Origin of the sequence: Streptomyces sp. NPDC002032, assembly GCF_042890765.1 — a bacterium.
GTDB lineage: Bacteria > Actinomycetota > Actinomycetes > Streptomycetales > Streptomycetaceae > Streptomyces.
In genome coordinates this window covers 169608-281493 of the sequence record NZ_JBIASM010000009.1, presented here as the reverse complement: position 1 = coordinate 281493, position 111886 = coordinate 169608, and the positions used below count along the sequence as shown (strand labels likewise).

The following is a 111886-nucleotide window of genomic DNA, read 5'->3' as shown; positions in this document are numbered from 1 at the left end:
CGGCGCTGCGGGCGGCCCGGTAGCGGCCCGGTAGCGGCTCGTCGGGGGCCTGTCGGCGGCCCGGCGGCGCGGCGACCCGGCGGCCCGGCCCGTCCGGCGGCGTTGCGGGCGGCGTCAGCCGGTCCTGGGCAGCAGGCGGCCGGTGAACAGGCCGCGCAGGGTGTGGGCGGCGGCGAGCAGCCAGCCGGCGAGCAGGCCGAGGAAGAGGGCGGCGGCCAGCCAGGCGAAGGCGTCCAGGCCGGTGTGGCGGGCCAGTCCGGCGGCGCCGGTGACGCAGGTGCCGACGGGGAAGGTCAGGGCCCACCAGGTCATCGCGAAGGGCATCCCGGCGCGGGCGGCCCGCACCAGCATCGCGCCCGCGAGGGCCAGCCAGAGCAGGGCGAAGCCCATCACGGGGACCCCGTAGACGACGGCGAAGCCGGTCAGGGCGTCCGCGTAGGGGGCGGCGATGGCGTGCGGGGCCACGTCGGCGAGCTGGTTGACGGCGGTGGTGGACTGGCCGAGGGGGCCGAGCACCAGGAACAGCGCCGGGGTCATCACCAGCGGCAGGGGGCCCGTCACGATCAGCCGTCCGAAGATCAGGGGGAGCAGCAGCAGGGTGGCGAGCAGGCTCACGCCGAACATGGCGTAGCAGGCCAGCAGCATCGCCTCGCGGGGCTGGCCGGCGGGCAGGTGCGCGACGAGCAGGGGGCCCAGCGCGGCGGAGACCATCGGGGCGACCACGGGCAGCAGCCAGACGGGGCTGGCCTGGGCGGCCTCCACCTTGTGCCGCACCACCATCAGGTAGGGCACCACGACCGCCATGACCAGGCCGATCGCGGTTCCGGCGGTGAACAGCACGGCGTCGGCGACAACGGCCGCGTGCTCCCCGATCAGGTCCTTGCCGACGATCAGGGTGCCGCCGCCGACGGCCAGCAGGGCCATCGAGAGGCAGCCGTAGAAGGGGGCCACGGCGGGGTCGAGGAGATGGGCGCGGGCCTGGTCGCGGTGGTGCAGCCAGTGCCCGGCGCGGGCGGTGAGCAGGACGGCGAGGGCCACGGCGGACAGCGCCCAGACGGCCTGGCAGGCCACGCGCTGGCCGGGTACCTGGTACGGGAGGGTGGCGCCGGCGTTGGCGACGATGGCCGTGCCCATGACGCAGGCGTACCAGTTGGGGCCGAGGTGGCGCAGCGCGGGGGCCTTGTGGGTCCGGGGCGCGGTGGCGGCGGTGCCGGTGGTGCCGGTGGTGTCGGCGGTGGTGCGGGGCGGTGCGACGGTGGTGACCATGGACCCAGCCTCGCGGCGGGGGCGCGCGGACGGCAGAGGTCATCACCCTATGAGGCCATAAACTGATGTTATGGGTAATGAGGAGTGGGTTCCGCTTGCGCACCGCGTGCCGGACCTGGGCGCGCTGGAGCTGCTGCTCGCCGTGGCGCGGGTCGGCAGCCTGAGCGGTGCGGCGCGGCACCTCGGCATCACGCAGCCGGCCGCGAGCAGCCGGATCCGCGCGATGGAGACCCGGCTCGGGGTCGCCCTGGTCGACCGCTCGCCGCGCGGCTCGACGCTGACGGCCGAGGGCGCGCTCGTCACGGACTGGGCCCGGCGGGTGGTGGAGGCGGCCGAGGCCTTCGACGCCGGGGCGCAGGCGCTGCGGGGCCGCCGGGACTCACGGCTGCGGGTGGCGGCCAGCATGACCATCGCGGAGTACCTGCTGCCGGGATGGCTGATCGCCCTGCGCGGGGAGCGGCCGGACACGGCGGTCTCGCTGCACGCCGGGAACTCGGCGGACGTGGCCCAGCGGGTCCTGGGGCACGAGGCGGACCTGGGCTTCGTGGAGGGGCTGTCGGTGCCGGACGGCCTGGACTCGGCGGTCATCGGGCAGGACCGGCTGGTCGTGGCGGTGGCCCCGACGCACCCGTGGGCCCGCCGGTCGAAGGGGGTCCAGGCCTCCGAGCTGGCGTCGACCCCGCTGATCCTGCGGGAACGCGGCTCGGGCACCCGGCAGGTCCTGGACGCCGCCCTCGCGACGGCCGGCGGGCTGGCGGCCCCGCTGCTGGAGCTGGCCTCGACCACGGCCGTGAAGGCGGCCGCGCTCGGCGGCGCCGGGCCGTGCGTCCTGTCGGAGCTGGCGGTGGGCGACGAGCTGGCGGCGCGGCGGCTCGTGGAGGTCCCGGTGCCCGGCGCGGCGCTCGGCCGGGCCCTGCGCGCCGTCTGGCCGGCGGGCGCCCGGCCGGCGGGCCCGGCGCGCGACCTGCTGTCGCTGACCCGGCGCCGCCCGTAAAGCGTCCGCGGCCGGGCGGAAACCGGGGTCCGGGAGTCGAGCGTCGGGGATCCGCGACAGCCGCGACAGCCGCGCCCCGCCGAGGGCGACCTCACCGGTCCGTGGCGCGCAGATGCGCGCCGGCAGCCGCCCCGGCAGGGAAACCCGCGTCGGGGCAACCGGCGCCCGGGCCCCTTCGGGCTCACTCCCCGGAGCGCAGCGCCTTCGTCAGGAGGACACCCGCGACGATCAGCGCCACGCCCAGCCACCACACGTTGTCGAAGACCAGCACCGCGATGCCGACCGGCACCAGCAGGCCCGCCAGCGGCAGCAGCAGCCCCGCCGCCCGGGGCGGCGCGGCCGCGCCGCTCGCCCGGGCGCGCACGACCTCCGGGTACCAGACGGTGAACCGCAGCGCGGCGACGATGGCCAGGATCTGGATGATCCAGCCGGTCCAGAGGTTGTCCGGGTTGTGCAGCACCAGATCCCCGTACCCGCCCGCCAGGGCCGCCACCAGGAAGGCGAGCCCCCACACGCCGGTGATCACGTAGTTGGTCCGCAGGAAGGCGGGCGTGTGCCACAGGGACGGGTCCACCTGCTCCCGGGCGTACTGGAGGGTGAACGGCATCCGCAGCGCCATCGAGCCGAAGGCGATCGCGGTGAGGGCGAGGTTCGAGACCTCTCCCGCGTACGTCTCCAGCCAGCGCAGCGTGCCCGGGCTCGCCAGCACCCCGACGACGGCCATGGCAGCGAAGAAGACCACGTCGGCCAGCTCCAGCAGTTTCCAGGAGCTGCCGGGGTGGACCAGGCGGCCGAGGACGACCAGGGCGACGATCGAGGCCAGCGCCAGGCCGACCGCGAGCTCGAACCGCCCCGGTCCCACCAGCAGCGAGAAGATGATCCACGGCGCCATCCCGACCATCGGGTTCTCCAGGATCCCGGAAACCCGGCCGGTGGTCGTGCCGTTCGCCTCCGTCCGCATCCTTCCAGGGTGCGCGCCGCCGGGACGGGCGGCCAGTCGCGGGGCCAGTCGCGGGGCCCGGCCCCGCGACTGGCCGCTCTCAGGCCACCAGGACCGCGCGGCGGGCGGTGGCCGCCTCGATCAGGGCCGCCATCACCCGGGTGTCCTTGTCCCGCTCCGGGTGCCACTGGACGCCCATGACCCAGCGCGAGCGGTCCGGGTCCTCGATCGCCTCCACCGTGCCGTCCTCGGCGTACGCCGAGACGACCAGGTTCCGGCCCAGCCGGTCCACGGCCTGGTGGTGGTAGGTCGGGACCTCCGCGACCTCCGGGACCAGCGCCGCGTAGCGGGTTCCGGCGACCGGGCGGACCGGGTGCCAGGAGGTGACGCCGGGGGCGTGGACGTGGCCGTCGATGTGCTGGATGAGCGTGCCGCCGAGGGCCACGTTGAGCGCCTGCATGCCCCGGCAGATCCCCAGGAACGGCGTACCGGACTCCAGGGCCGCCCCGGTCAGGGCCAGTTCCCACTCGTCGCGCACTGTCGCGGGCGCTCCCGTACGGGGGTCGCGCGCTGCCCCGTAGCGCACGGGGTCGACGTCCGGGCCGCCCGCGACGATCAGGCCGTCCACCCGGCCCAGCACCTCCGCGGCCCGCGCCGTCTCGTCCGGTGGCAGCAGCACGGCCGCGCCGCCGGCCGCCTGGACGAGTTCGTAGTACCCGGTCGGGACGAGGGAGGTGGGCAGGTCCCACACGCCGTAGCGGGTGGATTCCTCGACGTAGGTGGTGATGCCGATGAGCGGCCTGGGCACGGTGATACCTCCAGGGTGGTGCCGGACAACGGAAGCGGGGTCAGGATTTCAGTCGCGGGTCAACTCCGCCTCGGCTGCCGCAAGCGCGGCGAACTCCTCCTCGGGCGCGGAGGCGACCAGGTGGTGGCGACTGTAGAACGCGAAGTAGGCGAGGGCGACGGCGTAGACGGCGAGCGCGATGAACGCCGCGTCCTTGTCCACCAGGAAGGTGGCCACCAGCGCCGACAGGGCGAGCACGAAGGCGACGGAGGAGGTCAGGACGCCGCCGGGGGTGCGGTAGGGGCGTTCCAGGCCGGGCTCGCGGCGGCGCAGCACGATGTGCGAGAGGGCCATCAGGGCGTAGGAGATGGTCGCTCCGAACACCGCGATGTTCAGCATCCGCGCGCCGTTGCCGGTGGCCGCCGCGAGGGCGAAGCCGATGGCGCCGGGAATCACCAGTCCGAGGTACGGGGCCTTGCGCCGGGAGGTGAGCGAGAGGAAGCGCGGCAGGTATCCGGCGCGGGAGAGGGCGAACAGCTGGCGGGAGCCCGCGTAGATGAGGGAGAAGAAGGAGGCGACGAGGCCGGCGAGGCCCGCGTAGTTGACGAAGCGGCTCAGCGCGGTCGGGCCGCCGTCGCCCTCCAGCGCCACGACGAGCGGGTTGCCCGCGGACCGCACGGCGTCCGCGCCGTGGGCGCCGGTGGCGGCGAAGAAGGTGATCAGGGCGAGCAGGGCGAGGATGCCCATGGCGATGGCGAGAGCCCTCGGCATGGAGCGGACCGGGTCCTTGGCCTCCTCGGCGGCGAGCGGTACGCCCTCGACGCCGAGGAAGAACCACATGCCGAAGGGGAACGCGGCCCAGATGCCGAGGACGCCGAAGGGCAGCCAGGAGCTGGAGCCGAACGCGCTCGGGTCCACCGCGATGTTGTCGAGGGAGCCGGCGTCGAAATCGGTGAGTGCCCCGACCGCGAAGATCAGCAGCGCGGCGACGGCTATGGCGGTGACGACCAGGCTGAAGCGCAGGGCCTCGCCCACGCCCCACAGGTGGACGCCGATGAAGACGACGAAGCAGCCCAGGTAGACGGGCCAGCTGGAGGTGAGCCCGAACAGGCCGAGGGATTCGACGTAGTCGCCGATGAAGATGACGATGGCGGCCGGGGCGAGGATGTACTCGATGAGGATGGCCGTACCGGTGAGGAAACCGCCCCAGGGGCCGAGGGCGCGGCGGGCGAAGCCGTAGCCGCCGCCCGCCGTGGGCAGGATCGTGGACAGCTCGGCGAGGGAGAAGACCAGGCAGGCGTACATGGCGCCCATCAGGACGGTGGCGATGGCCAGGCCGCCGAAACCGCCCTTGTCCAGGCCGACGTTCCAGCCGGAGAAGTCGCCCGAGACGACGTAGGCCACGCCGAGTCCGGTCAGCAGCAGCCAGCCGGCGCTGCCGCGGCGCAGGGTGCGGCGCTTGAGGTACTCGGCTTCCGCGTCCCCGGGGGAGGGCGGGGCGGATGCGGATGCGGGTGCGGGTGCGGTGTCGTCGGCCATGTGCGCTCCTGCCTAGGGCAATGCGATGCAATGGTTGTGAGGCGTACCTTTGCGTCCGGGGTGTGGCAGGCGCAAGACCCTTGCGTTAAAGAGCGGTTACGAAACCGCGCCCGGCCCTCCGCCCGCACCCCCCGCCCGACCCGTCGCCCCCCCCGCCCCCTCAGGCCAGGAACCCGCGCAGCAGGGCCGCCGTGCCGCAGCAGTGCTCGCGCATCACGGCCCGCGCCCCCTCGGCGTCCCGCTCCAGTACCGCCTCCACCAGGGCGGTGTGCTGCTGCTGCGAGTGCTCCAGGTTGCGCACCAGCAGCGGGATGCAGTCCAGCAGGTCGTTCACGGTGGCCCGGACGGCCGCGTACTGGGCCGTCAGGGAGGCGGACCCGGCGAGCTCGCACAGGGTGAGGTGGAAGAGGGTGTCCTGGCGGCGGTAGTCGGCGAGCGGGGCGTCGTGGGTGGCGGTGAGCGCGCGCAGCAGCCGCTCGGTGCCCTCCTCCGTCAGCCCGTGGACGGCGCACAGTCCGGCCGCGCCCACCTCCAGCACCTCGCGGAAGCGCAGCGCGTCCTCGATGTCCACCCCCGCCACCCGTCGGCGCAGCTCCTCCTCGGCGGCGCCGGCCGGGGTGTCCGGGCGGGCCAGCACAAACGTTCCGCCGTACCGCCCGCGCCGGGCCTCGACCAGGCCCTGGTCCTGGAGCACCTTCAGCACCTCGCGCAGGGTGACCCGGCTGATCCCCATCCGCTCCGCCAACTCGCGCTCCGGCGGCAGCCGTTCCCCGCCGGGCACCAGGCCCAGCCGGACCACCTGGAGGATCTGTTCGAGGGCCTCCTCGAAACCGTTGCCCGCCCGCACCTGCCGCAGTACGGGATTCAGCCGTGCGATCGCGCCACCCTCGCCCGCCGTGTCGGTCATCTCGGCCCCTCCCCTTCCCAAGCAATGGTCTCATTCAATACCTTAGGCCCACTCGGCTCACCGAAGGAGAGATTCCAGTGGTAGACCGCAAGCCCCCGCTCGCGCCCGAGGAGCTTCGCGCCCTCGTTGCGAGCGGTGAGATCGACACCGTCGTCCTGGCCTTCCCCGACATGCAGGGACGCCTCCAGGGCAAGCGGTTCGCCGCCCAGTTCTTCCTCGACGAGGTCCTCGACCACGGCACCGAGGGCTGCAACTACCTCCTCGCCGTCGACACGGACATGAACACCGTCGACGGTTACGAGATGTCCTCCTGGGACCGCGGCTACGGCGACTTCGCCATGCACCCCGACCTCGCCACCCTGCGCCGCATCCCCTGGAACCCCGGCAGCGCCTTCGTCCTCGCCGACCTCGCCTGGAACGACGGCTCGCCCGTGGTCGCCGCCCCCCGCCAGATCCTGCGCCGCCAGCTGGAACGCCTCGCCGGGCACGGCTACACCGCGGCCGTCGGCACCGAGCTGGAGTTCATGGTCTTCCGGGACAGCTACGAGGAGGCCTGGAACGCCGACTACCGCGGTCTGACCCCGGCCAACCAGTACAACATCGACTACTCGGTCCTCGGCACCGGCCGCGTCGAGCCCCTGCTGCGGCGCATCCGCAACGAGATGCAGGCCGCCGGCCTGGTCGTGGAGTCCGCCAAGGGCGAATGCAACCTCGGCCAGCACGAGATCGTCTTCCGCTACGACGAGGCGCTCACCACCTGCGACCAGCACTCCGTCTACAAGACGGGAGCCAAGGAGATCGCCGCCCAGGAGGGCGTCTCGCTCACCTTCATGGCCAAGTACGACGAGCGCGAGGGCAACTCCTGTCACATCCACCTCTCGCTGGTCGACGCCGACGGCAACAACGCCATGGCGGGTGACGGGGCCGGCGGTATGTCACCCGTGATGCGGCACTTCCTGGCCGGGCAGCTCGCGGCCCTGCGCGACTTCTCCCTTCTCTACGCCCCCAACATCAATTCGTACAAGCGTTTCCGCCCGGGATCCTTCGCCCCGACCGCGGTCGCCTGGGGCCTCGACAACCGCACCTGCGCCCTGCGCGTGGTCGGCCACGGCCGCTCCACCCGCTTCGAGAACCGCCTCCCCGGCGGCGACGTCAACCCCTACCTCGCCGTCTCCGGCCTGATCGCGGCGGGCCTCTACGGCATCGAGAACCGACTCGAACTCCCCGAGGCCTGCACCGGCAACGCCTACACCGGCGACTACGCGCACGTCCCGGCCACCCTGCGCGAGGCCGCGGAGCTCTGGGAGAACAGCGAGATCGCCAAGGCGGCCTTCGGCCCCGAAGTCGTCGCGCACTACCGCAACATGGCCCGCGTCGAACTCGACGCCTACGACTCCGCCGTCACCGACTGGGAACTGCGCCGCTCCTTCGAACGCCTGTGACCCCGGGCCGCGGCCCCGGCCCGCGGCCCCGGCCCGCGGCCCCGCCCGTCGTCCCGCCCGCAGTCACGCCCGTAGTCACGCCCGTAGTCACGCTCACCGAACCTCTGAGAGGCACCACGTGTCCGACGCGCTGGAAGTCCTGAATCCGGCCACCGAGGAAATCGTCGCCACCGTCCCGGCCGCCACACGGGACGACGTCGACGCCGCCGTCGTACGGGCCGCCGCGGCCCAGCGCGGATGGGCGGCCGCCGCCCCCGCCGACCGGGCCAGACTCCTGCGGCGCTTCGCCGCGGTCGTCGACGGACACCTGGAGGAACTGGCCCGGCTGGAGGTCCGGGAGGCCGGCCACACCATCGGCAACGCCCGCTGGGAAGCGGGCAACGTCCGCGACCTGCTGGACTTCGCCGCCGGGGGAGTGGAACGCCTCTCGGGCCGTCAGATCCCGGTCGCCGGCGGCATCGACGTCACCTTCCTCGAACCCCTCGGCGTCATCGGCGTGATCGCGCCCTGGAACTTCCCCATGCCGATCGCCGCCTGGGGCCTGGCCCCCGCCCTCGCCGCGGGCAACGCCGTCATCCTCAAGCCCGCCGAGACCACCCCGCTCACCGCCCTGCGCCTCGCCGAACTCGCCCTCGAAGCCGGGATCCCCGAGCACCTCTTCCAGGTGCTCCCCGGCCACGGAGCGGTCGCCGGGGACGCCCTGGTCGAGCACCCCGGAGTCGCGAAGATCGTCTTCACCGGCTCCACCCGCGTCGGCAAGCAGATCATGTCCAAGTGCGCCGAACGGGTGAAGCGGGTCACCCTCGAACTCGGCGGCAAGAGCCCCAACATCGTCTTCGCCGACGCCGACCTGGAAGCCGCCGCGGCCGCCGCCCCGATGTCCTTCCTCGACAACACCGGCCAGGACTGCTGCGCCCGTACCCGGATCCTCGTCCAGCGCTCCGTCCACGACCGCTTCCTGGAGCTCGTCGCCCCGGGCATCGAGGGGGTGGTCGTCGGTGACCCGGCCGACGAGAAGACGCAGATGGGGCCGCTGATCTCGCGGCTCCAGCTGGACCGCGTACGGTCCTACGTCACCGACGACCTCAGCGCGGTGCGCGGCACCGCCCCGGAGGGACCCGGATTCTGGTACCCGCCGACCCTCGTCACCGGCGCCGACCCCACCGCGCCGGTCGCCGCCGAGGAGGTCTTCGGTCCGGTCGCCGTCGTCCTGCCCTTCGAGGACGAGGAGGACGCCGTACGCCTGGCCAACGCGACCGAGTACGGGCTCTCAGGCTCCCTGTGGACCCGCGACCTCGGCCGCGCCCTGCGCGTCTCACGCGCGGTCCAGGCCGGCAACCTCTCCGTCAACTCCCACTCCAGCGTCCGCTACTGGACCCCCTTCGGCGGCTACAAGCAGTCCGGGCTCGGCCGCGAGCTCGGACCGGACGCCCTCACCGCTTTCACCGAAACCAAGAACGTCTTCATCAGCACGGAGGCCTGACCAGCATGTCGAACGAAGAGATCATCTGCCGCCGCCTCGTCGGCCGCACCGCCGTCATCACCGGAGCCGGCAGCGGCATCGGCCTCGCCACCGCCCGCCGCCTGGCCTCCGAAGGTGCCAACGTCGTCTGCGCCGACATCGACGAGCGGGCCGGCAAGGCCGCCGCCGAAGAGGTCGGCGGCACCTTCGTCCAGGTCGACGTCACCGACCAGGAGCAGGTCGAGGCCCTGTTCAAGACCGCCTTCGACACCTACGGCTCGGTCGACATCGCCTTCAACAACGCCGGCATCTCGCCCCCCGACGACGACTCCATCCTCACCACCGGCCTCGACGCCTGGCGCCGCGTCCAGGACGTCAACCTCACCTCCGTCTACCTGTGCTGCAAGGCCGCCCTGCCCTACATGCAGCGCCAGGGCCGCGGCTCCATCATCAACACCGCCTCCTTCGTCGCCATCATGGGCGCCGCCACCTCCCAGATCTCCTACACCGCCTCCAAGGGCGGCGTCCTCGCCATGTCCCGCGAACTCGGCGTCCAGTTCGCCCGCGAGGGCATCCGCGTCAACGCCCTGTGCCCGGGGCCCGTCAACACCCCGCTGCTCCAGGAACTGTTCGCCAAGGACCCCGAGCGGGCCGCCCGCCGCCTCGTGCACATCCCGCTCGGCCGGTTCGCCGAGCCGACCGAGATCGCCGCAGCCGTGGCCTTCCTCGCCAGCGACGACTCCTCCTTCATCAACGCCACCGACTTCCTCGTCGACGGCGGCATTTCCGGCGCGTACGTCACTCCTCTCTAAACGTTCACCCCCGTACCACCCTCCCGACAGCCGGGCGTCGCACGACGCCCGGCTGTCGTGCTCCAGCGTCCGCGACGATCTTCATCAGAACCAGGAGTGACCACCTCAGTGACCCGACCCAGCTCCACGCGCCGGTTCCAGGCCGTCGCCGCCGCCGCGCTAGCCGCAGGCACCCTCGTCGCCACCGCGCCCGCCGCCCAGGCGACGGCCCGCCCCGGCGCGCACTGCACCACCCCGAAGCTCGCGGCCGGCTGGTACGGGGACAACCGGGCCCGCCTCCAGCAGCTGATCGACCAGTACGGCGGCTGCGACCCGTACCGGCCCACCCGGGCCAAGCCCGTCGCCGTCTTCGACTGGGACAACACCGTCGTCAAGAACGACGTCGGCGACGCCACCATGTTCTGGCTGCTGCGCAACGGCAAGATCCGCCAGCCCGCGGGCGGCGACTGGACCACCACCAGCCGCTACCTCACCCCGGCCGCCGCGCAGGCCCTGGCCGCCGCCTGCGGCCCGCTCGCCCACCCCGGCACCCCGCTGCCCACCGGCACCCCGCAGGGCGCGGCCTGCGCCGACGAACTGAACGCCGTCTACGGCACCGCCGCCACCCGTACCGGCGCCGCGGCCTTCGCCGGCTGGGACCGGCGGACGATCGAACCCGCCTACGCCTGGCTGCCGCAGCTGACGCAGGGCTGGACCGCCGCCGAGGTGCGCCGCTTCGCCGCCGCCGCCCGCGCCGAGAACCTCGCCGCCCCCGTCGGAGCCACGCAGCGGGTCGGCACGAGCACCACCGCCACCGGCTGGGTCCGCTACTACGACCAGCAGCGGGACCTGATCAAGGGCCTCCAGAAGGCCGGCTTCGACGTGTGGATCAGCTCCGCCTCCCCGCAGCCCGTCGTCGAGGTCTGGGCCCAGGGCGTCGGCGTCCGGGCCGACCACGTCATCGGCATCCGCAACACCACCGGCCCCAACGGCGCGTTCACCGCCCACCTCCAGGGCTGCGGATCCGTCGAGGACGGCGCCGACACGATGATCACGTACGTCGACGGCAAGCGCTGCTGGATCAACAAGGAGGTCTTCGGGGTCCACGGAGCGGCCGCCGAGAAGATCCAGCCCGCCACCCGCCGGCAGGTCTTCGCCGCCGGCGACTCCGACACCGACATCTCGTTCCTGCGCGACGCCACCGCCCTGCGGCTCGTCGTCAACCGGAACAAGAACGAGCTGATGTGCCGCGCGTACGACAACAGCGACGGCAAGTGGATCGTCAACCCCATGTTCATCGAGCCCAAGAAGCAGAAGACCAGCCCCTACCCCTGCTCCACCACGGGCTACGTCGACCACGACGGCACGCCCGGCCCCGTCCGCCGGGGCGACACCAGCATCGTCCCCGACCAGACGGACCGCGTCTTCTAGCGAAGGCGAAGGCGAAGGCCGGACACAACTGGCCGGAGACCCCTAGAGGAAGGTGCGGCCCTCGCCCCGGTACGTCGGGGCGGTGGCCGTCACCCGGTCGCCCTCGACGAGGTGCAACGTATCGAAGCGCTCGCACAGTTCACCGGCCTTCGCGTGCCGGAACCAGACCCGGTCGCCGATCAGCAGATCGTCCGCCGGGCTCCCCAGCAGCGGCGTCTGCACCTCGCCCGCGCCCTCCTGCGGGTCGTAGCGCAGCCCCGCCGGCAGGTACGGCACGGGCAGCCGGTCGGCGCCCGCGGCGCCCGACGCCGGATAGCCCCCGCCCAGCACGGTCACCACCCCCACCCCCGGCCGGCGCACCACGGGCTGCGCGAACAGCGCCGCCGGACGGCCCCGGAACGAGGTGTAGTTGTCGAACAGCCGCGGCACGTACAGCCCCGATCCGGCGGCGATCTCCGTCACCGCGTCCTCGGCGGCCGTCCCGGCCACGCTCCCGGTCCCGCCGCCGTTGACGAACTCCAGGTCCGGCACCACCGCGCGCACCGCCCGCACCGCCTCGGCCCGCCGCGCGGCCAGCTCCCGGCGGGCCGCGCCCTGCATCAGCCGGATCATCCGTGAGCGCACCGGCCGGCCGGCCAGCGCGTCCCCGACCCCGGCGATGTGGCCCTCGTACCCCATCAGGCCCACCACCCGGAACCCGGGCCGCTCGTTCACCACCCGTGCCAGCGCGGCCAGTTGCCCGGGCTCCCGCAGGGGCGAGCGCCGCGCACCGACCCGGACCCGGCCGCCCAGCAGGTGCAGGGCCGTGTCCAGCTCCAGGCAGACCCGGACCTCCTGCGCGCCCCCGTCCCGGGACCGGTCGATCAGCTCCAGCTGCGCCGGATCGTCCACCATCACCGTGACGGCGGCGGCCAGCTTCGGGTCGTGCGCCAGCTCCCCGAACGCGGACCGGTCCGCCGAGGGGTAGGCGAGCAGCACGTCCTCGAACCCGGACCGGGCGAGCCACAGCGACTCCGCGAGTGTGTACGACATGATCCCGGCGAACCCCGGCCGCGCCAGGACCCGTTCCAGCAGGGCTCGGCACCGCACCGACTTGCTCGCGACCCGGACCGGCTTCCCGGCCGCCCGGCGCACGAGGTCGTCGGCGTTGGCGTCGAAGGCGTCGAGGTCCACGAGGGCCAGCGGCGCGTCGAGATGAGCGGTCGCCCGGTCGTACCGAGCCCGGTCGGAAGTCATGGGCGGCAGCTTGCCAGACCCTTCTACCGGTGGGTAGGCCCCGGCCCGGGCGGGGGCGGCGCCCGGGGACCGTAGAGTACGGGCAGGCAGCCGTACGGAACGGGGGGCGGAGCCGCCGCATGACCACGTCGACACCACGGACCGAGGTCCTCGGCGAGCCCGGACCGCCCGCGTCCCCGGCCCCGCGCCGCCGCCCCGGCCGGATCGTGGCCGCCGCCCTGTGCGGACTCCTCGGCACCGGCCTCCTCGCGGGCGCCGCCGCCGGCGCCTGGCGGCAACACCGGGCCGACCAGCGCCCCGTGACCCCCGAAGCCGCCTACCGCACGGCCGCCGGCCTCTGGCACACCGCCCCCGCCGACAGCCTCCTGCCGCCCGTGCTCGACGCGCCCGACAGCGGCCCCGGCGGCGCCGACCGCAGCTGGACCCGGCTCGCGCTCGCCCCCGACGCCGACTGCGCGGCCGCCCTCCCCGCCGACTGGCGGGCCGCCCTCGCCGCCACCGGCTGCACCCGCGTGCTCCGCGCCACCTACACCGACGCCACCCGCAGCTCCCTGGTCACCGTCGGGCTGGTCTTCACCCCCGCCGACGCCACCGCCATGGACGGGCTCCGCGGCCGGCTCCCGGCCCCGCCCGCCTACGAGTACGCCGACTCCCGCCGGGCCGCCTGGACGGCGGGCGTCGCCGCAGCGGCCCCGGCCGTCGTCTACGCCGTCTCCGCCTTCGCCGACGGCCGCGCCATGGACGCGCCGGTCCCCGCCGAAGCGGCCATCCGCCAGGGCGCCACCGGGGTGGTCGCCGAAGCGGGCCTGGGCCATGGCGCCCGGGCCGTCGCCGACCGGGTCGAACGCGCCCTCGGCGCCCTCGCGGCCCCGCCCGCCCCGCCCACGGCCACTGCGGAGCACCACGGATGACCCCCGCCCGCCGCGCGGCCGCCCGTGCCCGCGCCACCGCCACCGGCGCGCTGGCCCTGGCCGCCCTGCTGACCGCGCTCGCCGCGCCCCCGGCCGCCGCCGACACCATCCGCGACCGGCAGTGGGGGCTGCTGGCCCTGCGCGCCGAGGAGGCCTGGGGCACCACCCAGGGCGACGGGATCACCGTCGCCGTCCTCGACACCGGCGTCGACGCCACCCACCCCGACCTCAACGGCCAGGTGCTCGACGGCACCGACCTCGTCGGCATGGGCGCCGGACGCGGCGATCGCGCCTGGGCCCGGCACGGCACCGCGATGGCGAGCATCATCGCGGGCCACGGCCACGGCCCCGACCGCTCCCAGGGCGTCCTCGGCATCGCCCCCCGCGCCCGGATCCTCCCCGTCCGCGTCATCCTGGAGGAGGGCGACCCCGGCCGCGCGCGGGCCCGCGACAGCAAGTCCGGCGCCCTCGCCGAGGGCATCCGCTGGGCCGCCGACCACGGCGCCGACGTGATCAACCTCTCGCTCGGCGACGACAGCGACACCGCCCACCACGAATCCGCCGAGGACGAGGCCGTCCAGTACGCCCTCGGCAAGGGCGTGGCCGTCGTCGCCTCCTGTGGCAACGGCGGCGAACGCGGCGACCGCACCTCCTACCCGGCCGCCTACCCCGGGGTCATCGCCGTCGCCGCCGTCGACCGACAGGGCCGCAAGGCCCCCTTCTCCACCCGCCACTGGTACGCCGACGTCAGCGCCCCCGGGGTCGACGTGGTCATCGCCGACCCCGACCGGGCCTACTACGAGGGCTGGGGCACCAGCGCGGCCGCCGCCTTCGTCTCCGGCGTCGTCGCCCTCGTCAAGGCCGCCCACCCCGGCCTCTCCCCGGCGCAGATCGAGCGGCTGCTGGAGGACACCGCCACCGACGGCCCGGCCGGCGGCCGCGACGACGCCCGCGGCCACGGCACCGTCGACCCCGTCGCGGCCCTCCAGGCCGCCGCCCGGCTGCGCCCCGAGGCCGCCGCCCCGGCCCCCGTCCCCGCCGCCCGCCGCTACTTCGGCCCGGGCCCCGACCCCGTCCGCCCGCCCGAGCGGCGGCCGCGGCTCGGCGTGGGCGCGGCGGCCGCAGGCGGAGCGGGCCTGCTGGTGCTGGCCGCCGTACTGGCCCGGCGGCCACGCCCCGCCCGGCGGGATAGGGTTGGGTAACTGTGGCCACCAAGAACATTCCAGACCCCGGTTTCTCCGACGACGACGGCACCGCCGATCCCCGGCTGAGCGCGGCGCTCGCCGCCTGGGCCGCCGACCGCGCGGCCGAACCGGAACTGCTGGAGGCCCTCAAGGGGGCCCGCCTGCTGGTCCCCGTCGTGGCGGTGCTCGGCGAGGTCGAGACCGACCCGGAGACCGGCCTGCGGCGCGAGAAGACCAGCGACATGGCCGTCCCCACCCTGACGGCGGGCAACCGGCGCGCGCTGCCCGCCTTCACCTCGATCGCCTCGCTGGCGCTGTGGGACCCGGCCGCCCGGCCGGTCGCCGTCCCGCTGCACCAGGCCCTGGCCGCCGCCGCCCACGAGAAGGCCGACACGATCGTCCTCGACCTGGCCGGCCCCGTCCCCTACCAGCTGACGGGCTCCGCCCTGCTCGCCCTCGCCGAGGGCCGGACGGACGCCGGTCCGCTGGCCGATCCCGCCGTACGGGAAGCCGTACGGGCGGCCGTCGCCGCCGAGCCCGCCGTCCTGCGCGCCCACCTCGGCCCGGGCGGCGAGGGGGCCGACGGCACCCTCGCCGTCGTGCTCTCCGACACGGCCCCGCCCGCCCCCGCCGCCCGCCGGGTGGCCGAGGCCCTCGCGGCGGACGAGACCCTGCGCGGCCGGCTCGTGCGCGGACTGGACCTGGCGCTGCTCCCGGCCGACGCCCCGGTCCCGCCGGGGGAGCCGCTCTTCACGCGCTGAGGCGCGTACGCGCACACGCGAAAGGGGCGCCCGCCGGCAGTCGGCGGGCGCCCCTTTCGCGTTTCGCGCGCGGGTGCGGGCGGGATCAGGCGTAGACCGGGCCCGTGAACTTCTCGCCCGGCCCCTGGCCCGGCTCGTCCGGGACGATCGAGGCCTCGCGGAAGGCCAGCTGGAGCGACTTCAGGCCGTCGCGCAGCGGGGCCGCGTGGAAGGAGCTGATCTCGGTGGCGCTGGCGGTGACCAGCCCGGCCAGGGCGGTGATCAGCTTGCGGGCCTCGTCGAGGTCCTTGTGCTCGGAGTCGGGCTTGTCGAGGCCCAGATTGACCGCGGCGGCGCTCAGCAGGTGGACGGCCACCGTGGTGATGACCTCGACGGCGGGCACGTCCGCGATGTCGCGGGTCATGTCGTCGTAGTCGGGAGCGTCCGGGGCGGAGACGGGGGAATCGGAGGGCGTCGCGTCAGTCATGGCCCCCACGATATGCCGTGCGGCGGGCTTGCAACGCGGGTGCTAGTATGTACATCGACCGGCCGGACACCTGTGTGCCCGGCCCACAAGTGGAGGCTCCGATCTCCCACCTGACCACCCTCCGGGGAGGCAGGTCATCCGGTCAGGCGGTATCCATCGTTCCGTACGGACGATGGAAAGCTGCCCGAGTCTGCGCCCCGCGGTTCGCACGCGGCGGTGCTCCGGTTGTTTTGGAGCCCCTGCCTGTGCCCGGCGGGGCTTTTTTCATTCTCCGCCGCGGTAGGTCTGACGACAAATAGACGTCAGCGGCTGTCTGCCAGACAGTCGTGTGGTGCTACCGAGGAGGATCCATCAGCACCGAGCCCCGCATCAACGACCGGATTCGCGTTCCCGAGGTACGACTCGTCGGTCCCAGCGGCGAGCAGGTCGGCATCGTGCCGCTTGCGAAGGCCCTTGAGCTGGCGCAGGAGTACGACCTCGACCTGGTCGAGGTCGCGGCGTCCGCACGCCCGCCGGTCTGCAAGCTCATGGACTACGGCAAGTTCAAGTACGAGTCGGCCATGAAGGCCCGTGAGGCGCGCAAGAACCAGGCGCACACGGTCATCAAGGAAATGAAGCTCCGGCCGAAGATCGACCCGCACGACTATGACACCAAGAAGGGTCACGTCGTTCGGTTCCTCAAGCAGGGCGACAAGGTCAAGATCACGATCATGTTCCGTGGTCGCGAGCAGTCGCGACCGGAGCTCGGCTACCGCCTGCTCCAGCGCCTCGCTTCGGACGTCGAGGACCTCGGGTTCATCGAGTCGAACCCGAAGCAGGACGGCCGAAACATGATCATGGTTCTCGGTCCACACAAGAAGAAGACCGAGGCGATGGCCGAAGCCCGCGAGGCGCAGGCCGCCCGCAAGGCCGAGCGCCAGGGTGTCGCCGCCGACGGCGAGGACGCTCCTTCCGAGGAGACCGACCTGGTCGAGGCGGAAGGCGCCGAGGACGCTGAGGCCGCTGAGGTCACCGAGGCCGCTGAGGCTACTGAGGCCACCAAGGCAGCCGCCGACGAGGCGAACGCCGAGGCCTGATTCCGGGGCAGCCCGTCCCGGATCACCGACACAACATGACGCTCCCGCCAGCCGGCCCGCACGGGCCGGTGGGAGCGCCACCGACGAGGAGATAACGGCGCTATGCCGAAGAACAAGACGCACAGCGGTTCCAAGAAGCGCTTCAAGATCACCGGCTCCGGCAAGGTGCTCCGTGAGCGTGCCGGCAAGCGCCACCTGCTCGAGCACAAGTCGTCCCGTGTCACCCGCCGCCTGACCGGCACCGCGGAGATGGCCCCCGGCGACGCCGCGAAGATCAAGAAGCTTCTCGGCAAGTGACGTCCTCCGCTCCCCTCGCCGGGAGCGGGACGTCAAGACCGGGACCCCATCGAATTCGGGCCGTGTGAAGACAACCACGGCCCCGCTACAAGGAGTTAAAAAGTGGCACGCGTCAAGCGGGCAGTAAACGCCCACAAGAAGCGCCGGGCGATCCTCGAGGCGGCCTCCGGCTACCGCGGTCAGCGTTCGCGCCTGTACCGCAAGGCCAAGGAGCAGGTCACCCACTCGCTGGTCTACAACTTCAACGACCGCAAGAAGCGCAAGGGCGACTTCCGTCAGCTGTGGATCCAGCGCATCAACGCCGCTGCCCGCCAGAACGGCATGACGTACAACCGCCTCATCCAGGGTCTGAAGGCCGCCAACATCGAGGTGGACCGCAAGATCCTCGCCGAGCTGGCCGTCAACGACGCCAACGCGTTCGCCGCGCTGGTCGAGGTCGCCCAGAAGGCGCTTCCGGCCGACGTCAACGCCCCCAAGGCCGCTGCCTAAGGCTTAGCCGGCCCCGTTCCGCGCGGCCGGCCCCCACGGACCCGCAGGCGATTCGCCTGCGGGTCCGTGTGCTTTCGCCCCGCCCCGCGCCGCGTCCGGCGCCCGGCCCGGCCCCGCGCCCGGCCCGGCCCCGCGCCCGGCCGCGCACCGCGCTCCCGCACCTCCGTGCGCCCCGCCCGCCCCCGCCGCCCCGGACCCCCGAGCCCGAGAGAGAACCGCACACACCATGGGTTACCCCGACGAGCTGATCTCCCCCCGATCCCCGCGGGTGGCCGCCGCCAGGCGCCTGGCGCGGCGCAACTTCCGCACCAAGGAGCGCAGGTTCCTCGCCGAGGGCCCGCAGGCGGTGCGCGAGGCCGTCGAGCACCGCGGGCCCCAGGGCCCGACCCTGATCGAGCTGTTCGCCACCGTCGAGGCCGCCGAGCGCTACCCCGACATCGTCGAGGCCGCGCTGCTGGGCGGGGCGCGGGTGCACTACGCCTCCGACGAGGTGCTGGCCGAGGTCTCGCAGACCGTCACCCCGCAGGGCCTCGTCGGCGTGTGCCACTTCCTGGACTCCCCCTTCGAGGAGATCCTCGGGGCCCGGCCCCGGCTCGTCGCCGTCCTCGCGCACGTCCGCGACCCGGGGAACGCCGGTACGGTGCTGCGCTGCGCGGACGCCGCGGGCGCCGACGCGGTGGTGCTGACCGACGCCTCCGTGGACCTGTACAACCCGAAGTCCGTACGGGCCTCCGTGGGCTCCCTCTTCCACCTGCCGGTGGCCGTCGGCGTGCCGGTGGAGCAGGCCGTGGAGGGGCTGCGGGCGGCGGGCGTACGGATCCTCGCGGCGGACGGCGCCGGTCAGGACGACCTCGACGCCGAGCTGGACGCGGGCACCATGGGCGGCCCGTCCGCCTGGGTCTTCGGCAACGAGGCCTGGGGCCTGCCGGAGGAGACCAGGGCCCTCGCGGACGCCGTCGTACGGGTCCCGATCCACGGCAAGGCGGAGAGCCTGAACCTCGCCACGGCCGCCGCGGTGTGCCTGTACGCGTCCGCGCGTGCACAGCGGGCGCCCGGAGGGTGCCGCTCCGTGACCCCCAGCTAGTAATGTGGCAGCCCGGGGTGCCCACTGTGCTACTCCGAGATGTGGGGTACGGGGACATGACCGTCGGTACGAACAGCTCGCCCGGGGCCGCGGGGGCGGCCGAGGAGCGGCTGCGGGACGCCCCCGGACCCGCGGGCCCCGCGCCCGCCGCCGACGGCCTGCGCGGCGTTCCGCCCCAGGCGGCCGTGGCCGGCCGCGGCCAGCGCCAGGGCCCCGCCGGAGCCCCCGGCGCGCACCCGAGCCCCCGGACCCCGCACGCTGGCTCCGCCGCACCCGCGGGCTCCGCCGCGTCCGCCGCGGTACCGGCCGCGGAGCGCGGCGCCCCGGCCGGGGCCGTCGTGGACGACGGCTTCGGCATCGATCCCGACGAACTGCCCGACGGCCTCGTCGTCGCCGACCACGCCGGACGGGTCATCTGCTTCAACCGGGCCGCCGCCCGGATGACCGCCACCGACCCCGGTCAGGCCATCGGCGTCCGCATCGACCGCGCGCTGCCGCTCGAAGACCTCGAAGGCCGCCGCTGGTGGGCCCTGACCGACCCCTACGGCGGCCTCGCCACCCGCCGCGGCCAGCCCGAGCGCAACCTGCTGCTGCCGGGCGGGCGCGAGGTGCTCGTCTCCGCCCGCTACGTCCGGACCCACCCCACCGGCCCGCTGCGCCGTCTCGTGGTCACCCTGCGCGGCACCGAGGCCCGCCGCCGCACCGAACGCAGCCACGCCGAGCTGATCGCGACCGTCGCGCACGAGCTGCGCTCCCCGCTGACCTCCGTCAAGGGCTTCACGGCCACCCTGCTCGCCAAGTGGGAGCGGTTCACCGACGACCAGAAGCGGCTGATGCTGGAGACCGTCGATGCCGACGCCAACCGCGTCACCCGGCTCATCGCCGAGCTGCTCGACATCTCCCGCATCGACTCCGGCCGTCTGGAGGTGCGCCGCCAGCCGGTCGACATCGCCGCCGCCGTGGGCCGCCACGTCCAGGCGCTCACCGCGAACGGCCAGGCGCCCGAGCGGTTCCTCGTCCGGGTGAGCCGCCCCCTCCCCGACCTGTGGGCCGATCCGGACAAGATCGACCAGATCCTCGGCAACCTCCTCGAAAATGCGGTGCGCCACGGTGACGGAACGGTCACCATCGACGTAGCGCCGCACGAGAAGGGAACCGCCGTCACCGTGACCGACGAAGGCCCCGGGATCCCGGAGGAGTCGATGGGCCGCGTCTTCACCCGCTTCTGGCGGGGGAGCAAGCGCGGCGGCACCGGCCTGGGCCTGTACATCGTCAAGGGCATCGTGGAGGCCCACGGCGGCACCATCACGGTGGGCCGCGGCCCCGGCGGCGGAGCCGAATTCCGATTTATCCTGCCCGTGAGCGCACCGGCCTACCTCACGCAGTAACCCTGCGGAGCGTCTCGCCAGGCGGCCCACGGGCCCCTCCACCCCCGGCGGCCTTTAGACTCGTCCTTTGGCACCCTTGTGTCTCTGTGTCGATCGGTCTGATCGTCGATCGGTCTGATCGCGCCGTACGGGGACCCACCAGCCAGCCATCGGAAGTACGGGAAGAGATGTCGGCACCGAACAAGTCGTACGACCCTGTCGAGGTCGAGGCACTGAAACCGGAAGAGATCGAGCGCATGCGGGACGAGGCGCTCGCCGCCTTCGCCTCCGCCGGTGACCTCGACGAACTCCGCGAGGCGAAGACCGCGCACATGGGCGACCGCTCGCCCCTGGCGCTCGCCAACCGGGAGATCGGCGCGCTGCCGCCCCAGGCCAAGGCCGAGGCGGGCAAGCGGGTCGGACAGGCCCGCGGCGCCGTGAACAAGGCCTTCGGGGCCCGCACCGTCGAGCTCGAGGCCGAGCGTGACGAGCGGGTGCTGGTCGAGGAGGCGGTGGACGTCACGCTGCCCCACGACCGCGTGCCCGCCGGCGCCCGCCACCCCCTGACCACGCTGATGGACCGCATCGCGGACATCTTCGTCGCCATGGGCTACGAGGTCGCGGAAGGCCCCGAGGTCGAGGCGGAGTGGTTCAACTTCGACGCCCTCAACTTCACGCCGGACCACCCGGCGCGCCAGATGCAGGACACCTTCTTCGTCCGGGGCCCCGAGGGCACCGAGGGCGACGAGTCCGGTGTCGTGCTGCGCACCCACACCTCTCCGGTGCAGGCGCGTTCGCTGCTGGAGCGCAAGCCCCCCGTCTACATCGTCTGCCCGGGCCGGGTGTACCGCACCGACGAGCTCGACGCGACGCACACGCCCGTCTTCCACCAGGTCGAGCTGCTCGCCGTGGACGAGGGCCTGACGATGGCGGACCTCAAGGGCACCATGGACCACATGGTCCAGGAGCTGTTCGGCGAGGGCACCACCACGCGCCTGCGCCCGCACTTCTTCCCCTTCACCGAGCCGTCCGCCGAGATGGACATGCAGTGCTACGTGTGCCGCGGCGCCTCGGTGGGCAACCCCGACCGCCCCTGCCGCACCTGCTCCAGCGAGGGCTGGATCGAGCTCGGCGGCTGCGGCATGGTCAACCCCAAGGTGCTCGTCGCCTGCGGGGTGGACCCGGAGAAGTACAGCGGCTTCGCCTTCGGCTTCGGCATCGAGCGGATGCTGATGTTCCGTCACAACGTGGAAGACATGCGAGACATGGTCGAGGGTGACGTCCGTTTCACCCGGCCTTTCGGGAGTGAGATCTGATGCGCGTCCCGCTTTCCTGGCTGCGGGAGTACGTCGACCTCCCCGCAGGTGAGACCGGCCGCGACGTGGCCGCCAAGCTCGTCGACGCCGGCCTTGAGGTCGAGACCGTCGAGCAGCTCGGCGGCGGCCTCAAGGGCCCCCTCGTCGTCGGTCAGGTGCTGACCATCGAGGAGCTGGAGGGCTTCCGCAAGCCGATCCGCTTCTGCACCGTCGACGTCGGCGCCGCCAACGGCACCGGCGAGCCGCAGGAGATCGTCTGCGGCGCCCGGAACTTCGCCGTCGGCGACAAGGTCGTCGTGGTCCTGCCCGGCGCCGTGCTGCCCGGGGACTTCGCGATCGCCTCGCGCAAGACCTACGGCCGCACCTCGCACGGCATGATCTGCTCCGGCGACGAGCTGGGCATGGGCGACGACGGCACGCACGGCATCATCGTGCTGCCGCCCGAGCACGAGGTCGGAACCGACGCGATCGAGCTGCTCCAGCTCGTCGACGAGGTCCTCGACATCGACATCACCCCGGACCGCGGCTACTGCATGTCGCTGCGCGGTGTGGCCCGCGAGGCCGCCACCGCCTACGGCCTGCCGCTGCGCGACCCGGCGCTGCTCGACGTGCCCGCGCCGAACTCGTACGGCTACGCGGTGAAGATCTCCGACCCGCAGGGCTGCGACCGCTTCACCGCCCGCACGGTGACCGGCCTCGACCCCGAGGCGCGCTCCCCGATCTGGCTCACCCGCCGCCTCCAGAAGGCCGGCATGCGCCCGATCTCGCTCGCCGTCGACGTCACCAACTACGTGATGCTCGAACTCGGCCAGCCGCTGCACGCCTACGACCGCTCCCGCCTCGACGGCGCGATCGGTGTCCGGCGTGCCGAGCAGGGCGAGAAGTTCACCACCCTCGACGGGGTCAAGCGCACGCTCGACGCCGAGGACCTGGTGATCACCGACAACAGCGGTCCCATCGGGCTCGCCGGTGTCATGGGCGGTGCCAACACCGAGATCGCCGACTCCGTCACCGACCCCGAGACGGGCGCCGTCACCGGCACCACCGACGTGGTCATCGAGGCCGCGCACTTCGACTCCGTGTCGATCTCGCGCACCGCCCGCCGTCTGAAGCTCTCCTCCGAGGCCTCCAAGCGCTTCGAGCGGGGCGTCGACCCGCAGGCCGCCGCCGCGGCCGCGCAGCGGACCGTCGACCTGCTCGTCCTGCTGGCCGGCGGCACCGCCGAGGCCGGGGTCACCGAGCTCACCGCCCCGGGCGCCCCGCGCACCATCGCGATGAGCGCGGACCACCCCGACCGGGTCGCGGGCATGGACTACGGCCGCGAGACCGTCGTACGCCGCCTCCAGGAGGTCGGCTGCGACGTCTACGGCCAGGACGAGCTCGTCGTCACCGTCCCCTCGTGGCGGCCCGACCTCGCCGCGCCCAACGACCTCGCCGAAGAGGTCATCCGGCTGGAGGGCTACGGGAACCTCCCGTCCACCCTCCCGCAGGTGCCCTCCGGCCGCGGCCTGACCGCCCGGCAGCAGCTGCACCGCCGGGTCGGCCGCGCGCTGGCCGGCGCCGGCTACGTCGAGGCGCTGAGCTACCCCTTCATCGGCGAGGCCGTCCTCGACCAGCTCCAGCTGCCCGCGCACGACGCGGCCCGCCGGGTCGTCAAGCTGGTCAACCCGATCTCCGACGAAGAGCCCGCGCTGCGCACCACGCTGCTGCCGGGTCTGCTCGGCGCGCTGCGCCGCAACGACAGCCGGGGCAGCCACGACCTCGCGCTCTTCGAGACCGGCTCGGTCTTCCTCGCCGGTGACCGGCCGGGGGTCGCCGTGCGGCTGCCCGTCGACCGGCGTCCCACGGACGAGGAGATCGCCACCCTGAACGCGGCCCTGCCCGCCCAGCCGCGCCACGCCGCGGTCGTGCTGGCCGGTGCCCGCGAGCAGGCCGGCTGGTGGGGCAAGGGCCGCCCGGCCGACTGGGCCGACGCGGTCCAGGCCGCCCGCGCCCTGGCCGTCGAGGCCGGTGCCGAACTGGTGGTCCGCCAGGGCCAGTACGGCCCCTGGCACCCGGGCCGCTGCGCCGAGCTGCTCGTCGTCCTGGACGGCGTGGAGACGGTCATCGGCCACGCCGGCGAGCTGCACCCCCGCGTCGTGAAGGCGATGGGGCTGCCCGCCCGTACCAGCGCCATGGAACTCGACCTCGACCGCCTCGCGGCGGCCGGCGGCGAGGCCCTGCGGGCGCCCAGGATCTCCTCCTTCCCGGTGGCGACCCAGGACGTCGCGCTGATCGTCGACGCGTCGGTGCCGGCCTCCGCGGTGGAGTCCGCGCTGCGCAGCGGCGCCGGCGAACTGCTGGAGTCCCTGCGGCTGTTCGACGTGTTCACCGGTGAGCAGGTGGGCGAGGGCAAGAAGTCCCTGGCGTACGCGCTGCGCTTCCGCGCGGCCGACCGCACGCTGACCGCCGAGGAGTCCACGGCCGCGCGCGACGCCGCCGTGGCCCTGGCCGGCGAGCGCACCGGGGCGGTGCTGCGCGGGGCCTGATCCCGTGTCGTAGAGCCAGGTGAGGGGCCCCTCCGGTGATCCGGAGGGGCCCCTCACTCGTTCGGGTGGAGAAGGACGGTCACCCGTGTCCGGTACGTCAGGAGGTCGACACAATCGTTCCCGCCGACGAGCCGGAGGGGAGCGTCCTACGGATGATCACGCGCGGGGAGATGCCCCTGGTGCGCCGGGCGTGCGTCCTCGTCTGGGCCGGCGCCGCGGTGTCCTGGGAGCTGTCCTCCCCGGGCCGGCTCGGCCCGAGCCTCGCGACCTGCGCGGCCTTCCTGCTCCTGGCCACCGGCTCCGCGCTGCACATCCGGCGCGGCATGTCGGCCGAACTGCGCCGCTCGCGGGAGATCGCCGGAGCCACCCAGCGGGTCCTGCTGCGCCCCCTGCCGGGGCGGATCGACGGACTGGCGGTGTCCGCGGCCCAGTTGTCGGCGAGCCGGGATGCGGCCGTCGGCGGGGACCTGTACGAGGCCGTCGCGACGGCGTACGGGGTGCGACTGGTGATCGGGGACGTACGGGGCCACGGGCTCCCGGCCCTGGGCGCGGCCGCCGCCGTGCTGGGCTCCTTCCGCGAGGCGGCGTACGACGAACCCGCGCTGGCCGGGGTGCTGCGGCGGATGGAACGCTCCCTCCAGCGGCACCTGCGCGAGCGGTCCCGCGCCGAGCACCCGTCGGCCCGCGCGGGCGAACCGGAGTCCCCGGTGGCGGAGGAGTTCGTCACGGTGCTGCTGCTCCAGATCGCCCCGGACGCCGCCGTGACGGCCCTGAACTGCGGGCACCCCTGGCCCTACCGCCTCCACCCGACGGCCGGGCCGCCGGGCCCGGTGCGGCCGCCGGACGGCGGCGGGATCCTGCCGCCGCTCGGGGTGCTGCCGCTGCCGGCGGACCTGCGGCCGCAGCCGTGCGGGGCGCTCGGGCCCGGGGAGCTCCTCGTCCTGCACACCGACGGTGCCGAGGACGCCCGGGACCGCCAGGGCCGGTTCTTCCCGCTGCGCCGCGTCCTGGACCTGCTCGCCCGGGAGACGGCCCTCGCGGGGGAGCCGGCGCTCACGCCCGCCCGGCTGGTGGCGGGCGTGCACGCCGCGCTGCTGCGCCACACCAGGGGGCGGCTCGCCGATGACGTGGCCCTGCTGGTGCTGCGCAACGACCGCGCCCGGTGAGCCGGCCCTGCCGCGTCCCGCCGCAGCGGCCGGGGCCGGGCCGGCCTCGCACCGGTCAGGCGGTCTCCGCGCGGCCCGTGCGGCTGGTGCGGCCCGTGCGGCTGGTGCGGCCCGTGGGGCCACCCCGCACCGGGCCGGTGGACGGGCCCGGTGCGGCTGCGGCCCGGCTCCGTGCGGGGCCCGGCGACCAACCGGGCCCCGGCGGAGCCGTGGTGCGCCGCCCGCCTGCCATGGAGTGTCGGGCAGACAGCAGGGCGGGCGGCGCGGTGCCGGGTCGTCGCACTGTACGAGGGGGAGCCGACGACCCGAGCGGCCTCCTTGGCGAGGCTCTTCAGTGAAACCCCGCCGGGCCCCTCCGCGGCAGGGTGCGGATCGCATTTATGCGCGTACTTGCTTCACACGGGGTGTGAATGCGATGCACTGGACCCCGAGTGGAGCGCGCAGCCACTAGCCTGGTTCCGACGAGCCCTTGGAGGGGCCCATGCAGCCCAACGCCCTGCTCGACGCCCTCCTCGCCGAGGCGGGCATGTCCCACGCCGGACTCGCCGCCCATGTCAACCAGGCTGGCCGTTCCCGCGGACTCGCCCTGCGCTACGAGCACACCGCCGTCTCCCGCTGGCTCAAGGGGCAGCGCCCCAGGGGCCAGGTGCCGGACCTGATCTGCGAGGTGCTCGGCGGCCGGCTGCACCGCCCCCTCCGCCTCGACGACATCGGCCTCGGCATCCCCGGGCAGCCCGACCGGCACGGCCCGGACGGCTCGCACGGCGACCGGATCGGCGGCTTCGTCGACCGGGCCACCGCCCTGTGGCGCTCCGACGAGCTGGGCCGGCCCGCGCAGCTCGGCGCCGAGGCCGTCACCGGCACCCCGGCCGTCATCCCGGTGTGGGAGTGGGAGAACCCGCCCGAGGACGCCGACGTCTCCCGGTCGGGTCCCCGGCGGATCGGGCCGGAGCACATCGAGATCCTGCGGGCGGCCCGGGCGCACTACGAGCTGATGTACCGCCGGGCGGGCGGGATGGCCACCCGGGCACGGATCGTCCGTTTCCTCGGCAGCGAGACGGCCCCGATGCTGCGCGGCGGTTATCCCGACGAGGTGGGCCGGCTCCTGTACCGGGCCACCGGCTCCCTGGTGGCGGTGGCCGGGATCTGCGCGTACGACTCCGACGCCCACGGGCTCGCCCAGCGCTACTTCCACCAGGCGTTGCGGCTCGCGAAGGCCAGCGGGGACCGGGGGCTCGGCGCGTACGTCATCGCCCTGCTGGTCAACCAGTCGCTGCACCTGCGCGAGTACCGGCAGGCGGTGGCCTTCGCCGAGGCCGCGCTGCGCGCCGCCGGACGGCACACCACCCCGGCCCTGGCCGCCGACCTGTACGCGATGCAGGCCAAGGCCTACGCGCAACTCGGCGATCCCGGCGCCGCGCTGGCCTGCATCCACAGCGCGGAGGCGGCCGCCGAGCGGATCCGGCCCGGCGCGGAACCCGCGGAGACCGGCTACGTCCAGCCCGGGCTGGTCAACGTACAGGTGGCGGAGGCGCTGTTGAGCCTGGGGGACCTGGACGCGGCGCACGCGCAGGCGGCCGAGGCGGTGGGGACGCCGGCGCACGACCGGGGGCGGGTCCACCGGCTCGCGATGCTGTGCGAGATCCAGCTGCGGCAGGGGGAGGCGGACCGGGCGGTGGCGTCGGCGGCCGAAATGGCCGAGCGGGCCCAGGGGATGGAGTCGCTGCGGCTGCGCGACCGGCTGCGGGCGGTCCGGGAAGCGCTGCTGACCAGCGGGTGCGCGGGCGCGCAGGAGACCGCGCAGCTCATCGACGGGGCACTGCGCGTTCCCCTGTGAGGGCGTCGACTGCTGCGATGTGGTCACCTACGAAACGGAAGGTGGCACAACCGTGCAGTGGACGAACCTGAGCGAGCAGACCGTGTACAAGAACCGCTGGTTCGATGTGAACCTCGCGGACGTGGAACTCCCCGACGGCCGGCACCTGGACCACTTCGTGATCCGGCTGCGGCCGGTCGCGGTCGCGACGGCGGTCAACGCGGCCAACGAGGTGCTGCTGTTGTGGCGGCACCGGTTCATCACCGACAGCTGGGGCTGGGAGCTCCCGGCAGGCGTCGTCGAGGACGGCGAGGCCGTGGAGACGGCGGCGGCGAGGGAGATGGAGGAGGAGTCGGGCTGGCGGCCCGGACCGCTCCGCCACCTGATGACCGTGGAGCCCTCCAACGGCCTCACCGACGCCCGCCACCACCTCTACTGGGCGGACGGGGCCACCTACGTCGGCCACCCCGAGGACGACTTCGAGTCCTCGCGGCGCGCGTGGGTCCCGCTGGAACTGGTGCCGGACATGATCGCCCGGGGAGAGGTCCCGGCCGCCAACATGGCGGCCGGGCTGCTCCTGCTGCACCACCTGCGGCTCGACAGGGGCTGAGGCGGCTCAGCCGTACGGGTAGAAACCCGAGCCGGTCTTGCGGCCGAGACGGCCCGCGTCGACCATCCGCTGGAGCAGCGGGGGAGCGGCGTAGAGCGGCTCCTTGAACTCGGAGTACATGGAGTCGGCCACCGAGGCGACCGTGTCCAGGCCGATCAGGTCCGCCAGCTTCAGCGGGCCCATCGGGTGGGCGCAGCCCAGCTCCATGCCGTTGTCGATGTCCTCGCGGCTCGCGATGCCGGACTCGAACATCCGGATCGCGGACAGCAGGTACGGGATGAGGAGCGCGTTGACCACGAACCCGCTGCGGTCCTGGGCGCGGATCGCGTGCTTGCCCAGCACGTCCCGCACCAGGGCCTCGGCCCGCTTGATGGTCTCCTCGCCCGTGGTCAGGGCCGGGATCAGCTCGACGAGCTGCTGCACCGGGGCCGGGTTGAAGAAGTGGATGCCGATGACCTGGTCCGGCCGCGAGGTCGCGACGGCCAGCTTGACCAGCGGGATCGAGGAGGTGTTGGAGGCGAGGATCGCGTCCGGGCGGGTGATCACCTGGTCCAGGACCTGGAAGATCTCCGTCTTGACCTGCTCGTTCTCGACGACGGCCTCGATGACGAGGTCGCGGTCGGCGAACTCGCCGAGGTCGGTGGTGAAGGTGAGGCGGGCCAGGGTGGCGTCCCGCTCCTCCTCGCTGATCTTGCCGCGTTCGGCGGCCTTGGTCAGCGAGTTGTGCAGCCTGGTGCGCCCGATCTCCAGGGCTTCGCCGGTGGTCTCGGCGACCATCACCTCAAGACCGCTGCGGGCACACACTTCGGCGATGCCCGCGCCCATCTGGCCGCAGCCCACCACGCCGACCCGTGCGATGTCGGTCGGGAGGGTAGAGAGGTCCGTCACATCGTGCCTTTCGCTGCTCATCCATCGCGGGTCCCCCGTACTCCGGCAGTGTCTCTGCCTTCCGGCGCCCGCCACGCCCCCCGACGTTACCCCCGAGTTCGTCCCGGCGGCGGGGTGGGGCGGGCATGCTGGGCGCACGCAGAGCGATGTCACGGAACGGAACGGAGTCGTCACATGACGTACATCGGACGGCGGGGACTGCTGGCAGGGGCCGCGGGGGTGCTGGCCGGCGCGGCGGCGACGGTCCCGGCGGTGGCGGACCCGGCCACGGGCCCGGCGGCGGGCCCGGCGCCCGGACCGGCGGCCGGTGCGGCGGCTCCGGTCCGCCGGGCGCGGGAGGCCGGGGCCGCGGGACGGCCCGGCGGGGGCCGGGCGGCGGCCGCGGAGCTCCGGGGGATGTGGATCGCCTCGGTGGAGAACGTCGACTGGCCCTCCGCGTCCGGGCTCTCCGCGCGGGAGCAGCGCGCGGAGCTGACGGGGCTGCTGGATGCGGCCGTCGGGCGGCGGCTGAACGCGGTGTTCCTCCAGGTCCGGCCGGCGGCCGACGCCCTGTGGCCCTCGACCAAGGAGCCCTGGTCGCAGTGGCTGACGGGGGTTCAGGGCCGCGATCCCGGCTGGGACCCGCTGGACACGGCGGTCGCGGAGGCGCACGCGCGCGGTCTGGAGCTGCATGCCTGGTTCAACCCGTACCGGGTGGCCAACCACACCGATCCGGCCCGGCTCGTCGCCTCGCACCCGGCCCGCCGCAACCCCGGCTGGACGGTGCCCTACGGCGGGAAGCTCTACTACAACCCCGGGCTGCCGCAGGTGCGGGCCTTCGTACAGGAGGCGATGCTCGACGCGGTCTCCCGCTATCCGGTCGACGGGGTGCACTGGGACGACTACTTCTACCCGTACCCGGTGGCGGGCCAGGACTTCGACGACGACGCGGCCTTCGCGGAGCACGGAGGGGGGTTCGCCTCCCGCGCCGACTGGCGCCGGCACAACACCGACACCCTGGTGCGGGAGATGTCGGGCCGGCTCAAGGCGCTCCGGCCGCGGGCCCGGTTCGGCATCAGCCCGTTCGCGGTGTGGCGCAACGCCGACCGGGACCCGCTGGGCTCGCAGACGCGGGCGGGGGTGCAGACGTACGACGACCTGTACGCGGACACCCGCAAGTGGGTCAAGGAGGGCTGGATCGACTCGATCGTGCCGCAGGCGTACTGGCACATCGGCAACTCCGCCGCCGACTACGCGAAGGTCGTCGAATGGTGGGCCCGGACGGTCGAGGGGACCGGGGTGGAGCTGCACGTGGGCGAGGCGCTGTACCGCTGTGACGCGGACAGCCCCACCGCCGCCTGGCGCGATCCGGCGGAGCTGTCGCGGCACCTGACCCTCGCCGCGCGGTACGCCGGGGTCCGCGGCCACGTCTACTTCTCGGCGAAGCAGGTGGCCGCGGACCCCAACGGGGCGATGGCCAGGGTGGTCGCCGACCACTACCCGTCGGCGGTGCCCCCGCGGTGAGTCACGGCGCGGGCTCCGCGGGGTGCTCCGCGGGGTGCTTCACCACGCAGTCGGGGCCCGGTGACATGACCGCCTCGTGGCCGTCCGTGAAACGGACCCGGTAGGGAGGGGTGCCGTTCTCGCCCAGTACCTGAGTGATCTCGCCCAGCTTGTCGTGCTGCCCTACGACTCTCCCGTGCTGCACAAGCTGGTCGCCCTCGGTCGCGCGCATGTGCTGACCTCCTCGGAGCCGGTCTCGGAGCCGGACGGATTCCGGTGACAGCAGTTTACGGCGATTTGCCGGAATTGAGCCCGCTCGGGAGACCGCTCCCGGCGGCTCATTTCCGCTGGGTCACGGCGATGCAGACCAGCACCGCGCCCGCGGCGACCGGGGCGGCGGGGGAGAGGCGCTCGCCCAGCAGTGCCACCGACCAGACCAGGGTCAGCAGCGGCTGGGCGAGCTGGAGCTGGCTGGCGCGCGGGGCGCCGATCTCGGCCATGCCGCGGTACCAGACGTAGAGGCCGAGGAAGGTGGAGCCGGCCGCCACCCACACCAGGCCGGCCACCCCGTGGACGCTCAGGTGCACCGGCTCGTACGCCAGCCCGACCGCGGCGCCGGCCACGGTCAGCGGCAGGCACAGCACCAGCGCCCAGCCGATCACCTGCCAGCCCGGCAGGACGCGGGCCAGGCGCCCGCCCTCGGTGTACCCGGCCGCGCACACCAGCAGCGCCCCGAACAGGTAGCCGTCGCCGGGGGAGAGGGACCCGCCGCCGCCGGCCAGGGTGAAGACCAGCACGACGGCGGCTCCGGCGAGGGCCGCCGCCCAGAAGCGGCGCGAGGGCCGGGCGCCGGTGCGCAGGGCGGAGAGCGTGGCGGTGGTCAGCGGCAGCAGGCCCACCACGACGGCGGCGTGCGAGGTGCTGGAGGTCCGCAGCGCGAGCGTGGTCAGCAGCGGGAAGCCGACCACCACCCCGCCCGCCACGACGGCGAGCCCCGCCCAGTGCTCCCGGGCGGGCAGCGGCACCCGCCCGGCCAGCAGGAAGACCCCGGCGATGGCGGCGGCCAGCACGCTGCGCAGGGCGACGAGCGACCAGGGGCCGAAGCTCTCCAGGCCCCAGGCGGTACCGGGGAAGGTCAGCGAGAAGGCCACGACGCCGAGCAGGGCGAGGACGGTCCCCCGGCGGGTGCCGTCGGCGGGGCCGGTACGGACCGCTATCGCCGGGGTGTGAGTAGCGCTATTCTGTGCTGTCATGTACGAGCGTAGCAGTGTGGTGGAACTGGCAGAATCCCTGCGGTCCGAGCTCGACCGCTATCCGCTGGGTGGAAAGCTGCCGTCCAGCAGGGCTCTGGTCGAGCGGTACCGCGTCAGCCCGGTCACCGTCTCCCGCGCCCTCGCGCAGCTCGCCGCAGAGGGGCTCGTCGTCACCCGCCCCGGCGCCGGGGCCTACCGTGCCCAGCCGCGTACGCAGACGGACCCGCCCGGGGACACCTCCTGGCAGGAGGTCTCGCTGAGCGCGGAGGGGGTCGGCGACGTCGTGCCCCGCTCCGTGGACGCCTCCGGGGTGCTGGTCTGCCTCAACACCCCGCCGTCCGGGGTGATCGGGCTCAACAGCGGTTACCTGCACCCCGCCATCCAGCCGGAACGGGCCATGGCCGCCGCGCTGGCCCGGGCCGGGCGCCGGCCCGGGGCGTGGGGGCGGCCGCCCACCGAGGGGCTGCCCGAGCTGCGCGACTGGTTCGCCCGCGAGATCGGCGGAGCCGTCGGGGCCAGCGACGTCCTGGTCACCGCGGGCGGGCAGAGCGCCCTGACCACCGCACTGCGGGCGCTGGCCCCGCCGGGAGCTCCGGTCCTGGTCGAGTCGCCCACCTACCCCGGACTGCTGGCCATCGCCCGCGCCTCCGGCTGCCGGCCCGTACCCGTACCCGTGGACGCCGAGGGGGTCCGCCCGGAGCTGCTGGCCGCCGCCTTCGAAGCCACGGGCGCACGGGTCTTCGTATGCCAGCCGCTGTTCCAGAACCCGACGGGCGCCGTGCTGTCCGCGGCGCGCCGGCCCGAGGTGCTGCGGATCGCGCGGGCCGCCGGGGCCTTCGTGATCGAGGACGACTACGCCCGGGCCCTGGCCCACGAGGACGCCGGTCCGCCGCCCGCCACCCTGGCCGCCGAGGACGCCGACGGGGTGGTGGTGCACGTCCGCTCGCTGACCAAGGCCACCTCGCCCAGCCTGCGGGTGGGCGCGCTCGCCGCCCGGGGTCCGGTGCTGGACCGGCTGCGCGCGATCCAGGTCGTGGACACCTTCTTCGTGCCCCGGCCGCTCCAGGAGGCCGCCCTCGAACTGGTCGGCGCGCCCGCCTGGCCGCGCCACCTGCGCTCCGTCGCCGCCGAGTTGCGCCACCGCAGGGACGTCCTCGCGGGCGCGCTGCGCCGGGAGCTGCCGGGGCTGGAGCTCGCGCACCTGCCGGCCGGCGGGTACCAGCTGTGGGTCCGGATCGACGAGGGCGGCGACGACGCGGCCTTCGCCGCCGACGCGCTGCGCGCCGGGGTCGCCGTCGCGCCCGGGCGGCCGTTCTTCTGCGCGGAGCCGCCCGCCGCGTACGTCCGGATGAGCTTCGCCGGGGTGTCGGGCCCGGGGGAGCTGGTGGAGGCCGTCCAGCGGCTGCGGGCCGTCCGGTGAGCCGCTCGGGCCGGGGGTGAGCCCCGCCCGGGACGGATCCGGCCGATGGGCAGCGCCGGAGGGCGGAGCGGGCCTACGCTGGAACGGTGAAGCGCCCTGCGGGCCCACGTCCGGGCCGTCGGCTCCCCGTGGCCACCTCCGTCGTCCCCCTCGCCGCCGCGTCTCTGCTGCCCGGGTCGGCGGCGGCGGCCGGAACCGCGGCCGCGCCACCGGACGCCGCGCCGGACGGCGGGCCGGTCGCCGCGCCTGACGCCGCGTGCCGGACCGCCCCGGCGGACAGCTTCTGGCACGCCCCCGTGGACCGGCTCCTCGTCCACCCGGCTTCGGCCCGCTACGTCGCCTCGATCGGTGCCGGCCAGCCCCTGCACCCGGACTTCGGTTCCGGGCTCGTCGGGGGCGAGCCCTTCGGCATCCCCGTCACCGTCACGGACGCGAAGCTGCCCGAAGCCGAGGTCACCCTCGACTACGCAAACGAGAGCGACGCCTCCGGCTACCGGATCCCACCGGACGCCCGGATCGAGAACGGGCCGAAGAGCGAGGGCGACCGGCACGTCGTCGTCTGGGACCGCGCCCTGTGCAAGTCCTACGAGCTCTGGAACGCCCGGCGGCAGGCGGGCGACGCGTGGCACGCCGGCGCCGGAGCGGTCTTCGACCTGCGCTCCAACGCCCTGCGCCCCGACGGCTGGACCTCCGCCGATGCCGCCGGACTCGCCATCCTCCCCGGCCTGGTGCGCCGGGACGAGGCGGCGGCGGGCCGGATCGACCACGCGATCCGCGTCACCGTGCCCCGCTCCGACCGCAGCCATCTGTGGCCCGCACGCCACCAGGCGGGCTCCGCGGCGGACCCGGCGCTGCCGCCGATGGGCCTGCGGATGCGGCTGAAGGGCTCCGTGGCCACCTCGGGGCTGGGTCCGCAGGCCAAGGCCGTGGCCGACGCGCTCAAGAAGTACGGTGTGATCGTCGCGGACAACGGCTCGCCCTGGTTCATCTCCGGTGAGGAGAATGCCGGTTGGGACAACGCCCAGCTCGACGGCCTCAAGCGGTTCAAGGGGTCGGACTTCGAGGCGGTCGACGCGTCCGGGCTGCGGCAGTCGCCGGACTCGGGCGCCGTCGCCCCGCGGTGACCGGCCCGCGGTGACCGGCCCGTGGTGATCGTCCCGCGCCTCCCGAGCATTGCATAAAAGTGCAGCACTACGTATAGTCATGCCATCGAGGAGGAGGTCCGATGGTGGTACGTGTAGCGGTGGCCGGAGCGAGCGGGTACGCGGGTGGTGAGCTGCTGCGCCTGCTGCTCTCGCACCCCGAGGTCGAGATCGGCGCGCTGACCGGGCACTCCAACGCCGGACAGCTCCTCGGCAGCCTCCAGCCGCACCTCGTGCCGCTCGCCGGGCGGACCCTGGAGGCGACCACGCCCGAGGTCCTCGCCGGTCAGGGCCGTCGGCACGACGTGGTCTTCCTCGCGCTGCCGCACGGGCAGTCCGCCGCCGTCGCCGCCCAGCTCGGCGAGGACGTGCTCGTCATCGACATGGGCGCCGACCACCGGCTGAAGGACTCCGCGGCCTGGGACCGCTTCTACGGCGCCCCGCACGCCGGGACCTGGCCGTACGGCCTGCCCGAGCTGGCCGGCGCCCGCGCCGCCCTCGCCGGGACCAAGCGGATCGCCGTCCCCGGCTGCTTCCCCACCGCCGTCACCCTGGCGCTCCAGCCCGCCTACGCGGCCCGCCTCGCCGGGCCCGAGGCCGTGATCGTCGCCGCCACCGGCACCTCCGGCGCGGGCAAGGCCCTCAAGGCGCACCTGCTCGGCTCCGAGGTGATGGGCACCGTGACCCCGTACGGGGTCGGCGGGGTCCACCGGCACACGCCGGAGATGGTGCAGAACCTCTCCCCGCTCGCCGGGGAACCCGTCTCGGTCTCCTTCACCGCCAACCTCGTCCCGATGCCCCGCGGCATCCTCGCCACCTGCTCGGCGAAGGCCCTCCCGGGCACCACCGCCGAGTCGCTGCGCGCCGCCTACGAGAAGGCGTACGCGGACGAGCCGTTCGTCCACCTGCTCCCCGAAGGCGTCTGGCCGACCACCAAGTCCGTGTACGGCTCCAACGCCGTCCACCTCCAGGTCGCCTTCGACGCGTACGCCGGGCGGATCATCGCCATCAGCGCGATCGACAACCTGACGAAGGGCACCGCCGGCGGCGCGGTGCAGAGCATGAACATCGCGCTCGGGCTCCCCGAGGCGCTGGGTCTTTCCACGATTGGAGTCGCGCCGTGAGCGTTACGGCTGCACAGGGGTTCACGGCGGCGGGCATCGCCGCCGGGATCAAGGCGAACGGCAACCCGGACCTGGCCCTCGTGGTCAACAACGGGCCCCGACTGGCGGCAGCCGGCGTCTTCACCTCCAACCGCGTCAAGGCCGCGCCCGTGCGCTGGTCCGAGCAGGTCCTGCGCGGCGGCGCCGTCAGCGCCGTCGTCCTCAACTCCGGTGGCGCCAACGCCTGCACCGGCCCCAAGGGCTTCCAGGACACCCACGCCACCGCCGAGAAGGTGGCGGCCGTCCTCGGCGGCGAGCACAACGCCGGGGAGATCGCCGTCGCCTCCACCGGGCTGATCGGCCTCCTGCTCCCCATGGACAAGCTGCTGCCCGGCATCGAGATGGCGGCCGCCGCCCTCACCGCCGACGGCGGCGAGGCCGCCGCCATCGCCATCAAGACCACCGACACCGTGCACAAGACGGCCACCGCCTCCCGGGACGGCTGGACCGTCGGCGGCATGGCCAAGGGCGCCGGCATGCTCGCGCCGGGCCTGGCCACCATGCTCGTCGTCCTCACCACCGACGCCGACGTGGACGCCGCCACCCTCGACAAGGCCCTGCGCGACGCCACCCGCACCACCTTCGACCGGGTCGACTCCGACGGCTGCATGTCCACCAACGACACGGTGCTGCTGCTCGCCTCGGGCGCCTCCGGCCAGGTGCCGGAGTACGCGGACTTCGCGGAGGCCGTACGGACCGTCTGCGACGACCTCGCCCTCCAGCTGATCGGCGACGCCGAGGGCGCCAGCAAGAACATCCGGATCGAGGTGACCGGCGCGGTCAGCGAGGACGACGCCGTCGAGGTCGGCCGCTCCATCGCCCGCAACAACCTGCTCAAGTGCGCCATCCACGGCGAGGACCCCAACTGGGGCCGGGTGCTCGCCGCGATCGGCACCACCGGCGCGGGCTTCGACCCGGACCGGCTGAACGTCGCCATCAACGGCGTCTGGGTCTGCCGCAACGGCTCGGTCGGCGAGGACCGCGAGCTGGTCTCGATGAAGGACCGCGAGGTCCGCATCACCGCCGACCTGGCCAACGGCTCCGAGTCCGCGGTCATCTGGACCAACGACCTGACCGCCGAGTACGTCCACGAGAACAGCGCGTACTCCTCATGAGCACCGCGCGCAAGCACACGGCGCTGCCCAAGGCGGAGATCCTCATCGAGGCCCTGCCCTGGCTCACCCGGCACAACGGCAAGGTCGTCGTCATCAAGTTCGGCGGCAACGCCATGATCGACGAGGACCTGAAGGCAGCCTTCGCCCAGGACGTGGTCTTCCTGCGCCAGGCGGGCCTGAAGCCCGTCGTCGTCCACGGCGGCGGCCCCCAGATCAACGCCCAGCTGGACAAGCAGGGCCTGGTCAGCGAGTTCAAGGCGGGCCTGCGCGTCACCACGCCGGAGGCGATGGACGTCGTACGGATGGTGCTGGCGGGCCAGGTCCAGCGTGAACTGGTCGGACTGCTCAACGAGCACGGCCCGCTCGCCGTCGGCATGACGGGCGAGGACGCCCACACCATCACCGCCACCAAGCACACCCCCTCGATCGAGGGCGAGCTGGTCGACATCGGGCGGGTCGGTGAGATCACCGCGATCGACACCGGCGCCATCGAGGCGCTGCTGGCCGACGGCAGGATCCCGGTGATCTCCTCCATCGCGCGCAGCGCCGACGACCACCACGTGTACAACGTCAACGCCGACACGGCCGCGGCGGCCCTCGCCGCCGCGCTGGGCGCCGAGACGCTGATGGTCCTCACCGACGTAGAGGGCCTCTACGCGGACTGGCCCCACAGCGACGAGGTCATCAGCCGGCTCACGGTGAGCGAGCTGGAGAAGCTGCTGCCCGATCTGTCCAGCGGGATGGTCCCCAAGATGGAGGGCTGCCTGCACGCCGTCCGGGGCGGGGTCGGCACCGCGCGCGTGATCGACGGCCGGGTCCAGCACTCGATCCTGCTGGAGATCTTCACCGACGAGGGAATCGGCACGATGGTCGTGCCCGACGCACAGGGAGGGGAACCCGTATGACCGGCAACCAGGACTTCGCCGCCCGCTGGCAGGGCGCGCTGACCAACAACTACGGCACCCCCGCGCTGGCCCTCGTACGCGGCGCGGGCGCCAGTGTCTGGGACGCGGACGGCACCCGGTACACCGACTTCGTCGGCGGGATCGCCGTCAACGCCCTCGGCCACGCCCACCCGGCGGTCGTCGAGGCCGTCACCGCGCAGATCTCCACCCTCGGCCACGTCTCCAACCTCTACGCCTCGGAGCCCGTCCTCGCCCTCGGCGAACGGCTGCTCCAGCTCTTCGGCCGCCAGGGCCGGGTGTTCTTCTGCAACTCCGGTGCGGAAGCGGTCGAGGCCGCCTTCAAGATCGGCCGGCTGACCGGGCGGACCCACATGGTCGCCACCGACGGCGGCTTCCACGGCCGGACCATGGGCGCCCTCGCGCTCACCGGCCAGCCGAAGAAGCAGGAGCCCTTCCTGCCCCTGCCCGGCGAGGTCACGCACGTCCCGTACGGAGACGTCGAGGCCCTGCGGGCCGCCGTCACCGAGCAGACGGCACTCGTCGTGATCGAGCCGGTCCAGGGCGAGAACGGCGTCGTGGTCCCGCCCCCCGGCTACCTCACGGCCGCCCGCGAGATCACCCGGGCCACCGGCACCCTGCTCGTCCTCGACGAGGTCCAGACCGGCATCGGCCGCTGCGGCCAGTGGTTCGAGCACCAGGCCCACGAGGGCGTCGAGCCCGACCTCGTCACGCTCGCGAAGGGGCTGGGCGGCGGCCTGCCCATCGGCGCCGTGGTCGCCTTCGGCCCCGCCGCCGACCTGCTCCAGCCCGGCCAGCACGGCACCACCTTCGGCGGCAACCCGGTCGCCTGCGCCGCCGGCCTCGCCGTGATCGACACCATCGCCGCCGAGGGACTGCTCGACCGGGTCAAGGCGCGGAGCGAGCGGCTGCGCTCCGGAATCGAGGCCGCGGGCCACGGCCTGGTCTCCCACGTCCGCGGCTCGGGCCTCCTGCTGGGTATCGTGCTGACGGAGCCGCTCGCACCCAAGGTGCAGCAGGCGGCTCAGGAGGCCGGATTCCTGGTCAACGCGCCCGCCCCCGACGTCGTACGGCTGATGCCCCCGTTCGTCATCACCGAGGCCGAGGTCGACGCGTTCGTCCGGGCGCTGCCCGGCATCCTCGACGAAGCGGGACGATCCGGAGAATGAGACGACGATGAGTCAGGCGCAGGAACACGAGCAGCAGGGCCCGTCCGTCCCGCAGACCCGCACCGCCCGCCACCGCCGGATCGTGGACATCCTCAACCGGCAGCCGGTCCGCTCCCAGAGCCAGCTGGCCAAACTGCTCGCCGACGACGGGCTGAGCGTCACCCAGGCGACGCTCTCCCGCGACCTCGACGAGCTGGGCGCGGTGAAGATCCGCAACACCGGCGGCGAGCTGATCTACGCGGTCCCCAGCGAGGGGGGCTTCCGCACCCCGCAGGCCCCCCTCGGCGAATCGGCCAAGGAGGAGCGCATGCGGCGCCTCTCCGGCGAACTGCTGATCTCGGCGGAGGCCTCGGCGAACCTCGTGGTCCTGCGCACCCCGCCCGGCGCGGCCCAGTTCCTCGCCTCCGCGATCGACCAGGCGGAACTCCGGGCCATCCTCGGCACCATCGCGGGTGACGACACCCTGATGCTGATCAGCCGCGACCCGGCGGGCGGCCAGGCCCTGGCGGACCACCTGCTGCGGCTGGCCCAAAAGGAAAGCTGACCCCGCGCCCCCTCGCGCGGGACCTGCGCCGGCCATGGGAGCGGCCGGCGGAACCGAACAGACTCACCGCCGCCCGCGTCCTTGCCACCGGCGAGTCCTGCACCTGACCCGCGCACCACAAGGCCGGCACGAAGCCCCGACGCACTGGCGGGTCGGCAAGCTCAGACGGACAGCAGGAATCCACCGATCCGGTTGAGGCCAGTGACGTGTGCGGCTTGCTCGTCGCTGTCCCAGCCGACGAGGTCCCACCCAAGGGTTTCGGTGTTGATGTCGATCACGCACCTACGGTAGGCGCGAACCGCCCATGAGGTTGTACGGAAAGCTCAGTACCGGGTCACCGACAGGGGGCCGGTTTCCGTGCCGATCGCGATGTGGGGGTGGCGGCGGGGGTCGGCCCAGCGGAGGAGGGCGCGCAGGGTCCGGCGGGGGACCGAGACGCAGCCGGCCGTCGCGCCCTTGCCGTCGACGTGCAGGAAGATGCCCGCGCCCCGGCCGCGTACGGGCCGCTCGTAGTTGAAGCCGATCACCAGGGCGTGCGCGTACTGCTGCCCGTACGACGCCAGGTGTTCGGCCTCGCCGGGGGCGCAGTCCGCGTCCAGGGGTTCCGTCCAGCGGTTGTAGTGCGCGGCGGCGTTGTCCTGGCACCACCACGAACGGTCCGTCACCCGCCGGTAGGCGTACGCCGTCCCGGCCGGCGGACGCGCGATGCCGAAGGCGTACGGGAGCCCGAACAGGCCCGTCGGCGTGGTGTTCGTGCCCTGGGTCCGCGTCGCGCCCTCGGTGAGGCCGTTCGCGCCGAACCGGGCGGGCGCGCTCCCGGCCCGGTACCAGCGGCCGGCCCGCCGGTCCCACCAGGTGAGCCGGCCGGTCGTGGAGCCGGGCGCCGGCGCCACGGCGGTGATCAGCTGGCTGCCGCCGCCGGTGTCGGCGAGGCGGGCGGGCAGCGGGTCCGCGGGGCCGCCCGCCGGGGGCAGGGCGGCGAGGATCAGCGAGCCGGTGAGCAGAGCGGTACGCAGCACCCGTCAGACGGTACGGGCCGGGAGGGCCCGGGGGAGCGCAGGCAGGCCGTCCCCGGCGCGGATCCGGCATTCCGAGGGTGAGCGCACCCGCTGGGCGGCGTGCGCGCCGCACCGCACCGCGCGACGTTTCCGCAGGTCGGAGCCGGGCTCCCGGGGTTGATTGACGAAACATACGGAGTAGTGCATAGTTATGCCTGTCGTTGAATGCACCGTAAGGAGAAACCCGTGACCGAGCGCGTCGTACTCGCCTACTCGGGCGGCCTGGACACCTCCGTCGCCATCGGCTGGATCGCCGAGGAGACGGGCGCCGAGGTCATCGCCGTCGCCGTGGACGTCGGCCAGGGCGGCGAGGACCTGGACGTAATCCGCAAGCGCGCGCTCGACTGCGGTGCGGTCGAGGCCGAGGTCGCCGACGCCTCGGACGAGTTCGCCAACGAGTACTGCCTCCCGGCGATCAAGGCGAACGCCCTCTACATGGACCGCTACCCGCTGGTCTCGGCGCTCTCCCGACCGGCCATCGTCAAGCACCTGGTCGCCGCCGCCAAGAAGCACGGCGCCACGACCGTCGCCCACGGCTGCACCGGCAAGGGCAACGACCAGGTCCGCTTCGAGGCGGGCATCGTCGCCCTCGCCCCGGACCTCAAGTGCATCGCCCCGGTCCGTGACTACGCGATGACCCGGGACAAGGCGATCGCCTTCTGCGAGGAGAAGCAGCTCCCGATCGCCACCACCAAGAAGTCCCCGTACTCCATCGACCAGAACGTCTTCGGGCGCGCGGTCGAGACGGGCTTCCTGGAGGACATCTGGAACGCCCCGATCGAGGACATCTACGAGTACACCTCGAACCCGGCGCTGCCCCGCGAGCCCGACGAGGTCGTCATCTCCTTCAAGGAGGGCGTCCCGGTCGCCATCGACGGCAAGCCCGTCACCGTGCTCCAGGCCATCCAGCAGCTGAACGACCGCGCCGGCGCCCAGGGCATCGGCCGGATCGACATCGTCGAGGACCGTCTCGTCGGCATCAAGTCCCGCGAGGTGTACGAGGCCCCGGGCGCGATCGCGCTGATCACCGCCCACCAGGAGCTGGAGAACGTCACCGTCGAGCGCGAGCTGGCCCGCTACAAGCGGCAGGTCGAGCAGCGCTGGGGCGAGATGGTCTACGACGGCCTGTGGTTCTCCCCGCTCAAGCGGGCGCTGGACGGCTTCATCAACGAGGCCAACCAGCACGTCACCGGTGACATCCGGATGACCCTGCACGGCGGCCGCGCCGTCGTCACCGGCCGGAAGTCGGACGAGTCGCTGTACGACTTCAACCTGGCGACCTACGACTCGGGCGACACCTTCGACCAGTCCAAGGCCCAGGGCTTCATCGAGATCTTCGGTCTCTCCTCGAAGATCGCCGCCCGTCGCGACCTCGCCTGAGTCGTCCACGCGGTACGAAGACGGCCTCCCCGACACCTCCGCGGCGGGGAGGCCGTCGCACATCCACCCTCATGAGGAGCAGCAGCTGTGAGCAGCAACAACGGTGACGTCCGGCTCTGGGGCGGCCGGTTCGCCGACGGGCCTTCGGAGGCCCTCGCGAAGCTGTCCGCGTCGGTCCACTTCGACTGGCGCCTCGCGCCCTACGACATCGCCGGCTCGCGCGCCCACGCCCGCGCGCTCGCCAAGGCGGGCCTGCTCACGGCCGAGGAACTCGACCGCATGACCGACGGCCTGGACCGGCTGGAGGCCGACGTGGCCGACGGCTCGTTCACCGGCACCCTCGCCGACGAGGACGTGCACACCGCCCTGGAACGCGGTCTGCTGGAGCGGCTCGGCGCCGACCTCGGCGGCAAGCTGCGGGCCGGCCGGTCCCGCAACGACCAGGTGGCGACCCTCTTCCGGATGTACCTGCGTGACCACGCCCGGATCATCGGCGGCCTGATCGCCGACCTCCAGGACGCGCTGGTCGGCCTCGCCGAGGCGCACGCGGACGTGGCGATGCCCGGCCGGACCCACCTCCAGCACGCGCAGCCGGTGCTCTTCGCCCACCACGTCCTGGCGCACGTGCAGTCCCTGTCCCGGGACGCCGAGCGGCTGCGGCAGTGGGACACCCGCACCGCCGTCTCCCCGTACGGTTCGGGCGCGCTGGCCGGCTCCTCGCTGGGCCTGGACCCCGAGCAGGTCGCGGCCGACCTGGGCTTCGAGCGGGGCTCGGTCGGCAACTCGATCGACGGCACGGCCTCCCGCGACTTCGTCGCCGAGTTCGCCTTCGTCACCGCGATGATCGGGATCAACCTGTCCCGGATCGCGGAGGAGATCATCCTCTGGAACACGAAGGAGTTCTCCTTCGTCACCCTCCACGACGCCTTCTCCACCGGCTCGTCGATCATGCCGCAGAAGAAGAACCCGGACATCGCGGAGCTGGCGCGCGGCAAGTCGGGCCGGCTCATCGGCAATCTGACCGGCCTGCTCGCGACCCTCAAGGCGCTGCCGCTGGCCTACAACCGGGACCTCCAGGAGGACAAGGAGCCGGTCTTCGACTCCTGCGACACCCTGGAAGTCCTGCTGCCCGCCTTCACCGGCATGATGGCCACCCTCACCGTCCACCGGGAGCGGATGGAGGAGCTGGCTCCGGCGGGCTTCTCCCTGGCCACCGACATCGCGGAGTGGCTGGTCAAGCAGGGCGTCCCGTTCCGGGTGGCGCACGAGGTGGCTGGTGAGTGCGTCAAGGTCTGCGAGGCCGAGGGCATCGAGCTCGACCGGCTCACCGACGAGCAGTTCGCGAAGATCTCGGAGCACCTGACCCCCGAGGTCCGTACGGTGCTCAACGTCAAGGGCGCCCTGGCCTCCCGCAACGGCCGCGGCGGCACCGCCCCGTCGGCGGTGGCCGTCCAGCTCACCGAGCTGAAGGCCGACCTGGTCATCCAGCACGCCTGGGCGGCCCACAAGCGGTAGCCGCACACCCGTCGCGCCCCCGGGGGCGGTACGAGCCGGCCGGCCCGTACCGCCCCCGAGGCGTGTGCGGGCGGAGCGCGCCGGTCGCCGGACCGCCGGTCGCCGGACTGCCGGAGCGCCGGTCGCCGGACCGCCGCGCGCGCGGCCGCGCACCGCCCCGGGATCACCCCGCCCGCGCGTCCGCCCCTTCCGCGGCCCAGCCGGCCAGGGCGTCGAAGTCGGTCCGCCTCAGGCCGATCCGCTCGTCGACGCGCAGGAGCAGCGCGTGCGCGGGGTGGAGCCGGTCGACGTACTCGCGGTCCGCGGGGGTGATGTCGTCGTCGATCCAGGCGAACTCCCGCCCGGCCGCGTACTCCAGGACGTACTGGGTCTTCCAGAAGGTGCCGCGCGGCGCCCGGCCGTGCATCTGCGGCCAGTCGATGAACGGCAGCCGCGGCAGTCCGAGGACCGGGCCTATCCAGTCGTTGGCCTCGTCCTTCCAGGTGGTGGCCCAGACGAGCTCGTACGCGTCCGCGAGCGCGAGCAGCTCGGCGCCGTGGCCGGGATGCAGCCAGACCCGCAGCGGCTTGCCGTGGCCTGCGGCCGTCCAGGCGCGGGGGGTCATCCGGTGGGTGGTGTAGCCCTCCGGGCGGCGCTCGGGCTGGGCGGCGTAGGGGTTGAGCGGCCCGTCGACATCGATCAGCAGCAGTGGCTTCATGCGCGCAGGATTCCTTTCCGGCTGTCCGTTCGCAGCCGATTTATCGATCGGATGAGACAGTGGCGTCTCATTCGGGTTATGCTTGTCTCATGGCCATGGATCGTGACCAGGTGCTCCGCGACGCGGCCGCCCTGCTCTCCCGCAAATCGACCGCCACGATGGACGAGGTCGCCCGCGCCGCCGGAATCGGCCGCGCGACCCTCCACCGGCACTTCGCCGGGCGCGACGCCCTCGTACGGGCCCTGGAGGATCTGGGGATCCGCGAATTCGAGGTGGCCTTCGACAACGCCCGCCTGGAGGAGGGCACGGCCGTGGAGGCGCTCAGGCGGCTCGTCGCCGAGGCGGAGCCCAACGCCCAGCTGCTGGCCTTCCTCGTCACCGAGAACCAGCTCTTCGAGGGCGACGAGGTCAACGAGGGCTGGGCCCGCCTCGACGCCCGCGTCGGCGCGCTCTTCCGGCGCGGCCAGCAGGAGGGCGACATCCGCATCGACCTGAGCCCCGCCTGGCTCACCGAGGCCCTCTACGGCCTCGTCGGCACCTGCGCCTGGGCCGTGATGGACGGCCGGGTCGCCGCCAAGGACTTCCAGTACATGATCACCGAGCTGTTGCTCGGTGGCGCACGACGGAGTGTGGAGCAATGAGCCGTATCGAACAGCTGAACCGGCGGAGCGAGGTGGAGGGGAGGAGCCGAGGGCGGTGGCTCGCCCTCTCCGTGCTCGTCCTGGCCGTGCTGCTGGTCGCGGTGGACGCCACCGTGCTCGGTCTCGCCACCCCCGCCCTCAGCGAGGACCTCAAGCCGTCCGGCACCCAGCTGCTGTGGATCGGCGACATCTACTCCTTCGTCATCGCGGGCCTGCTCGTCTCCATGGGCTCGCTCGGCGACCGGATAGGCCGCAAGAAGCTGCTGCTGACCGGTGCCACCGCCTTCGGCGCGGTGTCCGTCCTGAACGCCTACGCCTCCAGCCCCGAGATGATGATCCTGGCCCGGGCGCTGCTCGGCGTGGCCGGCGCGACCTTGATGCCCTCCACCCTCGCGCTGATCCGGAACATCTTCCACGACCCCCGCGAGCGCAGCCTCGCCATCGGCATCTGGGGCGCCACCGCCTCCGCCGGCGCGGCCGTCGGGCCGGTCGTCGGCGGGGTCCTGCTCCAGCACTTCTGGTGGGGCTCGGTCTTCCTGATCAACCTGCCGGTGATGGCCGCCCTGGTCCTCGTCGGCATCAAGCTGCTGCCCGAGTCCAAGAACCCGGTCGCCGGCCCCTGGGACCTGGTCAGCGTCGCCCTGTCCCTCATCGGCGTCATCGGTGTGGTCTACGCCGTCAAGGAAGTCGCCACGCACGGCCTGACCTGGGGCGTCTGGGCCGCCGCCGTCATCGGCGGAGGCTGCCTGTACGCCTTCGTCCGGCGCCAGTTCAGCCTGCCGTCCCCGCTGCTGGACATGCGGCTCTTCAAGCACCGCGGCTTCTCCGGCGCGGTCCTCGCCGATCTGCTGACCGTGTTCGGCCTCTCCGGGCTGGTCTTCTTCCTCTCCCAGTTCCTCCAGCTGGTCCAGGGCCGCGACCCCCTGGAGGCCGGCCTGGCCGAACTGCCCGCCGCCATCGGCGCGGTGGTCACCGGCCTCGTCGCGGGCCGCTGCGCCCGGGCGCACTCGGTCCGGGTCATCGTGACCGGCGGTCTCGTGGCCATCGGGGTGGCCCTCGCCGCCCTCACGGTGATCCACAAGGAGACCGGCTACCCGCTGCTCGGCGCGGCCCTGCTCGTCGTCGGACTCGGCGCCGGATTCTCCTTCACCGTCACCGCCGACGTGATCCTCTCCAGCGTCCCCAAGGAGCAGGCCGGCTCGGCCTCGGCCGTCTCCGAGACCGCGTACGAACTCGGCGCGGCCCTCGGCATCGCCCTGCTCGGCTCCGTGGTGACCGGCGTCTACCAGTCCTTCACCGCCCCCGCCTCGGTGTCCGCCGAGGCGGCCGACGCGGCGCACGAATCGCTCGGCGGAGCCGTCGAGGCCGCCAAGGCACTGGACCCGCAGACCGGCGCCCAGATGGTGGGCGCCGCCCAGGACGCCTTCGTGGACGGACTGCGGCTCGCCTCGGGCGTCGGCGCGGCCGTCCTGCTGGCCACCGCCGCGGCCGCCTGGTTCCTGCTCAAGGGCCAGGAGCTCCAGGACGGCATCGAGCACTGACGCACCGCCAGGGAGGTTCGTCCCGCCCGTGGTTGACACCGTGTCGGCGGGCGGGACACCATCCCGGCGATGGAGATCACCGATCTGACCCCGGCCGAACGCCGCGTATGGGACGCCTTCCCGCGCGGTGACAGCGTCGACTTCCGCGCACGGCCCGACGACAGCTCCGTGGACGGGGCCGGCTGGGGCCCCGAGCGCACCGTCCGGGCCGAGGTGCTGCGCGCCCTGCTGCTGGGCGCGGGCCCCGCGGAAGAGGGCCGGGTCGCGGGCCTGAAGGTCAAGGGCGCGAAGATCGTCGGGAGCCTCGACCTGCGCTACGCGGCCGTCGACCACCCCATCCGGCTGCGCGACTGCTGGTTCGAAGGGGCGCCCCGGATGTACGGAGCGCGACTCAGGGCCCTGGTCCTCGGCTACTCCACCCTGCCCGGCCTCACCGCCGCCACCGTCCGCGTCGACGTGGTCCTGCGGCTCTCCTGCTGCCACATCACCGGCCCCGTACGGCTCCAGGGCGCGAAGATCGACGGCGGCCTGTTCCTCCAGGGTGCGGTGATCGGCCCGGCGCGGGGCGAGGCGGCGGACGAGCCCCCGCTCCAGCTCAACCACGTCGAGGTCGGCACCGACATCATCGCGAACGACCTGACCGTGCACGGCCAGCTGCGCCTCAACGGCGCCACCGTCGGCGGCCAGGTCAGCCTCGACCGGGCCCGCCTGCTCAACCCCGGCGGGATCGCGCTGCACGCCGAACAGCTGACCGTCGGGACGGACCTGCGCGCCTACCGGGCGCAGGCCCGGGGGACGGTCAACCTCACCGGCTCCCGGATACCCGGGCAGCTCAACTTCTCGTACGCCTCCTTCGCGACCCCCGGCGGCGTCGCCCTGCGCGCCTCCAGCTGCGCCGTCGGCGAGATGTGGCTGCGCGGCTGCGACCAGGTCCAGGGGCTGGTCAACCTGCGCCGCTCGCAGTTCGAGCTGCTGCACGTCCCCAGCGCCACCTGGCCCGAGAAGATCCGCATCGACGGGCTCACCTACCGCACCCTCGCCCCGCACCTGCCCGCCGCGCTGCGGCTGCCCGCGCTGGAGCGCGAGGAGTCGGGCTACCTCCCGTACGCCTACGAACAGCTCGCCGCGGCCTACCGCACGGCCGGCGACGAGGCGGCCGCCCGCACCGTCCAACTGGCCAAGCTGCGCCGCCACCGCCGCACCCTGCCCCGGGCCGCCCGGCTGTGGGGGATCCTCCAGGACGTCACCGTCGGCTACGGCTTCCGGCCGCTGCGCGCGGCGGCCTGGCTGGCCGCGCTGCTGCTCATCGGCTCCCTCGCGTACACGGCGCACGCGCCCCGGCCGCTGAAGGAGGGGGAGGCGCCGGACTTCAACGCCGTCTTCTACACGATCGACCTGATGCTGCCGATCGTCGGCTTCGGCCAGGAATCCGCCTACGCGCCGAGCGGCTGGTACCAGTGGCTGTCGTACCTGCTGATCGTGACCGGCTGGATCCTGGCCACCACCACGGCGGCGGGCGTCAGCCGCTCGCTCCAGCGGCAGTAGCGCCGGTCAGGCTCAGGCCGCCTTCGCCTTGGTGGCGTACATGTCCACGTACTCCTGCCCGGACAGCCGCATCACCTCGGCCATCACCGAGTCGGTGACGGCGCGCAGCACGTAGCGGTCGCGGTCCATGCCCTCGTAGCGGGAGAACTCCATCGGCTCGCCGAAGCGGACCGTGACCCGGCCCGGGCGCGGCATGCCCGCGCCGCCGGGCTGGAGCTTGTCGGTGCCGATCATCGCGAAGGGCACCACGGGGGCGCCGGTCATCAGGGTGAGCCGGGCGATGCCGGTACGGCCGCGGTACAGGCGGCCGTCGGGGGAGCGGGTGCCCTCGGGGTAGATCCCGAAGATCTTGCCCTCCTCCAGGATCCTGCGCCCCGTCATCAGCGCCGCGACGCCGCCGTTCGCGCCGTCGCGGTCCACCGGGATCATGCCGGCGCCGGTGAAGAACCACGCCATCAGGCGGCCCTTGAGGCCCTTGCCCGTCACGTACTCGTCCTTGCCGATGAAGTGGACCGTGCGGTCGCAGACCAGCGGCAGGATCATCGAGTCGATGAAGGTGAGGTGATTGCCCGCCAGGATCACCGGACCGGTGCCCGGAATGTTCTCGATGCCCTCCACCCTGGTGCGGATGATCAGGCGCATGACCGGTCCGACAGTGGCTTTGATGAGCGCGGTACGGAACAACGTGAGCCCTCCGGCATCGAAAAGCGGTTTCGCACCACGCGACGGTAGTGCAGGTGAGGACGATACTCGCGGGTCACCGCTGATCGCACATCGGGTTCACGTGTCGGATACGCAGTGTTGACGCACGTTTCCGCCATGTTCCCGCCACGCCCACCCTCTCGCCACCCCTCCTTGCCTATCATCGGCACGCCGATGGCGGGCCGCGCGACCCGGAGATCCCGGGCCCCGGGCCCGCTGTGGAACGAGGAGAGGCACTCATGACGCAGGGTGGGTCAGCGCGGCGCACGGTCCTGGGAGCGGCGGTCCTGGCGGCCGGAACGGGGATCACCGGACTGGCGGCGGGCACCGCCTCCGCCGCGGCCGCCGGGGGCGGGCACGGCGAGGGGGGCTACCGCGACCTCCCCGTTCCGACGGTCATCGGCCACCGGGGCTCCAGCGGGTACCGGCCCGAACACACGCTCGGCTCCTACCAGCTCGCCCTCGATCTCGGCGCCGACGTCATCGAACAGGACCTCGTCCCCACCAAGGACGGCCATCTGGTGTGCCGTCACGAGAACGAGATCGGCGGCACCACCGACGTCGCCGACCACCCCGCCTTCGCCCCCCGGCGCACCACCAAGACCGTCGACGGGGTCCCCGTCACGGGCTGGTTCACCGAGGACTTCACGCTCGCCGAGCTGAAGACCCTGCGGGCCAAGGAGCGCATCCCCGCCGTCCGCCAGCGCAACACCCTCTACGACGGCCGCTGGGACGTCCCCACCTTCGAAGAGGTGCTGCGCTGGGCCGACCGGGAGGGCCGCCGGCGGGGCAAGCGGGTCTGGCTGCACGTGGAGACCAAGCACCCCAGCTACTTCCGGGGCCTGGGCCTCGGCCTGGAGGAGCCCCTCGCCCGGCTGCTGCGCCGCTACGGGCGCGACGGCCGCGACGCCGCGCTCTTCCTCCAGTCCTTCGAGCCCTCCAGCATCCAGCGGCTCTCCCGCCTGGTCTCGGCCCCGCGCGTGGTGCTCCTCGGCGCGGCCGGCACCCGGCCCTGGGACTTCGAGGCGGCCAAGGACCCCCGTACGGTCGCCGATCTGGTCAAGCCCGAGGGCCTGGGCTGGATCGCCGGCTTCGCCCAGGGCATCGGCCCGACCCTGGACCTGATCGTGCCCCGCACGGCCGACGGCCGGCTCGGCCCGCCGACCACCCTGGTCAAGGACGCGCACGCGCGCGGCCTGGTGCTGCACCCCTACACCGCGCGCAACGAGAACGCCTTCCTGCCGGCCGAGTACCGCAAGGGCACCGACCCCAACGCGTACGGGGACGCCTTCGGCGCCTTCCGGCGGTACTTCGAACTGGGCGTCGACGGCATCTTCACTGACAACCCGGACACCGGACGCCTCGCGGCGGAGGCCTTCCGCCCGGGCCGGGGCGTCAACGGATAGCCCGCCGTTCCCGTACGGGTGTGCCCGGCCCGGCGGGGAAACCGCCGGGCCGCGTCCGTACGTCCCGCCCGGCATGGACCTGCTGAAGGAACCCGACCTGCTCCAGGAGCTGGGCCCGCTGCTCTCCGCCGAGGCGGCCGCGGAAGCCCCCGCCGCCGGGGTGGACGCCGCCGACCTGGAACAAGCCGTCTGGGTGCGGCTGCTGGAGCGCGGGCCGTGCGCCCCCGACCCGACCGGCCGCGCCCGCTGGCTGCGCCGGGCGGTGCGCGCCGAGGCCCGGCTCGCCCGCCGCCGCACCCGCCGCGAGGTCCCGTACGCGGCGGCGCCCACGCGCGCCGCGGCGGCCGGAGAGCCGGAGGACGCCCTCCTGCACGGCGAGGCGAACCGGGCCCTGCGGTCGGCGGTCGCCCGGTTGCCCGGGCGATGCCCGCAGCTGATGGGCGCACTTCTCTCGCCCCGGGACCTCACCTACCGTGAAATCGCAGGAGAGTTGGGTATCTCACAAGGAAGTTTGGGACCCGTGCGTTCCCGATGCCTGGGATGTCTGCGCAGAATGCTGGCTGCAGAGGTTGAGGCTCCTGGCCCGCGGGGAAGGGAGCGTTAGACCGGAGAGCCACCAGGTGAGCGGGAGGCATGCGCACATGGGCATGAGCGTGACCATTTCGGCGGCGGCCGCCGAAGACGCCGAGCAGATTTTCAAGCTGCAGTACCTGGCGTTCCAGCGGGAGGCCGAGCTGTACGGCAACTACCTCATCCAGCCGCTCACCCAGTCCCTGGACTCCCTCAAGGCGGAGCTGGCCGCGGACACCGTGCTGGTGGCCCGGCTCGGCGACGAGGTGGTCGGCACGGTGCGCGGCAGCGCCGGCGAGGACGGCACGGCGGACATCGCCAAACTGTGCGTGCACCCGCGCCTCCAGGGCCACGGACTCGGAGCCCGGCTGCTGCGCGCGGTGGAGGCGGAACTCGCGGGCCACGGCAGCACGACCCGGTTCCGCCTGCACACGGGCGTCAAGAGCGAGTCGAACCTGCGCCTCTACCGCAAGGCCGGCTACGCGCAGGTCGGCAACCGCACCGCCTCCGACGGCGTGCACCTCGTGATCCTGGAGAAGCAGGCCGCGGAGCCGGCCGACTTCGCCGTCAGCGCCTGAGGCCCCGGCCGCGCCCCCACCGCGCGCAGCACCGGGGACGCGGCCGGCCGTCCGGCCCTACACCTGGCGCTTGCGGCGGAGCCAGAGCATGCCCGTCACCGGGAGGATCACCGGGATGAACAGGTAGCCCATCCCGAAGCCCGACCACACGGTCGCGTCGGGGAAGGAGTCGGGCCGCACCAGCGTCCAGGTCCCGACGGCCAGCACCCCCGCCAGTTCGGCCGCGCAGCACACCAGCGCCGCCCGGCGGGCCCGCTCCCCGCCGCGCACCAGCGAGTACGTGATGAAGGCGTAGACCAGGGCCGCCGCACCGGACAGCGCGTACGCCAGCGGGGCCCGGTCGAACTCGGTGGAGATCTGGTAGGCCGAACGCGATACGGCGCCGACCACCATCACCCCGTAGAGCCACACCAGCAGCAGCCCCGGTCCGGAGACCAGCCGCCCCCGCCCGGCGGCGCCGGTCCCCGTCTCGGTCTCGGTCGTCGTGTCAGGCACCGGTGGATCCCCAGATGTCGTAGAGCCGTACTTCGAGGACGGCGAGGACGACCGCGCCCGCGGCCACCGTCACCGAACCCCACTTGGTCCGTTCGCTGAGCGAGAGCATTCCGGCGGCCGGGACCGCCGCGAGGGCGCCCATCAGATAGGCCACGAAGAGCACCGAGCCCTGCTCCGGCTTCTCGCCCCGGGCCAGCTGCACCACTCCGACCACCAGCTGGACCAGGGCCAGTACGGTCACCACGGCCATGCCGATGAAGTGCCAGTCCTTGGTCGGCTGGTCCCGCCAGGCGGCGTGGCCGCACCAGACGGCGAGGGCGAGGGCGGCGGCGCCGATGGCGACCGTCAGGGCGTCGAGCATGCAGCGAGGGTATTACGGGCCGAAAGACCCGATGCGCTCACCCCTCGCCCCGGGCTTTCCTGGAAGGCATGAAGCTGCACGCCGAGGCCCTGCTGTTCGACAACGACGGAACGCTCGTCTCCTCCATGGAATCGGTGCACCGCTGCTGGACCCGCTGGGCCCGGGAGGAAGGGATCTCCGACGAGGACTTCGCCCGGGCCGAGCTGCACGGCCGCCCCGCCGCCGAAATCATCGCCGAGCTGCTCCCCGCCGGGCGGCGCCGGGAGGCGCTGGCCCGCATCCAGGCGCTGGAGGTCGAGGACGTGTCCGGCGGCGTCGTCCTGCTCCCCGGCACCAAGGAACTGCTGAACGCGCTCCCGGCCGGCCGCTGGGCCGTCGTCACCTCGGCCACCCGCCCGCTGGCCGAGGCCCGGCTGCGGGAGGTGGGCATCGACTGCCCCGAGCTGGTGAGCGCCGACGACGTCACCCGCGGCAAGCCCGACCCGGAGCCCTTCCTGCTCGCCGCCCGGCGCCTGGGCGTCGATCCGGCCCGCTGCGTGGTCTTCGAGGACGCCCCCGCGGGCCTGGCGGCGGGCCGGGCGGCCGGGATGGTGACCGTGGCCTTGACCACAACGCACCCGGCCGCCGGACTCGACGCGGACGTGGTCGTCAGGGACCTCTCGGCCGTGTCCGCACTGGTCGGGGAGGATGGAGTGACGCTTGAGACGCACGGCTGACGCTGACCGCTGTTGTCCGTATTGCGGTCGGAATCCGTCCGCTATGCGGACAACATTGATCGGTGAGTCATCAGGTCTGCTTTACTTGGGCCCATGACCACGACGAGCAGCCGCACCCTTGCGACCGAGGCGACGATGACGCCCGGTGCTCGTTGTATGTGTCGAATGCGCGCCTTCTGAGGGCCCCCACCTGCAGTCTCGCGCCCCGAAGCGAGACCGGCCGAGCCGCTCCGCAGCAGCCGTCACCCGCTGACCGCCCCTACGGACCGCTCCTGCCCCGCGCACGCGTCGACACCATCCGTTTCCCACGGTTCGGCCCGTATCGCGTCCCAGATGTTTGCCCCGTGCACGGCACCCGCACGCCGTGCACTCGACAGCGACGGAATTCCTGTGATCACCACATCGGGCCTCACGAAGGTCTACCAGTCCCGTGGCCGCGAGGTCACCGCCCTGGACGGCGTCGACCTGCACGTCCGCGAGGGCGAGGTCTACGGAGTCATCGGCCAGAGCGGCGCCGGCAAGTCTTCCCTCATCCGCTGCGTGAACCTGCTGGAGCGCCCCACCACCGGCACGGTCACCGTCGACGGCGTCGACCTCACCGCGCTGGCCGGCCGCGGCCGCCGCGCCGGCAAGGACCTGCGCGAGGCCCGCAGCCGCATCGGCATGGTGTTCCAGCACTTCAACCTGCTGTCCTCGCGCACCGTCCAGGCCAACATCGAGCTGCCCCTGGAGATCCTCGGCGTCTCCGGCCGCGAGCGCTCCCGCAAGGCCCTGGAACTCCTCGACCTCGTCGGCCTCGCCGACAAGGCCAAGGCCTACCCCAGCCAGCTCTCCGGCGGCCAGAAGCAGCGCGTCGGCATCGCCCGCGCCCTGGCCGGCGACCCCAAGGTGCTCCTCTCCGACGAGGCCACCAGCGCCCTGGACCCCGAGACCACCCGCTCGATCCTCCAGCTGCTGCGCGACCTCAACCAGCAGCTCGGCCTGACCGTCCTGCTCATCACGCACGAGATGGACGTGGTCAAGGCCGTCTGCGACTCCGCCGCGCTGATGAAGCGGGGCAAGGTCATCGAGTCCGGCACCGTCGCCGAACTGCTCGCCACCCCGGGCTCCGAGCTCGCCGCCGAACTCTTCCCGGTCAGCGGCGCCGCCACCGGCCCCGACCGCACCGTCGTCGACGTCACCTTCCACGGCGAGGCCGCCACCCAGCCGGTCATCTCGCAGCTGTCGCGCACCTACAACATCGACATCTCGATCCTGGGCGCCGCGATGGACACCGTCGCCGGCCGCCAGATCGGAAGGATGCGCATCGAACTGCCCGGCCGCTACGAGGACAACGTCGTGCCCGTCGGCTTCCTGCGCGAGCAGGGCCTCCAGGTGAACGTCGTCGAGGACGAGGACGCCGCCGGCGCGATCGAGAACGAACTGGCCGCACTGGTCGAGGATGGTGCCAAGTGACCTGGTCCGAGATGCAGCCCCTGCTCACCCAGGGCACGTACGACACCCTCTACATGGTGCTCTGGTCCACCCTGGTCACCGTCCTCGGCGGCCTGCCCATCGGCATCCTCCTCGTCCTCACCGACAAGGGCGGCCTGCTCCAGAACCAGCCGGTCAACAAGGTCCTCGGCGTGATCGTGAACATCGGCCGCTCGCTGCCGTTCATCATCCTGCTGATCTTCCTGATCCCGGTCACCACCGCCGTCGTCGGCACCTTCATCGGCCCCACCGCCATGATCGTCCCGCTCGCGATCGGCGCCGTCCCCTTCTTCGCCCGGCTCGTCGAGACGGCCGTGCGCGAGGTCGACCACGGCCTGATCGAAGCCGTCGAGTCCATGGGCGGCGGCATCCCGACCCTCGTCGGCAAGGTCCTGCTCCCGCAGGCCCTGCCCTCCCTGGTCGCCGCCGTCACCACCACCGTGATCACCCTGGTCGGCTACTCCGCCATGGCCGGCGCGGTCGGCGGCGAAGGACTCGGATCCAAGGCCATCACCTACGGCTTCCAGCGGTTCGAGACCGGCTTCATGGTCGCCACCGTCCTCGTGCTGATCGCCCTCGTCACGGTGATCCAGCTCATCGGTGACGGCGTGGTCCGCGTCCTCGCCCGCCGCGGCCGGACAGCCTGAACCTCCCCACAGAAAAGCCCGCACTTGTCGTGCCTGGGCCACCACCAGCGGGTCCCCCCGGGACCCGTACCGCTAGAAAGGCACTCTTCGTGCGCAAGAACATCAAGCTCACCGCCTTCGCCGCCGCCTCCGCCGCGCTCGCCCTCGGCCTCACGGCCTGCGGCAGCTCCTCGGACCCGTCGACGGCCAAGGCCGACGGCGGCAAGGTCGACGAGAGCAAGCCGCTGGTCATCGCGGCCTCCCCGACCCCGCACGCCGACATCCTGAAGTTCGTCAAGGACAACCTCGCCGCCAAGGCCGGCCTCAAGCTGGAGGTGAAGGAGTTCACGGACTACGTCCTGCCCAACACCGCCACCCAGCAGGGCCAGGTCGACGGCAACTACTTCCAGCACAAGCCCTACCTCGACGACTTCAACAAGAAGAACCACACCACGATCGTCCCCGTGGTGAACGTGCACCTGGAGCCCCTCGGCCTCTACTCCAAGAAGGTCAAGGCCCTCACGGACCTCAAGGCCGGCCAGACCGTCGCCGTCCCCAACGACACCACCAACGAGGGCCGCGCGCTCCAGCTGCTCGCCGCGAACAACCTGATCACCCTCAAGGACGGCGTCGGCACCAACGCCAAGCTCTCCGACATCACCGACAAGAAGGGCCTGGAGTTCAAGGAGCTGGAGGCCGCCACGGTCCCGCGCGCCCTGAACGACGTGGACGCCGCCGTCATCAACGGCAACTACGCCATCGAGGCCCACCTCGCCCCGGCCAAGGACGCCCTGATCCTGGAGAAGGCCGAGGGCAACCCGTACGCCAACTTCCTCGCGGTCAAGGACGGCAACCAGAACGACCCGCGCATCCAGAAGCTCGCCAAGCTCCTGAACTCCGACGAGGTCAAGAAGTTCATCCAGGACAAGTACCAGGGCTCGGTCGTCCCCGCCTTCGGCGCCCCGGCCGCCTCCTGACCCCCGGCGCCTGACCCCCGGCGCCTGACCCCCGGCGCCTGACCCCCGCCCCGGCGACACCCGCCGACGCCCCCGCCCGGCGGCCCCCTCCCTGACGGGAACCGCCTGGTGGACGCCGCGGTCCCGGCCCCGCACAGCCCCCGGGCCGTGCGGGGCCGCAGCCGCGCGGCGGCCTGCCCGCCTCCGGGCAAGCCCGGCCCTGCACATCCCCCGGCCGATGCTGCATGCTGTGGCCTACGACCCGCACGAAACGGTCCCGCACCACGGTCGCCCCACGGTCTCAGGCATGGAGCTGCGCATGACTACCACCTTCCCGGACGTCACCATCAGCACGGACCGGCTGGTGCTGCGCGCCTTCGAGGAAGAGGACGTCACCGCCCTCGCCGAGATGATGAACGACGAACAGGTCACCGCCTGGACCTCGGCCCCCCACCCCTACACCCACACCGACGCCCACGCCTGGGCCACCCGCCAGTCCCACGCCGAACGCACCAGCGGCCGCGGCATCGTCTTCGCCGTCACCGAGTTCCTCACCCAGCGCCTCGTCGGCATCGTCCACCTCCAGAACACCGACTGGCGCACCCGCACCACCGAGGTCGGCTACGTCACCGCCCCCTGGGCCCGCGGCGAGGGCTACGCCAGCGAATCCGTCCTCGCCGTCGCCCAATGGCTCTTCCGCGACCGGGGCTTCGAACGCTTCGAACTGCGCACCGCCGCCGACAACACCGCCTCCCAGCAGGTCGCGCAGAAGATCGGCTGCGTCAGCGAAGGCGTCCTGCGCAACGCCGGGATAGTACGGACCCAGGCGGCGGACGGCAGCTGGACCGACACCCGCACCGACGTCATCGTCTGGGGCCTGGTCCCCGAGGACCTCGACGACGCCGACGACGACTACGGGTACGAGGGTCACAGCGGTTACGACAGCGGATACGAGAGCGGCCACGACACCGGTCGCGGACTCCCGGACCGGCACGCCGGATACGCCTCCGCGCGGCAGGGCGACGTGACCGGCCACGCCATCGGCGCCCACTGGAACTGACCCGATGACCAGGTAGTCTCACCGTGCCGGACCCCGACGAAGCTGCGCCCGCCCCCACCCCAGGAGACTGACGACGATGGCCGACCGGGTCACGGTGATCGGCTGGGACGGCTCACCCCTGACCGCGGCCGCACGGTCCGCGCTCGGCGCCGCCACCCTCGTGGCCGGCGCCGCCCACCACCTCGCGCTCCCCGAAGTCCCGCCCGGCGCCGAACGCATCCGCCTCGGCAGCCTCGGCCTCGCCGCCCGCCGCATCGCCGGACACCGCGGCACCGCCGTCGTCCTCGCGGACGGGGACCCCGGCTTCTTCGGCGTCGTACGCACCCTGCGCGCTCCGGAGCACGGCCTGGAGGTCGAGGTCGTCCCCGCCGTCTCCGCCGTCGCCGCCGCCTTCGCCCGCGCCGGAATGCCCTGGGACGACGCCCAGGTGGTCGTCGCCCACCCGCGCACCCTGCGCCGGGCCGTGAACGTCTGCCGCGCCCACAGCAAGGTCGCCGTCCTCACCTCGCCCGGCGCCGGACCCGCCGAACTCGCCCTGCTGCTCGACGGAGTCCACCGCACCTTCGTCATCTGCGAGGAACTGGGCACCGACCGCGAGCGCGTCACCGTCCTCACCTCCGACAAGGCCGCCGACCACAGCTGGCGCGACCCCAACGTGGTCATCGTCATCGGCGGCGCCGGCCAGGTCTCCGCCACCGCCGAACCGGGCTGGCTGCTCGGCCAGGGCCCGCAGCCCCCCGCCCCCCGCGGCTGGGCGCGGCCGGGCTCCGGCGCGGGAGAACCGGTGGGGGAGGGGGAGTCGGCGCCGCTGCGCGCCGCCCAGCTCGCCCGCCTCGGGCCCCGTACCGGCGACCTCGTCTGGGACATCGGCACCGGCTCCGGAGCCCTCGCCGTGGACGCCGCGGCCTTCGGCGCCGCCGTCATCGCGGTGGACGCCGATCCCCGCGCCTGCGAAGGCGTCGCGGCCGCCGCCCGGGAGCGCGGGCTCCAGCTCCAGGTCGTCCACGGACGCGCCCCGCACGTACTGGAGAACCTCCCCGAGCCCGACGTCGTACGCGTCGGCGGAGGAGGCGCCGAGGTCGTCGCCGCCGTCGCCGACCGGCGTCCCGAACGGATCGTCAGCCACGCCTCCACGCGCGACGAGGCCGAGGCCATCGGACGGACCCTCACCGAACACGGGTACGCCGTCGAATGCGCCCTCCTCCAGTCCGTGGGCCTCGACACCCGGACCTGGACCGAACAGGAGCGTTCCGTGGTGTTCCTGCTGGCAGCCGAGCGCCCCGCGAACCGCTAGCGCGGAGCCCGGGGTAGGCTGGCCGATCGTCGTACTGCCCGCAGGACGCGCGACGTGGCGCAGTCCACAGCGGACCGTGCCGATTTCTGGCCGACACGACGGCCGACGAGCGCGACAATGCTCAGGAGTTGTTGTGCGGGCGCGCGCCAGGCGTCGCGACCGCACGGCAGCCCCGCACGGCGAACTCCGCACGGCGGGCCTGCGGGCGACCGGGCGATCGAAGAGGCAACACCGATGGGCGAGGGGTACGCATGACTGACACCGGCCAGGTTCCGGGCGAGGGCCACCCGGACAACGCGGGCATGGTGGATCAGCAGCAGGGCATCCCCGCTCCGGTCCCGCCCCTGCCGCCGCTGCCCCCCCAGCCCCCGGCGGGCTACGCCTTCCAGGACCTCGTGGACGACCCCGCCGAGGCGGAGGACGAGGAACTGCTGCTGATGCCGAGCGGTCAGGGCTCCTGGAGCGACCCCCAGGTGGTCCCGCCGGTGCCGGCCTTCCCGTCCGACTTCCCCGGTGGCCCCGGCTCCGAAACCGGTTTCGCGCCCTACCCGCAGGCCGCCGTGGCCGGGTACCCCGAGCCCGGGCACCCCGGCTTCCCGGAACAGGGCTACGCCGAGGGCGGCTACCCCGCGCCCCAGCAGCCCGGCGCGCCCGCGCAGCCCGGCTTCCCCGACGGCTCGTACGCCGATCCCTCGTACGCCGGCGCCGGGCACCCCGACGCCTACGCCGAGGCCGCCGCGTACAGCGCCGGCGCGCACGAGGCCGGCGGCCGCGACAGCGGCGCCCTCGACCTCGGCGGCCTCGTGGTCCCGCCGGCCGCCGAGCAGGTACCGGCCGCGGCTCCCGCGACCCCGTCCCGGCGGCCGCTGCACATGGGCCCGCCCGTGCCCGAGGCCACCGGCGTCGTACGCTCCCTCGCGGACCGGGGCCCCGCCGCGTCGCCGGCCGCTCCCGTGATCCCCGCCCCGGCCGCGGCGCCCGCTCCCGTTGCCGCTCCCGCTCCCGTTGCTGCTCCCGTTGCCGTGGCGCCCGAGCCGGTGCCGGTGGCGACCGCCGAGCCGGTGGCCCAGCCGGAGCCGCTGCCCGTGCCCGCCGCCGAGCCGGTGGCCGAGCCCGCCGCCGCCCCCGTGGCGCAGGCGCCGGTACCGGTCGGGCACGCGGGCCCGCCGACCGTCGGTCCCGAGTACCTGGACGTCCCGCAGCCCGAGGCCCCCGCCGCGCAGTCCGCCGAGATCCCGCCGCAGCCGGGTACGCCGTGGGCCGCCGAGTCCGCGGCGGACGCTGCCGTGGCCGCCCCGGAGCCGGTGTCCCCGGAGCCCGTCCCGGCCTCCGAGCCCGCCGCCGAAGCCGCTCCCGAGGCGGCCGAGCCCGCCCCGGCCGAGCAGCCGCAGGCCCCCGAGGCCCCGGCCGCCCCGCAGGCCCCCGAGGCCGAAGCCCCCGCCGAGCCGGAGCCGGCCGAGGCCGTGGAGCCCGCCGTCGCCGAGCCCGCCGTCGCCGAGCCCGCCGTCGCGGAACCGGCCGCCGTCGAGGCCCCGGTCGCAGCCGCGGAAACGGTGGTGCAGCCCGCCGCCGAGCCGGCCCCGGCCGAGCCCGTCGACGTACCGGCCGAGCCCGGACCGCAGGCCGCCGCCGAGCCGCTCGCGGCCGCCCCGGCGGAGCCCGCCGAGCCCGCCGACGCCGCCGAGCCCGTCGGCCCGGCCGCCCCCGCCCAGACCCCCGAAGCCCCGGCGGCCCAGGAGCTCCCGGAGGCCCAGCAGCCCCACGAGCTCCAGGAGGCCCCCGAGGCCACCGACGCCCCGCAGGCCCCCGAAGACGCCGCCCCCGCAGCGGAGCCCGTCCCGGCTCCCCAGCCCGTCCAGGCGGGCGAGCCCGCCCCCGCGTACGACGACGCCGAGCGCGAGGCCGTGCTCCGCGTCATGCGCGAGCGCCGCGACATCCGCAAGGGCTTCCGCACCGACCCCATCCCGCACGAGGTGCTGCTCCGCGTCCTGGAGGCCGCCCACACGGCGCCCAGCGTCGGCCACTCGCAGCCCTGGGACTTCGTCGTCATCCGCTCCGCCGAGACCCGCCGGACGATGCACGAGCTCGCCCAGCACCAGCGCGAGGCCTACGCCAAGTCGCTGCCCAAGGGCCGGGCGAAGCAGTTCAAGGAACTCAAGATCGAGGCCATCCTCGACACCCCGGTGAACATCGTCGTCACCGCCGACCCCACGCGCGGCGGCCGCCACACCCTCGGCCGGCACACCCAGCCGCAGATGGCCCCGTACTCCTCCGCCCTCGCCGTCGAGAACCTCTGGCTCGCCGCCCGCGCCGAAGGCCTCGGCGTCGGCTGGGTCAGCTTCTTCGACGAGCGCGAGATGGTCCGCGCCCTCGGCCTCCCCGAGCACCTGGAGGTCGTCGCGTACCTGTGCGTTGGCTACGTCGACGAGTTCCCCGAGGAGCCCGAGCTCGCGCAGGCCGGCTGGTCCCAGCGCCGCCCCCTGTCCTGGGTCGTGCACGAGGAGACGTACGGGCGCCGCGCGCTGCCCGGCGAGGAGCCGCACGACCTGCTCTCCGAGACGGTCGCCAGCATCCGCCCGCTCGATGCCAAGGCGCTCGGCGAGGCCTGGGAGCGGCAGAAGCGCATGACCAAGCCCGCCGGGGCCCTGGGCATGCTCGAAATCCTCTCGGCCCAGCTCAGCGGCCTCTCCCGGGTCTGCCCCCCGCCGATCCCGGAGCCGGCCGCCGTCGCGATCTTCGCCGGTGACCACGGGGTCCACGCCCAGGGCGTCACGCCGTGGCCGCAGGAGGTCACCCTCCAGATGGTGGCCAACTTCCTCGGCGGCGGCGCGGTCTGCAACGCCTTCGCCAACCAGGTCGGCGCCGAGGTCTGCGTCATCGACGTCGGCGTCGCGGGCGACCTGCCCGCCACCCCGGGCCTGCTGCCCCGCAAGGTGCGTCCCGGCACCGCCGACCTCTCCACCGGCCCGGCCATGACCCGCGAGGAAGCCGTCGCGGCCATCGAGGTCGGCATCGAGACCGCCCGCGACCTGGTCGCGGCGGGCAACAAGGCCCTGCTCACCGGCGAGATGGGCATCGCGAACACCACGGTGTCCGCCGCCCTCATCTCGGTGTTCACCGGTGTCGACCCGGCCGAGGTCACCGGCCGCGGCACCGGCATCAACGACGAGACCCACGCCCGCAAGGTCGAGGTCGTCCGGCGGGCCCTGGAGCTCCACCAGCCCGACCCGGCGGACCCGGTCGGTGTCCTGGCGGCCATCGGCGGTCTGGAGCACGCGGCGATCGTCGGCCTGCTGCTGGGCGCCGCCTCGCTGCGTACGCCGGTCATCCTGGACGGCGTCAGCGCCGGCGCGGCCGCCCTGGTGGCCCGCGCCATCGCCCCCGAGGCCCTGTCGGCCTGCATCGCCGGGCACCGCAGCGCGGAGCCGGGCCACGTCGCCGCCCTGAACAAGCTCGGCCTGCGCCCGCTGATCGACCTGGACCTGCGCCTCGGCGAGGGCACGGGTGCCCTGCTGGCCCTGCCCCTGGTCCAGAGCGCGGCCCGCGCCATGCACGAGGTCGCCACCTTCGACTCGGCGGGCGTGACGGAGAAGTAACCCCGGCCGTCGGCGGGGCCGGTTCCACCGCCCCCGCCGGGCGGTGCCCCGGGCCCCGCCGAGCGGTGTCCGGACCCCGGGCCCCGCCGGGAACGCAGCCGCGGCGGGTCGTATCGTGGACCCGGACACCGGAAAACCGCACGTCACCCCAGCCGCTCCGACGTAGCAGCGGCCTCGTCGATCCCCGCCGCATCAGGAGCCGCATCCGCCATGGCAAACCCGGCACACCCCGCCTACCCCGTAGGACTCCGCCTGGCCGGGCGCCGCGTCGTCGTCATCGGCGGCGGCCAGGTCGCCCAGCGCCGCCTTCCCGCCCTCATCGCGGCCGGCGCCGACGTCCTGCTGATCTCCCCCTCCGCCACCCCCTCCGTGGACGCCATGGCCGAGACCGGCGAGATCCGCTGGGAGCGCCGCCGCTACCAGGACGGTGACCTCGCCGGAGCCTGGTACGCCCTGATCGCCACGCAGAACCGCGAGGACAACGAGCGGATCTCCGCCGAGGCCGAGCGCGAGCGCGTCTGGTGCGTGCGCGCCGACGACGCCTCCGCCGCCACCGCCTGGACCCCGGCCACCGGCCGCGTCGAGGGCGTCACCGTCGCCGTGCTGACCGGCAACGACCCCCGCCGCTCGGCCGCCGTCCGCGACGCCGTCGTCGAGGGCCTGCGCGACGGCACGCTGACCGCCCCCGCCCACCGCCACAAGGGCGAGCCGGGCGTCGCCCTCGTCGGCGGCGGCCCCGGCGACCCCGACCTGATCACGGTCCGCGGCCGGCGCCTGCTCGCCGAGGCCGACGTGGTCATCGCCGACCGGCTCGGCCCCCGCGACCTCCTCGACGAGCTCCCGCCGCACGTCGAGGTCATCGACGCCGCGAAGATCCCGTACGGCCGGTTCATGGCCCAGGAGGCCATCAACAACGCGCTGATCGAGCACGCCAAGGCCGGCAAGGCCGTGGTCCGGCTCAAGGGCGGCGACCCGTACGTCTTCGGACGCGGCATGGAGGAGCTCCAGGCCCTCGCCGAGGCCGGCATCCCGTGCACGGTGGTGCCCGGCATCTCCAGCTCCATCTCCGTGCCCGGCGCCGCGGGCATCCCCGTCACCCACCGCGGCGTGGCGCACGAGTTCACCGTCGTCAGCGGCCACGTCGGCCCCGACGACCCGCGCTCCCTCGTGGACTGGGCCTCCCTCGCCAAGCTCACCGGCACCCTGGTGGTCCTCATGGGCGTCGACAAGATCGGCCTGATCGCCGAGGCCCTGGTGCGGCACGGCCGCGGCGCCGACACCCCGGTGGCGGTCGTCCAGGAGGGCACCACCGCCGCCCAGCGCCGGGTGGACGCCACCCTGGCCACGGTCGGCGAGACCGTGCGCGCCGAAGGGGTCCGCCCGCCGGCGGTCATCGTCATCGGCGAGGTCGTCCGCGTGAACCCCCCGGGCACCGCGGGCACCCCGCCCACCACCAGCGCCTGACAGGCCGTTGGCACCGCACCCAGGACAAGGCAGTATCACCCTGTGGCTGATCTCATCACCATCGAAGACCCCGACGACCCGCGCCTCGGCGACTACACGGGCCTGACCGACGTCGAACTCCGGCGCCGTCGCGAGCCCGCCGAAGGCCTCTTCATCGCCGAGGGCGAGAAGGTCATCAGACGCGCCAAGGACGCCGGGTACGAGATGCGCTCGATGCTGCTCTCCGCCAAGTGGGTCGACGTCATGCGCGACGTCATCGACGAGCTCCCGGCCCCGGTCTACGCCGTCAGCCCGGACCTCGCCGAACGCGTCACCGGCTACCACGTGCACCGCGGCGCCCTCGCCTCGATGCAGCGCAAGCCGCTGCCCACGGCCGGCGAACTGCTGGCCTCGGCCCGCCGGGTGGCCGTCATGGAGGCGGTCAACGACCACACCAACATCGGGGCCATCTTTCGCAGCGCCGCCGCCCTCGGGATGGACGCCGTCCTGCTGTCGCCCGACTGCGCGGACCCGCTCTACCGCCGCTCGGTGAAGGTGTCGATGGGCGCGGTGTTCTCCGTCCCCTACGCCCGTCTCGACGCCTGGCCCAAGGGCCTGGACTCAGTACGGGAGGCGGGCTTCCGGCTGCTCGCCCTCACCCCGCACGAGAAGGCCACGCCCATCGAACGGGCCGTCCCCGAGGCCCAGGACCGGGTCGCGCTGATGCTCGGCGCCGAGGGCGAGGGCCTGACCACCCAGGCGCTGGTCGCCGCCGACGAATGGGTGCGCATCCCCATGGCGCACGGAGTGGACTCGCTCAACGTGGGCGCGGCCGCGGCCGTCGCCTTCTACGCGGTGGCGGGCAGCCGCTCCTGACAGCGCTCCGGGCCCCGTCCGGGGCCCGGAGCCCGGCGCGCTCCCGTAGCTCCTAGAGCTTCTGCGCCAGGGCGATGCCCAGCGCCACCAGGAGCGTCACCACGACGAACACGATCAGCCGCTGGCGCAGCAGCTTCGGGTCCGGCCGGGGCGGCCGGCGCCCCGTCCCGGTCGTACGCGGTCCCGGGCGGCCGCCGCCACCCGTACGGCCCGCCGTGGACCCGGGATTGCGCGGGGACGAGGGCCGCGAGGACGGACCCCCTTGCGGAGCCCGCTCCCGGGGCGCGGGAGTGGCGCCGCCCCCGGTACGGCGTTCCGCGTTGTATTCGGTGTACAGGGCGGTCTGGTCGGCGGACCGCCCCACGGGCCGGTCGGCACGGACCCGCTGCGCGGGCGGCCGCCCGTCGCCCAGCCCGTGCGCCTCGCGGGCGGCGATCTCCTTCAGCCGCATCGACAGCTGGAGCGTGGTGGGCCGCTCCTCGGGGTCCTTGGCCAGACAGGCCCGCACCAGCGGGGCCAGCGCGTCGGGCACCCCCACCAGATGGGGCTCCTCGTGCACCACGCGGTACAGCATGACCTCGGAACTGCCGTGCCCGAAGGGCGAATCGGCGGTCGCCGCGTAGGCCAGGGTGGCGCCGAGCGCGAAGACGTCCGTCGCCGGGGTGACGGTGGCGCCGCGCACCTGTTCGGGCGCGAGGAAGCCGGGGGAGCCGACGGCGGTGCCCACGTGGGTCAGGGTGCTCGCCCCGGTCGCCCAGGCGATGCCGAAGTCGATGATCCGCGGACCCTTGGGGGAGAGCAGGATGTTCGAGGGCTTCAGGTCCCGGTGGACCACCCCGGCCTCGTGCACCGCGACGAGCCCCTCGGAGAGCGCGGCCCCGATCGCGGCGATCTGCGCGGCCGTCAGGGGGCCTTCTTCGGCCACCTTGTCGTGCAGGGAGGGGCCGGGCACGTACTGCGTGGCGAACCAGGGGCGCTCGGCCTCCAGGTCGGCGGCCACCAGCCGCGCGGTGCACCCGCCGCGGATCCGCCGCGCGGCGGACACCTCGCGGGCGAAGCGGGAGCGGAACTCCTGATCCTCGGCCAGATCCGGCCGGATCACCTTCAGCGCGACGCGCTGACCGCGCCGGTCCGAGCCCAGGTAGACCACGCCCATACCGCCGGCGCCGAGCCGCCGGTGCAGTCTGAACGAGCCGACGACACGCGGGTCCTCGCGCCGGAGCCGCATCATCGCCATGTCCACCCCGCTGACCGGTCGTCCTGTTGACCTGGCACAGCTTACGGACCATCCGGCACGAGCGCTCAGAGGCCGCGCCCTCGCCGGGGGATTCGATTGTCAGTGCGGGGCAGGCCACTTGAGGGTGTCCCGGCCGGATCGGCCCGCCGCGGGCCGCCGCCCGTCCCGGCGCCCAAACGGCTCTCGGGTCAAGGGGATTGGGGCCGGAGCGGGCCCCTGGCGGGGCCGTCTCGGCAGTGGAGCGCCGGTCGCGGGCACGGAAGGCCGCCCCCAGCCCTTACGAGGACACGTGTGTGCAGGGAGTGACGGAAGTGAGCGAAGTCACTACCCTCCGGTCATCCCCTCGGGGAAGACCCCCAGGACGGCAGGGCGGTCTCCACCCAGGGGAGTACTCCGCGGGCCTCCTCCTCATCCTCCCGTAGGCCCGTCAAGGGGTACGAGGGCATGAGGCCAGGGACCTTCCGGCGGCCTAGTGTTGAAGACAAGCGGCGGGTGGCGCACTCGTCCCCCGAGGTCACGAGCCCGCCGCTGCCAAACGACAGGGAGAGGACCATGGCGGACATCGCTCGGCAGGGACGCAAGGCATTCGCGTTCCACAGCCATGAGTCCGGTACGCGCCACCCGCTGGTGGCCGCGGCCATGGTCCTTCCCCTGGCCGCCCTCCTGCTCTTCCTCTTCGGAGGCTTCGACCAGGTGGTGGCACAGGCGTCGTCCGTGGGTGTGATGCTGGGGCGCTGAGCGGCGCCCCGGGCCCGGGAGAGCGGCCCGGGCCGGGACATCGGCCTGTCGGACCCCGTGGGGACGGGGGCTCGACGACGGACGGCAGGTGAAGGGTGCTGCCCGTACGACTGGGGAGTCGGACGGGCAGCACCCTTTTCTTTCGCCGGCCCGCCGGGCGTCGTAGCCTCGTCCCGGACGACGGGAGACCCCATGGCACACGAGCACCCCCCTACCCCGGCCCCGCCCCGGCCGGCGCAGAGCCCCACCGCCCCCACACCGGCGCATGCCCAGGCCCCCGCCGCCGGACCGGCGCCCGAGCCCGCGTTCGCCCCCGTGGCGGTACTGGAGCCCCCGTCCGCCCCCGTGCCCGCACCGGGAACCCCGTCCGCCCCCGTGCCCGCACCGGGAGCCCCGTCCACCACCGTGCCCGTACCGGAGTCCCCGTCCGCCCCCGTGCCCGCACCGGGAACCCCGTCCGCCCCCGTGCCCGCACCGGGAACCCCGTCCGCCCCCGTGCCCGTACCGGGAGCCCCATCCGCATTCGTCGCGGTACCGGGAGCCCCGTTCGCCCGCGTGGCCGTACCGGGGTCCCCGTCCGCCCCCGTGCCGGTACCGGGCCCACCGTCCACCCCCGTGGCGGTACCGGAGGCCCCCGCCGCATCCGAGGCCCCGGGCGCCGCGTGAGCGCCCTCCCGCTGCCCGCCCCCCTGCCCGCCGCCCTCGCCTCCTGGGCGCGCGGCGGCGGCCCCGGGCGGCCGTACGAGCTGATCGCCGACCGCCCCGACGGGACCGTCGTCCGCTGCGGGGACGCCGTCGCCAAGGCGCACGCCCCCGGCAGCGACCCGGAGGCCCTCGCCGCCCGGATCCGGCTCGCCGGCTCCGGCGCCCTCGCCGGGGTGCTGCTGCCCCCGCTGCGCACCGGGGCCGTCCACGGCCGTGCCGTCTCCCTCTGGCCCTACGGCGCCCCCGTGGACCCGGAGCGCCCCCAGGAGGCCCCCTGGGAGGAGGCCGCCCGGCTGCTCGCGGCGCTGCACCGCATCCCGCCCCACGCCCTCCCCGGCCCGGTCCCGCCCATGCGCGGCCCGGCCAAGGTGGCCCGCGCCCTGCGCCGCCTGGCCCGGGCCCCGCAGGCGGGCCGGGAGGACGGCCGCGCCGTCCGCGCGGCCGCCGGCACCCTCCCCGCATGGGCCCGTGGCGAGGCCGACCCCCCGCCCGGCGCGGCGGCGCTCTGCCACGGCGACCTCCACCTGGGCCAGCTCGTGCGCCACCCGGCCCCCGACGGGCCCTGGCGGCTCATCGACGTGGACGACCTCGGCCTCGGCGCCCCCGCCTGGGACCTCGGCCGTCCAGCCGCCTGGTACGCGGCCGGCATCCTCGCCCCCGACGCCTGGTCGCGCTTCCTGGACGCCTACCGCGCCGCGGGCGGCCCGGCGGCGGGCCCGCCCGGCACCGACCCCTGGCCGGAACTCGACCTCGCCGCCCGGGCGCTGACCGTGCAGACGGCGGCCCTCGCCGTGGCCAAGGCGGCCCCCGCCCGGCGCCCGCTGGACGAGGCGGAACGGCTGATGCTGGATTCCTGTGTCCGAATGGCTACGTCCCGGGCCGAGTTGGAGCCGTAGCTCCGCCGTAGGGTGAGCGGGAGGTGCCGGGCGCGCGTCCGGCACCGCACCAGACGGCGAGGAGTTGAACCGGTCATGCAGTGTCCGAAGTGTCACGCGATCATGCACACCTACAACCGCAACGGCGTTCAGATAGAGCAGTGCAGCGGCTGCCGCGGCATCTTCCTCGACTACGGCGAGCTGGAGGCGCTGACCCGCCTGGAATCCCAGTACACGGCACAGCAGTACGGCCAGGTTCCGCCGCCCGCCGCCCCGCCGGCCCCGTACCCGGTCCAGCACGCGGCCCCGGCCTGGGGCGCCCCGCAGCACGGCGGCCACCACGGCCACGGGCACGGACACGGCCACCACAAGGGCGGTTTCGGCCGGATGCTCTTCTCCTCCTGATCCGCGGAGAACGCGAAAGCCCCGGCCGTCGTAACGGCCGGGGCTTCCCGAGCTGGTGCGCGATACTGGGATTGAACCAGTGACCTCTTCCGTGTCAGGGAAGCGCTCTCCCGCTGAGCTAATCGCGCGGGACCACGGTCTTGAACCGCAGGTGGTGCGTGTACTACGTGCGCGATACTGGGATTGAACCAGTGACCTCTTCCGTGTCAGGGAAGCGCTCTCCCGCTGAGCTAATCGCGCGGGGATCCTTGCGGATCAGTGGACGATACTGGGATTGAACCAGTGACCTCTTCCGTGTCAGGGAAGCGCTCTCCCGCTGAGCTAATCGTCCTTGGAGGTGGAGACGGGATTTGAACCCGTGTAGACGGCTTTGCAGGCCGTTGCCTCGCCTCTCGGCCACTCCACCATGGAGCTGCGGGGGTTCTCGGGAAGAAATCCCCCACTTCGAGCGGACGACGAGACTCGAACTCGCGACATCCACCTTGGCAAGGTGGTGCTCTACCAACTGAGCTACGTCCGCAGGTCACCGTGTTGGCTCCGGGGTTTTGCCCCTTCGCTCCCTGGCGACGTGTTGAACTCTAGCGGATTCCCGGGCCAGCTCAAAAACGCGTTTCCGCAGCGTGCTGCCGCCCGATCACCACCGGTCACCCCGCGGTCACCTCACCGGCGCCATCGCGTCACCGGTCATAGACTCGCAGCCGTGCACGACCTGCCTCCCCTGGCCCGCTTCGGCGGCCTCCTCGCGACCGACCTCCGTGACGTCACCGGTGACCCCTCGGCCCTCGACTCCACCGGGTTCTGGGCGGTGACCGCAGACTTCGAAGGCCGGCTCGTCTGCGCGCGCTTCGGGGACATACGCCCCGACCCCGTCCCCGCGCCGGTTCCCGGCGCCTGGCGGGGTCCCGGCGCCGGCCAGTGGTCCTCCTCCCTCGACCGCTCCGCGTACGTCGCGGGCGTGCGCCGGATCCGCGAGTACATCGCGGCCGGGGAGGTCTACCAGACCAATCTCTGCCGCGTGATGTCCGCGCCGCTGCCCGACCCGGCCCGGGCCGATGTCGACGCTCTCACCGCCCTGCTCGCGCGCGGCAACCCGGCCCCGTACGCAGGAACGATTCGGCTTCCCGCGCACGGCGTGGAGATCGCCACCGCCTCCCCCGAGCTCTACCTCAGCCGCTCCGGCCGCCACCTGGAATCCGGCCCCATCAAGGGAACCGGCCGCACGGTCGCCGACCTGCAGCCCAAGGACCACGCCGAGAACGTCATGATCGTGGACCTCGTACGCAACGACCTGGGACGGGTCTGCGCCACCGGCTCCGTCGCCGTCCCCGAGCTGTGCGCCGTCGAGGAGCACCCGGGCCTCGTACACCTGGTCTCCACCGTCAGCGGGGAGCTCGCCGAAGGCGCCGGCTGGGCCGACCTGCTCCGCGCCACCTTCCCGCCCGGCTCCGTCACGGGGGCCCCCAAGTCCGCCGCCCTGCGGATCATCGAGGAGCTGGAGACCGCCCCCCGCGGCCCCTACTGCGGGGGCATCGGCTGGGTCGACGCCGACCGGGGGACCGCCGCCCTCGCCGTGGGCATCCGCACCTTCTGGATCGACCGCGAGGCCCCCGCCGGCCCCCGCCTGTGCTTCGGCACCGGCGCCGGGATCACCTGGGGCTCCGACCCCGACCGCGAATGGGCGGAGACCGAACTGAAGGCCGCGCGGCTGGTGGCGCTGGCCTCCGGAACCGCGGAACAGGGCCCGCACGGGGCCCGCGACCTGAGTGGAGGAACCGTACGGTGAGGATCTGGCTCGACGGAACACTGCGGGACGAACACGACGCCAGGGTGTCCGTGCTGGACCACGGGCTCACCGTGGGCGACGGGGTCTTCGAGACGCTCAAGGCGAAGGACGGCACCCTCTTCGCGCTCACCCGCCACCTGGACCGGCTCACCCGCTCCGCCCGCGGCCTCGGCCTGCCCGACCCCGACCTGGACGAGGTGCGCCGCGCCTGCGCCGCCGTCCTCGAAGCCAACCCGGTGCCGCTGGGCCGCCTGCGGATCACCTACACCGGCGGCCCGTCCCCGCTCGGCTCGGACCGCGGCGACGCCGGTCCCACCCTCGTCGTCGCCGTCGGCGAGACCGCCCGCCGGCCCGACACCACCGCGGTGATCACCGTCCCCTGGGTCCGCAACGAACGCTCCGCGCTCACCGGACTGAAGACCACCTCGTACGCCGAGAACGTGGTCGCCCTGGCCCGGGCGCACGCCGCCGGCGCCTCCGAGGCCCTCTTCGCCAACACCGTCGGGCAGCTCTGCGAGGGCACCGGCTCCAACGTCTTCGTCGTCCTCGACGGGGAACTGCACACCCCGCCCGTGGCCTCCGGCTGCCTCGCGGGCATCACCCGGGCGCTGACCGTCGAATGGACCGGCGCCAAGGAGACCGACCTGCCCTTCGAAGCGCTGGAGCACGCCGAGGAGGTCTTCCTCACCTCCACCCTGCGCGACGTGCAGGCCGTCCACCGCGTCGACGGCCGCGCCCTCTCCGCCGCCCCCGGCCCCGTCACCGCCGAAGCGATGCGCGTCTTCGACGACCGCGCCGGATCGGACCTCGACCCCTAGGGGGCGTCCGCAGAGTCCCGCCTGGCGCGCACCCCGTAGCCACGGCGCCGTGCGGCGGGTAGAAATCGAAGGGTGACCACCACCCTGCGGCCCTCCGGACCGCTCCGGCACAGCGACGACGGCGCCCGCTCGCGCCCCTACGAGGTCCGTGTCAACAGCAGGCGGGTGGGGGCGCTGACGATCGCCGCCGACACCCCCTTCGGGCCGACGGTGGGGGAGATCCGCGATCTGGCCGTCGACGAGCGCGACCGCCGCCGCGGCCGCGCCACGGTCGCGGCGCTCGCCGCCGAGGAGGTGCTGCGCGGCTGGGGCTGCCGCCGGGTACGGATCACCGTCCCGGCGGACTCGCCCGGCGGACTGCGCCTCGCCGCAGCCCTCGGGTACACCGAGCACAGCCGCACCATGGCCAAGGAACTCCCGGCGGGGCCGCCCGCCCTCGCCGGGGGCGCCGTCGGCCGCCCCATGACGCCGGCCGAGTACGAGGTCTGGCTGGCCCGCGCCGTGGAGGGCTACGAGCGCAGCTGGATCGCCCGCGGCATGTCGCCTGCGGCCGCGCGCGCCAAGTCCCGGACCGACCACGCCCGGCAGCTCCCCCAGGGCCTGGACACCCCCGGGGTGTACCTCCGCGTCCTGGAGGCGGACGGGGTCCCGGTCGGCCAGGTGTGGCTCGCCGCGCGGGATCCGCAGGAGGGGGGCGCCGCCTTCGTCTTCGACGTCGAGGTCGCCGGGGAGCACCGGGGCCGGGGCCACGGCCGCGGCCTGATGCTGCTCGCCGAGCGCACGGCCCTGGCCGCGGGCCACCGCCGCCTCGGCCTCCACGTCTTCGCCGACAACACCCCGGCCCGGCGCCTCTACGAGTCCCTGGGCTACGTCACGACGGACGTGCACTGCGCCAAGGACCTGATCTGAGCCGTGGGGAATCAGGCTCCGGAATCAGGCTCCGAGCAGCCGGTCGGCGATCTCCTCGATGCGGGCGCGCAGGCCCTCCTGGCTCTTGCCGCCGTCCAGGCGCTCGCCGTCGATCACATAGGTCGGGGTGCCGGTCACGCCGATGGCCTTGCCCTCGGCCTGGTCGGCATCGACGATCAGGATGTGCCGCCCGTCGATCAGGGCGGTGTCGAACTCCTCGACGTCCAGGCCCAGTTCACGCGCCACGTCCAGCAGTACGGCCTCGCCGCGCTCGCCGAGTTCGGCGGTGCGGGCCAGAACGGCCTCCGTGTACGCCCAGGCCTGCCCCTGCTCGGCCGCCTCCTCGGCGGCCTGCGCGGCGGCGAAGGCGTGCTTGTGCTTCTCCAGCGGGAAGTGCCGCAGCCGGATGTCCAGCCGGTCGCCGTAGCGGGCCCGCAGGGCGCGTACGTCGTCCAGAGCGCTGTGGCAGTCCGGGCACTGGAGTTCGCACCAGACGTCGAGGATCACGGAATCGGTCATGCGGACAGTCTCCCAGACCCCCCGGGGAGGAGACCGACCCCGAGATGTCCCGGAGATCGGCGCGGCCGGGGCCGAGGGCATGGCCCCGACGGCACCGGGCAGTGCAGGATGGAAGGGACAGATCGCCCATCCGCCCAGAGCCGGAGGACCGCATGCTTGCCGAGACCATATGTGCCGCGGTGTCCGCGGCGGGCCTGGGCGTCGCCGCGCTGACCGCGTACCGCAGGCGGTTCCTGGCCGCCACGCGGATCGCGGCCTACGCGCTGGTGCCGGTGGGGCTGGTGCTGACCGGCGTCGTGGCGTGGGTGTCCGGGATGGTCTTCAAGCCGTCCGTCTGGATCGGCTTCGGCCTGCTCGGCCTGGCCTGGCTGCTCTTCATGACGACCCGCGCCGTGGAACGCCGCGCCCTGGGCAAGGAGCCGGCGCCCGCGCGGGCGGCCCGCGGCGGCCCGGCCCGCGAGGCCGTCGCCCCCGCCGCCTCCGACCCCTCCCTCGATGCCGGATCCGGCCGGAGCGCCGCCGCGCCGGCGGCCTCCGCGCCCCCGGCCGACGACTTCTCCGACATCGAGGCCATCCTCAAGAAGCACGGCATCTGACGGGCCGCGACGGCACCCGCCGAGCTCCTCGGCGGGCACCCCCTAGCGGACGGCGCGCCGCTCGCGGGGGAGAAGCGGCGGGAAACCACCTGAACTGACGGAGAACGGACGAACTCCCGCGCCGGTCATGGCGTGTTGGGGGACGGCCGGGCGGGCGCCGCGCGATCATCGGCCCGACATGCTCGACACATCGCAGGACGAGCCCCGGGCTCCCGCTCCCGCCGCCGAGGTCCCGCTCACCCGGGCGCCGCTCGCCCCCGAGGGGCGCGGCTGCCTGTTCGCCCTCTCCCAGCCACCCCTGATGATCTTCCTGGGGGTGATCGGAACGCTACTGCTGCTCGCCGCCGTGCACGACCTCTACCTGCTCTGAGACCTGCTCTGAAACCTGCTCTGAGACCTGCTCTGAGGCGTCGGCCTCCGCGCCGGCCTCCTTGCGCCGGGCCCGGTACGCGGCCACGTGCAGCCGGTTCCCGCAGGTGCGGCTGTCGCAGTAGCGCCGGGAGCGGTTGCGTGAGAGGTCGACGAAGGCGCGCCGGCAGTCCGGGGCCTCGCAGCGGCGCAGCCGCTCCTGCTCGCCGGAGACCACGATGAAGGCCAGCGCCATGCCGCCGTCCGCCGCCAGGTGGTCGCCCACCGAGGCGCCCGGCGCGAAGTAGTGCACGTGCCAGTCGTAGCCGTCGTGGTCGGTGAGCTGCGGCGTCGTGCCGGCCGTGGCGACCAGCTCGTTGATCAGCACGGAGGCCGCGCGGGAGTTCGGTGCCGAGAAGACCTGGGCGAACTTGCTGCGCACGGTCCGCACGCCCGCGAGGTCGCGGGCGCCGAGCTCGCCGACGTCGCTGATGGCGTATTCCCGTACGAAGCCGCGCAGCGCCCCGATGTCGGACAGCCCGTCCGGCCGGTCCGGCTCGGCCGCGGTGTTCACCAGCGCGACGACGACGTCGAGCGCGCGACGGGTGTCGTGGGGGATCTGCACGGGGTCGCTCCCTGGAGGCCGGCCTTGCGGCGGCGGGCCGCTGCCGCCGCTGGGGGCCGACTCTAGCGGTTGCGCTCCGGCGGGCACCCGAGCAGACCGGCGCCGTCCTCGCGGGTGGCTCCCGCGAGAACAGCGCCGGCAACGCGTATGTGGTTGTCCGACCCGCACCGTCGCCCCGAGTCGGACGGTGTCGAGCGGCTGTAGGCCTGGCTCAGCTTTCGGCCAGGATGTGGGAGAGCTCCTTGTCGAGGTCGAAGTGCCGGTGCTCGGTCCCGGGTGGGACCGCGGCGTCCGTCCGCTTGAGGAACGATTCGAGTGCTCGGGCGGGTGCTTCGAGCAGCGCTTCTCCCTCCGGTGAGCTCAGGGCGATGCACACGACGCCCTGACCGTGGCTGCGGGACGGCCAGACGCGGACGTCGCCGGTACCGGTGGGCCGGTGGAGGCCCTCAGCGAGGAGGTCGCGGGCGAATACCCATTCGACCGTCTCCTCGGCGCCGGTGTGGAAGGTGGCGTGCACGGCGTAGGGGTCGGCCGTGTCATACCGCAGGCCCGCGGGAACAGGCAGTGAGGACTCGCTCGACACAACGAGGCGCAGGTGCAGCTCGCAGCTGACCGTGGTGTTCATAAGCGCCAGGGCCTTTCGCTCAGTGTGCGCTCGGGGATTCGCACGTCGGCGAAATCGACATGCCACCTACGGTGCCGTTGTAAACCCCTCTGACCGTTTTGCGGACCTCTGGGTCCCTCGGACGGCGGATCCAAAGCGGCATTCACGTGTGCTTCCGGCTCCGGTAGATTCGAGCCCATGAATACGGGGAGTGACCGCGGAACCAACGAGTCCGCCACCAGTGAACCGGCCGCCGAAGAGACTCCGCACGTCTCCAAGGCACCCGCCTTCATCAAGGCCAACCGCAGCCTGCACCTGAGCTGGCAGGTCGGCGTCTTCGTCGTCGGCCTGGCCGTCATCGCCGCCGGCATCGCCATGCTCGTCCTGCCCGGCCCCGGCTGGGTGGCGATCTTCGCGGGCCTGGCGATCTGGGCCACCGAGTTCGCCTGGGCCCACCTCGTCCTGCGCTGGACCAAGCGCAAGGTCACCGAGGCCGCGCAGAAGGCCCTCGACCCGAAGGTGCGCCGCCGCAACATCATCCTCACCAGCGTCGGCCTCGTCATCGCGGGCGCGCTGATCGGCTTCTACCTGTGGAAGTACGGCCTGACGCTGCCCTGGAACCTGAAGGACCAGTGACCCTCCGGGCATGGTCATGGAGCACCGCTGACATGCGGTAATGTTTGCGGTGCGTCCGGGCGATTAGCTCAGTGGGAGAGCACTTCGTTCACACCGAAGGGGTCACTGGTTCGAACCCAGTATCGCCCACCCGGAGCAGAGGCCCGGAGACTCGTCAAGAGTCTCCGGGCCTCTGTCGTACCCGCTACCCGCTCCCCGCTCCGGGCTCCCCGCCCCGGCCCTCACCGCAGCCGGCCGAGCGCCTCCCGCAGCCGGCGGGCGTCGCGCAGCCGCTTCTCGTACGTCGACCCCACCGCGAGCAGCAGCAGCCCCGCCAGCGCGGGCGGCACCCAGCGCGGCAGCGCCCCGGCCGCCTGGACCAAGTACGGGGCCAGCTCGTGCAGGGCCACCGCCGCCAGGGTCGCGCCGCCCAGCAGCAGCGGCGCCCGCAGCCGGTGGCGCGCCCCGGCCAGGGTGAGGGCCAGCGCGGCCAGGCCCAGCAGCAGCGGGCGCGGCCAGCCGGAGTCCACCCAGGCGGCGCCCAGGCCGGGCAGCAGGGTCGCCGCCAGCCCCGGACCGTACGCGGCCCAGGACGAGGCCCCCGGATCCCGGCGGCGCCGCAGCAGGCCCACCGCGAGCGCGAGCGCCGACACCGGCAGGGTGTACGCCTCCGGCGCCGTCACCCCCGACGCGCCCAGCCGGACCCACGCCGCCGCGACCGCCAGCGCCCCCGCCGCCCCCGCCGCCCCGCGCCGGTCCGCCCGCAGCGCCGCCCCCGCGCAGCACACCCCGGCCAGTGCCAGGACCAGCGCCAGCACCGGCGGGTCCCCGGCCGCCAGGACCACCGCGAGCAGCCCGCTCCCCGCCGCGGCCGCCTCCGCGGGCACCCGTACCGGATCCAGGCGCGCTCCGAGTGCCACCACGGCCGCCGGGACCGCCAGCACCGCCACCCCCCGCCATGGCGCGCCCGCCCCGGCCAGCGCCGCCAGCGCCACCGCCGTGGCCGCCGCGAAGCAGACGGCGAGCACCGCCCCGCCACCCCGTACCGGCCGCTGGGCGCCCTCGTACGCGGCTCCCAGCGCGCAGCCGGCGCCCAGCACCCCGAACACCGCGAACGTGGCCAGGCGGCCGTCCAGCGCCGCCAGGGACACGTTCAGGGCCCCGGCCGCCGCCCCGGCCCCGGCCGCCAGGGCCACGGCGGGCGCGGAAGCCCGCAACGCCACCACCCCGGCCGCCGCCACCACCGCCAGCTGCGCCCCGAGCACCGCCGCCACCGGCAGCCCCAGCAGGACCGGCGCCACGAACAGCCCGGACCCCGCGCACACCCCCGCCGCGATCCGCGACCCCCCGCGCGGCAGCACCCCGGCCTGCCCCGCGAGCGCCCCCGCCGCCAGCAGCAGCGTCACCGCCAGGGCCGGCCCCGGGAGGTACCCGGCCGGACGCGGGGCCGTCGCGGCCCAGACCTCGCCCAGCACCCCGAGCCGGGACGCCGCCGCGACCGCCACCGCCGCCAGCCCCGCCAGTGCCCCCGGCAGGGCCACCGCCACCCCGGCCCGCAGCAGCCCCCGGCGCACCGGCCCCGGCGCGGCCGTCCCCCGTCCCGCCGCCAGCAGCAGCCCGAGCGCCGCCGCCACCCGCACCGCGACCCCCCACCCGGAGCCCGCCCCGGCCGGCACCAGCGCCCCGGCCGCCGCCACCCCCGCCAGGCCCCCCGCGAGCGCCGCCCCCGAAGCCCGCGGCTCGCGCCGGGCCACCGCCACGCCCAGCAGTGCCCCCGCTGCCAGGAGGCCCGCCGCACCCGCGCCCCCGGGCGCGCCGAGGGACCGGGCCAGCCCCAGCGCCAGCGCGCAGCCGCCCAGCGCGCCCGCCGCCGCCCACGCGGGCACCCGTACCGCCCGCCGCCGCGCCAGGGCCGCCAGCGCGGCGTCCAGCGCGGCCGTCGCCAGCAGCGCCCAGCCGCACTCCAGTGGGCCCGCCCCCGTCACCAACGCGGCCAGGGGCAACGGCAGTTGCGCCGCCGCCACCGCCGCGACCGCCGGCAGCCGCAGCCGGCCCGGCGCCGCCCCGTAGAGCGCCCACAGCGCGGCCAGTACCGCCGCGGCCCACGCCGCGTACACCCCGCCGTCGGTGCCCGGCAGCCCCACCGCGTGCAGGGCGTACGCGTCGAGCGCCGTCAGGAGCAGCCCGAGCCCCGCGACCGCCTCGGCCGTCGCCCGCAGCCCGCGCCCCAGCAGGACCGCCGGCGCGGCCGCCGCCGCCGCGGTCAGCGCGGCCAGCACGGCCGCGCGGGCCCCGATGCCCAGGGAGCCCCAGCTCACCAGGGTGAAGGCCAGCGCGGCCACGGCGAGCAGGACCGCGCCCAGCGTCAGCAGGACGTTCTGCGCGCTCGGCGCCGGTCCGGCCGCCGGGCCCGCGCCGCCGCGCGCCGCCGGTGCGGGCGCCCCGGCCGCCGGGCCCGGCTGCCACAGCAGTGCCACCAGCCACGCCCTACGGGTGAGCAAGTACGCCCGCCGGGCATCCAGTTGCAGCAGCTCGCGGTCGATGAGCGCCAGCTCTTCGGCGGGCGGGAGAGGGGTGTCCATGGCCGGAGTGTGGCGCCCGTCACCCCCTCAGGACATGGGCGGCCGTACTCAGATCGGCGCTGAGTACCCCCGGGCACCGGTTTCCCGGACCGCCGGACGCGGCCCCCGCGGCCGGGCCAGACTGGGGAGATGCCGCGCTGGACGCACTACCGTTTCCGCAGCGTGTGGGACCTCGACGCCCCGCCCGCCCTCGTCTACGCCCGGCTGGAGGACCCCGGGCACTACCCCGACTGGTGGCCGCAGATCCGCCGCGTCGACGTCCTCGACGAGCACACCGGCGCCGTCCTCATCCGCTCCGTCCTCCCGTACGCGATCCACGTGACCCTCACCGATCTGCTCCGCGACCCCCGGCGCGGGGTCCTGGAAGTGGCGCTGCGCGGCGACCTGGAGGGCTGGGCGCGGTGGACCGTACGCGCGCGCGGGGCCCGGCGCTCCGGGGCGCGGGCCGTCTACGAGCAGGAGGTCGAGGTGAAGGCGCCCCTCCTGAGGCGGTTCGGCCTCGCCGGACGACCGCTCCTGCGGCTCAACCACGCCCTGATGATGTGCTCCGGACACCACGGGCTCGCGGCCCGGCTGGCGGCCGGACGGGAAGCGGTTTGAACAGACCCGGAGGCTCTTGTATTGTTCAGTCCGTTCCCGGGCGATTAGCTCAGCGGGAGAGCACTTCGTTCACACCGAAGGGGTCACTGGTTCGATCCCAGTATCGCCCACCGGGACAGGCCGGTCCGTCTGATGACGGACCGGCCTTCCGCATGTACGGGGCGTACGGAACCTCGCGGGCCGAGCCCGAACCCGGCCCCGAGCTCGGCCCCGGATCCCGCCCGCTACGCGGCCTGCGACACCTCCGGGCGCAGCGGCCAGTGCGGATCCACCGACTCCGGAGTGCCCTGCCGGGTGAACCACGCCTGGAGCCCCCGCGCCTGGGCCGCGTGCCACACGGCCTGGAGCGCGTGCAGCTCCGCCGGGGTCAGCCGCTCCAGCCGCGCCGCGAACCTGCGCCCGACGGCCCGGACCAGCTCCAGCGAGGCCATCGCGTCCGCCGTGGCCTCGTGCGCCCCCTCCAGCTCTATGCCGTAGTGCGCGCACAGGTCCGTCAGCGTCCGGCGGCCCTTGCGGTAGCGGTCCAGGTGCTTGTCCAGCACCCGCGGATCCAGCACCGTCAGCGGCCGGTTGTCCAGGTACCGCGCCAGCGTCGACGCCCGGTGCCGGCGCAACTCCCGGTCCAGCAGCGTCAGGTCGAACGGCGCGTTCATCACCACCACCGGCCGGCCCGCCACCTGCTGCTCACCGAGCGCGCGGGCTATCTCCTCCACCACCGGCGCCGGCCAGCGGCCGTGGCGCTGGAGGTGCTCGTCGGTCAGGCCGTGCACTTCCGTGGCTCCCGGGGGCACCGGGATGCCGGGATTGACCAGCCAGCGGGTGGAGCGGACCCGGCCGCCCGCACATTCCTGCACGACGAGCGCGGCGGACACGATCCGGTCCTGCTCGACGTCCACCCCGGTGGTCTCCGTGTCGAATGCGGCCAGCGGGCCCTCATACCAGCGTGTCATGGCGAACTCCTCGTCCCCGATCGGCAGATGGGGCGCACCCGGGGCGTTACTGCCACGGAGCGTGCCACCTTGCCGAATCGGTGATACCCGGGCCGTTTGCCCCGTACGCCGTTTGCGGGCAGCCGGGTGCGGAGACAACTCCTGCGGGGGGCCGCACGCATGACCGGCCGTCACCCCGCATCCGCTCACGGCAGAGCCCGGAAGGCATGGGGAGCCGGCCATGGCGCTCACACAGCCCGAACCGGGCGGGTTGCTGCACGGACCGCCCGGTCCGCGGACCGGACCACTGCGCGGCACACTCGCCACCACCGCCTGCATGGAGACCCTCCAGGTGGGCTACCTGCACGCCGTCGCGGCCGCGGCCGGCTGCTCGCTCTCCCAGCCCTTTCCGGACAACGGCATCGACTGGCACGTCAGCCACGGCGCGCCGGAGCACGTCGTCGACGACGAGGTGACCGTCAAGGTGCAGCTGAAGGCGACCTACCAGGTGCCGCCCCGGCCGCCCGGCGCCACCTTCGGCTTCACCCTCGACAACGAGCACCTGGTGAAGCTGGCCCGCACCCCGGTCGCCGTCCACAAGATCCTCGTCGTGATGCTCGTACCGCGGGAGCGCGAGGAGTGGCTGAGCGCCGGCCACGACCGGCTCGACCTGCGGCACTGCTGCTACTGGACCAACCTCGCCGGACACCCCGTGACCGGCCGGCGCCGGACCACCGTACGGATACCGACGTCGCGGATCTTCGACGACCGGGCGCTGTGCGAGATCATGACCCGGGTCGGGTCGGGAGGGACACCCTGATGAACCGGAACTCACCGCACCTCGAACCGCTGCCGTCCCCGGAGTTCGTCCCGGGCACGCCCGATCCCGCGCAGGTCGATCCGCAGGTGCTCGGCGCCCTGCTCCGCCGGCACGGTTGGCAGCGGCGCGGCGGCGCGGCGGGCCGGTACGGGCGCTGGACCCCGCCGGGCCGGGCGGGCACCAGCCTCCTCGTCCCGGAGAGCCGCGCCTTCCCCGACTGCGCGGACCTGCTGGAGGAGGCGGTGACCGCCCTCTCCCACAGCGGACTGCCCTCCGCGCGCGAGGTGCTGTTCGGGCTGAGCGTCCCCAGCGACGAGGTCCGCTGGGAGCGGGAGATTCCCGAGGGCCCCTACGGCTACCAGGGCGAGGCCGCCTGGACCGTGCAGGAACAGCTCCGCTCGGCGGCCCGCCGGCTGCTGCTCGCCGGAGCCCTCGCCGACCGGGCCCGCGCCGGGTACTACGGCGCCCGCCACCGGGCCCAGGCCGAACGGGTCCTGGACGGGGTGCTGGTCGGCCCCTCGCCGGGCGGACGCCGGCTCACCGCCTACGTCCCCGTCGACGGCGGCCGGGGCACCGTCGCCCGGCTGCACCACGCCCTGCACGCGGCCCGGGAGGCGGTGGACTACCAGCGCGCCACCGGCGGGATGGAGGCCTTCGACGCCGCCGTCGCCGCCGGGGTCAGCCGGGAGCTCGCCGACGCGCTGATCGCCCTCGTACGGGGTTCCGAGGGCGCCCGGATCGTGCTGGCCTGGGCCCCGGCGGCCGGGGTGCCCGCCGGGTGCGCGGCGCGGCCCGAGCCGGTGGAGTTCTCGCCCGGCGACCTGCCCGTGCTGCGCGAGGCCGCCGCCCGCTACACCCGGGAGGAGCCCGCCGTGCCCGTCCGGCTCGCCGGGGCCGTGGTGCGGATGCGGCGCAAGGCCGCGGGCGGCGGCGGGACCGTCCGGCTGCGGGTGCTGGCGGGCGCGGAGGTCGCGTACGTACGGGCCGCGCTCGACGAGGAGGCGTACCGCATCGCCGGCCACGCCCACCTGGTCGGACTCCCGGTGCGGGTCAGCGGGCGGCTCCAGCGCCGGGGCGGCTTCCGCCGGCTCACCGACGCGGGCGACGTGGTCCCCGTACCGCTGGACGAGGTGGAACGGGACCGGCTGATGAAGTCCCTCGACGCGGCCTTCGACCCCGCCGAGGCGCTGCCGGACGACGAGGAGGCCTAGGGGAGGCCCAGGGGGTGCCGCGCGTCACCCGTGACGGGTGAAGGAAGCCATGGTCAGGCCGGGGGCGGGGGAGAAGTCGGCGCCGCGCATGAAGCCGTGGCGGGCGTACAGGGCCACCGCCGGGGCGTTGGCCGCGCCGGTGGTGACCTCGACGACGCGTCCCGCGAAGAGCTCCGTCAGCGCGTGGCGCAGCAGCAGGGAGGCGACCCCGCGCCGGAACCAGCCCGGATCCACGCACAGCCGGTCCAGCCGGACCGGCTCCCCGGGCGCGGCCTCCTCCCAGGCCAGGAACCCGGCGACGGCACCCTCCGCGCTCACGGCCCCCAGCCAGCGCAGCGGCCGCGCCCGCAGCTGCGCCAGGCTCTCGCCGAGCGCGGGGATGCCGTCGAAGCCGATCAGCCCGGCCTCCACCGCGTAGGCGGCGCGGCCGATCCGGTGCACGGCCCCGGCGGTGCGGTCGTCGGTCAGGTCGAGCGGGCGGACGAGCGGGCTCGGCACGGTGCGGGTTCCCTTCGCGGGGCGGGGCGGAGGGCCCACGGTAGCCAGCGCGGGCCGGGCGGCCGTAACCGTTTAGCGGCGCGGCCGCTCGGCTCGGTACGATTCAGGCGCGCAGTGTTCGCTCGCGCACCCCCTGAGTCAGGAGAGACCGGTGTCAGACGTCCGTGTGATCATCCAACGCGATTCCGAGCGGGACGAGCGCGTGGTGGCCACGGGCACTACGGCGGCGGAGCTCTTCGCCGGCGAGCGCACCATCGTCGCCGCGCGCATCGCGGGTGAGCTGAAGGACCTCGCGTACGAGGTGAAGGACGGCGAGACCGTCGAGCCGGTGGAGATCTCCTCCCAGGACGGCCTCGACATCCTGCGCCACTCGACCGCGCACGTCATGGCGCAGGCCGTGCAGGAGCTGTTCCCCGAGGCCAAGCTGGGCATCGGCCCGCCGGTCCAGAACGGCTTCTACTACGACTTCGACGTGGAGAAGCCCTTCACCCCCGAGGACCTCAAGGTCATCGAGAAGAAGATGCAGGAGATCCAGAAGCGCGGTCAGAGGTTCTCCCGCCGCGTGGTCTCCGACGAGGCGGCCCGCGAGGAGCTCGCCGACGAGCCCTACAAGCTGGAGCTCATCGGCATCAAGGGCTCCGCGTCCACCGACGACGGCGCGAACGTCGAGGTGGGCGGCGGCGAGCTGACCATCTACGACAACCTGGACGCGAAGACCGGCGAGCTGTGCTGGAAGGACCTCTGCCGCGGTCCCCACCTGCCCACCACCCGCAACATCCCGGCCTTCAAGCTCATGCGCAACGCGGCCGCCTACTGGCGGGGCAGCGAGAAGAACCCGATGCTCCAGCGCATCTACGGCACCGCGTGGCCGTCCAAGGACGAGCTGAAGGCCCACCTCGACTTCCTCGCCGAGGCCGAGAAGCGCGACCACCGCAAGCTCGGCAACGAGCTGGACCTCTTCTCCATCCCGGACGAGATCGGCTCCGGCCTCGCCGTCTTCCACCCGCGCGGCGGCATCATCCGCCGGACCATGGAGGACTACTCGCGCCGCCGGCACGAGGAGGAGGGCTACGAGTTCGTCTACTCCCCGCACGCCACCAAGGGCGCCCTCTTCGAGAAGAGCGGTCACCTGGACTGGTACGCGGAGGGCATGTACCCCCCCATGCAGCTCGACGGTGGTACCGACTACTACCTCAAGCCCATGAACTGCCCGATGCACAACCTGATCTTCGACGCGCGCGGCCGTTCCTACCGCGAACTCCCGCTGCGCCTCTTCGAGTTCGGCACGGTGTACCGGTACGAGAAGTCGGGCGTGGTGCACGGCCTGACCCGCGCGCGGGGCTTCACCCAGGACGACGCGCACATCTACTGCACCCGTGAGCAGATGGCGGAGGAGCTCGACCGCACCCTCACCTTCGTGCTGAACCTGCTCCGCGACTACGGTCTGACCGACTTCTACCTGGAGCTGTCGACCAAGGACCCGGAGAAGTTCGTCGGCTCGGACGAGGTGTGGGAGGAGGCCACCGCCGTCCTCCAGCAGGTCGCCGAGAAGCAGGGCCTCCCGCTGACCCCCGACCCGGGCGGCGCCGCGTTCTACGGCCCGAAGATCTCGGTGCAGGCGCGCGACGCCATCGGCCGCACCTGGCAGATGTCGACCGTGCAGCTCGACTTCAACCTGCCGGAGCGGTTCAACCTGGAGTACACCGCTCCCGACGGCTCGCGCCAGCGGCCGGTCATGATCCACCGGGCGCTGTTCGGCTCGATCGAGCGGTTCTTCGCGGTGCTGCTGGAGCACTACGCGGGCGCCATGCCGCCGTGGCTCGCCCCGGTCCAGGCCGTCGGCATCCCGATCGGCGACGGGCACGTCGAGTACCTCCGGGAGTTCGCCGCCGAGGCGAAGAAGCAGGGCCTGCGGGTCGAGGTGGACGCCTCCTCCGACCGCATGCAGAAGAAGATCCGCAACCACCAGAAGCTCAAGGTTCCGTTCATGGTCATCGTCGGTGACGAGGACATGGCCGCGGGCACCGTCTCCTTCCGCTACCGCGACGGTTCGCAGGAGAACGGCATCGCCAAGGACGAGGCCCTGGCCAAGCTTGCGAAGGTCGTCGCCGACCGCGTCCAGGTCTGATCCACGGCCCCCGGTCACAGGACGGGCCCCCGGAAGGTGATCACTTTCCGGGGGCCTTCCTCGTTCGCACGAACGAGGTCATATGCTGCGTCCTATGACGATTGAGCCGGAGCAGCAGATCGGTGTGGGCACGCAGGACGCGTTCCAGCGTCTGTGGACGCCCCACCGGATGGCCTACATCCAGGGGGAGAACAAGCCGACCGGTCCGGAGGCCGGGGACGGCTGTCCCTTCTGCGGGATTCCGGAGCTGTCCGACCAGGACGGCCTGATCGTGGCGCGCGGCGAGCACGTGTACGCCGTGCTCAACCTCTACCCGTACAACGGCGGCCATCTGATGGTCGTCCCGTACCGGCACGTCGCCGACTACACGGAGCTCGACGGCCCGGAGACGGCCGAGCTCGCGGACCTCACGAAGCGGGCCATGACCGCGCTGCGCAAGGCGTCCGGGGCGCACGGGTTCAACATCGGCATGAACCAGGGCGCGGCCGCCGGCGCCGGCATCGCCGCGCACCTGCACCAGCACATCGTGCCCCGCTGGGGCGGGGACACGAACTTCATGCCGGTCGTCGGCCACACCAAGGTGCTGCCGCAACTCCTCGCGGACACCCGCCAGATGCTCGCCGACGCCTGGCCCGTGGACTAGGTCCGCAAGGGCCGCTGGTCTCTCTGGTCTCTCTGGTCTCGCCGGACCCGCTAGTCCCGCTGGCCTCGCTAGGCCCGCTCCCGCGCGATCCGCTGCGCGAGGGCCGCGCGCCATTCGGCGACGACGGCCTCGACGTCGAACTCCGTGAGGTGCAGGGGCGGGCCCTGCGGGGGCATGCGCAGGGCGGCGCGGATCTTCTCGTTGACCTCGGTGAGGACGGCCCGTACCTGTCGTTCGGTACGGGCCCCCCGGGCCGCCTCCAGGGCGTCCTCGGCCTCCTTGCGCAGGGCGAGGGAGGGCGGCAGCGGGGAGAAGCCCTCGCGGTGCAGCTTCTGCTTGACCCACCAGAGCTCGTCGTAGGGCGCGTCGATCGAGGCCAGCGGCTTGCCCCAGCCGGGCAGAGCGTCGAAGTCGCCGCGGTCGGCGGCCTCCCGGATCTGCCGGTCGACGAACGTCTCGAAGCTGACCCCCGGCGGCTTGCGTTCGGTCACGGTCGGTGCCTCCTCGACTCGCGGCGCACGGCCCTCGCCTCCAGCCTACCCACGCCTACCCACGCGTCCCTACGCGTCGTAGACGTCCGCCTTGCGCGGGGCCGGCTCCTGGATCATGCCGCTCATGATCGAGGAGCGGGTGGTGAAGCGCTCGGTGTCCACGCCGTTCTCCTCCAGCACCTTGAACGCCGCGGTGTGCACGGAGCGCAGCACGGGAGCCACCGTGCGCAGGGCGTCGTCCGCCATGAAGCGGTGGCGCCACATGGAGCCCGCCCAGACGTGCCGCAGGCCGAAGGGCTCGGGCAGGACCAGCTTGCCGCCGAAGTACTCCAGCAGCGGCGGGTACCAGGTCAGCGGGGCGCGCACGGCCAGACGTACCACTTCGCTCGCGTCGACGAGCGGCAGCGGGCGCTCCACCGTCTCCCAGAAGCGGATGGATTTGGGGACCTCCACCACCGGGGTCTTGGACTTGGTGGTGAACAGCCCGTGCACCGGGCCGAGGGCGTGGGCGGTGACGTCGACGCGCAGGGTCTTGTAGAGCACGGTGACGGTGACCAGCATGGTGATGACGAGCTGGCCGTCCCAGAGCGGGTACTGGATGCCGAGGTAGTGCCGGTCTCCGGCGCTGAACTGCTGTTCGTTGCAGATGCGGGTGATCTCGTGCGGCTTGACCAGGAAGGTGTCGACGTCCTCGCCGCCGGGCCGGGCCACTTCCCCGGCGCCCTCGCCGACGGGGGTGACGATCCAGTGCTGGATCGAGGCGGGCGGGAAGCCGCCGGTGTGCAGCGGGCCGCGCTCCAGCTTGCGCAGCTGGGTGTCGATCGCGCGTATGACGTCCCAGCTGCGGAAGGGGTGGATCTCCGCGCCGTCGTTCTTGGGGGTCAGCTCCTCGGCCATCTGCCAGCTGCCCCAGCGGGTGCCCATGCCGAGGATGCCCTTCGGGCCGGCGTAGAAGACGGAGTTGCTGCGGTTCTCGGCGGTCAGCTTCGCCAGCTGGCGGCGCAGGTCCTCGCGGGCCTTCTCGTCGGGGTTGCCGGGGACCGCGTCCGGGATCTTGACGGCGACCCCGCCGCCGCCGAGCAGGCCGTCCCAGCGGGAGCGCAGGTCGGCCGCGGTGCGCTCGCAGATCCGGCGGGCCAGGTACCAGCCCAGGACGGGGGCGATCAGCGAGCCGAAGAGGTACAGCTCCAGGATCCCGCTGCCGGGGGCCCGGTAGACCACCCGGTAGAGCAGTACGGCCGCGCCGAGGGCGACGCCGACGAGCAGGGCCGTGCCGATCCAGCTGCTCTTCCTGCCGCCGCCCTTGGCCAGGGACTTGCGCAGCTGGAAGAGGCCCAGCCACAGCAGCAGGCCGGGCAGGAACACGACCCCGCAGACCAGCGTGATCAGGCGGAGCCTGCGGTCGCGGTCCTTGCGGATGTGGGTGGCGGCCAGGCAGTGCTCGACGACGGTCTGCGGGTCGGCGCCGAAGGACTGGATGAGCGGCTTGCGGCCGGGGGAGAGGGTGCGGGCCTCGACGGCCCGGCAGAAGGCCTCGCCGAGGCTGGGCTCGAAGAGGGAGATCCTGGGGGCCTTGACCGAGGCCGGGTGGTTCTCGCTGTTGGCCCCGAGGATCGAGGACAGCGCGGCGTCCTTGCCGCCGTCGCGGTACGCGGCGGAGGCGAGCGCGTTGGTCGCGGCGGTCTGTCCGCCGCCCCCTTGGAGGGGGATCTGTGCCCCGGGCCTGAAGTCGAAACCGTCGTCCGCCACCGTTGCCCCCATCGCCGTGCCACTGTGCTCTTTGCGTGCCGTCGTGCCGTCGTGCCGTCGTGCCGTCGTGCCGTCGTGCCGTCGTGTGTAGGTGTTCTGCCCACTCGTGCCGTCCGCCGCGCCGAAAAGCCTATCGGCGGACGCCGCCCCATGGTCATGGGACAGGGAAATGCCGCCCACCGCAAGAAGGTTGGGTGGGCGGCAGTCGCGGCGTTATGTCAATGGGCTTCCCTTCTCTGCCTGTTCGCGCATCTTGTCGGCGAGGTGGGCGGGCATCGGTTCGTGGCGGGCGTAGGAGCGGCTGAACCGGCCCGTGCCGTGCGAGACGGAGCGGAGGTCGAGCGCGTACCGGCCGATCTCGATCTCGGGGATCTCGGCGCGCACCCGGCTGCGGCCGGAGCCGGCCTGTTCGGTGCCGACCACGCGGCCCCGGCGGCCCGCGAGGTCGCTCATGACCGGGCCGACGTAGGCGTCGGGCACCAGGACGTCGAGCTCCGCGACGGGCTCCAGGAGGTGGATCGGGGCGTCCGCGGCGGCCTCGCGCAGGGCGAGGGCGCCTGCGGTCTGGAAGGCGGCGTCGGAGGAGTCCACCGAGTGCGCCTTGCCGTCGCGCAGGGTGATCCGTACGTCGACCAGCGGATGGCCGGCGGCCAGGCCCCGGGCCGCCTGGGCCCGTACGCCCTTCTCCACGGACGGGATGAACTGGCGGGGGACGGCGCCGCCGACGACCTTGTCGACGAACTCGATGCCGCTGCCCGGCGGGAGCGGCTCGACCTCGATCTCACAGATGGCGAACTGGCCGTGGCCGCCGGACTGTTTGACGTGCCGGCCGCGCCCGGTGGCCTTGGCGCCGAAGGTCTCGCGCAGGCTGACCCGGTGCGGGACCGGGTCGACCTGGACTCCGTAGCGGGTCCGCAGCCGCTCCAGGGCGACGTCCTGGTGGGCCTCGCCCAGCGACCACAGGACCAGCTGGTGGGTGTGCGGGTTCTGTTCCAGCCGCATGGTCGGGTCCTCGGCGACGAGCCGGGCCAGCCCCTGGGAGAGCTTGTCCTCGTCGGCCTTGCTGTGGGCCTCGATGGCGAGGGGGAGCAGCGGCTCGGGCATCGGCCAGGGTTCCATCAGGAGGGGGGAGCCCTTGGCGGAGAGGGTGTCGCCGGTTTCGGCGCGGGTGAGCTTGGCCACGCAGGCGAGGTCGCCCGCGATGCAGGCCGCGAGGGTGCGCTGCTGTTTGCCGAAGGGGGAGGTGAGGGTGCCGATGCGTTCGTCGACGTCGTGGTCCTCGTGCCCGCGGTCGGCCAGTCCGTGGCCGCTGACGTGGACCGTCTCCTCGGGGCGCAGGGTGCCGGAGAAGACGCGGACCAGGGAGACGCGGCCGACGTAGGGGTCGGAGGAGGTCTTGACGACCTCGGCGACGAGCGGGCCCGAGGGGTCGCAGGTGACGGCGGGGCGGGGGGAGCCGTCGGGGGCGGTGACGGTGACCGGCGCCCGCTCCTCGGGGGTGGGGAAGCCGCCGGTGATCAGTTCGAGGAGTTCGGCGGTGCCCAGGCCCTGGCGGGCTCCCTCGGCGGCGGGCGAGGCCATCAGGACGGGGTGGAAGGTGCCCCGGGCGACCGCCCGCTCCAGGTCGTCGACCAGGGTCTTGACGTCGATGTCCGCACCGCCGAGGTAGCGGTCCATGAGGCTCTCGTCCTCGCTCTCGGCGATGATCCCCTCGATCAGCCGGGAGCGGGCGCCGTCGATCAGGGCCAGCTCGGCGGGGTCCGGGTCGCGCTCGGCGCGGGTGCCCGAGGAGTAGTCGTACACCCGGCGGGACAGCAGGCCGAGGAGGCCGGTGACGGGGGCGTGGCCGTCGGGGCCGGGGGCCGCGTGGAGCGGCAGGTACAGGGGGACGACGGCGTCCGGGTTCTCGGCCCCGAAGGCCTCGCCGCAGACGGCCGTCATCTCGGCATAGTCGGCCCGGGCCGCCTCCACATGGGTGACGACGATGGCCCGGGGCATGCCGACGGCCTCGCACTCCTCCCAGACCATGCGGGTGGCGCCGTCGATCCCGTCGGCGGCGGAGACCACGAAGAGGGCCGCGTCGGCCGCGCGCAGACCGGCCCGGAGCTCGCCGACGAAGTCGGCGTACCCGGGGGTGTCCAGAATGTTGATCTTGATCCCGGCCCATTCGACGGGGACCAGGGAGAGCTGGACGGAGCGCTGGCGGCGGTGCTCGATCTCGTCGTAGTCCGAGACGGTGGCCCCGTCCTCGACCCGGCCGGCCCGGTTGACGGCTCCGGCGGTCAGTGCGAGGGCCTCGACGAGGGTGGTCTTGCCGGAGCCGCTGTGGCCGACCAGCACGACGTTCCGTACGGAAGAGGGGCGGTCGGCCGTCAGTGCCCTGCCGGCGGCTCCGGATTGGTGTGATGTGGCTCCCATGGTGCTCGTGCCTCCTGGTGTCGCGTTGAGGAGGATGATCGGGGTTCTTCGAGCTTTGCACCGGTGTCACACTGCGTCCATACGTCGTACCCGTGGCCGTCCGGGGCGCGACGGCGGCGCGGCGCGCGGATTGCGCGGCGCGAACCGGTGGGTGCGCGGCGTGACGGGCCCGGGGCGCTGGCTACGATGGGCCAGCCGGTGGCCGTGGTGGCCGCGCGGCCCAGCGACCCTCCGGGAAGGCCATGCTGAACAAGTACGCGCGTGCATTCTTCACGCGTGTTCTCACGCCGTTCGCCGCGTTTCTCCTCCGTCGGGGGGTGAGCCCGGACGCCGTCACCCTCATCGGCACCGCCGGGGTGATGGCCGGAGCACTGGTCTTCTTCCCCCGGGGCGAGTTCTTCTGGGGCACGATCACGATCACCCTCTTCGTCTTCTCCGACCTGGTAGACGGCAACATGGCCCGCCAGGCCGGGGTCTCCAGCCGGTGGGGCGCGTTCCTCGACTCGACCCTCGACCGGGTGGCGGACGCGGCGATCTTCGGCGGCCTCGCGCTCTGGTACGCGGGCAACGGACACGACAACGTGCTGTGCGCGGTGGCGATCTTCTGCCTCGCCAGCGGCCAGGTCGTCTCGTACACCAAGGCCCGCGGCGAGTCGATCGGGCTGCCGGTCGCCGTCAACGGGCTCATCGAACGCGCGGAGCGGCTGGTGATCTCGCTGGTCGCGGCAGGCCTGTCCGGGCTGCAGATCTTCGGCGTCCCGTCGTGGATCGGCGTACTGCTGCCCGTCGCGCTGTGGATCGTGGCGGTGGGCTCGCTCGTCACCCTGATCCAGCGCGTGGTCACCGTACGCCGCGAGGCGGCCGAGGCCGACGCCGCGGCCGCCGCCGCCGAGGGCGGTGCCGGCTGATGGGCACGGCGCGGGACAAGCTGGTCGACGGCCTGTACGGGCTCGGCTGGGCGGGCGTGAAGAAGCTCCCCGAGCCGGCGGCCGTGGCCCTCGGCCGCAAGATCGCCGACGTGGTCTGGAAGCGGCGCGGCAAGAGCGTGCTGCGGCTGGAGTCGAACCTGGCCCGGGTGGTGCCCGACGCCACGCCCGAGCGGCTGCGGGAGCTGTCGCACGCGGGCATGCGCTCGTACATGCGCTACTGGATGGAGTCCTTCCGGCTGCCCACGATGGACCCGGGGCGGTTCGGCACGGACGTCGAGTTCCAGGACGAGCACCTGCTGCGCGAGGCCCTCGCCACCGGGCGCGGGGTGATCGTGGCCCTGCCGCACCTGGCCAACTGGGACCTCGCCGGGGCCTGGGCCATCGGCCACATCGGCGTTCCCTTCACCACGGTCGCGGAGCGGCTCAAGCCCGAGACGCTCTACGACCGCTTCGTCGCCTACCGCGAGAGCCTCGGCATGGAGGTGCTGCCCCACAACGGCGGCGCCGCCTTCGGCACCCTCGCCCGCCGGCTGCGCTCCGGCGGCCTGGTCTGCCTCGTCGCGGACCGGGACCTGTCGGCCTCGGGGGTCGAGGTGGACTTCTTCGGGGCGGCCGCCCGCATGCCCGCCGGCCCCGCCCTGCTGGCCCAGCAGACGGGCGCGGTGCTGCTCCCGGCGACCCTGCACTACGGGGACGCGCCGAAGATGTACGGCCGGATCCACCCCGAGGTGGCGGTGCCCGGGACCGGGACGCGGATCGAGAAGACCGCCGCGATGACCCAGGCCGTGGCGGACGCCTTCGCGTGGGGGATCGCCGAGCACCCGCAGGACTGGCACATGCTGCAGCGGCTGTGGCTGGACGACTTGGAGGAGCGCCCGTAGTGAAGATCGGCATCGTGTGCCCGTACTCGTGGGACGTGCCGGGCGGCGTCCAGTTCCACATCCGCGACCTGGCGGAGCACCTGATCCGCCTGGGCCACGAGGTGTCGGTGCTCGCCCCGGCCGACGACGAGACCCCGCTGCCGCCCTACGTGGTCTCGGCGGGACGGGCGGTGCCGGTGCCGTACAACGGTTCGGTCGCCCGGCTGAACTTCGGCTTCCTCTCGGCCGCCCGCGTCCGCCGCTGGCTGCACGACGGGGTCTTCGATGTGATCCACATCCACGAGCCGGCCTCGCCCTCCCTGGGACTGCTGTCCTGCTGGGCGGCCCAGGGCCCGATCGTGGCCACGTTCCACACCTCGAACCCCCGCTCGCGGGCGATGATCGCCGCGTACCCGATCCTCCAGCCGGCGCTGGAGAAGATCAGCGCCCGGATCGCGGTGAGCGAGTACGCCCGGCGCACGCTGGTGGAACACCTCGGCGGGGACGCCGTGGTCATCCCCAACGGCGTCGACGTCGACTTCTTCGCGAAGGCCGAGCCGAACCCCGAGTGGTCCGGACAGACGCTCGGCTTCATCGGCCGCATCGACGAGCCCCGCAAGGGCCTGCCGGTGCTGATGGCCGCCTTCCCGGGCATCGTCGAGCAGTGCCCGGACGTCCGGCTGCTCGTGGCCGGCCGCGGCGACGAGGAGGAGGCGGTGGCCTCGCTCCCCGCGGAGCTGCGCTCCCGGGTGGAGTTCCTCGGCATGGTCTCCGACGAGGACAAGGCGCGCCTGCTGCGCAGCGTGGACGTCTACGTGGCCCCCAACACGGGCGGCGAGAGCTTCGGGATCATCCTGGTCGAGGCCCTGTCCGCCGGGGCGGCCGTCCTGGCCTCGGACCTCGACGCCTTCGCCCAGGTCCTGGACCAGGGCGCGGCGGGGGAACTGTTCGCCAACGAGGACGCCGCCTCCCTGACGACGGCCGCGGTGGCCCTGCTGCGCGACCCGGCGCGGCGCGCGGAACTGAGCGCCCGCGGCTCGGCGCACGTCCGCCGCTTCGACTGGTCGACGGTCGGCGCGGACATCCTGGCCGTCTACGAGACGGTCACCGACGGCGCCGCCGCGGTGGCCACCGACGAACGCGTCCCCCTCCGCACCCGCCTCGGCTTCTCCCGGGACGGCTGAGCGCACCGCCCGCCGTAGCCGGTAGTGTCGCGGCCCGTGATCGAAAATCTTGTCTGGATCGCGGTGGCGCTCGGTGTCGTCGGGGTCTATCTCAGCTGGACCGCCGGGCGGCTGGACCGGTTGCACGCGCGGATGGACGCCGCCCGAGCCGCCCTCGACGCGCAGCTCGTGCGGCGGGCCTCCGTGGTGGTGGAGGTGGCCGCCTCCGGTGCGCTCGACCCCGCCTCCTCGCTCGTGCTCTACGAGGCCGCCCACGCGGCCCGGCAGGCCGAGGAGGAGCACCGGGAGGTCGCCGAGAGCGAGCTCAGCCAGGCCCTGCGCGCGGTGTTCGCCGACGCCGACCAGGTCGAGGTGCTGAAGGCGGCTCCCGGGGGCGAGGCGGCCGCCGAGGAGCTGGCGGCCGCGGTGCGCCGGGTGCCGATGGCGCGGCGCTTCCTCAACGACGCGGTACGGGCGGCCCGCGCGCTGCGCCGCCACCGCAAGGTGCGCTGGTTCCGACTGGCCGGACACGCCCCCTTCCCCCTCGCCTTTGAAATGGACGATGAGCCTCCGGTGGACCTGGCCGACCGCCCCGCGTAGGCGCGCAGGGGGCCGCCAAGGGCCGCGGGGGACAAGTCGAGGGGCCACCGGCTCCACATTGGCCCTTGCAGTGGACTGGTCGGTGGGGTTGTCTCAGCCCAGTAGAACCCCGTCTTCCGTTCGAGTTCCCTTCGAGTGAGGTCAACCCGTGAGCACGCTTCCCACCTCTTCCCAGTCCGCTGAGTCGGCCATCGGCACCTCCCGCGTCAAGCGCGGCATGGCCGAGCAGCTCAAGGGCGGCGTGATCATGGACGTGGTCAACGCCGAGCAGGCGAAGATCGCCGAGGACGCCGGCGCCGTGGCCGTCATGGCCCTGGAGCGGGTCCCCGCCGACATCCGCAAGGACGGCGGCGTGGCCCGCATGTCGGACCCCAACATGATCGAAGAGATCATCGAGGCCGTCTCCATCCCGGTCATGGCCAAGTCCCGCATCGGCCACTTCGTCGAGGCCCAGGTCCTGCAGTCCCTCGGCGTCGACTACATCGACGAGTCCGAGGTCCTGACCCCGGCCGACGAGGTCAACCACTCCGACAAGTGGGCGTTCACCACCCCCTTCGTCTGTGGCGCCACCAACCTGGGCGAGGCCCTGCGCCGCATCGCCGAGGGCGCGGCCATGATCCGCTCCAAGGGCGAGGCCGGCACCGGCAACGTCGTCGAGGCCGTCCGCCACCTGCGCCAGATCAAGAACGAGATCGCCCGCCTGCGCGGCTACGACAACAACGAGCTCTTCGCCGCCGCCAAGGAGCTGCGCGCCCCGTACGAGCTGGTCAAGGAGGTCGCCGAGCTCGGCAAGCTCCCCGTCGTGCTGTTCTCCGCCGGTGGTGTCGCCACCCCCGCCGACGCCGCGCTGATGCGCCAGCTCGGTGCCGAGGGCGTCTTCGTCGGCTCCGGCATCTTCAAGTCCGGCGACCCGGCCAAGCGCGCCGCCGCCATCGTGAAGGCCACCACCTTCTACGACGACCCGAAGATCATCGCGGACGCCTCCCGCAACCTGGGCGAGGCCATGGTCGGCATCAACTGCGACACCCTGCCCGAGGCCGAGCGCTACGCCAACCGCGGCTGGTAGTCACCACATGACCACCCCCGTGATCGGTGTCCTGGCCCTCCAGGGCGACGTACGGGAGCACCTGATCGCCCTGGCCGCGGCGGACGCCGTGGCCAGGCCGGTCCGGCGCCCCGAGGAGCTCGCCGAGGTCGACGCCCTGGTGATCCCCGGCGGCGAGTCCACGACGATGTCGAAGCTCGCCGTCCTGTTCGGCATGCTGGAGCCGCTGCGCGAGCGCGTGCGGGCCGGCATGCCCGTCTACGGCACCTGCGCCGGCATGATCATGCTCGCCGACAAGCTGCTCGACGGCCGCGAGGACCAGGAGACGCTGGGCGGCATCGACATGATCGTGCGCCGCAACGCCTTCGGCCGTCAGAACGAGTCCTTCGAGGCGAAGGTCGAGTTCGCGGGCATCGCCGACGGCCCCGTCGAGGGCGTCTTCATCCGCGCCCCGTGGGTCGAGTCGGTCGGCGCCGCGGCCCAGGTACTGGCCACGTACGACGGCCACACCGTCGCCGTGCGCCAGGGGAACGTGCTCGCCACCTCGTTCCACCCCGAACTGACCGGTGACGATCGCGTCCACGCGTACTTCGTCGACATGGTGCGCGCAGGGCTGTAAGGGCGTCCCGGTAGGATCTGGGCGAACACTGTTGGTGACGCGAAGGAGACAGGCAGATGTCCGGCCACTCTAAATGGGCTACGACGAAGCACAAGAAGGCCGTGGTTGACGCCAAGCGCGGCAAGCTCTTCGCGAAGCTGATCAAGAACATCGAGGTCGCGGCCCGCATGGGCGGCGCCGACATCGATGGCAACCCGACCCTCTTCGACGCCATCCAGAAGGCCAAGAAGAGCTCGGTCCCGAACAAGAACATCGACTCCGCGGTCAAGCGCGGCGGCGGCCTGGAGGCCGGCGGCGCCGACTACGAGACGATCATGTACGAGGGCTACGGTCCCAACGGCGTCGCGGTGCTCATCGAGTGCCTCACCGACAACCGCAACCGGGCCGCCTCCGACGTGCGCGTCGCCATGACCCGCAACGGCGGCTCCATGGCCGACCCGGGCTCGGTCTCGTACCTGTTCAACCGCAAGGGCGTCATCATCCTGCCCAAGGGCGAGCTGTCCGAGGACGACGTGCTCGGCGCGGTGCTCGACGCGGGTGCCGAAGAGGTCAACGACAACGGCGACACCTTCGAGATCATCAGCGAGGCCACCGACCTGGTCGCGGTCCGTACCGCGCTCCAGGAAGCGGGCATCGACTACGACTCGGCCGACGCCAGCTTCGTCCCCTCCATGCAGGTGGAGCTGGAGGAAGAGGGCGCGCGCAAGATCTTCAAGCTGATCGACGCGCTGGAGGACAGCGACGACGTGCAGAACGTCTTCGCCAACTTCGACGTCTCGGACGAGGTCATGGAGCTGCTCGACGCCTGAGCGCCGTGCGTCGCGACGGGCCGGCAGGGACACACCCTGCCGGCCCGTCGCTCTGTCGGTGCCACCCGATAGCCTGCACGGACAGGTGTCGAGGGATGGGGGGCAGGTGCGCGTACTCGGTGTGGACCCGGGGCTGACGAGGTGCGGCGTCGGCGTGGTCGAGGGCGTCGCGGGGCGGCCGTTGACCATGATCGGCGTGGGCGTCGTACGGACCCCCGCGGACGCCGAGCTCGGACACCGGCTCGTCGCCATCGAGCGGGGGATCGAGGAATGGCTCGACGCCCACCGGCCCGAGGTCGTCGCCGTGGAGCGGGTCTTCAGCCAGCACAACGTCAGCACCGTCATGGGCACCGCCCAGGCCAGCGCCGTCGCCATGCTGTGCGCCGCGCGCCGCGGGATCCCCGTCGCCCTGCACACCCCCAGTGAGGTCAAGGCCGCCGTCACCGGCGCCGGCCGCGCCGACAAGGCCCAGGTCGGAGCCATGGTCACCCGGCTCCTGAGGCTGGCCGAGCCGCCCAGGCCGGCCGATGCCGCCGACGCGCTCGCCCTCGCCATCTGCCACATCTGGCGGGCCCCCGCCCAGAACCGCCTCCAGCAGGCGGTCGCCCAGCACGCCTCGAAAGGCCGTACCCGATGATCGCCTTCGTCAGCGGACAGGTCGCCGCGCTCGCCCCCTCCACGGCCGTCATCGAGGTCGGGGGAGTGGGCATGGCCGTGCAGTGCACGCCGAACACCCTCGCGCACCTGAAGATCGGCCAGGACGCGAAACTCGCCACCTCCCTGGTCGTGCGCGAGGACTCGCTGACCCTCTACGGATTCGCCGACGACGACGAGCGCCAGGTCTTCGAGCTGCTCCAGACCGCCAGCGGCGTGGGCCCCCGGCTCGCCCAGGCGATGCTCGGCGCGCACAGCCCCGACGGACTGCGGCTCGCGGTCTCCACGGGCGACGAGAAGGCCCTGACGGCGGTGCCCGGCATCGGCAAGAAGGGCGCCCAGAAGCTCCTCCTGGAGCTCAAGGGCAAGCTCGGCACCCCGCTCGGTACCAGCGGCCTCGTCGGCGCCCAGCGGGCCGTCGCCACCGGCCCCGCGCCGTGGAGCGAGCAGCTCCAGGCCGCGCTGATCGGCCTCGGGTACGCGCCCCGCGACGCGGAGGAGGCCGTCGCGGCCGTCACCCCGCAGGCCGAGGCCGCCCTCGCCGAAGGCGGCTCCGCCCCTGTCCCGCAGCTGCTGCGCGCGGCCCTGCAGAGCCTCAACCGCGCCCGCTGACCCGCCCCGGCCGGGGCGCGGCGACCGCCCGCCCGCCCGCCGGGGCCCGTGAGCGACCCCATCCGTACACAGAAGGCAGACTGACACCGTGAACTGGGACGACGAGACCGACACCGCCGAGCCGGACCGGCTCGTCGCGCCCGCCGCCGACGGCGAGGACACCGCCGTCGAGGCCGCCCTGCGCCCCAAGGACCTCGGCGAGTTCGTCGGCCAGGAGAAGGTCCGCCAGCAGCTCGACCTCGTCCTCAAGGCGGCGAAGCAGCGCGGAGCCACCGCCGACCACGTCCTGCTCTCCGGTGCGCCAGGCCTCGGCAAGACCACCCTCTCCATGATCATCGCCGCGGAGATGGGCGCTCCCATCCGCATCACCTCCGGCCCCGCCATCCAGCACGCCGGGGACCTCGCCGCGATCCTCTCCTCCCTCCAGGAGGGCGAGGTCCTCTTCCTGGACGAGATCCACCGCATGTCCCGGCCCGCCGAGGAGATGCTGTACATGGCGATGGAGGACTTCCGCGTCGACGTGATCGTCGGCAAGGGCCCCGGCGCCACCGCCATCCCGCTGGAACTGCCGCCCTTCACCCTTGTGGGCGCCACCACCCGCGCCGGGCTGCTGCCGCCGCCCCTGCGCGACCGCTTCGGCTTCACCGGGCACATGGAGTTCTACGCGCCGGAAGAGCTGGAACGCGTCATCCACCGCTCCGCCCGGCTCCTGGACGTCGAGATCGACACCGCCGGAGCCGCCGAGATCGCCGGCCGCTCCCGCGGCACCCCGCGCATCGCCAACCGGCTCCTGCGCCGTGTCCGCGACTACGCCCAGGTCAGGGCCGACGGGGTGATCACGCGGGAGGTCGCCGCCACCGCCCTCCAGGTCTACGAGGTGGACGCGCGCGGCCTCGACCGGCTGGACCGGGGCGTCCTGGAGGCCCTGCTCAAGCTGTTCGGCGGCGGCCCCGTCGGGCTGTCCACCCTGGCCGTGGCCGTCGGCGAGGAGCGGGAGACCGTCGAGGAGGTGGCCGAGCCCTTCCTCGTCCGGGAGGGCCTGCTGGCCCGCACCCCGCGCGGGCGCGTGGCCACCCCCGCCGCATGGGCCCACCTGGGGCTCGTCCCCCCGCGGCAGGCCGCGGCCGGATCAAGCGGACAACAGGGCTTGTTCGGGGCCTGACGGCGCGGAGGTTCGACCGGCCAGGAACTGCGGTGCCATGCTGGGCGTTGTTCCATCGGTGCTGACTCGCCTAGACTCCGCCGATGCCGACCCTTCGGGTCGGTGTGCCCACCCCCGTAGAAAATGACCGTCTCCCGTGCGGTCGTGCGAAGGATCTCCGTCCCGTGAATCTCGTGACACTCCTCCCGTTCATCGTGCTCATCGGGGCGATGTTCCTGATGACCCGCTCCGCCAAGAAGAAGCAGCAGGCGGCCGCGCAGATGCGCAACGAAATGGCGCCCGGCACCGGCGTCCGCACCATCGGCGGCATGTACGCCACGGTGAAGGAGATCGGTGAGGACACCGTCACCCTCGAGGTGGCTCCCGGCGTCCACGCGATCTACGCCAAGAACTCCATCGGCGCGGTCCTCGACGACGAGGAGTACAACCGCATCGTCCACGGCGTCAGCGAAGACCTGTCGCTCGACACTCCGGTCGTCCCGGACGACGCCTCCTCGCTGACCGCCACCGACGCCCCGAAGACGGACCTGACCAAGGACGTCGACGCGGACGAGACCCCCAAGCTCGACCTGGGCAAGGGCGACGAGCCCAAGGGCGACGAGTCCAAGGGCGACGAGCCGAAGGACGGCAAGACCGACGGCGAGGCCGGCGCCAAGTAGCGTCCGGCCGGGACCGCGGTGGCGCCTGACCGGCGGCCGTCGCGGTCCCCGCAGTCCACTTCTGCGGGGGGCAGGGGTCCCCACCACACATTTCGTGGCCGTCCGCGCGCTGACCCGGCGCGGGACGGTTGGACAGGGAGAAACGACAAGGTGGCAGCACCGAAGAAGGGCCGGCGGCCCACGGGGGCTCAGGGGAGGCCGGGGCGCGCCCTGGCCGTCATCCTGATCGCGATGGTGGCGCTCACCGCGGGGATGTTCCTCACGAAGCAGACGACCCCCCGCCTGGGCATCGACCTCGCGGGCGGTACGAGCATCACGCTCAAGGCCAAGAGCGAACCGGGCAAGCCCGACGCGGTCAACGAGACCAACATGAACACGGCGGTCGGCATCATCGAGCGCCGCGTCAACGGTCTCGGCGTCTCCGAGGCCGAGGTCCAGACCCAGGGCCGCGACCACATCATCGTGAACATCCCCAAGGGGACGAACGAGCAGCAGGCGCGCGAGCAGGTCGGTACCACCGCCCAGCTGTACTTCCGCCCCGTGCTGGCCTTCGCCGACGGCGCCCCGGTGGCCCCCGAGCCGAACCCGGCCAAGTCCCCGACCCCGTCCGCGAGCGGTTCCGGCGCCCCGAAGGCCGAGGGCAGCCAGAAGCCCTCCGCGCCGGCCACCCCGTCGTCCAGCGCCACTTCCCAGGGCCGTGTGCTCAGCGAGGCCCTCAAGGCCCCGGGCACCCCCACTCCCTCGCCCTCGGCGAGCGAGTCGAAGAAGGCAGACGACAAGGCCACCCCCTCGGCGCCGCCCGCCCCGAGCGCGCCGCCGGTGGACCCCGCCGTGGCCGACCTGCAGGCGAAGTTCGCCGCGCTGGACTGCTCCAAGGAGGACCAGCGCGCCGCCGCCGGCAAGGGCGCCAAGCCCGAGGACCCGATGCTCGCCTGCGGCAAGCGTGGCGCGCAGTGGGGCAAGTGGGTGCTGGGTCCGGCCCAGGTCAACGGCCAGGACGTGAAGGACGCCAAGGGCGTCATCGACCAGCAGCGCGGTCAGTGGATCGTCACCATGCAGTTCACCGACAAGGGCGCCGACAAGTTCGCCAAGATCACCGGTGAGCTGGCCACCAAGCAGTCCCCGCAGAACCAGTTCGCGATCGTGCTCGACGGCGAGGTCATCTCCGACCCCTCCGTCAGCCAGGCGCTGACCGGCGGCAACGCCGAGATCTCCGGCGGCTTCACCCAGCAGTCCGCGCAGGACCTGGGCAACATGCTCTCGTACGGCGCCCTGCCGCTGTCCTTCCAGGAGGACAGCGTCACCACCGTCACCGCCGCGCTCGGCGGCGAGCAGCTGAAGGCCGGCCTGATCGCCGGTGCCATCGGCCTCGCCCTCGTGGTGATCTACCTGCTGGTGTACTACCGGGGCCTCGCCTTCATCGCCATCGTCAGCCTGATGGCGTCGGCCGTCCTGACCTACACGATCATGGCGCTGCTCGGAAAGGGCATCGGCTTCGCGCTGAACCTGCCCGCCGTCTGCGGCGCGATCGTCGCGATCGGCATCACGGCGGACTCGTTCATCGTGTACTTCGAACGCATCCGGGACGAGATCCGCGAGGGCCGCACCCTGCGTCCGGCCGTCGAGCGCGCCTGGCCGCGGGCCCGCCGCACGATCCTGGTCTCCGACTTCGTGTCCTTCCTCGCCGCCGCGGTGCTCTTCATCGTCACCGTCGGCAAGGTCCAGGGCTTCGCGTTCACGCTGGGTCTGACCACCCTGCTCGACGTGGTCGTGGTGTTCCTCTTCACCAAGCCCGTCATGACGCTGCTCGCCCGCACGAAGTTCTTCTCCAGCGGTCACCCGTGGTCCGGACTGGACCCCAAGCGGCTCGGCGCCAAGCCGCCGCTGCGCCGGTCCCGCCGCAGCGGTCCCGTCCCCGCCCCCGTCGACGCAAAGGAGGCGTGAGAGATGTCGAAGCTGGGAGATCTCGGCGCCAGGCTGTACCGCGGTGAGGTCGGCTACGACTTCGTCGGCAAGCGCTTTCTCTGGTACGGCGTTTCCATCCTGATCACCATCACGGCGATCGTGGCCCTGGCCGTACAGGGCCTCAACATGGGCATCGAGTTCAAGGGCGGGGCCGTCTTCACCACCCCGAAGACGTCCGTCTCCGTCGCGAAGGTGACGGAGGACGCGGCGAAGGCCTCCGGGCACGACGCGATCGTCCAGCAGCTCGGCACCGGCGGCATGCGCGTCCAGATCTCCGGTCTGGACACCGACTCCGCCGCTCCCGTGAAGAAGCAGCTGGCCGCCGACCTCAAGGTCGCCGAGAACCAGATCAACACCGACCTGGTCGGCCCCAGCTGGGGCGAGCAGATCGCGAACAAGGCCTGGACGGGCCTCGGGATCTTCATGGTCCTCGTCGTGATCTACCTGGCCATCGCGTTCGAGTGGCGGATGGCGGTCGCGGCGCTGATCGCGCTGATCCACGACCTCACCATCACGGTCGGCGTCTACGCGCTGGTCGGCTTCGAGGTCACCCCGGGCACCGTGATCGGTCTGCTCACGATCCTCGGTTACTCCCTCTACGACACCGTCGTCGTCTTCGACGGTCTCAAGGAGGGTTCGAAGGACATCACCAAGCAGACCCGCTACACCTTCAGCGAGGTCGCCAACCGCAGCATCAACGGCACCCTGGTCCGCTCGATCAACACCACGGTCGTGGCGCTGCTCCCGGTCGGCGCGCTGCTGTTCATCGGCGGCGGCTTCCTGGGCGCGGGCATGCTGAACGACATCTCGCTGTCGCTGTTCGTCGGCCTCGCGGCCGGCGCCTACTCCTCGATCTTCATCGCGACCCCGCTGGTCGTGGACCTGAAGGAGCGCGAGCCGGCGATGAAGGCCCTCACCAAGCGGGTCCTCGCCAAGCGCGCGGCGGCCACCGCCAAGGGGGAGCCGGCCGACGACGAGCGCGAGTCCGGCGAGGACGGCGCCCAGGTCGTGTCCCAGGGCGGTCAGGGGAGGCGGCGCCGGTGAGCACCGCCTGTTCCCCCGAGGTCCGCGAGCTGCTGCTCTCCCGGATCAGGGACGTCCCGGACTACCCGAAGCCGGGCGTGACGTTCAAGGACATCACCCCGCTGCTGGCCGACCCGAAGGCCTTCGCGGCGCTGACGGACGCGCTGGTGGAGCTGGCCGCCCGGTACGGCGCCACGAAGATCGTCGGCCTGGAGGCGCGCGGGTTCATCCTCGCGGCCCCGGTCGCCGTCCAGGCGGGCATCGGGTTCATCCCCGTACGCAAGGCCGGCAAGCTGCCGGGCGCGACGCTGGCGCAGTCCTACGACCTGGAGTACGGGTCCGCGGAGATCGAGGTCCACGCGGAGGATCTGGCGGCCGGTGACAAGGTCATGGTCATCGACGACGTCCTGGCGACCGGGGGCACCGCCGAGGCGTCCCTGGAGCTGATCCGCCGGGCCGGGGCCGAGGTCGCCGGAGTGGCGGTCCTCATGGAGCTGTCGTTCCTGCCGGGCCGGGCCAAGGTCGCTCCGGCGCTCGGCGGTGCGCCGCTGGACGCCCTGATCGTGGTCTGACGGCCCTCACCGTGAGCGGCGGGTCCCGGGAGCACCCCGGGGCCCGCCGCTTTCGTGTGCGGAGGGCCCCGGGGCCCGGAGCGGCCGGAAAAGGCCCCGGGGGAGCGGCTCGGCGGGCGACCACGGAGAACGGGGTGACGCAACCCTCGCTACCATGGGTTGTCCGGACCTGACCGGGGCCCCGGATCCTCCCCCAGACTCCCTCCGTCCGGGGGGACCCCCGTGAGGAGCGCTCTTGCCAGACGAGGTCCAGCCACTCTCCGCCGCGCAGCCCGACCCGCAGGCCGACCCGGCCGCGGCGGCCGCGGCCACGCCCCCGCCCGCCCCGCCGGTGAAGCCCGCTCCGGCGGCCAAGCCCGCTCAGGCGAAGCAGGCCGGGTCCTCCAACCGGGTGCGCGCCCGGCTGGCACGTCTCGGCGTGCAGCGTTCCAACCCGTACAACCCGGTACTGGAACCGTTGCTCCGCATAGTCCGCAGCAACGACCCGAAGATCGAGACGGCGACCCTGCGCCAGATCGAGCAGGCCTACCAGGTCGCCGAGCGCTGGCACCGGGGCCAGAAGCGCAAGAGCGGCGACCCGTACATCACCCACCCGCTCGCGGTGACCACCATCCTCGCCGAGCTGGGGATGGACCCGGCCACCCTGATGGCGGGCCTCCTGCACGACACCGTCGAGGACACCGAGTACGGCCTGGAGCAGCTCCGGCGCGACTTCGGCGACGCGGTGGCCCTCCTCGTCGACGGCGTGACCAAGCTCGACCGGGTCAAGTTCGGCGAGGCCGCGCAGGCCGAGACCGTGCGCAAGATGGTCGTCGCCATGGCGAAGGACCCGCGCGTCCTGGTCATCAAGCTCGCGGACCGGCTGCACAACATGCGCACGATGCGCTACCTCAAGCGGGAGAAGCAGGAGAAGAAGGCCCGCGAGACCCTCGAGATCTACGCGCCGCTGGCCCACCGCCTGGGCATGAACACCATCAAGTGGGAGCTGGAGGACCTCGCCTTCGCGATCCTCTACCCGAAGATGTACGACGAGATCGTGCGCCTCGTCGCCGAGCGGGCCCCCAAGCGGGACGAGTACCTGGCCGTCGTCACCGACGAGGTGCAGACGGACCTGAGGGCCGCCCGGATCAAGGCCACGGTCACCGGCCGCCCGAAGCACTACTACAGCGTCTACCAGAAGATGATCGTCCGCGGCCGTGACTTCGCGGAGATCTACGACCTGGTGGGCATCCGCGTCCTCGTGGACACGGTCCGGGACTGCTACGCGGCCCTGGGCACCGTGCACGCGCGCTGGAACCCGGTCCCCGGCCGGTTCAAGGACTACATCGCGATGCCCAAGTTCAACATGTACCAGTCGCTGCACACGACGGTCATCGGTCCCAGCGGCAAGCCGGTCGAGCTCCAGATCCGCACCTTCGACATGCACCGCCGCGCCGAGTACGGCATCGCCGCGCACTGGAAGTACAAGCAGCAGACCGTGGCGGGCACCTCCAAGGTCCGCACCGACGTCCCGCAGGCCGCCAAGGGCAGCGCCGGCCAGGACACCGTCAACGACATGGCCTGGCTGCGCCAGCTCCTCGACTGGCAGAAGGAGACGGAGGACCCGGGCGAGTTCCTCGACTCCCTGCGCTTCGACCTCTCCCGCAACGAGGTCTTCGTCTTCACCCCCAAGGGCGACGTCATCGCGCTGCCCGCGGGCGCCACCTCCGTGGACTTCGCGTACGCGGTCCACACCGAGGTCGGCCACCGCACGATAGGGGCGCGGGTCAACGGGCGGCTCGTACCGCTCGAATCGACCCTCGACAACGGCGACCTGGTCGAGGTCTTCACCTCCAAGGCCGAGGGCGCGGGTCCGTCCCGCGACTGGCTGGGCTTCGTCAAGTCCCCGCGGGCCCGCAACAAGATCCGGGCCTGGTTCTCCAAGGAGCGCCGCGACGAGGCCATCGAGCACGGCAAGGACGCCATCGCCCGGGCCATGCGCAAGCAGAACCTGCCGATCCAGCGGATCCTGACCGGCGACTCCCTCGTCACCCTGGCGCACGAGATGCGCTACCCCGACATCTCCTCCCTCTACGCGGCGATCGGCGAGGGCCACGTGGCCGCGCAGGGCGTCGTGCAGAAGCTCGTGCAGGCCCTCGGCGGCGAGGAGGCCGCGGGCGAGGACATCGAGGAGAGCATCCCGCCGGCGCGCGGACGCAACAAGCGGCGCAACAACGCCGATCCGGGCGTGGTGGTCAAGGGCGTCGACGACGTCTGGGTCAAGCTGGCCCGCTGCTGCACCCCGGTGCCGGGCGACCCCATCATCGGTTTCGTCACGCGCGGCAGTGGCGTATCGGTTCACCGCGCCGACTGCGTCAACGTGGACTCGCTCTCGCAGCAGCCCGAGCGGATGCTGGAGGTCGAGTGGGCGCCCACCCAGTCCTCCGTGTTCCTCGTCGCCATCCAGGTGGAGGCGCTGGACCGGTCCCGGCTGCTGTCGGACGTCACCCGGGTCCTGTCGGACCAGCACGTGAACATCCTCTCGGCGGCCGTCCAGACCTCCCGGGACCGGGTGGCCACCTCCCGCTTCACCTTCGAGATGGGTGACCCGAAGCACCTGGGGCACGTCCTGAAGGCGGTACGGGGCGTGGAGGGCGTCTACGACGTCTACCGCGTGACCTCGGCCCGCAGGCCGTAGCAGGAGGCCCGGCGCAACGCTGGCCGGCGCAACGCGGGCCGTACGACGGATGGGCGCCACCCCCTCGGGGTGGCGCCCATCGTCACGTGGTGCGCGGCCGGCTGCCGGGCCGGATCAGGGGCAGCCCCACCAGACGAAGTTGAGGTTGCCGCCGAAGAGGGCGGAGACGACCGTGGCCGAGCCGATGATCCACATCACCGTGCTCCGCCGGGCCCTGGCGAGGGCCAGCGCGAAGGGGAACAGCAGCGGGAACGCCGGCATGATGAAGCGCATCTTCGAGAAGTAGAAGCCCGCTCCGCCCAGAGCCATCAGCATGATCATGGCGGCGAAGATCCACACGACCATCGGGGGCCGGCGCCTGCGCGTCATCAGGACGAACAGCACCACGGCCACCACCACGGTCAGCGAGACCACCACGTGGTTGAGGGTGGTGTGCACCTCGGTGAAGGTCTTCTTCAGCTCGTTGAGCGTGTCGAAGCCGCCGTCGTAGACCGAACCCCAGCGGCGCTGGAGCTCGAAGTAGCCGTCCCAGCGCCCGAAGTGCCAGCCGACGTAGCCCACGTACCCGAACCACCCCAGCGGGGCGATCAGCGAGGCCGTGACGATCCGGCCGACGGCCGGCCGCTGCGAGCGGCGCCCGCGGCGCCACTGGACGTACTCCCAGACCCCCGCGAGGACCACGGCGGCCACGATGGCCGAGCCGGAGGGCCGGGTCGCGCCGGCGAAGAAGGCCAGTACGCCCGCCGTGAGCCAGGACTTGGTCATCACCGCGTACATCGCCCACACCGACAGGGCGAGGAACAGCGGCTCGGTGTACGCCATCGACTGGACCAGCGCGGCCGGCACGATCGCGAACAGGGCGCAGGTGAAGAGCGCGACGCGGCGGCCGTAGATCTTGTCCGTGACCGCGAAGATGCCCCACGCCGCGATCACCGAGGCGAACAGGGCCAGGCCCATCGCCACCCAGTTCATGGGCAGGTGCGTGACGTACGAGGTCCAGCGGATCATCATCGGGTAGACGGGGAAGAACGCCATCTGGCAGCTCGGCCCCGCGAACGCGCACGGGGACGGGGTGGCCAGCGGGGTCGTCAGACCGTTCTCGGCGATGTGCAGGTAGTAGACGGCGTCCCAGCGGCCGCCCAGGATCTCCAGCGGCTGCACACCCTTGCGCTCTGCCCACACCGCCATGACGACGAGACCGGTCAGGCGCAGCCCGACGTGGATCAGGAGCGCCTTCCGCGCGCGCTGGAGGTTGGAGAGTACGCGCCGTCCGGCACCACGGAGTCCGGAGTCCTTCTTGCCGGTGAGCGGCTCGGCAACGAGCAGTGAATCGGGGACATCAGCGCGTATCTGGGTATGCGTCACATTCAATCCTGGTCGTCGCCCGGCAGAAGGCCGCCGAGGCGGCACCGTACAACGGTACACAGGTGTCAGGTGCTACCAGCGCGCACCCGGTGTTGAAACCACGTAACGAATAGGACGCACATAGAGCGGACGGGCACCGCCGGAGGAATCCGGCGGTGCCCGTCCGAGGTGCTCCGGCGGTCAGCCGCCGAACTCCTCCAGGCCCTTCAGCGCCTGGTCCAGCAGGGCCTGGCGGCCCTCCAGCTCCCGCGCCAGCTTGTCGGCCTTCGCGTTGTTGCCCGCGGCGCGCGCGGCGTCGATCTGACCGCGCAGCTTGTCGACGGCCGCCTGGAGCTGACCCGTCAGACCGGCCGCACGGGCCCGCGCCTCCGGGTTCGTCCGGCGCCACTCGCCCTCTTCGGCCTCCTGGATGGCCCGTTCCACCGCGTGCATCCGGCCCTCGACCTTGGGACGGGCGTCCCGCGGTACGTGACCGATGGCCTCCCAGCGCTCGTTGAGGGAACGGAAACCGGCGCGCGCCGCCTTCAGGTCCCGCACCGGAAGGAGCTTCTCCGCCTCGGTGGCCAGCTCCTCCTTCAGCTTCAGGTTCTCGATCTGCTCCGCGTCCCGCTCGGCGAAGACCTCGCCGCGCGCCGCGAAGAAGACGTCCTGCGCACCGCGGAAACGGTTCCACAGGTCGTCCTCGGACTCGCGCTGCGCCCGGCCCGCCGCCTTCCAGCTGTCCATCAGCTCGCGGTAGCGGGCGGCCGTCGGACCCCAGTCCGTCGACTTCGACAGCGACTCGGCCTCGGCGACCAGCTTCTCCTTGGCCTTGCGGGCGTCCTCGCGCTGGGCGTCCAGCGCGGCGAAGTGCGCCTTGCGGCGCTTGGAGAACGCGGAACGGGCGTGCGAGAAGCGATGCCACAGTTCGTCGTCCGACTTGCGGTCCAGCCGGGGCAGACCCTTCCAGATGTCCACCAGGGCCCGCAGCCGCTCGCCGGCGCTGCGCCACTGGTCGCTCTGCGCCAGCTGCTCGGCCTCGGCCACCAGCTCGTCCTTGGCCGCACGGGCCTCGTCCGTCTGCCTGGCCTTCTGGACCTTGCGCTCCTCGCGCCGCGAGTCCACGGTCGCCACCAGCTTGTCGAGCCGTACGCGCAGCGCGGCCAGGTCGCCCACGGCGTGGTGCTCGTCCACCTGCGTCCGCAGGTGCTCGATGGCCGTCTGGGCGTCCTTGGCGGACAGATCGGTGGTCCGCACCCGCCGTTCGAGGAGGCCGATCTCGACCACCAGGCCCTCGTACTTGCGCTCGAAGTAGGCCAGGGCCTCCTCAGGGGTGCCCGCCTGCCACGAGCCGACGACCTGCTCGCCCTCGGAAGTACGCACGTACACGGTGCCGGTCTCGTCGACTCGGCCCCACGGGTCGCTGCTCACAGCGCCTCCTCCACCTGATGCCCGTGAGGGGGTTCTCCCCCCGGGCATCGTCCACAGTTTCCTGGGGCGGGCAGCGCCCGCCCTGCACAACGCCAACATAGGCGACCGCCGGGCCGGCTGTCCGCATCCCGCACGACGCAATATCGGCGCACGGGACGCGGGCCGGCCGGGCCCGGGGGGCCGCCCGCCGTCAGTTCTTCGTGACGGTGCCCTTCTGGATGGTCACGGGGGTCTTCGGGGCGCCGTCGGGGGCGCCGTCGGCGGTCCCGGCCTTGGCCACGTCCTCCAGGACCTTCAGCCCGGCCGGGTCGATCTTGCCGAACGGGGTGTACGTCGGCGCCAGCGGGCTGTCCTTGTAGACCAGGAAGAACTGGCTGCCGCCGGTGCCCGGCTGCCCCGTGTTCGCCATCGCCACCGTGCCGGCCGGGTAGATCACCTGGCCCTGCTCGTTCGGCTTGCCCAGCGCGTCCAGGTTCTCGTCCGGGATGGTGTAGCCGGGGCCGCCCGAGCCGGTGCCCTGCGGGTCGCCGCACTGGAGCACGTAGATCCCGCCGGTGACCAGGCGGTGGCACTTGGTGTTGTCGAAGAAGCCCTTGTCGGCGAGCGTCTTGAACGAGTTGACCGTCTGCGGGGTCTTCGCCGCGTCCATCTCGAACTTCACGTCGCCCGCGCTGGTCTTGAGGTCGAAGGTGTACTTCGCCTTGCCGTCGATCGTCATCGGCGGCGACGGGGACTTCCCCGGCGTGGGCGCCGACGCGGACGCCGAGGGCTCGGCCGCCGCGTCCTTCGTGTCCTTGCCGTCGAAGACGCCCCCCACGACCAGGCCGACGAGGGTGGCGACGACCACGGCCGCGGCTGCCCCGCCCACCGCCCAGCGCTGCCGGGACTTGCGGCGGGCCTCGGCCCGGCGCTGCTGCTGGCGCTCGTACTTCTCCCTGGCGAGCTGTCGCCGACGCTGATCGCTCGTGACCACCGGGTCGTCTCCTTGTGCGTCTCTGGTACCGCTGTCCGGGCTCGGTTAGGCCGTACCGTATATGGGTTCGCTGTGTAATGAGGGGCGCCGGTAGGCTCTGAGCAGCAGATTCCGATCCGCTGCCGCCCACCGGACGACGATTGAGGGACGAACGTGCTGATTGCCGGATTCCCCGCCGGGGCCTGGGGGACCAACTGCTACCTGGTCGCCCCCGCCGCCGGTGAGGAGTGCGTGATCATCGACCCCGGCCACCAGGCCACCCAGGGTGTCGAGGAGACGCTCAGGAAGCATCGGCTCAAGCCCGTCGCGGTCGTCCTCACCCACGGCCACATCGACCACGTGGCCTCCGTGGTCCCGGTCTGCGGAGCGCACGACGTACCGGCCTGGATCCACCCCGAGGACCGCTTCATGATGAGCGACCCGGAGAAGGCCCTGGGCCGTTCCATCGGCATGCCGCTGATGGGGGAGCTGACCGTCGGCGAGCCGGACGACGTCCGCGAGCTGACCGACGGCGCCGTCCTGAAGCTGGCCGGGCTGGAGTTCTCGGTGGCGCACGCGCCCGGTCATACCAAGGGGTCGGTGACCTTCCGGATGCCCGAGGCGGCCGACGTCCCGCCGGTCTTCTTCTCGGGCGACCTGCTGTTCGCCGGCTCCATCGGACGCACCGACCTGCCCGGCGGCTCCCACGCCGAGATGCTCCAGTCGCTGGCCCGCGTGTGCCTGCCGCTGGACGACTCGACGGTGGTGCTGTCCGGCCACGGTTCCCAGACCACCATCGGCCGCGAGCGCGCGACCAACCCGTACCTGCGGGAAGTCGCCGCCGGCCTGGGAGCGGACCCGACCGCCGCCCCACGACGAGGAATGTGACGAGAGTTTCGTGAGTACCTTCCAGGCCCCCAAGGGCACGTACGACCTGCTGCCGCCCCGCTCCGCCACCTTCCTGGCGGTGCGCGAGGCGATCTCCGGCCCGCTGAAGAACTCCGGCTACGGGTACGTCGAGACCCCCGGCTTCGAGAACGTGGAGCTCTTCTCGCGCGGCGTCGGCGAGTCGACCGACATCGTCAGCAAGGAGATGTACACCCTCACCACCAAGGGCGGCGACCAGCTCGCGCTGCGCCCCGAGGGCACCGCCTCCGTGCTGCGCGCCGCCCTCCAGGGCAACCTGCACAAGGCCGGCCTGCTGCCCGTCAAGCTCTGGTACTCCGGCTCGTACTACCGCTACGAGCGGGCGCAGAAGGGCCGCTACCGCCACTTCTCGCAGGTCGGGGCCGAGGCCATCGGTGCCGAGGACCCGGCGCTGGACGCCGAGCTGATCATCCTGGCCGACCAGGCGTACCGCACGCTGGGCCTGCGCAACTTCCGGATCCTGCTGAACTCGCTCGGCGACAAGGAGTGCCGCCCGGTGTACCGGGAGGCCCTCCAGGCCTTCCTGCGCGGGCTGGACCTGGACGCCGACACCGTCCGCCGGGCCGAGATCAACCCGCTGCGCGTCCTCGACGACAAGCGCGAGGACGTCCAGAAGCAGCTGGTCGGTGCCCCGATGCTGCGCGACTACCTGTGCGACGCCTGCAAGGCGTACCACGAGGAGGTCCGGGCGCTGGTCACGGCCGCCGGGGTCGCCTTCGAGGACGACGAGAAGCTGGTGCGCGGGCTCGACTACTACACCCGTACCACCTTCGAGTTCGTGCACGACGGCCTGGGCTCGCAGTCCGCGGTCGGCGGCGGCGGCCGCTACGACGGCCTCTCCGAGATGATCGGCGGACCGGCGCTGCCGTCGGTCGGCTGGGCGCTCGGCGTGGACCGCACGGTCCTCGCGCTGGAGGCCGAGGGCGTGACCCTCGACATCCCCGCCGCGACCTCGGTGTTCGCGGTGCCGCTGGGCGAGGAGGCCCGCCGGGTGCTGTTCGCCAAGGTCACCGAGCTGCGCCGGGCCGGGGTCGCGGCCGACTTCGCGTTCGGTGGAAAGGGACTCAAGGGCGCCATGAAGGACGCCAACCGCTCGGGCGCCCGGTTCGCCGTGGTGGCGGGCGAGCGCGACCTCGCCGAGGGCGTCGTCCAGCTGAAGGACATGGAGGCCGGCGAGCAGCGCCCGGTCGCCCTGAACGACCTGGTGGCGGAGATCCGGGCCCGCCTGGGCTGAGCCGCGGCCGATCCGGAGGGCGGGGCGGGGGAACGGTTCCCCGGCCCCGCCCTCCGGCGTTCCGCGCGGCCTGATCCGGTCGCGGGCCCCCCGGCCGCGGCCGTCCTTATCCGCAGCGAACGGTGCGCGCACAGGCCCGTACGGCACAATGGCCGGTGCTTTGATGACCTTGCAGATGTGGAGCGGGCGGGTATGACGACAACCAGTGCCGGTGCGGACGCCGCTCCGCGGACCTTCGGGGGCAGCCGGGCGCTGGCCCTGCTGCTCGTGATCACGGGGGCCGCGGGACTGCTGGCCGCGTGGGTGATCACCATCGACAAGTTCAAGCTGCTGGAGGACCCGAACTTCACGCCGGGCTGCAGCCTGAACCCGGTCGTCTCCTGCGGCAACATCATGAAGAGCGAACAGGCGTCCGCCTTCGGGTTCCCGAACCCGATGATGGGCCTGGTCGCCTACGGGATCGTGATCTGCGTCGGCATGAGCATCCTGGCCGGGGCCCGGTTCCGCGGCTGGTACTGGCTGACCCTGAACGCCGGCGCCCTGTTCGGCGTCGGATTCTGCGCCTGGCTGACGTACCAGTCGCTGTACAACATCAACTCCCTGTGCCTGTGGTGCTGCCTGGCCTGGGTCGCCACGATCGTCATGTTCTGGTACGTGACCTCGCACAACGTCCGCGAGGGCGTGCTGCCCGCCCCCGGCTGGCTGCGGGGCTTCTTCGCCGAGTTCACCTGGGTGCTGCCCGTCCTGCACGTCGGGATCATCGGGATGCTGATCCTGACCCGCTGGTGGGACTTCTGGACCTCCTGAGCCGCCCGGCCCGGAGTGTCAGTGGCCTCGCATAGGCTTCCGGTGTGGAACCAGACCTCTTCACCGCCGCCGCCGAGGACCGCCAGGAGAAGGACCCCTCGGCCTCGCCGCTCGCCGTCCGGATGCGCCCGCGCACCCTGGACGAGGTGGTCGGCCAGCAGCACCTGCTGAAGCCCGGCTCGCCGCTGCGCCGGCTGGTGGGGGAGGGCGCCGGGGGTCCGGCCGGAGCCTCGTCGGTGATCCTGTGGGGACCGCCCGGCATCGGCAAGACCACCTTGGCCTACGTGGTCAGCCAGGCGACGCAGAAGCGCTTCGTCGAGCTGTCGGCGATCACGGCCGGGGTGAAGGAGGTCCGCGCCGTCATCGAGGGCGCCCGGCGCGCCGCCGGGGGGTACGGCAAGGAGACCGTCCTCTTCCTCGACGAGATCCACCGCTTCAGCAAGGCGCAGCAGGACTCCCTGCTGCCGGCCGTGGAGAACCGCTGGGTCACCCTGATCGCGGCGACCACGGAGAATCCGTACTTCTCGATCATCTCCCCGCTGCTGTCACGCTCCCTGCTGCTGACGCTGGAGCCGCTGACGGACGAGGACCTCAGCGCGCTGATGCGCCGCGCGCTCGCCGAGGAGCGGGGCCTGGGCGGGGCGGTGTCCCTGCCGGCCGACGCCGAGGCCCACCTGCTGCGGATCGCGGGCGGTGACGCGCGCCGCGCGCTGACCGCGCTGGAGGCCGGGGCCGGATCGGCCATCGCCAAGGGCGAGGAGGAGATCAGCCTCCAGACGGTGGAGGAGGCGGTCGACCGGGCGGCGGTCAAGTACGACCGGGACGGCGACCAGCACTACGACGTGGCGAGCGCGCTGATCAAGTCGATCCGCGGCTCGGACGTGGACGCGGCGCTGCACTACCTGGCCCGGATGATCGAGGCGGGGGAGGACCCCCGGTTCATCGCGCGGCGCCTGATGATCTCCGCGAGCGAGGACATCGGCCTGGCGGACCCGACGGCGCTGCCGCTGGCGGTGGCCGCCGCCCAGGCGGTGGCGATGATCGGCTTCCCGGAGGCCGCCCTGACCCTGTCGCACGCGACCATCGCCCTGGCCCTGGCCCCGAAGTCGAACACCGCGACGACCGCGATCGGGGCCGCGCTGGCCGACGTACGGGCCGGGCTCGCGGGGAGCGTCCCGTCGCACCTGCGGGACGGGCACTACAAGGGGGCGGCGAAGCTGGGGCACGCGGTGGGCTACGTCTACCCGCACGACGTGCCGGGCGCGATCGCCGCGCAGCAGTACGCGCCGGACGAGATCCACGGCAAGCGGTACTACGAGCCGACCCGCTACGGCGCGGAAGCCCGCTACGCGGACGTGGTGGAGAAGGTCCGCGAACGCCTGCGCGGCGGGTCCTGACCTGCGGCGTCCTCGCCGGGGCCTACGCTCCCGGCATGGGACGCCGGACTCCGCTCATCGCCGCCGTCGCCGCGGCACTGCTGGCCGCCGGATGTCACCACGCGG

At 73.3% G+C, this 111886-nt stretch carries 105 protein-coding genes, 7 tRNA genes and 1 pseudogene (2 of these 113 only partly in view); 80 read left to right on the top strand and 33 right to left on the bottom strand.

Going from position 1 to position 111886, the window contains the following annotated elements; all coding sequences use genetic code 11:
• Window positions 1-23: the end of a helical backbone metal receptor gene (locus ACFYYT_RS22610; protein WP_351825365.1), read on the top strand. 694 nt of this gene lie to the left of the window's left edge; the window shows 23 of its 717 coding nt (coding positions 695-717); the start codon falls outside the window, past its left edge; its stop codon occupies window positions 21-23.
• Between the two features lie 91 nt (window positions 24-114).
• On the opposite strand, the gene ACFYYT_RS22605 is transcribed toward ACFYYT_RS22610, so the two are convergent.
• Window positions 115-1266, bottom strand: coding sequence for a TDT family transporter (locus tag ACFYYT_RS22605; RefSeq protein WP_351825363.1), 1152 nt, complete (start codon window positions 1264-1266; stop codon window positions 115-117).
• A 70-nt stretch (window positions 1267-1336) separates the two neighbouring features.
• Between ACFYYT_RS22605 and ACFYYT_RS22600 the strand changes: the two genes are divergently transcribed.
• Window positions 1337-2260 carry a LysR family transcriptional regulator gene (locus tag ACFYYT_RS22600; RefSeq protein ID WP_351825361.1) on the top strand — a complete coding sequence of 308 codons (924 nt, stop codon included), beginning with the start codon at window positions 1337-1339 and terminating at the stop codon, window positions 2258-2260.
• Between the two features lie 181 nt (window positions 2261-2441).
• Here ACFYYT_RS22600 and ACFYYT_RS22595 read toward each other — a convergent pair whose 3' ends face one another.
• From ACFYYT_RS22595 to ACFYYT_RS22580, 4 genes are all read right to left on the bottom strand, one after another.
• A complete protein-coding gene (locus ACFYYT_RS22595; protein WP_351825359.1) occupies window positions 2442-3221 on the bottom strand; it encodes a hypothetical protein in 780 nt (259 codons plus the stop codon).
• 79 nt (window positions 3222-3300) lie between these two features.
• Window positions 3301-4008 (bottom strand): gamma-glutamyl-gamma-aminobutyrate hydrolase family protein, encoded by a 708-nt coding sequence (locus ACFYYT_RS22590; protein WP_351825357.1) that lies wholly within the window; start codon window positions 4006-4008, stop codon window positions 3301-3303.
• A 48-nt stretch (window positions 4009-4056) separates the two neighbouring features.
• Entirely contained in the window at window positions 4057-5526 is a 1470-nt protein-coding gene (gene eat / locus ACFYYT_RS22585; RefSeq protein WP_351825355.1) for an ethanolamine permease, read from the bottom strand.
• Window positions 5527-5686: 160 nt separating this feature from the next.
• Complete coding sequence (locus tag ACFYYT_RS22580) at window positions 5687-6433, bottom strand: FCD domain-containing protein (protein ID WP_351825353.1); 747 nt, start codon at window positions 6431-6433, stop codon at window positions 5687-5689.
• 77 nt (window positions 6434-6510) lie between these two features.
• Between ACFYYT_RS22580 and ACFYYT_RS22575 the strand changes: the two genes are divergently transcribed.
• The 4 genes from ACFYYT_RS22575 to ACFYYT_RS22560 all read left to right on the top strand — a co-directional run bounded on the left by ACFYYT_RS22575 (window position 6511) and on the right by ACFYYT_RS22560 (window position 11559).
• Entirely contained in the window at window positions 6511-7875 is a 1365-nt protein-coding gene (locus tag ACFYYT_RS22575) for a glutamine synthetase family protein (protein ID WP_351825351.1), read from the top strand.
• Between the two features lie 118 nt (window positions 7876-7993).
• Window positions 7994-9358 carry an aldehyde dehydrogenase family protein gene (locus ACFYYT_RS22570; RefSeq protein ID WP_351825349.1) on the top strand — a complete coding sequence of 455 codons (1365 nt, stop codon included), beginning with the start codon at window positions 7994-7996 and terminating at the stop codon, window positions 9356-9358.
• Window positions 9359-9363: 5 nt separating this feature from the next.
• Complete coding sequence (locus ACFYYT_RS22565; RefSeq protein ID WP_351825347.1) at window positions 9364-10149, top strand: 3-oxoacyl-ACP reductase; 786 nt, start codon at window positions 9364-9366, stop codon at window positions 10147-10149.
• A 108-nt stretch (window positions 10150-10257) separates the two neighbouring features.
• On the top strand, window positions 10258-11559 hold the full coding sequence (locus ACFYYT_RS22560; RefSeq protein ID WP_351825345.1) for a haloacid dehalogenase-like hydrolase: 1302 nt from the start codon (window positions 10258-10260) through the stop codon (window positions 11557-11559).
• A 42-nt stretch (window positions 11560-11601) separates the two neighbouring features.
• Here ACFYYT_RS22560 and ACFYYT_RS22555 read toward each other — a convergent pair whose 3' ends face one another.
• Window positions 11602-12795, bottom strand: a complete 1194-nt coding sequence (locus ACFYYT_RS22555) for an amino acid deaminase/aldolase (RefSeq protein WP_351825343.1) — start codon at window positions 12793-12795, stop codon at window positions 11602-11604.
• Between the two features lie 119 nt (window positions 12796-12914).
• On the opposite strand from ACFYYT_RS22555, the gene ACFYYT_RS22550 reads away from it, so the two are divergent.
• The 3 genes from ACFYYT_RS22550 to ACFYYT_RS22540 are packed head-to-tail and all read left to right on the top strand — an operon-like array spanning window position 12915 to window position 15651.
• Entirely contained in the window at window positions 12915-13706 is a 792-nt protein-coding gene (locus ACFYYT_RS22550) for a hypothetical protein (RefSeq protein ID WP_351825341.1), read from the top strand.
• Window positions 13703-14908, top strand: coding sequence for a type VII secretion-associated serine protease mycosin (gene mycP / locus ACFYYT_RS22545; protein WP_388609016.1), 1206 nt, complete (start codon window positions 13703-13705; stop codon window positions 14906-14908). The genes ACFYYT_RS22550 and mycP overlap by 4 nt, the downstream gene beginning before the upstream one ends.
• A 2-nt stretch (window positions 14909-14910) precedes the next feature.
• Complete coding sequence (locus ACFYYT_RS22540; RefSeq protein ID WP_351824158.1) at window positions 14911-15651, top strand: SseB family protein; 741 nt, start codon at window positions 14911-14913, stop codon at window positions 15649-15651.
• An 85-nt stretch (window positions 15652-15736) separates the two neighbouring features.
• Here ACFYYT_RS22540 and ACFYYT_RS22535 read toward each other — a convergent pair whose 3' ends face one another.
• The gene (locus tag ACFYYT_RS22535; RefSeq protein WP_351824156.1) at window positions 15737-16117 is read right to left on the bottom strand and encodes a DUF1844 domain-containing protein; all 381 of its coding nucleotides are present in this window, start codon (window positions 16115-16117) and stop codon (window positions 15737-15739) included.
• A 326-nt stretch (window positions 16118-16443) separates the two neighbouring features.
• On the opposite strand from ACFYYT_RS22535, the gene infC reads away from it, so the two are divergent.
• The 10 genes from infC (at window position 16444) to ACFYYT_RS22485 (ending at window position 27866) form a co-directional block, all read left to right on the top strand.
• A complete protein-coding gene (gene infC, locus ACFYYT_RS22530) occupies window positions 16444-17193 on the top strand; it encodes a translation initiation factor IF-3 (RefSeq protein ID WP_351824154.1) in 750 nt (249 codons plus the stop codon).
• Window positions 17194-17295: 102 nt separating this feature from the next.
• Complete coding sequence (gene rpmI / locus ACFYYT_RS22525) at window positions 17296-17490, top strand: 50S ribosomal protein L35 (protein ID WP_030387121.1); 195 nt, start codon at window positions 17296-17298, stop codon at window positions 17488-17490.
• A gap of 102 nt (window positions 17491-17592) precedes the next feature.
• Window positions 17593-17979, top strand: a complete 387-nt coding sequence (gene rplT / locus ACFYYT_RS22520) for a 50S ribosomal protein L20 (protein WP_007263143.1) — start codon at window positions 17593-17595, stop codon at window positions 17977-17979.
• Between the two features lie 226 nt (window positions 17980-18205).
• Window positions 18206-19063, top strand: coding sequence for an RNA methyltransferase (locus tag ACFYYT_RS22515; protein ID WP_351824151.1), 858 nt, complete (start codon window positions 18206-18208; stop codon window positions 19061-19063).
• A gap of 56 nt (window positions 19064-19119) precedes the next feature.
• A complete protein-coding gene (locus ACFYYT_RS22510) occupies window positions 19120-20451 on the top strand; it encodes an ATP-binding protein (RefSeq protein WP_351824149.1) in 1332 nt (443 codons plus the stop codon).
• 167 nt (window positions 20452-20618) lie between these two features.
• Window positions 20619-21746, top strand: coding sequence for a phenylalanine--tRNA ligase subunit alpha (gene pheS / locus ACFYYT_RS22505; RefSeq protein WP_351824147.1), 1128 nt, complete (start codon window positions 20619-20621; stop codon window positions 21744-21746).
• A complete protein-coding gene (gene pheT / locus ACFYYT_RS22500) occupies window positions 21746-24274 on the top strand; it encodes a phenylalanine--tRNA ligase subunit beta (protein WP_351824144.1) in 2529 nt (842 codons plus the stop codon). Before pheS ends, pheT begins: the two co-directional genes overlap by 1 nt.
• Window positions 24275-24426: 152 nt before the next feature.
• Complete coding sequence (locus tag ACFYYT_RS22495) at window positions 24427-25440, top strand: PP2C family protein-serine/threonine phosphatase (RefSeq protein ID WP_351824141.1); 1014 nt, start codon at window positions 24427-24429, stop codon at window positions 25438-25440.
• Between the two features lie 481 nt (window positions 25441-25921).
• Window positions 25922-27277, top strand: a complete 1356-nt coding sequence (locus ACFYYT_RS22490; RefSeq protein ID WP_351824138.1) for a transcriptional regulator — start codon at window positions 25922-25924, stop codon at window positions 27275-27277.
• 52 nt (window positions 27278-27329) lie between these two features.
• Complete coding sequence (locus tag ACFYYT_RS22485) at window positions 27330-27866, top strand: NUDIX hydrolase (RefSeq protein WP_351824136.1); 537 nt, start codon at window positions 27330-27332, stop codon at window positions 27864-27866.
• Between the two features lie 6 nt (window positions 27867-27872).
• Here ACFYYT_RS22485 and ACFYYT_RS22480 read toward each other — a convergent pair whose 3' ends face one another.
• Window positions 27873-28775, bottom strand: a complete 903-nt coding sequence (locus tag ACFYYT_RS22480) for a 3-hydroxybutyryl-CoA dehydrogenase (protein ID WP_351824133.1) — start codon at window positions 28773-28775, stop codon at window positions 27873-27875.
• 153 nt (window positions 28776-28928) lie between these two features.
• On the opposite strand from ACFYYT_RS22480, the gene ACFYYT_RS22475 reads away from it, so the two are divergent.
• Window positions 28929-30257 carry a family 10 glycosylhydrolase gene (locus tag ACFYYT_RS22475; RefSeq protein ID WP_351824130.1) on the top strand — a complete coding sequence of 443 codons (1329 nt, stop codon included), beginning with the start codon at window positions 28929-28931 and terminating at the stop codon, window positions 30255-30257.
• Between the two features lies 1 nt (window position 30258).
• Here ACFYYT_RS22475 and ACFYYT_RS22470 read toward each other — a convergent pair whose 3' ends face one another.
• Together ACFYYT_RS22470 and ACFYYT_RS22465 are read right to left on the bottom strand one after the other, a co-directional pair.
• Window positions 30259-30468, bottom strand: coding sequence for a DUF1918 domain-containing protein (locus ACFYYT_RS22470; RefSeq protein WP_351824127.1), 210 nt, complete (start codon window positions 30466-30468; stop codon window positions 30259-30261).
• Window positions 30469-30574: 106 nt separating this feature from the next.
• Window positions 30575-31489, bottom strand: a complete 915-nt coding sequence (locus ACFYYT_RS22465; protein ID WP_351824124.1) for a DMT family transporter — start codon at window positions 31487-31489, stop codon at window positions 30575-30577.
• Here ACFYYT_RS22465 and ACFYYT_RS22460 point away from each other — a divergent pair.
• From ACFYYT_RS22460 to ACFYYT_RS22430, 7 genes are all read left to right on the top strand, one after another.
• The gene (locus ACFYYT_RS22460; protein ID WP_351824121.1) at window positions 31488-32909 is read left to right on the top strand and encodes a PLP-dependent aminotransferase family protein; all 1422 of its coding nucleotides are present in this window, start codon (window positions 31488-31490) and stop codon (window positions 32907-32909) included. The genes ACFYYT_RS22465 and ACFYYT_RS22460 overlap by 2 nt on opposite strands.
• An 86-nt stretch (window positions 32910-32995) precedes the next feature.
• Window positions 32996-34033, top strand: coding sequence for a hypothetical protein (locus ACFYYT_RS22455; RefSeq protein ID WP_351824118.1), 1038 nt, complete (start codon window positions 32996-32998; stop codon window positions 34031-34033).
• A 101-nt stretch (window positions 34034-34134) separates the two neighbouring features.
• Window positions 34135-35175 carry an N-acetyl-gamma-glutamyl-phosphate reductase gene (argC, locus tag ACFYYT_RS22450; protein WP_351824115.1) on the top strand — a complete coding sequence of 347 codons (1041 nt, stop codon included), beginning with the start codon at window positions 34135-34137 and terminating at the stop codon, window positions 35173-35175.
• Window positions 35172-36329, top strand: coding sequence for a bifunctional glutamate N-acetyltransferase/amino-acid acetyltransferase ArgJ (gene argJ, locus ACFYYT_RS22445; RefSeq protein ID WP_351824112.1), 1158 nt, complete (start codon window positions 35172-35174; stop codon window positions 36327-36329). The genes argC and argJ overlap by 4 nt, the downstream gene beginning before the upstream one ends.
• Window positions 36326-37234 carry an acetylglutamate kinase gene (gene argB / locus ACFYYT_RS22440; protein ID WP_351824109.1) on the top strand — a complete coding sequence of 303 codons (909 nt, stop codon included), beginning with the start codon at window positions 36326-36328 and terminating at the stop codon, window positions 37232-37234. Before argJ ends, argB begins: the two co-directional genes overlap by 4 nt.
• Window positions 37231-38421, top strand: coding sequence for an acetylornithine transaminase (locus ACFYYT_RS22435; protein WP_351824106.1), 1191 nt, complete (start codon window positions 37231-37233; stop codon window positions 38419-38421). Before argB ends, ACFYYT_RS22435 begins: the two co-directional genes overlap by 4 nt.
• Before the next feature lie 7 nt (window positions 38422-38428).
• Window positions 38429-38965 carry an arginine repressor gene (locus ACFYYT_RS22430; protein ID WP_351824103.1) on the top strand — a complete coding sequence of 179 codons (537 nt, stop codon included), beginning with the start codon at window positions 38429-38431 and terminating at the stop codon, window positions 38963-38965.
• Window positions 38966-39288: 323 nt separating this feature from the next.
• Here the strand turns inward: ACFYYT_RS22430 and ACFYYT_RS22425 are convergent, their stop codons facing one another.
• Window positions 39289-39981, bottom strand: a complete 693-nt coding sequence (locus ACFYYT_RS22425; RefSeq protein WP_351824164.1) for a L,D-transpeptidase family protein — start codon at window positions 39979-39981, stop codon at window positions 39289-39291.
• 228 nt (window positions 39982-40209) lie between these two features.
• Between ACFYYT_RS22425 and ACFYYT_RS22420 the strand changes: the two genes are divergently transcribed.
• Both ACFYYT_RS22420 and argH read left to right on the top strand, forming a co-directional pair.
• Window positions 40210-41403: an argininosuccinate synthase gene (locus ACFYYT_RS22420; RefSeq protein WP_351824100.1), complete on the top strand. Its 1194-nt coding sequence runs from the start codon at window positions 40210-40212 to the stop codon at window positions 41401-41403.
• Window positions 41404-41490: 87 nt separating this feature from the next.
• On the top strand, window positions 41491-42918 hold the full coding sequence (argH, locus tag ACFYYT_RS22415; RefSeq protein WP_351824097.1) for an argininosuccinate lyase: 1428 nt from the start codon (window positions 41491-41493) through the stop codon (window positions 42916-42918).
• Window positions 42919-43081: 163 nt separating this feature from the next.
• Here the strand turns inward: argH and ACFYYT_RS22410 are convergent, their stop codons facing one another.
• Entirely contained in the window at window positions 43082-43615 is a 534-nt protein-coding gene (locus ACFYYT_RS22410) for an HAD domain-containing protein (protein ID WP_351824094.1), read from the bottom strand.
• Window positions 43616-43704: 89 nt separating this feature from the next.
• On the opposite strand from ACFYYT_RS22410, the gene ACFYYT_RS22405 reads away from it, so the two are divergent.
• The 3 genes from ACFYYT_RS22405 (at window position 43705) to ACFYYT_RS22395 (ending at window position 47342) form a co-directional block, all read left to right on the top strand.
• A complete protein-coding gene (locus ACFYYT_RS22405) occupies window positions 43705-44256 on the top strand; it encodes a helix-turn-helix domain-containing protein (RefSeq protein WP_351824091.1) in 552 nt (183 codons plus the stop codon).
• Window positions 44253-45797: an MFS transporter gene (locus ACFYYT_RS22400; protein ID WP_351824088.1), complete on the top strand. Its 1545-nt coding sequence runs from the start codon at window positions 44253-44255 to the stop codon at window positions 45795-45797. The genes ACFYYT_RS22405 and ACFYYT_RS22400 overlap by 4 nt, the downstream gene beginning before the upstream one ends.
• A 69-nt stretch (window positions 45798-45866) precedes the next feature.
• On the top strand, window positions 45867-47342 hold the full coding sequence (locus ACFYYT_RS22395; RefSeq protein WP_351824085.1) for a membrane-associated oxidoreductase: 1476 nt from the start codon (window positions 45867-45869) through the stop codon (window positions 47340-47342).
• 12 nt (window positions 47343-47354) lie between these two features.
• Here ACFYYT_RS22395 and ACFYYT_RS22390 read toward each other — a convergent pair whose 3' ends face one another.
• Window positions 47355-47984, bottom strand: a complete 630-nt coding sequence (locus ACFYYT_RS22390; RefSeq protein ID WP_037687788.1) for a 1-acyl-sn-glycerol-3-phosphate acyltransferase — start codon at window positions 47982-47984, stop codon at window positions 47355-47357.
• Window positions 47985-48283: 299 nt separating this feature from the next.
• On the opposite strand from ACFYYT_RS22390, the gene ACFYYT_RS22385 reads away from it, so the two are divergent.
• The 3 genes from ACFYYT_RS22385 to ACFYYT_RS22375 all read left to right on the top strand — a co-directional run bounded on the left by ACFYYT_RS22385 (window position 48284) and on the right by ACFYYT_RS22375 (window position 50598).
• Complete coding sequence (locus ACFYYT_RS22385) at window positions 48284-49450, top strand: glycerophosphodiester phosphodiesterase (RefSeq protein ID WP_351824083.1); 1167 nt, start codon at window positions 48284-48286, stop codon at window positions 49448-49450.
• Window positions 49451-49523: 73 nt separating this feature from the next.
• On the top strand, window positions 49524-50054 hold the full coding sequence (locus tag ACFYYT_RS22380) for a sigma-70 family RNA polymerase sigma factor (RefSeq protein ID WP_351824080.1): 531 nt from the start codon (window positions 49524-49526) through the stop codon (window positions 50052-50054).
• 37 nt (window positions 50055-50091) lie between these two features.
• Entirely contained in the window at window positions 50092-50598 is a 507-nt protein-coding gene (locus tag ACFYYT_RS22375) for a GNAT family N-acetyltransferase (RefSeq protein WP_351824077.1), read from the top strand.
• Between the two features lie 57 nt (window positions 50599-50655).
• On the opposite strand, the gene ACFYYT_RS22370 is transcribed toward ACFYYT_RS22375, so the two are convergent.
• The gene (locus ACFYYT_RS22370; RefSeq protein WP_351824074.1) at window positions 50656-51093 is read right to left on the bottom strand and encodes a hypothetical protein; all 438 of its coding nucleotides are present in this window, start codon (window positions 51091-51093) and stop codon (window positions 50656-50658) included.
• Window positions 51086-51454 carry a hypothetical protein gene (locus tag ACFYYT_RS22365; protein WP_351824071.1) on the bottom strand — a complete coding sequence of 123 codons (369 nt, stop codon included), beginning with the start codon at window positions 51452-51454 and terminating at the stop codon, window positions 51086-51088. The genes ACFYYT_RS22370 and ACFYYT_RS22365 overlap by 8 nt, the downstream gene beginning before the upstream one ends.
• 68 nt (window positions 51455-51522) lie before the next feature.
• Here ACFYYT_RS22365 and ACFYYT_RS22360 point away from each other — a divergent pair, with 68 nt between their 5' ends.
• The 9 genes from ACFYYT_RS22360 (at window position 51523) to ACFYYT_RS22320 (ending at window position 63494) form a co-directional block, all read left to right on the top strand.
• The gene (locus ACFYYT_RS22360; protein WP_351824068.1) at window positions 51523-52170 is read left to right on the top strand and encodes an HAD-IA family hydrolase; all 648 of its coding nucleotides are present in this window, start codon (window positions 51523-51525) and stop codon (window positions 52168-52170) included.
• Between the two features lie 390 nt (window positions 52171-52560).
• Entirely contained in the window at window positions 52561-53625 is a 1065-nt protein-coding gene (locus tag ACFYYT_RS22355) for an ATP-binding cassette domain-containing protein (RefSeq protein WP_351824065.1), read from the top strand.
• Entirely contained in the window at window positions 53622-54290 is a 669-nt protein-coding gene (locus ACFYYT_RS22350; protein WP_351824063.1) for a methionine ABC transporter permease, read from the top strand. The genes ACFYYT_RS22355 and ACFYYT_RS22350 overlap by 4 nt, the downstream gene beginning before the upstream one ends.
• An 89-nt stretch (window positions 54291-54379) precedes the next feature.
• Window positions 54380-55246 carry a MetQ/NlpA family ABC transporter substrate-binding protein gene (locus tag ACFYYT_RS22345; protein WP_351824060.1) on the top strand — a complete coding sequence of 289 codons (867 nt, stop codon included), beginning with the start codon at window positions 54380-54382 and terminating at the stop codon, window positions 55244-55246.
• A gap of 298 nt (window positions 55247-55544) precedes the next feature.
• On the top strand, window positions 55545-56285 hold the full coding sequence (locus ACFYYT_RS22340) for a GNAT family N-acetyltransferase (protein ID WP_351824057.1): 741 nt from the start codon (window positions 55545-55547) through the stop codon (window positions 56283-56285).
• Window positions 56286-56361: 76 nt separating this feature from the next.
• A complete protein-coding gene (gene cbiE, locus ACFYYT_RS22335) occupies window positions 56362-57579 on the top strand; it encodes a precorrin-6y C5,15-methyltransferase (decarboxylating) subunit CbiE (RefSeq protein ID WP_351824054.1) in 1218 nt (405 codons plus the stop codon).
• 251 nt (window positions 57580-57830) lie between these two features.
• On the top strand, window positions 57831-61175 hold the full coding sequence (cobT, locus tag ACFYYT_RS22330) for a nicotinate-nucleotide--dimethylbenzimidazole phosphoribosyltransferase (protein WP_351824052.1): 3345 nt from the start codon (window positions 57831-57833) through the stop codon (window positions 61173-61175).
• Window positions 61176-61385: 210 nt separating this feature from the next.
• The gene (cobA, locus tag ACFYYT_RS22325; protein ID WP_351824049.1) at window positions 61386-62639 is read left to right on the top strand and encodes a uroporphyrinogen-III C-methyltransferase; all 1254 of its coding nucleotides are present in this window, start codon (window positions 61386-61388) and stop codon (window positions 62637-62639) included.
• Window positions 62640-62681: 42 nt separating this feature from the next.
• Window positions 62682-63494 carry an RNA methyltransferase gene (locus tag ACFYYT_RS22320; protein ID WP_351824046.1) on the top strand — a complete coding sequence of 271 codons (813 nt, stop codon included), beginning with the start codon at window positions 62682-62684 and terminating at the stop codon, window positions 63492-63494.
• A 52-nt stretch (window positions 63495-63546) separates the two neighbouring features.
• Here the strand turns inward: ACFYYT_RS22320 and ACFYYT_RS22315 are convergent, their stop codons facing one another.
• A complete protein-coding gene (locus ACFYYT_RS22315) occupies window positions 63547-64737 on the bottom strand; it encodes a serine/threonine-protein kinase (RefSeq protein WP_351824043.1) in 1191 nt (396 codons plus the stop codon).
• Between the two features lie 546 nt (window positions 64738-65283).
• On the opposite strand from ACFYYT_RS22315, the gene ACFYYT_RS22310 reads away from it, so the two are divergent.
• The 3 genes from ACFYYT_RS22310 (at window position 65284) to ACFYYT_RS22300 (ending at window position 67454) form a co-directional block, all read left to right on the top strand.
• Window positions 65284-65469 (top strand): hypothetical protein, encoded by a 186-nt coding sequence (locus ACFYYT_RS22310; RefSeq protein WP_351824040.1) that lies wholly within the window; start codon window positions 65284-65286, stop codon window positions 65467-65469.
• 677 nt (window positions 65470-66146) lie between these two features.
• The gene (locus tag ACFYYT_RS22305) at window positions 66147-67070 is read left to right on the top strand and encodes a phosphotransferase family protein (RefSeq protein ID WP_388609047.1); all 924 of its coding nucleotides are present in this window, start codon (window positions 66147-66149) and stop codon (window positions 67068-67070) included.
• A gap of 75 nt (window positions 67071-67145) precedes the next feature.
• On the top strand, window positions 67146-67454 hold the full coding sequence (locus tag ACFYYT_RS22300) for a zf-TFIIB domain-containing protein (RefSeq protein ID WP_351824037.1): 309 nt from the start codon (window positions 67146-67148) through the stop codon (window positions 67452-67454).
• Window positions 67455-67507: 53 nt separating this feature from the next.
• Here ACFYYT_RS22300 and ACFYYT_RS22295 read toward each other — a convergent pair.
• The 5 genes from ACFYYT_RS22295 to ACFYYT_RS22275 form a co-directional block, all read right to left on the bottom strand.
• A tRNA-Val gene (locus tag ACFYYT_RS22295) sits at window positions 67508-67582 on the bottom strand.
• 40 nt (window positions 67583-67622) lie between these two features.
• A tRNA-Val gene (locus ACFYYT_RS22290) sits at window positions 67623-67694 on the bottom strand.
• A 19-nt stretch (window positions 67695-67713) separates the two neighbouring features.
• A tRNA-Val gene (locus ACFYYT_RS22285) sits at window positions 67714-67785 on the bottom strand.
• A gap of 1 nt (window position 67786) precedes the next feature.
• Window positions 67787-67860 (bottom strand) — tRNA-Cys (locus tag ACFYYT_RS22280).
• Window positions 67861-67901: 41 nt separating this feature from the next.
• A tRNA-Gly gene (locus tag ACFYYT_RS22275) sits at window positions 67902-67974 on the bottom strand.
• A gap of 180 nt (window positions 67975-68154) precedes the next feature.
• Between ACFYYT_RS22275 and ACFYYT_RS22270 the strand changes: the two genes are divergently transcribed.
• From ACFYYT_RS22270 to ACFYYT_RS22260, 3 genes are all read left to right on the top strand, one after another.
• On the top strand, window positions 68155-69237 hold the full coding sequence (locus ACFYYT_RS22270) for a chorismate-binding protein (protein ID WP_351824034.1): 1083 nt from the start codon (window positions 68155-68157) through the stop codon (window positions 69235-69237).
• Window positions 69234-70055 (top strand): aminodeoxychorismate lyase, encoded by an 822-nt coding sequence (locus ACFYYT_RS22265; protein ID WP_351824031.1) that lies wholly within the window; start codon window positions 69234-69236, stop codon window positions 70053-70055. Before ACFYYT_RS22270 ends, ACFYYT_RS22265 begins: the two co-directional genes overlap by 4 nt.
• Before the next feature lie 72 nt (window positions 70056-70127).
• Entirely contained in the window at window positions 70128-70964 is an 837-nt protein-coding gene (locus ACFYYT_RS22260; RefSeq protein ID WP_351824028.1) for a GNAT family N-acetyltransferase, read from the top strand.
• 24 nt (window positions 70965-70988) lie between these two features.
• Here the strand turns inward: ACFYYT_RS22260 and ACFYYT_RS22255 are convergent, their stop codons facing one another.
• Entirely contained in the window at window positions 70989-71483 is a 495-nt protein-coding gene (locus tag ACFYYT_RS22255; protein WP_351824025.1) for a DsbA family protein, read from the bottom strand.
• Between the two features lie 152 nt (window positions 71484-71635).
• Between ACFYYT_RS22255 and ACFYYT_RS22250 the strand changes: the two genes are divergently transcribed.
• Both ACFYYT_RS22250 and ACFYYT_RS22245 read left to right on the top strand, forming a co-directional pair.
• Window positions 71636-72079 (top strand): hypothetical protein, encoded by a 444-nt coding sequence (locus ACFYYT_RS22250; RefSeq protein ID WP_351824023.1) that lies wholly within the window; start codon window positions 71636-71638, stop codon window positions 72077-72079.
• Window positions 72080-72257: 178 nt separating this feature from the next.
• Window positions 72258-72449: a hypothetical protein gene (locus ACFYYT_RS22245; protein WP_351824020.1), complete on the top strand. Its 192-nt coding sequence runs from the start codon at window positions 72258-72260 to the stop codon at window positions 72447-72449.
• Between the two features lie 48 nt (window positions 72450-72497).
• Here ACFYYT_RS22245 and ACFYYT_RS22240 read toward each other — a convergent pair.
• Window positions 72498-73052: pseudogene (locus ACFYYT_RS22240) on the bottom strand (CGNR zinc finger domain-containing protein); the annotation flags it as partial.
• Between the two features lie 211 nt (window positions 73053-73263).
• Window positions 73264-73677 carry an SsgA family sporulation/cell division regulator gene (locus tag ACFYYT_RS22235; RefSeq protein WP_030011909.1) on the bottom strand — a complete coding sequence of 138 codons (414 nt, stop codon included), beginning with the start codon at window positions 73675-73677 and terminating at the stop codon, window positions 73264-73266.
• Window positions 73678-73854: 177 nt separating this feature from the next.
• On the opposite strand from ACFYYT_RS22235, the gene ACFYYT_RS22230 reads away from it, so the two are divergent.
• A complete protein-coding gene (locus tag ACFYYT_RS22230) occupies window positions 73855-74292 on the top strand; it encodes a TIGR02611 family protein (protein WP_351824018.1) in 438 nt (145 codons plus the stop codon).
• A 57-nt stretch (window positions 74293-74349) separates the two neighbouring features.
• Window positions 74350-74421 (top strand) — tRNA-Val (locus ACFYYT_RS22225).
• A gap of 92 nt (window positions 74422-74513) precedes the next feature.
• On the opposite strand, the gene ACFYYT_RS22220 is transcribed toward ACFYYT_RS22225, so the two are convergent.
• Complete coding sequence (locus tag ACFYYT_RS22220) at window positions 74514-76853, bottom strand: SCO7613 C-terminal domain-containing membrane protein (RefSeq protein ID WP_388608986.1); 2340 nt, start codon at window positions 76851-76853, stop codon at window positions 74514-74516.
• A 129-nt stretch (window positions 76854-76982) separates the two neighbouring features.
• Between ACFYYT_RS22220 and ACFYYT_RS22215 the strand changes: the two genes are divergently transcribed.
• On the top strand, window positions 76983-77453 hold the full coding sequence (locus ACFYYT_RS22215) for an SRPBCC family protein (protein ID WP_351821137.1): 471 nt from the start codon (window positions 76983-76985) through the stop codon (window positions 77451-77453).
• 38 nt (window positions 77454-77491) lie between these two features.
• Window positions 77492-77563 (top strand) — tRNA-Val (locus ACFYYT_RS22210).
• A gap of 114 nt (window positions 77564-77677) precedes the next feature.
• On the opposite strand, the gene ACFYYT_RS22205 is transcribed toward ACFYYT_RS22210, so the two are convergent.
• Window positions 77678-78403 (bottom strand): 3'-5' exonuclease, encoded by a 726-nt coding sequence (locus tag ACFYYT_RS22205; protein ID WP_351821134.1) that lies wholly within the window; start codon window positions 78401-78403, stop codon window positions 77678-77680.
• A 220-nt stretch (window positions 78404-78623) separates the two neighbouring features.
• On the opposite strand from ACFYYT_RS22205, the gene ACFYYT_RS22200 reads away from it, so the two are divergent.
• Window positions 78624-79202, top strand: coding sequence for a DUF4365 domain-containing protein (locus ACFYYT_RS22200; protein ID WP_351821132.1), 579 nt, complete (start codon window positions 78624-78626; stop codon window positions 79200-79202).
• A complete protein-coding gene (locus ACFYYT_RS22195; protein ID WP_351821129.1) occupies window positions 79202-80413 on the top strand; it encodes a hypothetical protein in 1212 nt (403 codons plus the stop codon). The genes ACFYYT_RS22200 and ACFYYT_RS22195 overlap by 1 nt, the downstream gene beginning before the upstream one ends.
• A 24-nt stretch (window positions 80414-80437) precedes the next feature.
• On the opposite strand, the gene ACFYYT_RS22190 is transcribed toward ACFYYT_RS22195, so the two are convergent.
• A complete protein-coding gene (locus ACFYYT_RS22190) occupies window positions 80438-80911 on the bottom strand; it encodes a GNAT family N-acetyltransferase (protein WP_351821126.1) in 474 nt (157 codons plus the stop codon).
• 151 nt (window positions 80912-81062) lie between these two features.
• Here ACFYYT_RS22190 and thrS point away from each other — a divergent pair, with 151 nt between their 5' ends.
• Window positions 81063-83039 (top strand): threonine--tRNA ligase, encoded by a 1977-nt coding sequence (gene thrS, locus ACFYYT_RS22185; protein WP_351821124.1) that lies wholly within the window; start codon window positions 81063-81065, stop codon window positions 83037-83039.
• An 82-nt stretch (window positions 83040-83121) separates the two neighbouring features.
• Window positions 83122-83682, top strand: coding sequence for an HIT domain-containing protein (locus tag ACFYYT_RS22180; protein WP_351821122.1), 561 nt, complete (start codon window positions 83122-83124; stop codon window positions 83680-83682).
• A 68-nt stretch (window positions 83683-83750) separates the two neighbouring features.
• Here the strand turns inward: ACFYYT_RS22180 and ACFYYT_RS22175 are convergent, their stop codons facing one another.
• The 3 genes from ACFYYT_RS22175 to ACFYYT_RS22165 all read right to left on the bottom strand — a co-directional run bounded on the left by ACFYYT_RS22175 (window position 83751) and on the right by ACFYYT_RS22165 (window position 88340).
• Window positions 83751-84173 (bottom strand): DUF1992 domain-containing protein, encoded by a 423-nt coding sequence (locus ACFYYT_RS22175; protein WP_351821119.1) that lies wholly within the window; start codon window positions 84171-84173, stop codon window positions 83751-83753.
• A 69-nt stretch (window positions 84174-84242) separates the two neighbouring features.
• Window positions 84243-85922, bottom strand: coding sequence for a hypothetical protein (locus tag ACFYYT_RS22170; RefSeq protein ID WP_351821116.1), 1680 nt, complete (start codon window positions 85920-85922; stop codon window positions 84243-84245).
• A 213-nt stretch (window positions 85923-86135) separates the two neighbouring features.
• Window positions 86136-88340 (bottom strand): elongation factor G-like protein EF-G2, encoded by a 2205-nt coding sequence (locus ACFYYT_RS22165; RefSeq protein ID WP_351821114.1) that lies wholly within the window; start codon window positions 88338-88340, stop codon window positions 86136-86138.
• 242 nt (window positions 88341-88582) lie between these two features.
• Between ACFYYT_RS22165 and pgsA the strand changes: the two genes are divergently transcribed.
• The 15 genes from pgsA (at window position 88583) to ACFYYT_RS22090 (ending at window position 103689) form a co-directional block, all read left to right on the top strand.
• On the top strand, window positions 88583-89248 hold the full coding sequence (gene pgsA / locus ACFYYT_RS22160) for a phosphatidylinositol phosphate synthase (protein WP_351821112.1): 666 nt from the start codon (window positions 88583-88585) through the stop codon (window positions 89246-89248).
• Window positions 89248-90150, top strand: coding sequence for a phosphatidylinositol mannoside acyltransferase (locus tag ACFYYT_RS22155; protein ID WP_351821110.1), 903 nt, complete (start codon window positions 89248-89250; stop codon window positions 90148-90150). Before pgsA ends, ACFYYT_RS22155 begins: the two co-directional genes overlap by 1 nt.
• Window positions 90150-91313 (top strand): glycosyltransferase family 4 protein, encoded by a 1164-nt coding sequence (locus ACFYYT_RS22150; RefSeq protein ID WP_351821108.1) that lies wholly within the window; start codon window positions 90150-90152, stop codon window positions 91311-91313. Before ACFYYT_RS22155 ends, ACFYYT_RS22150 begins: the two co-directional genes overlap by 1 nt.
• Before the next feature lie 36 nt (window positions 91314-91349).
• A complete protein-coding gene (locus tag ACFYYT_RS22145) occupies window positions 91350-91892 on the top strand; it encodes a hypothetical protein (RefSeq protein WP_351821106.1) in 543 nt (180 codons plus the stop codon).
• A gap of 148 nt (window positions 91893-92040) precedes the next feature.
• On the top strand, window positions 92041-92958 hold the full coding sequence (gene pdxS, locus ACFYYT_RS22140; RefSeq protein ID WP_266837977.1) for a pyridoxal 5'-phosphate synthase lyase subunit PdxS: 918 nt from the start codon (window positions 92041-92043) through the stop codon (window positions 92956-92958).
• A gap of 7 nt (window positions 92959-92965) precedes the next feature.
• On the top strand, window positions 92966-93556 hold the full coding sequence (pdxT, locus tag ACFYYT_RS22135; protein ID WP_351821104.1) for a pyridoxal 5'-phosphate synthase glutaminase subunit PdxT: 591 nt from the start codon (window positions 92966-92968) through the stop codon (window positions 93554-93556).
• A 56-nt stretch (window positions 93557-93612) separates the two neighbouring features.
• Window positions 93613-94365: a YebC/PmpR family DNA-binding transcriptional regulator gene (locus tag ACFYYT_RS22130; RefSeq protein WP_351821102.1), complete on the top strand. Its 753-nt coding sequence runs from the start codon at window positions 93613-93615 to the stop codon at window positions 94363-94365.
• 106 nt (window positions 94366-94471) lie between these two features.
• Window positions 94472-95002 (top strand): crossover junction endodeoxyribonuclease RuvC, encoded by a 531-nt coding sequence (gene ruvC, locus ACFYYT_RS22125; protein ID WP_351821100.1) that lies wholly within the window; start codon window positions 94472-94474, stop codon window positions 95000-95002.
• Window positions 94999-95631 (top strand): Holliday junction branch migration protein RuvA, encoded by a 633-nt coding sequence (ruvA, locus tag ACFYYT_RS22120; RefSeq protein ID WP_351821097.1) that lies wholly within the window; start codon window positions 94999-95001, stop codon window positions 95629-95631. The genes ruvC and ruvA overlap by 4 nt, the downstream gene beginning before the upstream one ends.
• 88 nt (window positions 95632-95719) lie before the next feature.
• On the top strand, window positions 95720-96793 hold the full coding sequence (gene ruvB, locus ACFYYT_RS22115) for a Holliday junction branch migration DNA helicase RuvB (RefSeq protein WP_351821094.1): 1074 nt from the start codon (window positions 95720-95722) through the stop codon (window positions 96791-96793).
• Between the two features lie 164 nt (window positions 96794-96957).
• Window positions 96958-97452: a preprotein translocase subunit YajC gene (yajC, locus tag ACFYYT_RS22110; protein ID WP_351821091.1), complete on the top strand. Its 495-nt coding sequence runs from the start codon at window positions 96958-96960 to the stop codon at window positions 97450-97452.
• A 150-nt stretch (window positions 97453-97602) separates the two neighbouring features.
• The gene (secD, locus tag ACFYYT_RS22105; RefSeq protein ID WP_351821089.1) at window positions 97603-99396 is read left to right on the top strand and encodes a protein translocase subunit SecD; all 1794 of its coding nucleotides are present in this window, start codon (window positions 97603-97605) and stop codon (window positions 99394-99396) included.
• A gap of 3 nt (window positions 99397-99399) precedes the next feature.
• The gene (gene secF / locus ACFYYT_RS22100; protein WP_351821086.1) at window positions 99400-100461 is read left to right on the top strand and encodes a protein translocase subunit SecF; all 1062 of its coding nucleotides are present in this window, start codon (window positions 99400-99402) and stop codon (window positions 100459-100461) included.
• On the top strand, window positions 100458-101012 hold the full coding sequence (locus tag ACFYYT_RS22095) for an adenine phosphoribosyltransferase (protein ID WP_351821084.1): 555 nt from the start codon (window positions 100458-100460) through the stop codon (window positions 101010-101012). The genes secF and ACFYYT_RS22095 overlap by 4 nt, the downstream gene beginning before the upstream one ends.
• A 235-nt stretch (window positions 101013-101247) precedes the next feature.
• Window positions 101248-103689 carry a bifunctional (p)ppGpp synthetase/guanosine-3',5'-bis(diphosphate) 3'-pyrophosphohydrolase gene (locus ACFYYT_RS22090; protein ID WP_351821081.1) on the top strand — a complete coding sequence of 814 codons (2442 nt, stop codon included), beginning with the start codon at window positions 101248-101250 and terminating at the stop codon, window positions 103687-103689.
• Between the two features lie 114 nt (window positions 103690-103803).
• Here the strand turns inward: ACFYYT_RS22090 and ACFYYT_RS22085 are convergent, their stop codons facing one another.
• The 3 genes from ACFYYT_RS22085 to ACFYYT_RS22075 all read right to left on the bottom strand — a co-directional run bounded on the left by ACFYYT_RS22085 (window position 103804) and on the right by ACFYYT_RS22075 (window position 107437).
• Window positions 103804-105054 carry a hypothetical protein gene (locus tag ACFYYT_RS22085; RefSeq protein ID WP_351821078.1) on the bottom strand — a complete coding sequence of 417 codons (1251 nt, stop codon included), beginning with the start codon at window positions 105052-105054 and terminating at the stop codon, window positions 103804-103806.
• A gap of 180 nt (window positions 105055-105234) precedes the next feature.
• Entirely contained in the window at window positions 105235-106464 is a 1230-nt protein-coding gene (locus ACFYYT_RS22080; protein WP_351821075.1) for a DUF349 domain-containing protein, read from the bottom strand.
• Between the two features lie 190 nt (window positions 106465-106654).
• On the bottom strand, window positions 106655-107437 hold the full coding sequence (locus tag ACFYYT_RS22075) for a peptidylprolyl isomerase (RefSeq protein ID WP_351821073.1): 783 nt from the start codon (window positions 107435-107437) through the stop codon (window positions 106655-106657).
• A gap of 153 nt (window positions 107438-107590) precedes the next feature.
• Here ACFYYT_RS22075 and ACFYYT_RS22070 point away from each other — a divergent pair, with 153 nt between their 5' ends.
• The 5 genes from ACFYYT_RS22070 to ACFYYT_RS22050 all read left to right on the top strand — a co-directional run.
• Window positions 107591-108304: an MBL fold metallo-hydrolase gene (locus ACFYYT_RS22070; protein ID WP_351821070.1), complete on the top strand. Its 714-nt coding sequence runs from the start codon at window positions 107591-107593 to the stop codon at window positions 108302-108304.
• A gap of 10 nt (window positions 108305-108314) precedes the next feature.
• Window positions 108315-109577, top strand: a complete 1263-nt coding sequence (gene hisS / locus ACFYYT_RS22065) for a histidine--tRNA ligase (RefSeq protein ID WP_351821068.1) — start codon at window positions 108315-108317, stop codon at window positions 109575-109577.
• Between the two features lie 192 nt (window positions 109578-109769).
• Window positions 109770-110384: a vitamin K epoxide reductase family protein gene (locus ACFYYT_RS22060; protein WP_351821066.1), complete on the top strand. Its 615-nt coding sequence runs from the start codon at window positions 109770-109772 to the stop codon at window positions 110382-110384.
• A 44-nt stretch (window positions 110385-110428) separates the two neighbouring features.
• A complete protein-coding gene (locus ACFYYT_RS22055) occupies window positions 110429-111781 on the top strand; it encodes a replication-associated recombination protein A (RefSeq protein WP_351821063.1) in 1353 nt (450 codons plus the stop codon).
• A gap of 35 nt (window positions 111782-111816) precedes the next feature.
• Window positions 111817-111886: the 5' portion of an HNH endonuclease family protein gene (locus ACFYYT_RS22050; protein ID WP_351821061.1), read on the top strand. Its footprint extends 644 nt past the window's final position; the window shows 70 of its 714 coding nt (coding positions 1-70); its start codon is at window positions 111817-111819; the stop codon falls past the right edge of the window.

Excerpts from the sequence above, each read along its gene's own strand:
- ACFYYT_RS22605 (WP_351825363.1), bottom strand. The coding sequence starts at position 1,266 with ATGGTCACCACCGTCGCACCGCCCCGCACCACCGCCGACACCACCGGC.
- ACFYYT_RS22600 (WP_351825361.1), top strand. The coding sequence starts at position 1,337 with ATGGGTAATGAGGAGTGGGTTCCGCTTGCGCACCGCGTGCCGGACCTG.
- ACFYYT_RS22595 (WP_351825359.1), bottom strand. The coding sequence starts at position 3,221 with ATGCGGACGGAGGCGAACGGCACGACCACCGGCCGGGTTTCCGGGATC.
- eat (WP_351825355.1), bottom strand. The coding sequence starts at position 5,526 with ATGGCCGACGACACCGCACCCGCACCCGCATCCGCATCCGCCCCGCCC.
- ACFYYT_RS22580 (WP_351825353.1), bottom strand. The coding sequence starts at position 6,433 with ATGACCGACACGGCGGGCGAGGGTGGCGCGATCGCACGGCTGAATCCC.
- ACFYYT_RS22565 (WP_351825347.1), top strand. The coding sequence starts at position 9,364 with ATGTCGAACGAAGAGATCATCTGCCGCCGCCTCGTCGGCCGCACCGCC.
- ACFYYT_RS22555 (WP_351825343.1), bottom strand. The coding sequence starts at position 12,795 with ATGACTTCCGACCGGGCTCGGTACGACCGGGCGACCGCTCATCTCGAC.
- ACFYYT_RS22550 (WP_351825341.1), top strand. The coding sequence starts at position 12,915 with ATGACCACGTCGACACCACGGACCGAGGTCCTCGGCGAGCCCGGACCG.
- mycP (WP_388609016.1), top strand. The coding sequence starts at position 13,703 with ATGACCCCCGCCCGCCGCGCGGCCGCCCGTGCCCGCGCCACCGCCACC.
- ACFYYT_RS22535 (WP_351824156.1), bottom strand. The coding sequence starts at position 16,117 with ATGACTGACGCGACGCCCTCCGATTCCCCCGTCTCCGCCCCGGACGCT.
- rpmI (WP_030387121.1), top strand. The coding sequence starts at position 17,296 with ATGCCGAAGAACAAGACGCACAGCGGTTCCAAGAAGCGCTTCAAGATC.
- ACFYYT_RS22515 (WP_351824151.1), top strand. The coding sequence starts at position 18,206 with ATGGGTTACCCCGACGAGCTGATCTCCCCCCGATCCCCGCGGGTGGCC.
- ACFYYT_RS22510 (WP_351824149.1), top strand. The coding sequence starts at position 19,120 with ATGACCGTCGGTACGAACAGCTCGCCCGGGGCCGCGGGGGCGGCCGAG.
- pheS (WP_351824147.1), top strand. The coding sequence starts at position 20,619 with ATGTCGGCACCGAACAAGTCGTACGACCCTGTCGAGGTCGAGGCACTG.
- pheT (WP_351824144.1), top strand. The coding sequence starts at position 21,746 with ATGCGCGTCCCGCTTTCCTGGCTGCGGGAGTACGTCGACCTCCCCGCA.
- ACFYYT_RS22495 (WP_351824141.1), top strand. The coding sequence starts at position 24,427 with ATGATCACGCGCGGGGAGATGCCCCTGGTGCGCCGGGCGTGCGTCCTC.
- ACFYYT_RS22490 (WP_351824138.1), top strand. The coding sequence starts at position 25,922 with ATGCAGCCCAACGCCCTGCTCGACGCCCTCCTCGCCGAGGCGGGCATG.
- ACFYYT_RS22480 (WP_351824133.1), bottom strand. The coding sequence starts at position 28,775 with ATGAGCAGCGAAAGGCACGATGTGACGGACCTCTCTACCCTCCCGACC.
- ACFYYT_RS22475 (WP_351824130.1), top strand. The coding sequence starts at position 28,929 with ATGACGTACATCGGACGGCGGGGACTGCTGGCAGGGGCCGCGGGGGTG.
- ACFYYT_RS22470 (WP_351824127.1), bottom strand. The coding sequence starts at position 30,468 with ATGCGCGCGACCGAGGGCGACCAGCTTGTGCAGCACGGGAGAGTCGTA.
- ACFYYT_RS22460 (WP_351824121.1), top strand. The coding sequence starts at position 31,488 with ATGTACGAGCGTAGCAGTGTGGTGGAACTGGCAGAATCCCTGCGGTCC.
- ACFYYT_RS22465 (WP_351824124.1), bottom strand. The coding sequence starts at position 31,489 with ATGACAGCACAGAATAGCGCTACTCACACCCCGGCGATAGCGGTCCGT.
- argC (WP_351824115.1), top strand. The coding sequence starts at position 34,135 with ATGGTGGTACGTGTAGCGGTGGCCGGAGCGAGCGGGTACGCGGGTGGT.
- argB (WP_351824109.1), top strand. The coding sequence starts at position 36,326 with ATGAGCACCGCGCGCAAGCACACGGCGCTGCCCAAGGCGGAGATCCTC.
- ACFYYT_RS22435 (WP_351824106.1), top strand. The coding sequence starts at position 37,231 with ATGACCGGCAACCAGGACTTCGCCGCCCGCTGGCAGGGCGCGCTGACC.
- ACFYYT_RS22430 (WP_351824103.1), top strand. The coding sequence starts at position 38,429 with ATGAGTCAGGCGCAGGAACACGAGCAGCAGGGCCCGTCCGTCCCGCAG.
- ACFYYT_RS22410 (WP_351824094.1), bottom strand. The coding sequence starts at position 43,615 with ATGAAGCCACTGCTGCTGATCGATGTCGACGGGCCGCTCAACCCCTAC.
- ACFYYT_RS22405 (WP_351824091.1), top strand. The coding sequence starts at position 43,705 with ATGGCCATGGATCGTGACCAGGTGCTCCGCGACGCGGCCGCCCTGCTC.
- ACFYYT_RS22400 (WP_351824088.1), top strand. The coding sequence starts at position 44,253 with ATGAGCCGTATCGAACAGCTGAACCGGCGGAGCGAGGTGGAGGGGAGG.
- ACFYYT_RS22395 (WP_351824085.1), top strand. The coding sequence starts at position 45,867 with ATGGAGATCACCGATCTGACCCCGGCCGAACGCCGCGTATGGGACGCC.
- ACFYYT_RS22390 (WP_037687788.1), bottom strand. The coding sequence starts at position 47,984 with ATGCGCCTGATCATCCGCACCAGGGTGGAGGGCATCGAGAACATTCCG.
- ACFYYT_RS22385 (WP_351824083.1), top strand. The coding sequence starts at position 48,284 with ATGACGCAGGGTGGGTCAGCGCGGCGCACGGTCCTGGGAGCGGCGGTC.
- ACFYYT_RS22380 (WP_351824080.1), top strand. The coding sequence starts at position 49,524 with ATGGACCTGCTGAAGGAACCCGACCTGCTCCAGGAGCTGGGCCCGCTG.
- ACFYYT_RS22375 (WP_351824077.1), top strand. The coding sequence starts at position 50,092 with ATGGGCATGAGCGTGACCATTTCGGCGGCGGCCGCCGAAGACGCCGAG.
- ACFYYT_RS22365 (WP_351824071.1), bottom strand. The coding sequence starts at position 51,454 with ATGCTCGACGCCCTGACGGTCGCCATCGGCGCCGCCGCCCTCGCCCTC.
- ACFYYT_RS22360 (WP_351824068.1), top strand. The coding sequence starts at position 51,523 with ATGAAGCTGCACGCCGAGGCCCTGCTGTTCGACAACGACGGAACGCTC.
- ACFYYT_RS22340 (WP_351824057.1), top strand. The coding sequence starts at position 55,545 with ATGACTACCACCTTCCCGGACGTCACCATCAGCACGGACCGGCTGGTG.
- cbiE (WP_351824054.1), top strand. The coding sequence starts at position 56,362 with ATGGCCGACCGGGTCACGGTGATCGGCTGGGACGGCTCACCCCTGACC.
- cobT (WP_351824052.1), top strand. The coding sequence starts at position 57,831 with ATGACTGACACCGGCCAGGTTCCGGGCGAGGGCCACCCGGACAACGCG.
- cobA (WP_351824049.1), top strand. The coding sequence starts at position 61,386 with ATGGCAAACCCGGCACACCCCGCCTACCCCGTAGGACTCCGCCTGGCC.
- ACFYYT_RS22310 (WP_351824040.1), top strand. The coding sequence starts at position 65,284 with ATGGCGGACATCGCTCGGCAGGGACGCAAGGCATTCGCGTTCCACAGC.
- ACFYYT_RS22300 (WP_351824037.1), top strand. The coding sequence starts at position 67,146 with ATGCAGTGTCCGAAGTGTCACGCGATCATGCACACCTACAACCGCAAC.
- ACFYYT_RS22255 (WP_351824025.1), bottom strand. The coding sequence starts at position 71,483 with ATGACCGATTCCGTGATCCTCGACGTCTGGTGCGAACTCCAGTGCCCG.
- ACFYYT_RS22250 (WP_351824023.1), top strand. The coding sequence starts at position 71,636 with ATGCTTGCCGAGACCATATGTGCCGCGGTGTCCGCGGCGGGCCTGGGC.
- ACFYYT_RS22245 (WP_351824020.1), top strand. The coding sequence starts at position 72,258 with ATGCTCGACACATCGCAGGACGAGCCCCGGGCTCCCGCTCCCGCCGCC.
- ACFYYT_RS22235 (WP_030011909.1), bottom strand. The coding sequence starts at position 73,677 with ATGAACACCACGGTCAGCTGCGAGCTGCACCTGCGCCTCGTTGTGTCG.
- ACFYYT_RS22230 (WP_351824018.1), top strand. The coding sequence starts at position 73,855 with ATGAATACGGGGAGTGACCGCGGAACCAACGAGTCCGCCACCAGTGAA.
- ACFYYT_RS22220 (WP_388608986.1), bottom strand. The coding sequence starts at position 76,853 with ATGGACACCCCTCTCCCGCCCGCCGAAGAGCTGGCGCTCATCGACCGC.
- ACFYYT_RS22215 (WP_351821137.1), top strand. The coding sequence starts at position 76,983 with ATGCCGCGCTGGACGCACTACCGTTTCCGCAGCGTGTGGGACCTCGAC.
- ACFYYT_RS22205 (WP_351821134.1), bottom strand. The coding sequence starts at position 78,403 with ATGACACGCTGGTATGAGGGCCCGCTGGCCGCATTCGACACGGAGACC.
- ACFYYT_RS22200 (WP_351821132.1), top strand. The coding sequence starts at position 78,624 with ATGGCGCTCACACAGCCCGAACCGGGCGGGTTGCTGCACGGACCGCCC.
- ACFYYT_RS22195 (WP_351821129.1), top strand. The coding sequence starts at position 79,202 with ATGAACCGGAACTCACCGCACCTCGAACCGCTGCCGTCCCCGGAGTTC.
- ACFYYT_RS22180 (WP_351821122.1), top strand. The coding sequence starts at position 83,122 with ATGCTGCGTCCTATGACGATTGAGCCGGAGCAGCAGATCGGTGTGGGC.
- ACFYYT_RS22165 (WP_351821114.1), bottom strand. The coding sequence starts at position 88,340 with ATGGGAGCCACATCACACCAATCCGGAGCCGCCGGCAGGGCACTGACG.
- pgsA (WP_351821112.1), top strand. The coding sequence starts at position 88,583 with ATGCTGAACAAGTACGCGCGTGCATTCTTCACGCGTGTTCTCACGCCG.
- ACFYYT_RS22155 (WP_351821110.1), top strand. The coding sequence starts at position 89,248 with ATGGGCACGGCGCGGGACAAGCTGGTCGACGGCCTGTACGGGCTCGGC.
- pdxT (WP_351821104.1), top strand. The coding sequence starts at position 92,966 with ATGACCACCCCCGTGATCGGTGTCCTGGCCCTCCAGGGCGACGTACGG.
- ACFYYT_RS22130 (WP_351821102.1), top strand. The coding sequence starts at position 93,613 with ATGTCCGGCCACTCTAAATGGGCTACGACGAAGCACAAGAAGGCCGTG.
- ruvA (WP_351821097.1), top strand. The coding sequence starts at position 94,999 with ATGATCGCCTTCGTCAGCGGACAGGTCGCCGCGCTCGCCCCCTCCACG.
- secF (WP_351821086.1), top strand. The coding sequence starts at position 99,400 with ATGTCGAAGCTGGGAGATCTCGGCGCCAGGCTGTACCGCGGTGAGGTC.
- ACFYYT_RS22060 (WP_351821066.1), top strand. The coding sequence starts at position 109,770 with ATGACGACAACCAGTGCCGGTGCGGACGCCGCTCCGCGGACCTTCGGG.